Genomic DNA, 115343 nt, shown 5'->3' on the forward strand with positions numbered 1-115343 from the left:
GGGGATCCACCCGTTCCCATCCCGAACACGGAAGTTAAGCCCTCCAGCGCCGATGGTACTTGGGGATGACCCCTGGGAGAGTAGGTCGTTGCCAGGCAATCAAACATCCTGAACCCTCTTAAGCAAACTGCTTAAGAGGGTTTTTGCTTTATTTGGCAAGGTTTTGCTTCACTTTTTGTCTTCAGGGGATTTCCGGGTCCATTGAGGAACGCATAGGGTCCGGGATCAAAGAGAGAAATGATTTTACATTGAGGAAAGATGATTTTCTATTTCTGATGGTTTTTCATTTTTTTGATGATTTTTCATTTTTTTCTGGTTCATGAGGAAATTCGGCCGATTGTGTATTGAAATCTGCGTCAGTCTTTTTTTCAGGGTCGGATCATGATGCAAAGACACATTTTTTCGGGAAATCTTTGATAGTAATAGAAGAAAGGAAATGCGAAGCGGGGAATCCTTGCGGCGCTTGAGCCGGTTTTTTACATAACTGTTTAAATATTGGTGATTGTGGAGAAAATATTGGGAAAGAGGAAAGAGGCAGGGGATATGCATGCATGAGAAAAAGGAGTGCATTGTTTGCCGGCAAAAAAGGGAACGCGGCATCCATATATTGAATCGTTTCTTTTGCGATGATTGTGAAAAAGAAATTATTGAATCGGATTCCAATCATATTTTGTATACATATCTGGTTTGGAGAATGCGTTTTTTAATCCATCAGGATACAGAAAAGGAATTGCACGGGTGAGATTCATCCGGTCGGGGATTGGTTTGCGGTGGAAGGCATTCCTGCCTGAAGGAGGGTGAATCCCCGCATGATGTAAAAATCGTTGATTCACCGGCAAGAAAAAAGACAAAGGAGCAGGTAAAGGTCAAAGGCAAAGAATTGAAAAAACACCGGAAAAGAAGGTTGACGAAAACTTGAACGATGGCTGTCAAAAACTGAAAAGATGGTTGCCGGAACCTCATGGAGGCCGTTGGTTATTGGTATAATAAGACGAAGTGTGTTTGGTGATGAATTGAAATGAACCGGTGATTCCATAGCCATGGGTGGTCATGTACCCGGATCTTGAAGGGCGAAGCAACAATCCGATGCAAAGAAAGAACGGACCCATGAAAAAGGAACAGAACCGAAAAAACAGAAACGGTAAAGGATCAGGGCGCGTGGGCCTGAAGGAAGCACCGGTTACCCGGGTTGATGCCGTTTTTAAGCCCCAACATCGTTTTTTAACAAAACCATGTCTTTTTTACCGGACGGATCGTTCAATTGGACGGAAGATTTTGTTGCCGGGAAAAAGAAAAAGAGTGAAACGTTGAGACTTGAATGTTCAAGTCTTTTTTCTTGTAAACGGAGGGAGAAAAAATTTGGATCAGACGAGAGCGCCATTATTTGATGCATTAAAAAAACATGTGGCACGGAAGTGGACCAATTTCCATGTGCCGGGCCATAAACAGGGGCAAATGTTTGACCGGGAAGCGTTGGTATGGTTTCATCCCGTTTTATCGATGGATTTGACGGAAGTGGGGCAGCTGGATGATTTACACCAGCCGTCGGGGGTCATTCAAGAAGCCCAGCAGCTGGCGGCTGAAGCTTTTCGGGCAACAACGACTTATTTTTTGGTGGGAGGTACGACCGCCGGCAACCTGGCCGCGATTTTGGCATGTTGTTCATCCGGGGATTCGGTGATTGTGCAGCGAAGCAGCCATCAATCCGTGTTTCACGGCTGCATGTTGGCAGGAGCCAAGCCGGTTTATTTGAAGACCGGTTTCGATGAAAACGGCGTGGAAAAACCGGTTTCCCCCGGTGAAATTGAACGGATTTTAAAGGAAGATGATTCGGTGAAAGCGGTGGTCCTGACCAGTCCGTCCTACTATGGCAGGGTTCAACCAGTCCGGGAAATTGCACAGGTTTGCCACCGGTATCAGGTTCCGCTCATCGTGGATGAAGCCCATGGGGCGCATTTTGGATTTCACGAAGCACTGCCGCAGTCTGCCATGGATTTGGGAGCGGATATTGCCGTACAGTCCACCCATAAGATGTTGCCTTCCATGACCATGTCGTCCATGTTGCACTTGCAAGGAGAAAGGGTTTCCCCGGACGAAGTGAGTCACTGGCTGCGGGTGATTGAGTCAAGCAGCCCTTCTTATCCACTGATGGCCTCCTTGGATGTGACACGCCGGCTCATGGCAACAGAAGGGGAAAGACACTTGGACCGTTTGTTAACCGACTTGGAATATTTCCGGGGAAATATCCAATCCCTTCAGTCTTTGTCCGAGCAAAAAGCGGATGATCCATTGAAATGCACCTTGACGGCCAATGGCAAAATAACGGGATATCAATTGGCCGATCAGCTGATACAGGAAGGCATTCATGTGGAATTGGCCGATCCGTCGGCCGTATTGTTTGTTTTTGGTCTGGGAACCACCCGGGAGGATTTGGAGAGCCTGTGGAAAGCTTTGAAAAAAATAGATCAATTTCTTGCAGGGATTCCTGCTTCCTCTGCCAAGGGTTTCTTTGCTTTTGCAACCCAAACGCAAAAAGTCCGTTTGCCACTGGCCGAACTTCGCCGCAGGCCATTTCGGGCGGTACCCTTAAGCGAAGCTGCGGGCAAGGTTGCCATGGAGATGGTGGTTCCTTATCCACCGGGGATTCCGGTGGTGCTGCCCGGAGAAACATGGACCCGGGAAGCGCAAGAAACCATTGAAACCATTCTCCAAGGCGGCGGGCAAGTGCGGGGGGTTTCACAACATTTCAATCCCACCGTGAATGTGCTAACCTGAATACGTTGAGCCAAGCGCAGGATGGAGGAGAACAATGAAAGGAAAGTTTATTACTTTTGAAGGTCCGGAAGGAGCCGGAAAAACAACCCAAATCAAGCGGGTTCACCAATATTTGCAAAAGCGGGGGGTTCCTTGCCTGATGGTGCGCGAACCCGGCGGGACCATTATCGGGGATCGTGTGCGGGAAATCTTGCTCGATCCCGGCCGGAGTGAAATGAAATGGAAAACCGAGGTGTTGTTGTATGCTTCTTCTCGTGCCCAGCTTGTCAATGAAGTGATCCGCCCCCATTTGGATCAGGGATTTGTGGTGCTTTGTGACCGCTACATTGATTCAAGCTTGGCTTATCAAGGTTACGGGGCTGAAAAAGATGTGGAGGAAGTGAGAAAACTGAACCAATGGGCCACGGACGGGTTGATGCCGGACCGTACGTATTTGCTCGACATCCCGGTGGAAGTGGGCCGGAAACGGCTGTTGAGCCGCGGAGAGAAGAAGGATCGCATGGAGTTGAAAGAGAAAATGTTTCATGAACGGGTCCGCAAAGGGTTCCGACAAATAGCTTCGGAAGAACCGTCCCGCTTTTGCACCATCCGTGCGGAACAGTCCGGTGACAAAGTGTTTCAGGAGATCGTGGAGGATCTGAATGCACGGTTCTTCCGTTAATCTGAAATAGAATTTGCTCAACTTTTATCATCGATGATAAAATGTTATCAAAGGCTCTGAGCACTGGTTTGTGCAAAGCTTTTGGAACCAGATAACCAAACGGTTGCATAAGATTCCTAACGCGTTGAGATAGATTTTTTCCGTGCTTGTTGCAAAACAGGTGATGTTTGCCGCTTGCCTGACCGGCGGATGACTGGCCGATATGCAACCTCTGGCCATACTGGTCTTCAGGGTATTGGCTGTTCAGGAGGGATTGCTGCATGCAAAAAGTAATAGGTGTCCGCTTCCGACAAGCGGGTAAAATATATTTTTTTGATCCACTCGATTTCGAGGTGAAACGCGGAAATTACGTGATTGTGGAAACGGTTCGCGGAATCGAATACGGACAAGTGGTTTCCGGCATACGCTATGTAAAAGATGACGAGGTGGTTTTGCCGCTGAAACCGGTGATCCGGATTGCCACAGAACAAGACAAAAAGCAAGTGGAAGAGAATCAAAAGGCAGCAAAATCAGCAATGGGAGTCTGCCTGGAGAAAATACGCAATCACGGGTTGGAAATGAAACTCGTGGATGCCGAATATACATTTGACCGGAATAAAATCATTTTTTATTTTACAGCAGACGGTCGGGTGGACTTCCGGGAATTGGTGCGGGATTTGGCTGCCGTTTTTCGGACCCGCATTGAACTGCGCCAAATCGGAGTCCGGGATGAAGCGAAGATGCTCGGGGGATTGGGGCCTTGCGGCCGGGTTCTCTGTTGCTCCTCCTTTTTGGGGGACTTTGAACCGGTTTCGATCAAGATGGCCAAAGATCAAAACCTTTCATTAAATCCGGCCAAAATATCCGGGTTGTGCGGCCGGTTGATGTGTTGCCTCAAATTTGAAAATGAGGTGTATGCAGAGGCAAAACAGCTCCTGCCCGATTTGGGCGAACAGGTCGTCACCAAAGAAGGAATGGGTAAAGTGGTATCGTTAAACATGCTGGAGCGCCGGGTTCTGGTGGAACTGGCGGATACCGGCGCCATGGTTGAATTTGACATTGAGGATATTACCATCGGCGAATCTCCGCAGGCCAGCGGAATGAAATCATAAATGAAAAAATCTTAACCGTTTTTGGTGATTGAACGAGGTGGGGGGCTTGGACAAGGAAGAAATCTTCAAACGGATCGCGCGTGTCGAAGAACAAATCGGCGAATTATATATCGAATTGGGCGGTCTGAAAGAGCAGATTGTGGAATTGATCGAAGACAACACTCGGCTGGTTATGGAAAATCAACGGTTGCAGGAAAAAGAAGAAGCCAGGGTTCTGGTATCAAACCGGGATCAAACCCAGGCGGAAAACGAGGAACAAGACGAAGAAGACATTGGACAAGGAGTCCATCATCTGGTGGATTTATACGATGAAGGATTTCATATTTGCAATGTTCACTACGGTCGTATGCGCGGTGAAGGGGATTGCCTGTTTTGCATTGCCTTTCTCAATAAATCATCGAAAGAAAAATGACGCCGGGATCCCGGCGTTTTTTTATGCGGAGAGGGGAAAAAATGTCCGAACCTTATGTCGTTTATATCCTGGAATGCAGTGACGGAACGTTGTATACGGGAATCACCAATCGTTTAAAGCAAAGAATGAAATCCCATCAACAGGGGAAAGGTGCCAAATATACACGCGGGCGGTTGCCCGTCCGGTTACGTTATGTGGAAAGAGGGGGCGATAAATCTTGGGCTTTGAAACGGGAAAGAGAAATCAAAAAAATGTCCAAGCAAAAGAAGTGGGAATTAATCCAAAAAAGGGGAGTCGCGGATGGAGATTCAAAAGAGTTTCATGAATGAAGGACAAGAGGGAACGCTTTTTGTTGTCGGAACCCCGATCGGCAATTTAAATGATTTCAGTCCGAGGGCCCGCGAAATCCTGGAGCAAGTGGATATCATCGCGGCGGAAGACACACGCCACACCCGCAAGTTGCTCAGCGCGTTCGGGATCCGTGGATCCCTGGTCAGTTACCACGAGCATAACAAGCAATCCAGAGAACCGGAACTCATCCAAAAGCTGATGGATGGCAAAAGCATTGCGCTGGTCAGCGATGCGGGCATGCCCGGTATTTCCGATCCCGGCGAACCGCTCATCCAAAAGGCGGTCAGCCGGGGGATTCCCGTCGTTCCGGTTCCCGGTCCCAATGCGGCTGTCTCTGCTCTGGTGGCATCGGGGCTTCCCACACAACCGTTTGTTTTTATCGGCTTTTTGCCCAGGGGAAAAAAGGAACGGAAGAAGGAGTTGGAAAGCTGGCGCCTGATTCCGGCCACCCTGATCTTTTACGAAGCCCCCCACCGGTTGCCGGAGATGTTGAAAGATCTGTTGGAGGTTCTGGGAGACAGGAATGTGGCCATTTGCCGTGAACTGACCAAAAAACACGAAGAATGGTTGAGGGGCAAATTGAGTGACGGACTGGATTATTTCAAGGAGAAGAAAGCGCGGGGGGAATTTACGGTTGTGGTGGAAGGAGCGGACCTTTCCCGGGTGGAAGGGACGGAGCCGGAAGAAGAATGGCGTTCGTGGACCATTCATGAACATGTCGAAAAATATCTCGGGCAGGGATGGACAAAGAAAGAAGCGGTGAAGCAAGTGGCCCGGGAACGTTCCCTGCCCAAGCGGGAAGTGTACAATGCTTACCACAAAGACGAACCCGATGTGGAATAAATCCGGCTGGAATGGAGCAGACAAAAAAGAAAAAAGCAAAGTAAATTCCAGTGGCATGTCCGTTTCATGTATAATTGAAGCGATAAAGGAAGCGGTTTTTATTTTTGGAGGTGAATCGTTTGAAGAAAAAAGGAGTGCTTCTTGGTTCTTTACAGCGAATCGGGAAGTCATTCATGTTGCCGATTGCCGTTCTTCCGGCCGCCGGGATTTTGATGGGTTTCGGCGCGTTATTTACGAACCGGGAATATTTTGCGGAAGGATCGGTTCCGTATTTTATCGGCGAAGTTTTTAATGCCGGAGGCAGTGCCATTTTTGACAACCTCGCCCTGTTATTTGCCATCGGGGTGGCCCTCGGATTGACGGGGAATGCCGGCGCATCCGCGTTGGCGGCGGTTGTCGGCTATTTTCTGATGAGCAAAGTGGTTTCCCTCGGCAGTACCGAATCGATGGAGTTAAACACGGGAGTGCTGGGCGGAATCATCGCCGGGGCCATTGCCGCTTATATGTACAATCGCTATCACGATATAAAACTGCCGGACTGGCTGCAATTCTTTGGCGGCAAGCGTTTTGTCCCCATTGTCACTTCCCTTGTCATGGTTTTGGTCGGTCTCATCTTTTTGGTGGTTTGGCCGCCTGTTCAACAGGCGATCAATGCCGGCGGTAACTGGATTATCCGGCAAGGAGCCATCGGACTTTTCTTGTACGGGGTGTTTAACCGTCTGCTGATTCCTTTCGGACTGCATCATATTTTAAATACATTGGTCTGGTTTAACATTGGTGAATACACGACCGCAGCCGGCAATGTGGTCACCGGGGACATCCCCCGTTTCTTTGCTCACGATCCGTCCGCCGGAATCTTTATGACCGGTTTTTATCCCATTTTGATGTTTGCGCTGCCGGCCGCATGTTTTGCCATGCTGCATGAAGTAAAGCCAGAACGGCGCAAACTGGTTTCGGGGATTTTGATCAGTGCGGCGCTGACGGCCTTGATCACCGGAATCACCGAACCCATTGAGTTCTCGTTTATGTTTGTCGCTCCTTTTCTTTATGTCATTCATGCCATTCTTACCGGAACTTCCATGGCAGTGGTTTACCTGCTTGGCATCCGTCACGGATTTTCCTTTTCAGCCGGGGGCATTGACTTTTTCCTGAACATGCATCTGGCAACCAAACCGTGGCTGTTGGCATTGGTCGGGATCATTTATGCCGTGATTTATTATGTGGTGTTCCGCTTGTTAATCCGTTGGATGAACCTGAAAACGCCGGGGCGTGAAGATGAGGCGGAAGACGGCGGGGAGAAACAAAAACAGGCCCGGTCCGATGAAGACGAATTGGCGAAGCAAGTTTTGGCAGCCATCGGCGGGAAAGAGAACATCGACCAATTGGATGCTTGCATCACCCGGTTAAGGATGACCGTGAAAGACGAAGACAAAGTGGATGAGGAACAATTGAAAAAACTGGGGGCTTCCGGAGTGATCAAAGTGGGTTCCGGGAACTTTCAGGTCGTTTTCGGAACCAAATCCGAACGATTAAAAGACCGGATCTTGCAATGGATCCAAACCGAAGAGCAGCAAGAAACCGGGGAAAAACCGGAGGAAAATCAATAACAGGCATAAAAAAAAGCGAGGTTCAACAAGTGAGCCTCGCTTTATCATCAACGTTTAATGCAAAATGGATTGCGGCATCCAATTGGCAAACTTTTGGAACAACAAAGAAATCATTTCCGTAACCCTGTATTTTTTATATGTATGTGGTCGGATGATGATTGCTAAATTGAAACAAAGAAGTGAAATTCTATCATTCAAGCGGGAAAGCACGTGAGTCAAGAGGAATGGAAATGATTTTGTTTATAACAAATTTTTCCTTAGTCTGCATAGACTTTTTCACCATGGATCATCTGATACATCTCTTCGATGCATTTTTTGCTGACAACTTTATTTTTATAGCGAACGGTATCTTCCACTTCGCCGCTGAAAATGCAAGCGGGTTCATATTTTTTCAGAACAATCCGTTCACCGTCGACATAAATTTCCAGGGCGTCTTTTTCGCCAATTCCCAGTGTTCGACGTAATTCGATGGGTATAACAACACGGCCAAGTTCGTCTACCTTACGTACAATGCCCGTAGATTTTAACATTTTCCGAATCTCCTCTCAACGAAATCTGGTTTTGGGAAATTTTTCTCTTTGAATTGACGTCAAATTTCGACATCGACGTTAAGTTCATCATACCAACGATTCCCATAACAGTCAATATAACTAGAGGATTTTTATAGAAAATTCCTTAATAATATTAAGGATAAAATATATTTAGATAGAAAAAAGTTTAACATCTATCAATAAATATTTATTTTATTAATATCACATCGGTTTGTGATCAGTCTTGTTGTTTTTCGGGATTTCCACAAAAATAGATGATGAAAATGTACGCTTGGCGAAAACCGGTATGAACCGCCGGAAGGTTGGCGTCCAATCCGTATAAGGAGGGGTATGATTGTTACCCGTATCCGTTGAACTGAAAAGGAAATTGGAATGGTTGAATGAATCGTTGAAACAAGCTTTTCCTTTGCAATCCCTCGATCAATCCGCCATACGGAAACGTTTGGAAGAAGCAGGCGCTTTTTATTCCATTGAAAAATGGAGCGGCGAAGAGATCAAAGATTTTCTCCAAGGACGGTTTCTGGTCGGAGTCGATGGTTCGGTAAACTCCACCAAAGGTTCGCAAACCCGCACCTTGTCCGTTTTCCAGGCATTGGCCAAAGCCACCAACGGGAAAGAAAAATGGGCCGCAGATGTGTACACACCACTTTTAAAAGGGGATGAAACCAACGAGGGCAATGCGGCCAGTGAAGCCCGCAAAAGAGGAGATCTGTTGTCCCGTCTCGAAATGCAGGTCACGATGGAGGCGATGAAAGACTGGGCTCCGCGGGTCGTGATGTTGGACGGCTCTTTGCTGCACTTCTATATATCGGATGCAAAAAGCTGGGAACAAGTGGCGCAAATGGCAGAACGTCAACATTCGCTTCTGGTGGGGGTTTCCGAGGAAATTGAGACCCGGACCCTGGTTCATGCCTTTTTTCCCGAGTATCCGGCATTGACCGACCGCGATTTGTTGTATGGTGTCCTGCGGGAAGGGGAAGCGTTTGAATGGGAAGCATGGAGTCCGTCGGGAAGCCGGATGTGGAAAATGGCATTCCGGACTTCCAAAAGCCCGCAACCGATTGGACTGGACGGATTGAAGTCCCAGCGGGAAGACCGGTGGAACCTGGCAAGGCTGGTTTACAGCTTGACACCGGAGCAGGGACGGGGCATCCCTTACTGGCTGGACATTGTGGACAATCAGGTGAGGGTCACCGACCCGTTGGTGGAAACCATGGTGGAACAGTACATTGATCCGGAACTGCGTTACCGGCTGTTGCAAAGCAAAAGAAAAGAACGGATGATTTAAAATCCGATGGAACAGGAGCGATCAATCATGCAAGTGGTAGGTGTCACCACCCAACAGGAAGTTTATGTTGTCTCCCGGGAGCGGAAATTCCGCATCAACGAAATTCTGGTCATTGAAGATCCTGCTTTGAACCATCCGCAGGGAGAAGTGGTGGAAACCATGTCGTACAACCGCCTGATCCCGATGGGGCTGGATAAGTCGTTGGTGGACGCGCAAGTGATTGATACTTTGGAACAAATCGGCTATGACATCGAATCCGATGAAATCAATCTGGCGAAGCTGCGTCTGTATGAGGAAGCCCCGCATCCGGTGCGGACCGGCTGTCCCGTCCGTTTGCCTTCATTTGAAGAAGTGCGCCATCTTCTGGTCAAAACGTCCCCGGATGAAGGAATGACACTGGGGGAAATCCGGGGAACGGAATCCATGGGGGGGACAATTTCGGATGACTTAAAAGACCAGGTTGTTATGATGGAGCACGGCGAGTTGAGGCCGCAAGAAGGGGTTCCTTTCATTTTTGACATTCAATCGATGCAGCAATACCCGCATGTCGGTATCTTTGGCGGATCCGGATCGGGAAAATCATTCGGCTTGCGGGTGATGTTGGAGGAATTGATGAAACTCCGGATTCCCGCGCTGGTGTTTGATCCGCACTTTGAAATGGACTTTTCCGATCCGGCCCCCGGATTATCGGACCGTGCCCCGGATTTCCGGGATCTTTTTGTAACGGTGCAAATCGGAAAAGAAGTGGGGATTTCTTTTTCCGATTTGTCGACCCGGGATGTGGTGGAACTGTTGCGGGCGGCCGGAAGCCAGCTTTCCGATTCCATGGTGAACGTGATCCAGATGCTGCACCGGCCCCGGGACAGTTTTGAAACGTTCAGCGATCGCATCGGCAATCTGGTGCAAGCCCTTGATGAAGGGAAACAAGGTTTGGAAAGACAGTTACGAAAGAAGGAAGATTTGACACCGGTGGATGTTCAGCGGATTCAGGAATTGATGCAATTGTTGCAGCAATACGGCTCTTTGCCGCCTTCTTCCGTCAAAGGGGTGGACTGGCGTCTGAAACGTCTGGACAAAGCCGGTTTGTTCCAGCGGGACATCCGGTCCATTGAACAGGGGCTGGAACAAGGAAAGTTGGTGGTCGTCCAGGGGAACGCCTGGATCCTGCAAGTCTTTGCGACTTATGTCACCGGCACGCTGTACCGGAAACGACGTGAGTATAAAGATGCGCGCATGAACGGGGAGGAAGGGCATTTCTTCCCGCCGTTTGTCATTGTGACGGATGAAGCTCACAATTTTGCCCCCAAATCGCTCGATTCCCCGGCAAAGTCGATTTTAAAGGAAATCGCGCAGGAAGGGCGGAAATACGGCGTCTTTTTGTTCCTGGCCACGCAACGCCCGACATTGCTGGATGAGACCATTACCGCCCAGCTGAACACCAAATTCGTATTCCGGACCGTTCGGGCCACGGATATTGCCACTTTGCGGGAAGAAACGGATTTGACCCCGGAAGAAGGAAAGCGGCTTCCTTATTTGCGTTCGGGGGACACGTTTGTTTCGTCGGCCGCTTTTGGGCGGACGGTGTTTATCCGGATTCGTGCCGCCTACACCCAAAGTCCGCATCTGGCCAATCCGTTTGACGAGCTGAAACGGTTTTCCGCACAACAAGACCAAAAATTGCTGGATACGCTGACGGAATCTTTGCCGGTGTTTGAAACCGACCTGATGCAAGTGTTGGACCGGGTTAATCAGGAATGCGGACTGAACTGGGATGTGCACCGGTTGAGGCAGGAACTGGAACGCCTTTCCCGAACCGGAAAATTGACAAAACATGAAACGCCTTTTGCAGTCCGGTACGACCGTGGCGAAGGTTTGAAAGTTTAAAAACGGAGGATCCGGTTCAAACTAGGAGACAGGAACCGGAGCTTTTCAAGGACTTTTTTGTGATGTATAATTATATGACAAATTAAACACGCGATTCGATGACGGGGATGAGTAGTGGGTGAAAGCTATCGACAGAGAGCCGGGACAGGTGAAAGCCGGCATAGCGGAAGCCGATGAAATGGCCCCTGAGTATTCTCTTTGAACCGGACCGTTGTCCCCAGTAGGAGAGAACGTTTTCCCGCGTTACGGGAGCAGAGTGGGTGATCGCCTTTTCTTGTGCGATGAAGCCAAATTGGGTGGTACCGCGAGACCGGATCTCGTCCCAACGTGGACGGGATTTTTTATTTCACATAGAAACCAAGTCTGATTGGACGGAAAGGGGTTGCCAAGATGGGAGACAAAAAGAAAACTTTCTATATTACTACGCCGATTTATTATCCAAACAGCCATTTGCACATCGGGCATGCCTATACAACGGTGGCCGGGGATGCCATGGCCCGGTACAAACGGTTGCGCGGTTATGATGTCATGTACCTGACCGGAACCGATGAGCACGGGCAGAAAATCCAAAAAAGTGCGGAAGCGGCCGGAAAAGATCCCCAAACGTTTGTCGACGAGATTGTTGCCGGCATCCAAAAGTTGTGGGGTGCCTTGGATATCTCATACGATGACTTCATCCGGACCACGGAACCCCGCCATAAAAAAGTGGTGCAAAAGATCTTTCAGAAACTGTTGGATCAGGGGGATATTTATCTGGGGGAATATGAAGGATGGTATTGTGTCCCCTGTGAATCCTTTTTCACCGATCGCCAGGCGGAAGGCGGAAAATGCCCGGATTGCGGCCGGGACATCCAGAAGATCAAGGAAAAAAGTTACTTTTTCCGGATGAGCAAGTATGTCGACAAACTGCTTGCCTTTTATGACGAAAACCCGGATTTTATTCAACCGGAATCCCGGAAGAATGAAATGATTCAAAACTTCATCAAGCCCGGGTTGGAAGATCTCAGCATTTCGCGGACGACGTTTGACTGGGGAATTCCCGTTGCCAGCGATCCGGAACACGTGGTCTATGTATGGCTGGATGCGCTCACCAACTATATTACGGCCATCGGTTATCTGTCTGATGATGAAGAGCAACAAGCCCGGTTTGAAAAGTACTGGCCAGCCAATGTTCACCTGGTGGGTAAAGACATTGTCCGTTTTCACACCATTTACTGGCCGATTTTCCTGATGGCTTTGGGGCTTCCCTTGCCGAAGAAAGTGTTCGGGCACGGATTTTTCCAAGTGATGGGCGAAAAAATGTCCAAATCCAAAGGAAACGTGATTGATCCGATTCCGTTGATCAAACGGTACGGGCTGGACGCGGTGCGCTATTATTTGCTTCGTGAGGTTCCGTTTGGAGCTGACGGGGTTTTTACACCGGAAGCATTCGTGGAACGGGCCAATGCCGATTTGTCCAACGACTTGGGGAATTTATTGCATCGCACCTTGGCCATGTTGAACAAGTACTTTGACGGGATTGTGCCGGAACGGGTGGAAAATGCAACCGAATATGACCAAAAACTGGTTGAAAAAGCCCGTGAAACGGTACATAAAGTTGAAGCAGCCATGGAAGAATTGCAGTTTTCGGTTGCCCTTTCGGCCATTTGGGAGCTGGTTCGTTTCGGAAACCGCTATATTGAAGCGACCCAGCCGTGGAATCTGGCCAAAGATGAAGAAAAACGGAGCACCTTGGGTTCTGTTCTTTACCATCTTCTGGAAGAATTAAGAATGGTCAGCATCCTGATTCAGCCTTTTATGACCCAGGCCCCGGCCAAAATGTGGGAACAATTGGGGATTGAGGATGCGGATCTGACCACCTGGGACAGCTTGTACACCTTCGGGGCATTAAAGCCGGGAACGAAAACCAAAAAAGGTCAGCCGATTTTCCCACGGCTGGATGTAAAAAGCGAAGTGGAGGAGATCTTAAAAATGATCGGGAACACGCAACAAGTGCAGCAAAAAGAGGAGAAAAAAGAAGAAAAACAGAAAAAAACAGAGGGTCTGATTTCCATTGACGACTTCGCCAGAGTGGAACTTCATGTGGCGGAAGTACTCGAAGCGGAACCGGTTAAAAAAGCAGACCGGCTGTTAAAATTGCAACTTGATTTGGGATCGGAAAAAAGACAAGTGGTCTCGGGGATTGCCAAACACTATCAACCGGAAGAGTTAAAGGGAATGAAAGTGATTTGTGTCACCAACTTGAAGCCGGTGAAATTGCGCGGTGAATTGTCGGAAGGCATGATTTTGGCCGCCTCGGAAGGAGACCGCCTGGTGCTTGCGACCGTATCCGGGGACATTCCGAACGGCACGAGAATCAAATAAACCGGCATGCCTTCCGTAACGGAGATAGGAGGACGATCGGATGGCGGATACAAAAAGTTCGTCCAGTGAATGGTACAAGGTGTTGGAATGGGTTGTGGCCATTGCCTTGGCCGTGATCATCGCTGCGGGCATCCGCACCTTTTTGTTTGTGCCCTATGAGGTGCACGGGGCATCCATGGAACCCACCTTGCAAGGCGATGAGCTGTTGATCGTCAACAAGTTGATATACCGTGTTGACCAGCCCGATTACGGGGATATCGTGGTCTTCCATACCGATGAAAAGCGGGATTTCATCAAACGGGTGATCGGCTTGCCCGGGGACCAGATTGCCATCAAGGACGGCAAGGTCTACCGAAACGGAAAACCGTTGGAAGAACCTTATATTTATGAACCCATGAATTTCAACATGGAAGAAGAAGTCACGGTGCCCGAAGGACATATTTATGTGCTGGGGGATAACCGGAACAACAGCAAGGACAGCCGCAGAATCGGCCCGGTGAAAATCGATGCGGTGGTCGGCCGTGCCGATTTGATCATTTGGCCGCTGGACCGGATGCATTTTTTGACACAACAGGGTAAGCAGTAACCGGAAAGGGTGAGGCGTGTGATGTTGTTTGACACACATACCCATTTGAATGATCCGAAATTTGACGAAGACCGGGAACAAGTCATTGAGCGGGCGAGAGAGGAGTATGGGGTAAAATACATGCTGAATGTGGGGTATAACCGGGAAACCATCCGGCAAACCCTTCAGCTGGCGGAAACTTATCCCTTCATTTATGCATCTGTCGGTTGGCATCCCGTCGAGGCGAAGGATTGCACCGCGGAGGATTTGGAGTGGATCAAGTCGATGGCCCGGCATCCGAAAGTGGTGGCTTTTGGGGAAATCGGACTGGATTACCATTGGGACACTTCCCCCAAAGATGTGCAGCAAGAGGTTTTTCGCAAACAGATCGCCATTGCCAAAGAAACGGGATTGCCCATCATCATCCACAACCGGGATGCGAATGAGGACGTGGTGCGGATCTTAAAGGAAGAGCATGCCGAAGAAGTCGGGGGCGTGATGCATTGCTTCGGCGGAGATCTTTCCATCATGGAAGCATGTCTCAACTTGAACTTCATGATCGGTTTGGGAGGACCCGTCACGTTTAAAAACGGCAAGCTTCCCCAAAAAATCGCGGCACATGTTCCCTTGGACCGTCTGCTCATCGAAACCGATTGTCCTTATTTGGCTCCCCATCCCTACCGGGGAAAACGAAACGAAACCGGATATGTCCGGCTTGTTGCCGAAAAAATCGCCGAAATCCGGGGGATGTCATTGGAAGAGCTCGCTCAAATCACCATGCAAAACGCTTTTCGCCTTTTTGGAATCAATGAAGGAAAATCAGAATAATTTTTTTGCGGGCCAATGGGAAGGTGCATTCCTCATTGGCCTTTTTTCGGAAAATGTGGAGCGAGAGGAAGAGAACGCGTGAAAGTATATGAAGTGATTGTCGTCGAAGGAAAAAATGATACAATAGCGATCCAAAAAGCAGTCGAAGCCGATACGATTGAGACACAGGGTTCGGCATTGGAGCCGTATGTGCTGGCTGAAATCAAACGGGCCCAACAAAAACGGGGAGTCATTATCTTCACCGACCCGGATTATGCCGGTGAACAGATCCGTAAGAAAATTGCCAGGGAAGTGCCCGGGGCCAAGCATGCTTTTTTATCCCCCAAAAAAGCGAAAGGAAACCGCAAAATCGGAATTGAACATGCCAAGGCGGAGGACATTATTGAAGCTTTGAGCAAAGTCCGTACGGAGCAAAAAGAGGAAACGGTGCAGCCTCCGCTGACTTGGGAAGATTACATGGACTTGGGATTTGCCGGTGATGCCGGTTCCCGGAAACTGCGGGAGCAGGTGGCCGAACGGCTCGGCATCGGTTATGCCAATGCCAAACAATTTTACCGGCGGCTGCATGTTTTGCGCATCACCAGGGAAGAAATTTCAGAAGCGCTGGATTATCTGAAGAAGAAAGGAAGCAAACAATGAAAGAAAAGCCGATTTCAGCAAGAACGAAAAAATTGCTCAGTGAACACCAAATCCAACTGAAAAAGAGCCTGGGGCAAAATTTTTTAACCGATCCCCATGTATTGGACAAGATTATCCATGCGGCTTCGCTGACCAAAAAATCCGGGGTCATTGAAATCGGGCCGGGAATCGGGGCTTTGACGGAGCGTTTGGCACAGGTGGCGGGAAAAGTGGTGGCCATCGAAATCGACCAACGTTTAATCCCCGTTTTGGAAGATTTGTTTCAAAATGATGACAATGTGGAAATAATAAATGCAGATGCACTGACAGTGGATTTGAAAAAAGTGGTTGCTGAACATTTCGGGGATGCCGGCACCCTTCATGTGGTGGCCAACCTGCCTTATTATGTCACTTCCCCGATTTTGATCCGCTTGCTCGAAGAACGGCTGCCGCTTGCAAATATTGTCATCATGATCCAAAAAGAGGTGGCGGACCGGCTGAAAGCGGCACCGGGAACCAAAGATTACAGTTCTTTGTCGGTTCTTGTGCAGTATTATGCAGAAGTCGAAGAAGTGGGGCGGGTTCCGAGCCATGTGTTTGTTCCGCGGCCGCAGGTTGATTCCAAAGTGGTTTGTTTGACGCTGAGAAGAGAGCCGAAGGTGCGGGTTCCGGATGAACAAGCCTTTTTCAAAATGGTCCGGGCCGCTTTTAATCAGCGTCGGAAAACCCTGTTGAATTCGCTTCATTCCCATTTGTTGTCTTCCGTTTCAAAAGAAGAGCTGGAGAAATGGATGTTTGAAGCGGGAATTGATCCGAAACGACGCGCAGAAACATTGGATTTGGAAGAATTTGCAGTCTTGGCTGAAGTGCTTGATCGGAAAAAGATATCTTTTTAACCAACGGAGTCTCGGATCAACCATACCCTGAATCGATGGAGGTTGTTCCGTGAAATTTTATCATCCGAGAAAAGGTGGAAGAAACTTAAATGAAATGATCATGGATATCCGGGGATATCTGCAAGCGGATCCGGATGCCCAATATAAAGTGGTGATCGGAACCGATTCGCAAACCCGGGAGAATGAAACGATTTTTGTCACGGCGCTCATTGTGCAGCGGATTGGCAAAGGGGCGATTTTCTTTTACACGAAATATCGCCATGACGCCATTCGTGACTTGCGTTACCGGATCTACCGGGAAACAGAATACAGTTTGAAAGCCGTTGAAACGTTGAAGAAAAACGGCTTCTTTGGATTCTTTGTGGATATCCCGATGGAAATCCATCTTGATGTCGGACAACAAGGGGAAACGAGGAAGTTGATTCAAGAAGTGGTCGGATGGGTGACATCCGTTGGATACACGGCGAAAATCAAACCGGAATCTTATGCTGCCAGCGCGGTGGCCGACCGGTTTACCAAATGAGAAAAAACGGAATAAATATACGAAAAGATTATTGACAAAAATGTTGTCCCCTTGCTATAATACAAAATTTGACTTTTCACTTCGCTTGTAGTATAATCGACTACAAGTGAGGTGGTCGTACAATGGGCAAAAACGCTTTATCTGAAATCAAATGCACTCTGGATGGTTTCATCGGGCAAAAAATTCGCCTTAAAGCCAATAGCGGACGCCGCAAGACCATTGAGCGAACTGGCATTTTAGAAGAGACATATCCTTCTGTGTTCGTTGTCAAGCTGGATGAGGATCACGCTTTCAGCCGTGTTTCTTACAGCTATGCAGATATACTGACGGAATCCGTTGAATTGACGGTTTACAGCGGGGAGAATGAACAAATTCCCGTGAAATATGTAAGATCTGCGCAATAAATATGAACACATCCCGATGTGTTCTTTTTTTTCATACCTTTGAAAGCGATTACATAACGGGTGCTTGGTGCATAATAAGAAAGCCCTGTGTTTTGCCCTTGAACCATTTGCTCTGACCCAAAGGAGGAGATCGTTTGGCTCGTCGGCGCGGAATCATGTCTGAAAGCTTTAAGTATGAACTGGCAAAAGATCTTGGCTTTTATGATGTGGTCAAACGCGAAGGATGGGGTGGAATCACCACCCGTGATGCCGGGAATATGGTGAAAAGAGCGGTTCAGCTTGCGGAAGAGTATTTAAAACAGCAAGGTTCAAGGTGAAACCGGGGACACCCTGATTTAAAGAGGCTTCTCACATCCCGAGAGCCTCTTTTTTTGCGGGAAAATATTTGTTCCCACCTACTAGTCCGGACGCATAACATGATAAAATAGTAAAATCATGTGCCGGAATTTACGGATGGCGACCGTGTGAAAATTGGAGGGAATCAATCTTGTTTATATCAGTCAAAGCACCAGCAAAAATCAATTTGACATTGGATGCGCTATATAAACGTCCGGATGGTTATCATGAATTGGAGATGGTCATGACGACCGTGGATTTGTACGACAGGGTGGATCTTTCTTTAAGACCGGACTCAAAAATCACCGTGGATTCCAGTTCCGGATTTGTCCCGCGGGATGAGAGGAACCTTGCTTACCGTGCGGCGGTATTGTTGAGGGAAAAAGCGGGAATTTCCCAAGGGGTACATATTTACATCGATAAACAGATTCCGGTTGCCGCCGGCTTGGCGGGAGGAAGCAGCGATGCCGCGGCGGTCTTGAGAGGGTTGAATCAATTGTGGAATTTGGGGTGGAGTTTGGAGGAATTGGCAGAGATCGGGGCCGGAATCGGTTCCGATGTCCCGTTTTGCGTTTATTCCACCACCGCACTGGCAAAAGGAAGAGGGGAAAAGTTGACGCCGCTTCCGGCTCCTCCGCCATGTTGGGTTGTTTTGGCCAAACCGGGACACGGCGTATCCACGGCGGATGTTTTTCAAAACCTGAAAGTGGACCAAATCGATCATCATCCGCAAACGGAAAAGATGATCGAGGCACTCAAACGGCAGGATTATGAATCCGTTGTCCGAAACCTGGAAAACGTTTTGGAACCGGTGACTCATCACATGTACCCCACCGTGAAAAAAATAAAAGAAAAAATGCAGCGCTTTGGTGCGGACGGGGTGTTGATGTCCGGGAGCGGCCCCACCGTATTCGGGCTGGTGAAGCAGGAACAGAGGGCCAAACGGATTGTAAACAGTTTGAAAGGCTTTTGCCAACAAGTGTTTGCCGTGAGAATGTTGGGGAAAAAACAGGTTCCGCTGCTTGAAGAAAAACGAACAAAATGATATATTTCGGTCGATATCATTCGATTTTTCGGAGGTAGTGAATGGAAAAGTGGAAACGGAGTGCACGATTAACCGATATGATCCGCCAACTGCTGTTTAATCCCTATCGATTGATTCCTCTGACCGTTTTTGCGGAAAAGTATAAAGCGGCAAAATCCTCCATCAGTGAAGATTTGGATATTATCGATGAAGTGTTGCGTTCGGAGGGAAACGGCAAATTGGAGACAGTGGCCGGTGCGGCCGGCGGTGTCCGTTATATCCCGGGGTTTGGGGTGGAACATGCCCGGAAGGTCGTGCAAGAGCTGTGCGAAAAATTATCCAGTCCCGAACGCATTTTGCCGGGCGGTTTTTTGTATCTGTCTGATCTGTTGGGAGACCCCTTTTTCCTGAATCAGATCGGCCGGATTTTTGCCACGGTGTTTCAGGAACAAAACATCGATGCGGTGTTAACCGTCGAGACCAAAGGAATTCCCATCGCCTACGCCACGGCGGCCTTGTTGGGGGTTCCGGTCACCATTGCCCGTTACGATTACCGCGTCACCGAAGGTTCCGTCGTGACCGTACACACCGTCTCGGGTTCCAGCAGACGGTTGCGCCAGTTATCCGTATCCAAAAGGAGCCTGTCTGAAGGAGCCCGTGTCCTCATTATTGACGACTTTATGAAAGCCGGGGGCACGGTTCGGGGACTGATGGATTTGTTGAATGAATTCAAAGCAGAAGTGGTCGGAGTCGGAGTGATGTTGGAACAGCCTGCCGAGAACCGGTTGGTGGATGACTATGTGTCACTGGCCAAAGTGACGGAAATCGATGTGAAAAAGAGGAAAGTTCAAGTGGAAGTGGGAAATGTTTTTGATGACAGGAAGGAGCGATGACCATGTTGAAAAAAGTACAAACAGAAAAAGCGCCCCAAGCAATCGGTCCTTATTCGCAAGCGGTGGTAACCGGTGAATGGATCTTTACGTCCGGGCAAATTCCACTCACTCCGGAGGGGGAACTCGTCGGGGGAGGAATCGAAGAACAAACCCGGCAAGTGCTGGAAAACGTCAAATCGGTTCTGGAAGCCGCCGGAAGCGGTTTGGAGCAAGTGGTGAAAACCACGATCTTTCTTAAAGACATGAACCAATTTCAGACCGTGAACGAAATTTACGGCGGGTACTTCAAAGAACACCAACCGGCACGTTCATGTGTGGAAGTGTCCCGCTTGCCGAAAGACGTGTTGATTGAAATAGAAGTGATTGCAAAGAAAAATGGATAAAAAAGAAAATTTGGTCAATTTATCCATTCGTGGAAGGATTTAATCCCACTGCCTAGAATAGTAAAAATAAGCAAATTTAGTCATCATTGTAAAATAGGTGGTGGGATTTAGTGGAAATTACCGATATTCGTCTTCGCAGAGTCAACCGTGAGGGAAGAATGCGCGCCATCGCATCCATCACGTTTGACAGTGAATTTGTCGTGCATGACATTCGTGTGATTGAGGGAAATAACGGTATGTTTGTGGCAATGCCGAGCAAACGTACTCCTGACGGGGAGTTTCGCGATATTGCCCATCCCATTTCTCCGATGAGCCGTGAGAAGATCGAATCCGCGGTACTGGCCGAGTATCACCGTGCCGGAGAGATGGAGTCTCAAACCGATCCGAATAAAGCGTTGCAAGTGGATGTATAAAAAATCACCCATTCCCGAAACGGAATGGGTGATTTTTTCGTTGCCGGCAAAGGTTTTTGATTATAATGGGGATGGGCATTCGTTTTTATACGATGTTCAAAGGGGATTGGTTGCAATCCCATACCAATTGGGATATATTCAGGGAGGAAGTTTTGAGAAACGGGGGAACTTGGGTTATGCAACAACATGTGTATGCAGTCATTTTGGCCGCGGGAAAAGGAACCCGTATGAAATCCAAAAAACATAAAGTATTGCATCCGGTTTGTGGAAAACCTATGATTGATCACATTATCGGTCAATTGAACCGGCTGGCGATTGAAAAAACCATTTTGGTGGTGGGGCATCAAAAAGAGGCATTGAAAGAGCATTTGAGCGGTCAAGTTGATTTTGTGGAACAAGAGGAACAACTCGGAACCGCTCATGCGGTGATGCAAGCCCGGTCCTTGTTGGAAAATGAAGAAGGAATCACGCTGGTGTTAAACGGGGACCATCCTCTTTTCACAGCGGAAACCTTCCAAAAATTGATTGAGAAACATCAGGAAACCAAAGCGGCTGCCACAGTTTTGACAGCCATCATGGATGATCCTTCCGGTTACGGACGGGTGGTCCGGCGCGAGGACGGGCAGGTGGATCGCATCGTCGAACATAAAGATGCCACGGATGCCGAACGGGAAATCCGCGAAGTGAATACCGGCACTTATTGTTTTGATAATCAAAAGCTTTTTTCCGTTTTGTCGCTGGTCAATAACGATAATGCCCAAGGTGAATACTATCTTCCTGATGTATTATCCATTTTGCGTGATCAAGGGGAAACCATCGGTGCACAAGTGATCGGGGACCAAGAAGAAGCAATGGGAGTCAATGACCGGATCCAGCTTGCAGAAGCCAATCGGTGGATGCAGCAGCGTTTGCTTAAAGAACACATGCGAAATGGTGTGACGATTGTCGATCCGGCAAACACTTATATTGAAGCCGGTGTGAAAATCGGAGCCGATACGGTGATCGAACCGGGAACATTTTTAAGAGGGAAAACCGTGATTGGGGAAGACTGCCATATTGGTCCGCAAGCAGATCTGACCGATGTGGAGGTTGCCGATGGAACCAATATCCGTTATGCCGTCCTGGAAGACAGCAGGATCGGATCAGAGGCCAAAGTAGGTCCTTATGTCCTGGTGCGGCCGAAAACCGAACTCGGAAACCGGACCAAAGTCGGTTGTTTCATTGATCTGAAGAAAGCCAAAATCGGTGAAGGTACCAAGATTTCCCATCTGGCTTATGTCGGCGATGCCGAAGTTGGCAAGAAAGTGAACATCGGTTGCGGTGTGATCACCGTGAATTATGATGGTGTGAACAAGCATCAAACCGTGATTGAGGATGATGCGTTTATCGGATGCAATGTGAATCTGGTGGCACCCGTTACAGTTGAACAAGGCGCTTATGTGGCGGCCGGTTCCACCATTACGGACGATGTGCCTGAAAAAGCTTTGGCCATTGCGCGGGAGCGTCAGACAAACAAGTCCGGCTATGCGGATAAAATAAAAGCAAAGCGTGTGAAGAAATGATAAAATTGGAGGAACAAATTTCTATGTCTACGGTAAGCCCTCGTCTACAAGTTTTTACGTGCAATTCCAACCCGAAACTTGCCAATGCCATTTGCGATCATTTGAATATTCCTCTCGGAAAAGCGCATGTGGGTAAATTCAGCGATGGAGAGATTCATGTAAAGCTGGATGAAAGCGTGCGCGGTTCGGATGTGTATGTGATTCAATCCACATGCAATCCGGTGAACCAAAACCTGATGGAACTGTTGGTTTTTGTGGATGCCTTGCGCCGTGCTTCGGCCGGCACCATCAATGTGGTGATTCCCTATTACGGATATGCAAGGCAGGACCGGAAAACCCGGGCCCGGGATCCCATCACCGCCAAACTGGTTGCCAATCTGATTGAGACAGCCGGTGCGGACCGGGTGATCACGATGGATTTGCATGCGACACAAATCCAAGGTTTCTTTGACATCCCTGTGGATCACCTGATGGGTGTCCCGATTTTGGCCGATTATTTTATCAAAAAAAATCTGGGGGATGTGGTGGTTGTCTCCCCCGACCACGGCGGAGTGATTCGTGCCCGTCGTCTCGCCGAACGGTTGGAATCTCCGATTGCGATCATCGACAAAAGACGTCCGGAGCCGAATGTGGCGGAAGTGATGAACATTGTCGGTGATGTCAAAGGAAAAACGGCGATCATCATTGATGACATCATTGACACGGCAGGAACCATTACCCTGGCCGCCAATGCCTTGCTTGAATACGGAGCCAAAGAAGTATACACATGTTGTACCCACCCTGTTTTCTCGGGACCGGCCATTGAACGGATTCGCGACTCCAACATCACCGAGATGGTGGTGACGGACACCATCCCACTTTCGAAGGATAAACAACTGGACAAGGTTACCGTTCTTTCGGTGGCGGAGTTGATCGGTGAAGCCATCCGGCGGGTTCACAATGAGCAATCGGTCAGCAAGTTGTTCGACTGAGGCGGGATCCGGCACAAAGTTTCTTTTTGTAATGGCTTTCAACATGTGATTTTCCAAAATGAGGTTTAGATCGCGGCGAAAAAGGTTATATTCCCTCTTATAGAAGGGGGATATGGAAATGTCGAATGCCATTACAGCAGTAAAAAGGGAAAAGACCGGATCTTTGAATGCCTTGAGAAAACAAGGACAAATTCCGGCGATTTTATATGGAAAGGGATTGGATCCGGTAAAGCTTGCGGTGGATTACAGTGAAGCACAAAAACATGTTCACTTGAATGGTTTTGTGGATTTAAACGTAGCAGGCAAGACGCATCGAGTAATGGTTCGAGACATCCAGAAAGACCCGATCAAATCTTCCATTTTGCACATTGACTTTCTCAAAGTGGAAATGAATGAACCTTTGCATGTCGAGGTGCCTGTTCACCTGACAGGGGAAGCGGCCGGCGTGAAAAGCGGAGGGATTTTGGAACAGCATCTCCGCTTGGTCGAGGTGAAAGCATTGCCGTCTGATATTCCGGAATCCATTGATGTGGATGTATCCCATCTGCAGGTGGGGGATTCCCTCTTGTTAAAAGACATCAAAATGCCAGACGGGGTGGAACTGCTTCATTTCGAACCGGAAACAACTGTGGCCACGGTCGTGCCTCCTGCCAAAAGCGAAGACATTGACAACGAAGAAACAGCCGTTGATACAGATAAAGATGAGGAAGAAACAAAATGAAGAAAAAGGCGCAATCCTTACCGGTTGCGCCTTTTTCACGATTCCATGATAAAATAAAAAAGATTGAGATGAGTACAGGGAAAGTTGGAGGTACAGGATGAAGCTGATAGTCGGTTTGGGAAACCCGGGGCGACAGTATACGCGGACACGCCATAATGTCGGTTTTTGGGTGATTGATCAACTGAGCGAACAATGGGGAATCCCCTTGGGGAAAGAAAAGTGGAAAGGCGAAGTGGGCGAAGGCTTTGTCAACGGGGAGAAAGTCATTTTATTGAAACCGATGACCTATATGAATTTGTCCGGGGAATCGGTGAAGCCGGCATTGGATTGGTTAAAACTGGATTTGGAGGATTTGTGCGTCATTTACGACGATCTCGATTTGCCATGCGGGCAAATCCGCTTGCGGTTAAAAGGAAGTTCAGGCGGGCACAACGGGATGAAATCCATTATCCGCCATTTGGGAACGGATCAATTTAAGCGGATCAAGATCGGCATTGACCGGCCGGCGGGAAATCTTTCGGTTCCGGATTACGTTTTGTCCCCGTTTCGCCAGGAAGAATTGGAAACGGTGCTGGATGCCGTTGACCGTGCCAAAGAAGCAGTGAATGAATGGGTGAAGACGGACTTTTTGCATGCGATGAACCAGTTTAATGTGCGGAAATAAATGTTGTTTGGGTATGGCCATGGATGCATGAGCGAAGTTGAATATTTTTTGTTTGAAAGCCGATACTATGACTAACACAAAGAGGCAGGAGGCATTTTCATGGCCATACATTATATTTGCCGACATTGTCAAAAATCGATCGGAAGAATCGATTCTTCGAGGGTAACCGAATCCCAGTTGGGGTTTGATCAGTTGACCCCGGAAGAACGGGAAGATATAATAACCAGTGATGTTGAAGGAAACCAAGTGGTGAAAGTGACTTGTGAGTCATGTCAAGAGGTATTGGAAAAAGATCCGGAACGGGTTTTGTATCCTTCACTCTTTCATTAGGAATAATGGCGGATATTTTTCTGATTATAATGAAAAAAAGGCCTTGGCTGTTGATAGCTAAGGCTTCTTTTCTATTTGACCTGTAGACTGATGGAAAAAAGGGGAGGAACAACTGTTGATACCGTTAACGCATATATTTAAGCAGGATCAAGATTTTCAGTCAACGGTAACAGGTATTAAAACCGGGTTGAAAGAGCAGTTGGTTGCCGGGTTGTCAGGCACCGCCCGCATGTTGTATGTCGCTGCGCTGTTCCAGGAAGTGAAACGGCCCGTCCTGTTGGTTTGCCATAATTTGAATCAGGCACAAAAAGCGGCCGAAGACTTGCAGGAAATCTTGTCAAAGGATGAAGTTTTGCTGTACCCGGCCAATGAGTTGGTCACCACCGAAATTGCCGTGGCCGGACAGGAGACATTGGGAGAAAAAATCGGTGTGTTAACCCGTTTGATTCATGGTTTCAACGGGGTGCTTGTGGTCCCGTTTTCCGGCTTGCGCAAATTGTTTTTGCCGAAAAAAGTGTTTGCGGAAAACTATACCACGTTGAAGGTGGGGCAGGTTCAGGAAATTGATTCGTTGCTCACGCGGCTGGTGAATGTGGGATACCAGCGGGTGGAAATGGTGGAAAAACCCGGTGAATACAGTGTGCGTGGCGGCATTGTGGACATTTATCCCGTTTACTTTGAAAATCCGGTCCGTGTGGAGTGGTTTGACGACGAAGTGGATTCCATCCGTCCCTTCTCCGTGTCGGATCAGCGTTCCTTTGACAAATGGGAGGAATTGACCATTTCTCCGGCCAAAGAACTGTTTGCATCGGCAGATCAGTTGTATCAAGCGGGCGAAAAAGTGGAAAAAAAGTTGGGGGAACGGTTAAGCGTCACCAAAGAGACTGAACTGAGGGAAAAATTAAATCAATCGATTGGTTATGATATTGAGCAATTGAAAAACGGCACTTACTTTACCGGCATGTACAAGTATATCTCACAAATTTATCCGGAGTGCCAAAGCCTTGTGGATTACATGCCCCGGGACACGTTGGTCATCCTGGATGAACCGAACCGGATCATTGAAAGTGCCCGGCAGATGGAAAGGGAAGAAGGGGAATGGCAGACCGTCTTGTTGCAACAGGGAGAGCTGTTGCCGGGACTGAAAATATCCTTTTCTTTTGATGAAGTGGTTGAAAAAAAGGACCACCAGCGGATTTATCTTTCCTTGTTCATGCGGAAGATTCCCGCAATCAAGCCGCAAAATGTGATCCAGATGGTGTGCCGCAGCATGCAGCAATTTCACGGGCAAATGCATGTGTTGAAGACCGAATGGGAACGTTGGGAAAAAGCCAACTACCGTGTGGTGTTTTTGGCAAGCAGCGAAGAGCGGATGGATCGTCTGGAGAGGGTGCTGAATGATTACGGAATGAATGCGGCCAAAGATTTGTCCGACCAGGTTCCTTTGCCGGGAAAACCCGTGATTTGCCTGGGCAATTTGCAAAACGGCTTTGAGATGAACCCGGTCCGGCTTGCAGTGATCACCGAAAGCGAAGTGTTTACGCAAAAGCAACGGCGGACCCGGCGCCATGCCAAGATGGATCATGCCGAAAAAATCAAAGATTACCAAGAATTAAAGCCCGGGGATTACGTGGTTCACGTCAATCACGGAATCGGGAAATACATCGGTATTGAAACACTGGAAGTCGGTGGCATGCACAAGGATTATCTGCACATCCAGTATGCCGGAAACGACAAGCTTTATGTGCCGGTGGAGCAGATCGACCAAGTGCAAAAATATGTCGGCAGCGAGGAAAAAACGCCGAAGGTTTACAGTCTGGGCGGCAGCGAATGGAGCAAGGTGAAAAACAAAGTCCGGTCTTCGGTGCAGGATATCGCCCAGGATTTGATCGAATTATACGCCAAGCGGCAACAGGCCAAAGGCTTTGCCTTTTCGAAAGATACGCCTTACCAGAGAGAGTTTGAAGCGATGTTCCCTTATGAAGAAACGCCGGATCAGTTGCGTTCAGTGGAAGAGATCAAAAAGGATATGGAACGAAGCCAGCCGATGGACCGCCTGTTGTGTGGGGATGTGGGATACGGAAAAACGGAAGTGGCCATCCGTGCAGCGTTTAAAGCGACGATGGACGGCAAGCAGGTGGCTGTGTTGGTTCCGACCACCATTTTGGCTCAACAGCATTATGAGACTTTTCGTGAGCGTTTTTCTGACTTCCCAGTACAAATTCATGTGTTGAGCCGGTTCCGCACCCGGAAAGAACAGAAAGAAACGATGGAAGGGCTGAAAAAAGGAACGGTGGACATCGTGATTGGCACGCACCGTCTTTTATCCAAAGATGTCCAGTTCAAAGACTTGGGGCTTCTCATCATCGACGAGGAACAACGCTTTGGCGTGAAACACAAGGAGAAAATCAAACAGCTGAAGCACAATATTGATGTGTTGACGTTATCGGCGACACCGATTCCCCGCACCCTGCACATGGCCATGATGGGTGTGCGCGATCTGTCTGTCATTGAAACGCCTCCTGAAAACCGGTTCCCGGTGCAGACCTACGTGCTGGAATACTCCGGGGCGTTGGTCCGGGAAGCGGTGGAACGGGAACTGGCGCGTGGCGGACAAGTTTATTTCCTCTATAATCAAGTGCACAACATCGAACAGATGGCCGATCAAATCCGGCTTTTGATTCCGGAAGCAAGGGTGGCGGTGGCCCATGGCCAAATGCAGGAATCCGAACTGGAAAAAGTGATGCTGGACTTCCTGGACGGGGAATACGACGTTTTAGTCAGCACCACCATCATTGAAACCGGTGTGGATATTCCCAATGTGAATACATTGATTATTTATGACGCCGACAAGATGGGATTGTCCCAGCTCTATCAGTTGCGCGGACGGGTGGGGCGTTCCAATCGCATTGCTTATGCTTACTTTACGTACCAACGGGATAAAGTGTTGTCTGAAACCGCGGAGAAGCGGCTGCAGGCGATCAAAGAATTTACCGAGCTTGGATCCGGATTTAAAATTGCGATGCGCGATTTATCCATCCGGGGAGCCGGGAACATTTTGGGAGCCGAACAGCACGGCCATATTGCAACCGTGGGATTTGAGCTTTACAGCCAGATGCTGAAGGAAGCGATTGAGGAGTTGAAAGGGGAAAAGTCCACAAAGGAAGAAACCGATCCGGTCATCGAATTAAATGTGGACGCCTATTTGCCATCCGGATACATCGGTGATGAGAAACAAAAAATTGAATTGTATAAAAAGATCCGAGCCATCACCACATTGGATGAAGTGACTGACTTGGAAGAAGAGATTGAGGATCGTTTCGGGGATTTGCCGGATCCTGTGCAAATGTTGTTAAAAATTTCCAAAATCAAAGCTTATGCCATCATGTACGGGATGGAATCGGTTGAGCAGAAAGACGGGGATATCATTCTCCGGTTGCGTCCGGAACAAAATGACCAAATTGACGGCCAGAAGCTGTTTGAAATCGCTCAGGATTTCCCGGGAAAAATTCGTTTCTCGACGGGAGAAAAGATCGGGATCATCTTCAAAACCAAAGGGATGCCCCATAAACAGGCATTAGAAATGATCGAACAGTTTCTGATAAAATATAAAGATGTTCCCAAACCGAAAGGAGCCGTTCAACATGCGACTGAGTAAAAAGTGGATCGCTGGTTCGTTGGCCTTCGTGCTGATTCTTTCCGCGGCCATTGCCGGTTGTGCGATGGGAAAAGACAACAAAGAAGAAGAGCAGTCGGCCGAGTCGATGGAATTTCAACCGCTTGACACCACCAGCAAAAAGGTGGTGGCCGAATACAAGGGAGGCAAAGTGGTTGAAGGGGATTTGAACCGCTACATCAACATCATTGCGTATTTGGATCCCCAATTGTCGTTTATGATGTCATCGGTCAAGGATAATCAGGAATTAAAAACGGAATTGGCGAAAGAGTATGCGGCCCGTCAGTATATGTTGACCAAAATCAAAGATGATCCGTCATTTGCCAAACAAGCGGATGAAACGCTCAAACAAATCGAAGACAGCCTGAAACAGCAGCAAGGCCAAAACAAGCCCCAAACGCTGGATGAGGCGATCAAAGGAAAAGGGTTTGACAAAGCGCAATTACGGCAGTTTTTTGTGGAGTATCACCGGGTCAACCAATACTATGACGAACAATTGAAAGGGCAAACGTATGATTATGTAAAAGTACAGCACGTGTTGGTTTCCATCAATGACGGTTCGCAGAAAGATCAGCCGAAACGGACGGAAGAACAAGCGAAAAAACGCGCGGAAGAAGTCAAGAAAAAATTGGATAACGGCGGCGATTTCGCGAAGTTGGTGAAGGAGTATTCAGATGATCCCGGATCCAAAGATTCGAACGGAATTTATGAAGGCACACCGGACCAGTTTGTCCCTGAATTTGCCAAAGCATGCCGGGAGTTGCCTCTCAACCAAATCAGCGATCCGATTAAAACCGATTACGGTTTTCATATCGTAAAAGTGTTGGACCGGGGGAAAAAGCCGGTGGCCGAAGCGGACGAACAAGTGAAAATGCAAAAACGGCAGGAAGTGTATGATCTACTGGTCAAAGAAGAATTGGGTTTTAAGTCCCTTCTTTCCAATGACCAAAAAGGATCCTGAACTGCCGGAAAAGAGCCCGTGGCATGTTATGCCGCACCGGGGCTCTTTTTTTATGTCCGGAGGTCTGCATAATCTGCTGGAAGAAAATAAATAATATGGCTGATAAAACAAATTAAACCAGAAATTATTAAAAAATATATAAGAAAGAGAGGAAATCATTCTATGAAAGCAACAGGCATCGTTCGTCGGATTGACGATTTGGGGCGTGTTGTCATTCCGAAAGAAATTCGACGAACATTGCGGATTCGAGAAGGAGATCCATTGGAAATTTTTGTGGACCGTGAAGGCGAAGTGATTTTAAAAAAGTATTCGCCCATCGGCGAGTTGGGTGATTTTGCCCAGGAATTTTCCGAAGCATTGTATGAAAACATGCATTATCCCACACTTATTAGTGACAGGGATCATGTGATTGCCGTTGCAGGTGTATCCAAAAAAGAATATTTGGAGAAAAACATTGGCGAAATCGTGGAATCATGTATGGATCAAAGACGAACTCATTTGGAAATAAACCCGGGAACTGCAGAGATATTCAAAGGAATGCCTGAAGAATATCAGTCCTATCTCATTGTTCCCATTAATGCGGGAGGCGATCCGATCGGTGCAGTCATCGTCCTCAGCAAGAAAGAAGGAGGGAAGTTGGGGGAATTGGAAGAAAAACTGGCCAGCACGGCTGCCACTTTTCTGGCCAAACAAATGGAACATTAACAATTCTTTGTCGGGCAGGTGAATGTACCTGCTTTTTTCTTTGCCAACCTCCGGCACTTTTGTATAATGAAAAGCAATTGCAGCGTGGAGAGGAGAGCAATTGGAAGATGATGGAGCAAAGCCGGCAGTCCTTCATCCGTGGTGCGGCCATTTTGGGAGGGGCTGCTTTGTTTTCGAAGATATTAGGGGCTGTTTATAAAATTCCTTATCAAAATATTACCGGCGATGAAGGGATGTATGTTTATCAGCAAGTATATCCCTTGTACAGTGTTTTGTTGATCCTGGCCACCGCCGGGTTCCCGGCCGCGATTTCAAAGCTGGTCTCGGAAAAGTGGTCCCGCGGGCAAATGGCGGGAGTCGCGCAAATTTTCCGTGTTTCTTTGACAGCTTTGTCCTTGCTGGGGGCGGTTTCCTTTTTGCTTTTGTTTTTTGGGGCCGGCCAAATCGCGGAATGGATGGGAAACCGTAACTTGCTCACTTTGCCGATTCAAACCGTTTCCTTTGCCCTTTTGGCCGTGCCGTTTCTGGCGGTGATGCGCGGCTTTTTTCAAGGACAGCAAAATATGGTTCCGACGGCCAATTCGCAAATGGTTGAACAGCTGATCCGGGTTGTGACCATCCTTGTTCTCTCCTGGTATTTTATGGATGTGGGATTGGGAGTGGTTTATGCCGGTGCGGGGGCTGTGTTCGGGTCCATCACCGGAGCCGTCGGGGCGCTGATTGTATTGCTGTATTATTGGCATAAAACCCGGCCGGTTCCCAAAAAAGAGGCCGGCTTTGCGGCCGCTTCCGGCACCGAGCCGCCGGCTGAAGTGATGAAAACCCTTTTTCGCTTGTCGTTGCCGATCTGTATCGGCTCGCTCATTCTCCCTTTGTTTTCTTTGGTCGATTCTTTCACGGTAGCCAATTTGCTGGTGGACCGGGGATGGGAAACCGAAGAGGCCATTCGCTTGAAAGGCGTTTTTGACCGGGGACAACCTCTGGTTCAGTTTGCCTCGTTTTTTGCCACGGCAATCGCGCTTTCCATCGTTCCGGCTATTTCGGATCTGGTCAGCAAACAAAGGGAAAAAGAAGTGAAAGAGCAAGCCGTCCTCGCTTTGCGGTTGACTTGGGGCTTGGGGCTTCCGGCTGCGGTCGGGCTGATGGTCATTGCCGGACCCGTCAACGTGATGTTGTATGAAGACGGGGCGGGATCGGATGCCTTGGCTGTTTTGGCATGGTCCGGAGTTCTCTCGTCTTTGTGGATTGTATCGGCAGGAGTTTTGCAGGGATTGGGAAAAGTATATTTGCCCGCTGTTTATTTGGCTTTGGGGATGGTTTTGAAAGTCGGACTCAATATGCTGCTGATTCCCCTTTGGGATATCCGGGGGGCGGCCCTTTCAACGGTGCTTGCCTTTTTGTGCACGGCCGTTTTGCAACTGGTGAAGATAAAACAGCATTTCGGTTGGAAATCATGGTTCCCCAAGCAAGAGTTGATGGCCGCATGGGCCGCGGTCTGGATGGGGGCGGCTGTTTACGTGACGTCGGTTTTGGTTCAGCTGGTCGCGGTTCCTTTTTTGGAATTCAGGGTCGCCATGATGGCCGCTTCCTTATTGTCGGTGCTTGTCGGTGTGATGGTTTACCCGTGGGCCGTTTTCCGCTTCGGGGTCTGGACGCGGAGGGATCTGGAGAAAGTCCCGAAACTGCGGAAAAAGTTGGTCCCGGTCCTGGATAAATGGGGATGGCTGAAGAAAGAACGGATTTGAAGGAATCCGCAAGAGGAGGAGAAAGATGGCAAAAATTGTGGTTGTCGGTTTGGGTGCAGGCGATGAGGAATCGTTGTCTTTGGGAGTGCTCCGGTTATTACAAGGGGAAAACCCGGTTTTTTTGCGGACCCGGCAAATCCCGGTTGCCGGGTGGCTGAGTCAACAGGGGATTTCTTTTGCCACTTTTGATGATGTTTATGAATCGAATCATGATTTTGATGCGGTTTATGATCAAATCGCCGGGCGGCTGCTGAAGGCGGCCAAAGAGTATTCCACGGTGATTTATGCGGTTCCGGGGCACCCGATGGTTGCGGAACGGACGGTCCGGTTGCTCCTCGATCAGAGGGAGGAACAAGGGGTGGAAATCGATGTCCGCGGAGGAAGCGTGAGTTTCCTGGAAACGTTTTTTGCCCGTTTGCAGGTGGATCCCATTGAAGGGTTTCAATTGCTCAATGGGACGGATTTGGATTCAGGAAAGGTGAATCCGGAAAATCATCTTTTGATCGCCCAGGTATACAGCCGGTTTGTCGCTTCCGAAGTCAAATTGACGTTGATGGAAATTTATCCGGATGATCACCCGGTGAAGATTGTCACCGCTTGCGGGATCGACGGATTGGAACAGATCACCGAAGTCCCCTTGTATGAATTGGATCGCAAGGAACTTTTCAGCGACTTGACTTCCGTTTATCTCCCTCCTCTGGTGAAAGAGGAAGATTTATACCCGCGCTTTGAGTATTTAAAAGCAGTGATCCGCCATTTGAGAAGCCCGGAAGGCTGTCCTTGGGACCGCAAACAAACCCATGACAGTTTGCGTCCGTACCTGCTGGAGGAAGCTTATGAATTTTTGGAAGCGGTGGAAGAAAAGGATTCCGACGCAATGGCCGAGGAATTGGGGGATGTGTTGCTTCAAGTGATGTTGCACTCGCAAATCGCCAGTGAAGAGGGGACGTTTGACATTCATGATGTGATCCGCCACTTGAATGAGAAAATGATCCGCCGCCATCCCCATGTGTTTGGCACCTTAAAGGCCGAGACGGCGGAAGATGTGAAGCAGACCTGGGACCAGTTGAAGCAAAAAGAGAAGAAGCAAGAGGAATCTTCCTCGTTGCTGGAGGATGTGCCCACACATTTCCCGGCTTTGATGAAAGCTTACGAGCTGCAGAAAAAAGCGGCCAAAGCGGGATTTGACTGGAATGATCCGGCGGAAGTTTTAAAAAAGGTGCAAGAGGAATTAAAAGAAGTGTCGGAAGCCAAAACCCAGGAAGAAAAAGAAGAAGAACTGGGGGACGTGTTGTTTGCTTTGGTCAATTACGCCCGCTTTCTCAAAGTGCAACCGGAACTGGCTCTCCTCGGATCTTGTTTTAAATTTGAGCGCCGTTTCCGCTACATTGAAAGCCAGGTGAGGATGTCCCAAAAAAGTTGGGAGGACTTCACTTTGGAAGAATTGGATGCTTGGTGGGATGAAGCCAAGCGTCTGGAAAAAGGCGAATGATTGATCAGCTGCAGGCAGGAATTTTTTCTTTGTTCAAGAAAACGTTAAAAGATTGAAGGTGACATCATGCGATTGGACAAATTCTTGAAAGTGTCGCGTTTGGTGAAAAGACGGACATTGGCCAAGGAAGTGTGTGACGAAGGGCGGGTTCAAATTAACGGGAAAACGGCCAAAGCAGGAACGGTTCTTCACGTGGGAGACGAAATTCAAATTCGTTTCGGGCAAAAATTGGTGACGGTCCGTGTGGAGAAGTTGCAGGATTCCGTCCGCAAAGAAGATGCCGGGAGCATGTTCAGCCTGATCCGCGAAGAAAGCCTCAGCGGACAAAAAGATCCCCAGGAACAGTTCTAAACGGAGATTTTGTCCATATCATGTACCAAGAGGGGGGAACGTGATATGGAAGAAACCTTTAACCAGATTCCGCATGAGATCGTGATGACCAACCGCAACACGTTGGATGTCAGCGGAGTTACCCGTGTGGAGAGTTTTGACAGCGAGGAGTTTTTGCTTCAGACCGATTACGGCTACCTGGGGATCAGAGGGCAAGGATTGCATATCAAAACACTGGATTTGGATCAGGGCAGGGTTTCCATTGAAGGGCAAATTTCAGACATGAGCTATTTGGACATGCCTGTGCCGGCACAGGAAAAAGTTAAAAGCGTCTGGGGCCGGATTTTCAAGTGACGCTGCAAACGCAATGGTTTACCATGCTTCTCATGTTCGGTTCCGGTTTTTTTATCGGGATCATTCTTGATTTTTACCGGGTGTTGACGGTCCGTTTCCGGATTCGCAAGTGGTTGATTTCCCTCATTGACCTCATTTATTGGATGGTTTCGGCCGTTTTGGTATTTGGTTTATTGTTTTGGAGCAATTGGGGAGAGCTTCGCTTTTATTTCTTTGTTGCGGTATGCCTGGGTTTTTTGATTTATTTTAAATGGGCAAGCCGCCCGGTGCTTCGCGGAATCCGGATGTTGTTTCATATCTTGGAACGGATTTTTTTCTTTCTCGCACGGCTGTTTCACCTGTTGATATTCAGGCCCGCCCGGTTCTTGTTCAGGGGATGCCGGCGGTTGGCGGGCCTGATCTGGAAAGGAATCACTGCATGCATCAAGCTGATTTTGTCCCCGTTTTTCTTCCTGCTTCGCCCTGTTCAAGCCAGGTTGGAACCCTGGCTTTCCCGAAGGATTCAAAAAGGAAAGGCCCTAGTCCGAAAAATCAAAGCATGGTGGAATAAAAACCGGGATAAGGGTGAATGAAAAGATGGCTTATCAACACGGCAGAGATAATGTGCTGTTCATCCAGCGGTCCGCAAAAACCGGAAAAAAACCGGAATCCGCATCCAAATCCCGATCCGTACGCCCTTTGCACCCCGCCGTCAAAAGGCGCCGGCTGATCTGGCTCGGATGCATGGTTGTCTTTATTGTTTGGGCGGCGGCGCAAAGCGTGATCCAGCAGGTGCGCATCTGGGATCAGGAAAAAGAATTGGCCGACAAACAAAGGCAGTTGTCTCAGGCTTATGAACAACAGAAAACGTTAAAGCAGGAAGTGCAAAAGTTAAAATCGGAAGATTACATGATGGAATTGGCACATAAAATGGGTTACGGAAAACCGGGTGAACAAATTTACTCCATTGAAAACAAAGAGTGAAGTAAATCCCTCTTGTTCTGTCGGGGAACAAGAGGCTTTTTCTATCTGTGACAGGAAGAGGGATGGCGAATGGGAAGAAAGTGGATCGGGCTTTTTTGCATCGTACTGTTGGTTTTGGCCGGATCCGGTTGTTTCCGTCTTCATGTGCAGGAAAACAAGGAAAAAAAGGTGATCACCGGATTGGAAAAAGTGTTGGGGAATCCGGAGGATTTTCAAGGAAAACGGGTGGGCTTGATCGCCAATCCGACCAGCATCACCCCGGATTACCGGCATGCGTTGGATGCGATGCTGGCCCGCGGGATTCAAGTGACAAACGTGTTCGGTCCGGAGCACGGGGTCCGCGGGGCTGAACAAGCCGGAGAGGAACCGGCTGCGGTGGTGGATCCCAAAACGGGAATTCCTTTCGAAAACTTGTATGGGAAAAATCCGGAAGAAATGGCTTCCCTCTTTCAAGAAGTGGATGTCCTTGTCTTTGACATGCAGGAGACCGGCACCCGGTTTTACACTTATCTTTACACGATGGCGGACGCGATGAAGGCCGCGGGAATGTCAAAGAAACCTTTTTATGTTTTGGACCGGCCCAATCCGCTTGGCGGAATACGGGTGGAGGGGCCGATGTTAGAGCCGGCGTTCCGCTCCTCCGTGGGACGGTTTCCCATTCCGCTCGTGCACGGAATGACGATCGGGGAATTGGCTCTTTTAATCAATGATCAGCAAGTGCCGAAATCGGAATTGCACGTGGTGAAAATGGAGGGGTGGACCCGGGAGCAGAGGTATGAAGATACCGGATTGCCATGGGTGATGCCTTCCCCGAACATTCCCTCCCCGTTGACTGCCCTTGTCTATCCGGGGACGGGGTTGGTGGAAGGAACCAACTTGTCGGAAGGAAGAGGGACGACCCGTCCTTTTGAACTGGTCGGGGCTCCCTATGTCAACGGTTGGGAATTGGCTCAGGCGTTGAACCGGGCCCGTTTGCCGGGGGTTGTTTTTCGGGAGGCTTATTTTATCCCCACTTTTTCAAAATACCAGGGGGAAGAGGTGGGCGGTGTCCAAATCCATGTTACGGATGTGGACCAATTTGACCCGGTTTTAACGGGGATCACGATTTTGGAGAAAACGAAAAAATTGTACCCGGAGCAGTTTGCCTGGGTCCGATCAGGGGAAAAATACTGGATAGATCTGCTGGCCGGAACGGACCAGATACGCCGCCAATTGGATCAGGGGAAGTCCGCCCGGGAAATCATCCGGCAATGGAAAAAAGAAATCCATCACTTTCAGGGGATGCGGAAAAAATACCTTCTCTATTCATCGTGAAAAATCTGAATTCAATTTTAAATGAAATTGGATGTTGACACCGAAACACAGGCTATGTATAATTGAGATTGTTCGCGGTGATAAATGATGAATTGACGCGGGGTGGAGCAGTCAGGTAGCTCGTCGGGCTCATAACCCGAAGGTCGCAGGTTCAAATCCTGTCCCCGCAACCAAAATATATGGCGGCGTAGCTCAGCTGGCTAGAGCGTACGGTTCATACCCGTAAGGTCGGGGGTTCGAGGCCCTCCGCCGCTACCAAAGAAGGAGAAGGCGAGCTTCCCCAATTGGGTGAATGTCGCCTTTTTTTTATGTGATTTTTAAGGATCAGCAAGTTGCCAGTGCATGGGAGTGATTGTGTGAATGTCGTGATTAAGAAAATAAAGTTTACGACCATAAATAAAACCTATACGGAAAAAGTCCGGGATTGGCGGGGGCGTCATTTGTTCTCCACGCAGTATGCCAATCCGGACGGAAAACGGATCTTTTTGACGTACTATTTTGTGCGCAAGGGATACACGATTTCAAAAGTGTTCGGCCGCTCCGGAGAATTTCTTTACTATTATTGCGATGTGATGCAAATGCACCAGGTGGGCCGCTTGCGTTATGTGATGGTCGATCTGTTGTTGGATCTGATCATTGACCGGGATGATCATTATCACGTGATCGATATTGATGAATTTGCCGATTCCATTGAACGCAGGCAGATCAAACGCAGACAGCAGGTGCATGCGTTGCGGACGCTGGACCAGATGATCCGTTTGCATGCCGATCGCAAGCTGATTCCCTCGTTTATTCGCGAGGCCAAGATGTATCCGTTGACGGATTCCCCTTCCCGGCGCCGGTGAATCCGATTTTCGACAAACCGGAAAAAGAAATAGGAAGTTTTGTCGCTCCCATGTTTGTCCTGAGAGAAAACGACAAAGGAAGACGGGATCCGAGTGAGCTCCCGAAGGAAGCCGGGGGCTCATTTGGCTGAATCCCTTGCCGTTCCCGCTTTGGCCCGATGGCAAATCATACGGGATTGCGGCCGGCCGGAAAAATGTCGCCAAAAAAATTTTTCTTTTCAGAAATTGCAACAAACTTTCCGCTTGCCTCCCCGCTATAATGAGTGGCACAAACTGAACGCGAGGTGACATGGGATGCAAGTGGGAACTCATTTTCGGAATTTATTGATTCGACCGGTTGGAAATTGGTTCGGTTGGGAAAGCAGTAAGCGAAGACGGATCATGCATCGTTTGGCGAACATGTGGAATGTTCCGGTTGTCGTGATGGGAGTGCTCTTGGGAAGAGCCACGATCCTGGGGATGATTTCCCCGTTTGCTGTCGCTTATCTGGCCGTGGTGTATCATTTGGCCAAAAAACAATGGCCGGTGGTGATGTTGTCACTGATTCTCGGTGCGGCCACCCTGGGCGGGGCGGAAATGGCCAAGATGACCGGCAGTTTGCTCCTTTTCCTTTTTATCCAGAAAGTTTTTGCCGCCTTGGGAAAAGGAGAGATCAGTTTTGCTCCTTTTATGGTGGGGATCACGGGGGTCGTGGCCCGCCTGGCCGGGTGGTGGTGGAAAGGCGGGACTTCTTATGAATTGTTGTTAGCCGGGATCGATGTGCTGCTCAGTTTCATTTTGACGTTTATCTTTGTCCAATCCCTGCCGATTTTCACCATGAAAAAAAGACGCGTTTCCCTGCGCCAGGAGGAAATCGTCTGTCTGGTGATTCTTCTGGGTTCCGCGATGACCGGAACCATGGGGTGGGAAGCAGGACAGTTATCGGTCGTCAACATCATTTCCCGTTATGCGATTCTGGTGCTGGCTTTGGTGGGCGGGGGCATGATGGGCTCCTCCATGGGGGTGGTCACAGGCATGATTTTAAGCCTCTCCGAACCCAAAGCCATTTTGCAGATCAGTTTGCTGGCGTTTGCGGGCTTGTTGGCCGGTTTGTTCAAAGAAGGGAAAAAAATCGGCGTTTCGATCGGCTTCCTGTTGGGGTCGGCCATCCTGACCCTGTATGACGGCGGCTCCACGGCCGTCTGGCCTTCCATGCAGGAATCGGCCCTTGCCGTCTGTTTGTTTTTCCTGACTCCGGAACGTTGGTTGAAAGCATTGTCCCGGTATGTCCCCGGCACGCTGGAAAATCATGCGGCGCAACAGGAGCACATCAAACGCCTCAGGGAAGTGACGGCGAGCAAAGTGGAGAAATTCACGGAATTGTTTCAGGAGTTGGCGTTCAGTTTCCGTGAAGATGTGACCAAACACAAAAAAGAAGATGAAGACCAGGTCCGGTTTTTTATTTCCGAGATCATGGATCAGGCTTGCATGGGGTGCAGCAAGTTTGAACATTGTTGGGATCAAAAAGTGGTGAAAACCTATCAGGGGATGATGGATTTAATGGCTCGTGTCGAGGAGAACGGGCCGCAAAATCCTGCGCCGGTTCCAAAATCATGGGAACGTCACTGCATCCGTCCCGACAAAGTGTTAAACGAAATTCAGCGTCAGTATGCGCGCTACGAGCAAAACATCTACTGGAAGGAAAAAATGCAGGAATCCCGCCGGCTGGTCTCCGACCAGTTGACCGGAATGGCGGAAGTGATGTCCAAGCTGTCCAGGGAAATCCGCCATGAAACCCAAGTGCTGTCCGCGCATGAAGAGCAGATCCACGAAGCGTTGGAAGAGTTGGGCTTGTCCATTCACCGGGTGGATATCATTAACCTGGAAGAAGGAAAAGTGGAGATTGAGGTCACGATGGCTGACCGGGACGGGCTGGAAGAGTGCAAAAAGTTGGTGGCTCCTTTGTTGACGGAGATTTTGGGAGAGCCGGTGGCCGTGTACCGGAAGGTGGTCAAAGACGGATCGCCCGGCGCGGTTGTCATTTTGGGATCGGCACAGCGTTTTGAACTGAAAACGGGGGCTTCTTGTGCGGCAAAAGGCGGGGGAGTGATTTCCGGAGACAGCTATTGTTACATGAATTTGGGCACAGGAAAGTATGCGGTGGCCTTATCGGACGGAATGGGCAACGGACAACGGGCACAAGCCGAAAGCAGTGCGGCATTGAAGTTGTTGCGCCGTTTGCTTCAGGCGGGCATGAATGAAGAGCGGGCGGTGGATACGGTCAATTCGATTTTGAGTTTGCGTTCGGCCGACGAAATGTTTGCGACGATTGATTTGGCCATTGTGGATTTGAACACCGCGGAAGGGCGGTTTATGAAAATCGGTTCCACCCCGGGCTTTATCAAACGGGGGAAAAAGGTGATCACCCTGTCGGCAGCCAATCCGCCCATCGGCATTTTAAATCATATTGAATTTGAACCGATTGAAATGCAGTTGGAGCCGGGCGACCTGATTATTTTGATGACAGACGGGGTTTATGACACACCGGATCATGCGGTCAACAAAGATGCGTTCATGGCGCGGATGATTTCAGAAATTGACACCAAAGATCCGCAAGGATTTGCGGATTGCCTTTTGGAAAAAGTGGTGCGGCATCACGGGGGCCGGATCATGGACGATATGACGATTGTCGTTTCCAAGGTGGAGAAGCATTCCCCCGAATGGTCGACGATCCGTTTGCCTGGCGTCAAAAAGCTCGTCCGGCCGGAATCCGTGAATTAAATCGGACAAAAACCATGTTGTAAATTGCTTCCCTTCCTGAAAAAATATATGATGAGTACAGGGAAGAATGAAAACAAACCCGGGGCTTCCCGGGCCTTTTTATTTAATGGGAATTTTAAGGGGAAGATGACATTGTCCTGGTTTTTGGAACGCCTGGAAGAAGCGATTGCAACGAGAAAATTGATCAAACCCGGTGACAACGTACTGGTCGGGGTATCGGGCGGTCCCGATTCCACGGCCTTGCTGTTTGCTTTAAAACGGTTGGAAAAGGCATTGGGGCATCAAGTGTTTGCCGTTCATGTGAATCACCACTTGCGCGGGGAAGAAAGCGATGAAGATGAGAAATATGTGGTGTGCCGCGCAAAGGAATGGAACATTCCTGTCCGTGTCATGCATGTGGATGTGACCGGCGAACGGAAAAAACACGGAGGGAATAAACAGGCTGTATCACGAACATTACGCTACCGGGCATTCAAACAGGCGGCGGAGGAATTCAAAGCAGACCGGCTGGCGTTGGCGCATCATGCCGATGACCAATTGGAAACGGTGTTGATGCGTTTGTTGCGGGGAACGGGAGTCTCCGGCCTCGCCGGGATGGATTGGGCCCGGCCTTGGGAAGATTACGTGTTGATCCGGCCTTTGTTGGGATTCAGGAAAGAGGAAATCGTTTCTTATTGCCGGGAACAGAATCTGTCCCCGCGTGAAGATTCAAGCAACCGCTCGCTCGAATATACGCGAAACCGGATCCGGCATGAACTGATTCCCGTGGTGAGAAAGCTGTATCCGCATGCCGACAGAGCGGTGTCAAAGTTGAGCGATCTGATCCGGGAAGAAGAAAGAGACTGGGATATCCGGGTGAAAAAGGCATTGGAAGACGTGGTCGCCGACCGGGGTGAAAACTGTTACACGCTTGATGTTTCAAGTTTTCTTCACTTGTCGGTTGCTTTACAAAGAAGAGTGGTTAAACTAATATTAAGTTATCTTTGCCACCAAGATGTAACGGAACTTTCCCTTGATAAAGTGGATCAGGTTCGAAAATTGGCTGAAAACAACAATCCGTCGGCAATGATCCGTATGTTTCAAGGAATCGTTGCAGAAAGAGAGTATTCCAAGCTGATTTTCACAAAAAAGCCACAAACACCGGATGAAGCCCGGGACGGGCGGGAAACGCCGGAAATGATCCGGTTGCCCGGTCATGGAGCGTCTTCATTACCGGGATTTTTGGGTAGAATGGAAATATTGGAGTCAGATCAACCCATCCCCATACATAGATTGAAAAACGTTTTTAGCCATGCTGTGTTTGACCTTGATCTTCTTTCAGGACCGCTTTATGTCCGGGCCCGGAAACCAGGGGACAAAATGCGTTGTTCGGGTATGCGCGGAAGAAAAAAGGTAAAAAGTTTAATGATGGAAGCAAAAATCCCCAAAAAAATGCGTTCGCGCTACCCATTGGTAGGATCCGGTGATGAAATCATCTGGATACCGGGAGTGAGGAGGTCCGACCTGGCTCCTGTGACAGCATCAACGAAACGTTTTCTATATTTATTGTGGGATCAAAATGATACACCCGAAGAAAGATAGGAGGTTCCCACCGTGCATGAAGACATTGCGGAAGTGTTGTTTACCAAAGAACAAATCCGGGAAAAAGTAGAGGAGTTGGGGAAAATCATTTCCCGTGAGTACAAAGGGTTGAACCCATTGTGCGTTTGTGTGTTGAAAGGGGCCGTTCCTTTTATGGCCGATTTGATCCGGGAGATTGACATCCCGATTGAGATGGACTTTATGGATGTTTCCAGCTACGGGAATTCCACCAGATCCTCAGGGGTTGTGAGAATTATTAAAGATTTGGAGACATCCGTCGAAGGACGTCATGTCCTGATTGTCGAAGACATAATTGATTCCGGTTTGACGCTCAGTTATCTGGTGGAAATGCTGAAAGCGCGGAATGCGGCATCGGTTAAAATCATCACCATGCTGGACAAACCGGAACGCCGTAAAGTGGACCTGAGCCCAGATTACTGCGGATATACGATTCCGGATGCATTTGTTGTCGGTTATGGCCTTGATTATGCGGAGAAATATCGGAATCTCCCATACATAGGAATCCTCAAAGAGGAAGTTTATGCGGATTAACCGTGGCGTTTTGTTTTGTTGAGAACCGTTTGCCTGCTATGCTAAAATGATACAAGTGGACTGAGAGGAGGCCAGGGATGAAAAACTACTTCCTCAGAAATGGAGTATTATATATTATCCTCATCCTGGTAACCATTGCGGTTATCAATATGTTTGCCAATCCGGCAACAGACACGCAGCAGCTGGCTTACAATGAATACAGGCAACAGCTGATGGCGAACAAGCTCACCGACATCAAGGTACAGTTGGATGGGGGTACTTACCATATTGAAGGTAAGTTCAAGGACCAGCCGGGCAAGTCTTTTGTAACCCGGGGACCCGCGAACTACGGTTCAACGGTGCTTCAGGATTTACAAAATGCAAATGTCAAGGTGACTTATGAAAAACCGAAAGGTGACTCGATTTGGATCACCTTGTTTACGTACATCATTCCTTTTGTCGTCATTCTTTTCCTTTTCTTTTTCTTGTTAAACCAGGCGCAAGGCGGCGGAAGCCGTGTGATGAATTTCGGCAAAAGCAAAGCCAAGCTTTACAATGAAGAGAAAAGGCGTGTAACTTTTGATGACGTGGCAGGCGCAGACGAGGAAAAAGCCGAGTTGGTCGAAATTGTTGACTTTCTGAAAGACAACCGGCGTTACGCCCAAATGGGGGCACGGATTCCGAAAGGGGTTCTTTTGGTCGGACCGCCGGGAACAGGGAAAACCTTGTTGGCCAGGGCGGTGGCCGGAGAAGCGAAAGTTCCGTTCTTTTCCATCAGCGGTTCGGACTTTGTGGAAATGTTTGTCGGGGTGGGTGCATCCCGTGTTCGTGATTTGTTTGAACAGGCGAAGAAAAATGCGCCTTGTATCATCTTTATCGACGAAATTGACGCAGTGGGCCGTCAACGCGGGGCCGGACTCGGCGGCGGCCACGACGAGCGCGAACAAACTTTGAACCAATTGCTTGTGGAAATGGACGGATTTGATGTCAATTCCGGAATCATCATCATGGCGGCAACCAACCGTCCGGATATCCTCGACCCGGCATTGTTGCGCCCGGGCCGTTTTGACCGCCAGATTCTGGTGAACCGTCCCGATGTGAAAGGCCGGGAAGCCGTTTTGAAAGTGCATGCCCGTAACAAACCCCTGGCAGAAGACGTCAAATTGGAAGTCATTGCCCAGCGTACCACGGGCTTTTCCGGAGCCGATCTGGAGAACTTGTTGAATGAAGCGGCTCTGCTTGCGGCACGGCACCGGAAGAAGAAAATCACGATGGAAGAAATTGATGAAGCGGTGGACCGCGTGATTGCGGGTCCTCAGAAGAAAAGCCGCGTGTTCAGCAAAAAAGAACGAAAAATTGTTGCATATCATGAATCGGGACACGTGTTGTGCGGATATTACCTGCAGCATGCCGACGTTGTTCACAAGGTAACCATCGTCCCCCGCGGGCAAGCCGGCGGGTATGCCATGATGTTGCCGAAAGAAGATCGTTATTTGGCCACCAAAAACGAATTGCTGGACCGGGTGACCGGGTTGCTCGGAGGCCGTGTCGCCGAAGAGGTTGTGTTTGGTGAAATCAGCACCGGGGCCAGCAATGACTTTGAGAAAGCAACCTCCATTGTCCGTTCCATGATTACGGAATACGGAATGAGCGACCGGTTGGCCACCATGACCTTCGGGCGTTCGCAAGGGCAAGTGTTCCTGGGTCGCGACCTGGGACACGAATCCAACTACAGCGATAAAATCGCCTATGAAATCGATACGGAGATGCAAGATTTGATCCGTTCCTGCTACAACCGGGCGAAAAACCTGATCATGGAACATCGCGACAAATTGGAACTGTTGGCGCAAACCTTGTTGGAAAAAGAAACGTTGGATGAGCGGCAAATCAAACAGCTGCTTGAAAACGGGAAGTTGGATGATGACGATTCAGTAAAAGTCAACATCCAATCCAAAGAGGAAGAAGAAACCAATAAAGAGTCCACGAAACAGGATAATTCCGGGACGGTTGACGCAAACCGGGCAGAAAGTCCCGTAAAGGATAACCCGTTTGTCAATAACGATCCGGCGGATAAAGATTCGGATCCAAACCAATCGGTGTAAAAAAAGAGGCGGAACCGCCTCTTTTTTCTTGTGAATTAATGGATGTAAAAGAATCCGGGAGGATGGTATTCTATAAATAAAATGGATTACATCGCTAAAGCAGGTGAATAACTTGAATAAAGATTTATTGCTGGTCATGGATGTTGGAAACACCAATATCGTTTTGGGCATTTACCGGAAGGAAAAATTGTTGCATCATTGGCGTTTGCAAACAAACCGCCACGCGACCGAAGATGAATACGGCATGCAATTGGCCAGTTTGCTTTCCTATACCAACTTGTCCATTGAAGATGTGGGGGCTGCCATCCTTTCTTCCGTTGTCCCTCCGCTGACGATTGTCTTGCGGCGGATGGCCGAAAAGTATCTTGGGTTGACCCCGTTGATCCTGGGACCGGGCATCCGGACCGGTTTAAATATCAAGTATGACAATCCACGCGAGGTCGGGGCCGACCGGATTGCCAATGCGGTGGCCGGCATTGAGAAATACGGGGCGCCGCTGGTGATTGTTGATTTCGGGACGGCGACCACCTTCTGTTTTATTGATGAAGAGGAAAATTACGTCGGCGGTGCCATTGCGCCCGGTATCAGTATATCCATGGAGGCGCTGTATCAACGGGCCGCCAAGTTGACGAGGGTGGAAATTGACAAACCGGATTCGGTGGTTGGAAAAAATCCGGTTCAATCCATGCAGGCTGGCATATACTATGGTTATGTCGGGCTTGTGGATGAAATTGTCACCCGCATGAAAAAGATGATGCGTCAACGTCCCACGGTGGTGGCCACTGGCGGGTATGCTTCATTGATTTGCAAGGATACCAAGACGATTGACAAGGTGGATCCGCTTTTAACTTTGGAAGGATTGAAGTTGATCCATGAGCTGAATGCAAAGTAACAGAATGGGAAACAGAGGGCTTCTTGCAAAGGAGTCCTTTTTTTAAGGAGGAAATCACTGATGGAAGATTATGTTATTCGAGCGATCTCTGCAGACGGGGCCGTGCGCGGGTTTGCGGCACGGACGACGAATCTGGTACAGGAACTGCAACAACGTCACCGCACTTTTCCGGTGGTCAGCGCGGCATTGGGCAGAACGGCAACCATGGGCGCGATGATGGGCGTGACTTTAAAAGAGAAGAACCACAAAGTCTTGATTCGGGTGGAAGGTGACGGACCCATCGGGCAGATCATGGTGGATGCCGACGGGCAAGGCCATGTGCGCGGTTGTGTCGACCAACCGCAAGTGGAAGGCAAATCCAAAGGGAACAAGCTGGATGTGGCTTCCGCTGTGGGAAAAGGAATGATTCACATCATCAAAGATTTGGGGCTGAAGGAACCGTATCGCGGCGCTTCGCCGATCATCTCAGGGGAATTGGCGGAAGACTTTACCTATTATTTTACGGCCTCTGAACAAACCCCGTCGTCCGTGGGATTGGGGGTATTGGTCAAAGGGGACGAAATTTTGGCGTCCGGCGGGTATATGATCCAGCTTTTGCCGGGGGCCGGGGAAGAAGTGATCCAAAAATTGGAGCAACGGATCTCCCGGCTTTCGTCGATCTCGGACCGGTTGAAAAACGGTGAAACGCCGGAAGAAATGCTGCGCTTTTTAATGGGCGACGATTTGGAAATCCTGGGGAAATCGCCGGTTCAATTCCAATGCAATTGTTCCAGGGAGCGCTCAAAGGCAATGTTGCGGGCGCTTGGCAAGGAGGAAATAGAATCCATCCGGGACGAATTGGGCCGCGCCGAGGTGGTTTGTCATTTTTGCAATGAAAGATACTTGTTTACGGATGAGGAATTAGAAAGGATTTTAATAGAAGAAATTGATTGACAAATTGGATCGGGATTAGTATGATGATAAATACAAAACCTATAAGTTTACTCGGAATAAGGAGGCTTCCTACATGCGGGTTGGAAATAATATTCTTGAGTTGATTGGCGAAACACCGCTTGTGAAATTAAACCGGATTGTTGGTAAGACGGATGCCGATGTTTATTTGAAACTGGAATTTTTTAACCCGGGTGGCAGTGTCAAAGACCGGATTGCCCTCAGCATGATTGAAGAAGCTGAAAAACGCGGGGAGCTGAAACCCGGTTCCACGATTTTGGAGCCGACCAGCGGAAACACCGGAATCGGGCTGGCGATGGTGGCAGCAGCCAAAGGTTACCGTGCCGTGTTGGTCATGCCTGACACGATGAGCGTGGAACGCAGAAATCTTTTGCGGGCCTATGGGGCCGAACTGGTGCTGACTCCCGGTGCGGAAGGAATGAAAGGGGCCATTCAAAAAGCCCGAGAAATCCATGAACAACATCCCGATTACTTCGTTCCCCAACAATTTGAAAATCCGGATAACGTGAAAGCGCACTTTGAAAACACCGCCAGAGAAATTGTTGAACAAACGGGTGGCGAACTGGATGCCTTTGTTGCGGGAATCGGGACCGGCGGAACGATTACCGGTGTCGGCCGGGTCTTGAAAGAAAAATATCCCCATGTCCATGTGGTTGCTGTTGAGCCTTCCAATTCCCCCGTTTTGTCCGGAGGAAAACCTGGGCCTCATAAAATTCAGGGAATCGGTGCCGGATTTGTACCCAAGATTCTCGATACGGAAATTTACGATGAAGTTTTGCAAGTGGATAACGAGGAAGCTTTTGAATGGGCACGTCGTGCCGCTCGTGAAGAAGGGATTCTCGTGGGTATTTCCTCCGGTGCGGCCATTGCTTCTGCGGTGAAAATCGCCCGCCGGTTGGGAGAGGGCAAAAAAGTTGTTGCTGTTGTTCCGAGTAACGGAGAACGTTATTTGTCCACGCCTCTTTTCAATTTCGAGGATGAAGCGTAAGCGTAAAACCGGATATATCTGTCGGAAGCTATCCTTTATCGGAAAGGATAGCTTCTTTTGCTTTCGGGGAAAATTGTGATGAAGATCCCGGTTTTATGTGGTAAAATGATGTGATTAGAAGAGTCGAGCCTGTCGCGAACAGCCGGGAAGAGATTGGGTCATCATGAAATTGGTTTAACGGTATGAGCACAAACGATGCCATGGACATCGATGAAATAGAACATGTCATCACCGGTGCCGGCCTTGAGGTTTCCCATCCGGATGGAGCGGAATCCCTGTGAAGAAAAGATGAAAAACCATTTTGAAGAACCGGATTCATCAAAACCAATCCATTTCCTTCTGCGGAAGATGAAAGATAGATATGAGATGGCTCACTGACAGAAGGAATCGGTCGGCCATCTTTTTTTGTCATCGATGCAGCCATCAAGCGCTTGTATTCATCAGAGAGGAGCTGGAGCCATGAACCATTCAACGATTCAAGCCGGTCCGTATACGTTATCATATGATCGCCGCACGTTGGTGATGGGGATTTTGAATGTGACCCCGGACTCTTTTTCAGACGGCGGGAAATACAATACGGTGGACCGGGCTGTCGAGCATGCCAAACAACTGGTGCGTGATGGCGCGGATATCATAGACATCGGCGGAGAATCCACGCGCCCCGGGGCGGAGTATGTTCCGCCGGAAGAGGAATTGTCCCGCTTGCTCCCGGTGATTGAGGTGTTGCATCGCGAGTTGGACTGCCCCATTTCCGTGGATACGTATAAAGCAGAAGTGGCCCGGCAATGCATTCAGGCCGGGGCGCATATCATCAATGATGTATGGGGAACGCTCAAAGATCCGGACATGGCCAAGGTTGCGGCCGAATTGGATGTGCCGGTCATTTTGATGCATAACCGGCAACAAGCAGACTATGATTCCCTGATGGATGATGTGATCCGGGATCTGATGGCGATGGTGCAAAATGCGAAACAAGCCGGTGTCAAAGATGAAAACATCATTTTGGATCCCGGGATCGGCTTTGCCAAAACCCTTGAACAAAATTTAACCGTGATGCGCCACCTGGATCGCATTACCGCGTTGGGATATCCCGTGTTATTGGGAACATCCAGAAAATCCATGATTGGCAAAACGTTGAACCTGCCGACGGAAGAACGGATGGAAGGCACGGCGGCAACGGTGGCATTCGGAATCGCCCAAGGATGCCGGATTGTCCGGGTTCACGATGTCAAAGAGATGACCAGGGTTTGCCGGATGATGGATGCGATGCTGTTCGGGGTTCTGCCGGAGGAGGCGGAGACCCGTGGATAAAATCTTTATGAAACGGCTGAGTTTTTACGGGTATCATGGGGCTTATGCCGAAGAAAACCGGCTGGGGCAGCGTTTTTATGTCGATCTGGAAATGAAATTGGATTTAAAGCCTGCCGGCACAACAGACGATTTGCAAAATACCGTCGATTACGGAGCCGTGTATCAGAAAGTGGAAACCATCATGACCGGAACCCGGGTGAAATTGATTGAAACCTTGGCAGAGCGGATTGCCGGACGTTTGTTGGCTGATTTCCCGATTGAAGAAGTACGGGTCCGCGTCACCAAACCCAACCCGCCGATTCAGGGACACTATGAGTCGGTCGGGGTTGAAGTGGTAAGGACAAGGACATGAGCAGGAAAGTGACGGCCTATCTGGGGCTGGGAACCAATCAGGGAGATCGGCGGGAACAGCTGAAACAGGCGATCCATCTGTTGAACAACACCAGAGGAATCCACGTGCGGAAAACCTCTTCGATTTATGAAACTGCTCCGGTAGGGTATCTCGACCAACCGCCGTTTTACAACATGGCGGCAGAAATCCAGACGACTTTGTCTCCCGGGCAATTGTTGGAAGCTTTTCTGCAGATCGAACAAAAGTTTCACCGGGTGCGAAAGATCCGCTGGGGACCGCGCACCATGGATCTGGATCTGCTTCTTTATGAAGACCGCTTGATCCGGCAGGATGATCTGGTGGTGCCCCATCCGCGCATGACCGGGCGGGCATTTGTTTTGGTCCCCTTGTTTGAAATTGCCGGGGATATCGAAATCCCGGGGACGCATAAAACGATTTCCCAGTGGATGAAGGAGATTCCCGGTGACCAAAAAGTGCACAAATTGGAAATGATTCCGGTTTAACATGGGGAAAGGAGGTATTTCGATGCTGAAAATCGGGGACATTGCGTTAAAAAACCGTGTTGTGTTGGCTCCGATGGCAGGCGTCTGCAATCCGGCTTTCCGCCTCATTGCCAAAGAGTTTGGCGTGGGGTTGGTGTGTGCGGAAATGGTGAGCGACAAAGCCATTTTGCACGGGAATAAAAGGACCCGGGAGATGCTTTATGTGGATGAACGGGAGAAACCGCTCAGTTTGCAAATTTTCGGCGGAGACAAAGAAACGCTGGTCGAGGCGGCCAAAGTTGTCGACCAACAAACCAATGCGGATATTATCGATATCAACATGGGATGTCCGGTTCCGAAAGTGGTCAAATGCGATGCGGGCGCCCGCTGGCTGCTCGATCCGGACAAGATTGAAGAGATGGTGTCCGCCGTGGTGGAAGCCGTGGACAAACCGGTGACCGTCAAGATGCGCATTGGCTGGGATGAAGATCATATTTATGTGGTTGAAAACGCCAAAGCGGTCGAACGCGCCGGAGGAAAAGCGGTTTCTGTACACGGGCGCACGCGGAAGCAGATGTACCGCGGGCAGGCGGACTGGAGTTGGATTAAAAAAGTCAAAGAGGCCGTGGGGATTCCTGTCATCGGAAACGGCGATGTCTTTACACCGGAAGATGCGAAGCGGATGCTTGATACAACCGGTTGTGACGGGGTCATGATCGGCCGCGGCGCATTGGGGAATCCGTGGATGTTGTACCGGACGGTCCATTATCTGGAGACCGGCGAACTGCTTCCGGAACCGGAAGTGCGGGAAAAGATGGAAATTGCCATTTTGCATATGGACCGGCTTGTCAAACTGCGGGGGGAAGACATCGCCGTCCGCGAAATGCGAAAACATGCGGCGTGGTATCTCAAAGGATTGCCTGGCGCCAGCAAAGTCAAAGAAAAAGTCAATCAACAAGAAACCAGGGATGGGATGGCAAATCTCCTGCTTTCGTTTGCGGAGGAATTCGAAACGCGTCAGCGCGAAAAACAAGAAGCCGTCAATCAAGAATCTGCGTAACGGATGAACGAAGGAGTGCGAAACGATGAGTCATGAAGAACAAAGCGATCTGTTTCAAATCAGGCGTGAAAAAGTTTCTGCGTTGAGGGAGAAAGGTGTCAATCCTTTCGGCCACAAATTTGAGTGTACCCATCATGCAAAAACGATTTTGGATCAATACGAATCGATGTCCAAAGAAGAATTGCAGGAAAAAAATATTTCCGTATCGATTGCCGGGCGTCTTGTGGCCAAACGGAAACAAGGAAAAGCTTCCTTTGCCCATCTCCAGGATATGAGCGGCCGGATTCAGATCTATGTCCGGCTGGACCGGGTGGGGGAAGAGCAGTATGAGATTTTCCGGACAGCCGACCTCGGGGATTTTCTGGGGATCAAAGGCGTTGTCTTTAAAACCAACCGCGGGGAAGTCAGCGTCAAAGCCGATCAGGTGGATTTCCTGAGCAAATCGCTCCGTCCCCTTCCTGAAAAATATCACGGGTTGAAAGATGTGGAACTCCGGTATCGGAAACGGTATTTGGACCTCATCATGAATCCGGAAGTCAAAGAAACGTTTATCACCCGGAGCCGGATCATTGCCGCGATGCGCCGGTATTTGGATCAACAAGGGTTTTTGGAAGTGGAAACCCCGACCATGAATGTGATCGCCGGCGGCGGGGCGGCACGTCCGTTCATCACCCACCACAATGCACTCGATATGAAGCTGTATATGCGGATTGCCCTTGAACTTCATTTGAAACGCCTGGTTGTGGGCGGATTTGAAAAAGTGTATGAAATCGGCCGTGTATACCGCAATGAAGGGATTTCCACCCGCCATAATCCGGAGTTTACCATGATGGAATTGTATGCCGCTTATGCCGATTTCCATGACATCATGGATCTCACGGAGGATTTGATCGCCCATGTGGCACAAGAAGTCTTGGGCACGACGAAAATCCATTACCAAGGCCATGAAGTCGATCTTTCCCCCGGCTGGGCACGCAAATCGATGACCGAATTGATCCGGGAAACGACCGGGGTGGATTTCACCCGGCAAATGACCGATGAAGAAGCCCGCCGGCTTGCGAAAGAACATGGCGTGGAAATTACGGAGTTTATGACCTTTGGGCACATTGTCAATGAGTTCTTTGAACAAAAAGTGGAAGACCAATTGATTCAACCGACGTTCGTTTACGGACATCCGGTGGAGATTTCGCCGCTTGCGAAGAAAAATGAAGAAGATCCCAGGTTTACGGACCGGTTTGAGCTGTTTATCGTGGGACGGGAACATGCGAATGCTTTCTCCGAATTGAACGACCCGATGGATCAACGGGAGCGTTTTGAAGCACAATTGAGAGAAAAAGAAGCTGGTAACGACGAAGCGCACCCGATGGATGAAGATTTCCTGGAAGCACTCGAATACGGAATGCCGCCCACCGGCGGTCTGGGAATCGGTGTGGACCGTTTGGTGATGCTGTTGACAGACAGCCCGTCGATCCGCGACGTTCTCTTGTTCCCGCATATGCGCGAAAACCAGCAGGAAGACTGATGGAAAAGCTTCTGATTCGACATGAATCAGAAGCTTTTTTCACAAGTTATCCACAATGTTCACAAACTCCTGTGCGAATTGTGGATAACTTGTGAAAAAATAACCCCGATCTTCCAAAAAAGAAAATATCAATAAATATCCGGAATAAAAAGGTAAATTTTGCCTGGATGTTGAAAAATATAGACAACCTTGGCAGCTTGGAAAAGGGAGGTTGGGAGCACGTGGATAAATGCACCTGTGCCAAATGCGGCGCAAAGTCCTTATACATTCAATTTTTTCAATTCAATGGCAAGTATTATTGCCGGATGTGTTATACCGAATGTCTTCAACAAACTGACAAAAAAAAGACCAATCTCGTCATCACCCGGATGCCCTGAACGGGCATTTTTCTTTGAAGAAGGAGTTTTCAGGGACAACTGCGAAGTTGTATGGGGAAATTCAGCCATGGCGTTTTGCTGGACCAAAAAACTTCAGAAATGAAAGGAAACGGGAATATCTTGGAATAGTTTATAAAAATCGCCTTGTATAAAAACTTCAAAACGTCTATAATTGCCCTAGGTTGCATCATGATATCATGAAATCTATCAAGTTTTGCAATATTCTCCGGCATTACCACGTGATTTACTTCATTTTCGTTGGTCCGGCGAGAAAAACATTTTTTGATGTGAATAATTGATATTCTTTTTGAATTCATCCACTTGCGACATGAATGAGGTTATTAGTAAAATGGTAGGAGCAGTACTGTTCCGTTCAGTTTACAAAAAGAGGCAAATCATTCAATATACAGAGAATGATGGATAGTTGGCCTTGATATATATCACAGAAAATGAAAATAGTGTACACCAGGGAGGTTAAGCTATGGGTTCCAGGAAAGAGAACCATAGATTCTTAGAACAGGGTAACCAACTTTCATTTCCTGAAGCGCGTTTTGGATTGACAAAGAAAGAAAACGAGACTCCGAGTCCGATCAAAGAAAGCAAAAGCGAATCTCGTTCCCAACAGCAAGTTTTGAACATGCTCAGTGCATTGCAACAAAATTTCACATCGCTGTTGAATGTGGTTACCAACCGGCTCAGTTATGACAAAACGAAAGAAATGGCGTTTGACCGGCTTTACAAAGAGATGGAAGAGTTGAAGCAGGACCAGGAACTTCAACAACTCCGTCCGCTTTACATTGATTTGATTCTGCTGATTGACCGGATGAACAACATTTATAATGATCAGCTGGATGTCGGGGGACAAAATCCCGAATTAATTGACATTCTGCAAACCTTGAGCCATGAAGTGCTGGAAATTTTGTACCGTCGCGGCGTTGAATTGATTGTTGCCCCGTCCAATAAATTTGATCCCAAAATTCAACAAGTGGTTGAAGTGATTCCCACCAATAACCCTGCAGAAGATAATATGGTTGTACATATGATCCGCCATGGCTTTAGATATGGAGACGTGGTTCTCAGACCTGAAGAAGTGGTGATAAAAAAATATAATCCCTGATTGAACGGAATATGACAACAAACGAGGATTAGCCATGATGTTGGCTAATCTTTCATCATTGAACCCTTTTCATGAACATTTGGGGAGCGGGGTGGGAGTCGCGTTTTTTTGCCAACCGTTTTTTACACTACATAGATTTTGCCATTTTGCGTGAAAGAGGGTAGTATATGGGAGCTTTCCCGTAAACCATGGGTTATAAGTGATCGAAGGAGTGAAAAAAGATGGGAAGAGTCGTTGGGATCGACCTGGGAACAACCTATTCGGTGATCTCTGTTGTAAATAAATACGGGAAACCGGAAATAATGGTAAACCGGGAAGGGGAACGGATTACTCCTTCTGTCGTTCTCTTTGATGGTTCGGATGTGGTTGTGGGCAGTATTGCGAAACGTTCTGCTGTTGCAAGTCCTTTCAATGTTGTTCAATTTGTAAAAAGACAGATTGGCGACAAAGCATGGAAATTCACCACGGAACAAAACGAAGACTTTACCCCCGAAGAAATTTCGGCGATGATTCTCCGGCGCCTGAAAGAAGATGCGGAAACCCTGCTGGGGGAAAAAGTGGAAGATGCCGTCATCACCGTCCCCGCTTATTTTGACGATGCACAACGGAAAGCGACGCAAGACGCGGGAAGAATTGCAGGTCTCAATGTTCTCCGCATCATTAACGAACCCACCGCGGCGGCACTGGCATACGGATTGGACAAGATGCATATGGAGCAAAACATTCTGGTTTATGATTTGGGTGGCGGTACCTTTGATGTGACCATCATGCACTTGTCTCCAAGCGGGTTGAGGGTGTTGTCCACCGGGGGTGCCAAAAACCTCGGCGGTTTTGACTGGGACAATGTGGTGATGAACTACCTGAATGAAGAGTTTCAAAAGCAAGGTGGCATCGATTTGCTGGAAGACCCCATGCTGGAACAGGACTTGCGTGATAAAGCGGAAATTGCCAAGAAAACCCTTTCTGTCCGTGACCGCACCAATGTATTCCTGTCTGCCAACGGAATCAACGCATCCATCACCTTGACAAGAGAGATTTTTGATGAATTAACCGCTCCTCTCCTGAACCGGACCCAAAAAATCATGGAATTCGTTTTGGAAGACGCAAACATTGAATGGAAAGACATTGACAAAGTCCTATTGGTCGGCGGCTCGACCCGGATGAAACAAGTTCCTGCCATGATCGAGCGTGTCACGGGAATCAAGCCGTCATTGGATGTCAATCCGGATGAAGTGGTGGCTTTGGGAGCTGCCATCCAAGGCGCGATCCTGCAAATTAAGGAAGGAAATGCCGACCTCTCACTCAGCCAGTCTTTCCCGGTGGTTGAAGTGCAGGATGTCAATTCCCACAGCATGGGCGTTGTGGCGCTGGATGAATCCGGGCAAGAATTTAACTCCATCGTACTCAAAAAAGACACCGTGATCCCCAGCAAAGTGAGCGGCCATTACGAAACCACCGTTGACCAACAGGCCCAATTGCATTTGCAAGTGACGGAAGGGGAAGACATGGATCTGGATTATGTAAAAATCGTGGGGGAAGGCATGATCGACTTGCCGAAATACCCCAAAGGTGCTCCCCTTGAGGTTATTTTTGAGTATGACAGTGATGGAATCATCCATATCTCGGTGATTGACTCCACAGCGGGAAAATTGCTGGGAGAATTGAACATTGAGCGGAAGTCCAACTTGACGGAAGAAGAAGTTTTGCAAAAACAAGAGCGGATGAAAAAGCTGGCGATCGGCTGACCGGTTGGCATCTTTTGTACATAATAAACAGACAGAAAACGGGATTCATGACAAGAGCACTTATTTTATCTTTCATGAAACAATGTAGCTTGGGAAACCAAGCTTTTTTTGTGGGAAAGGGCATAAAAAAATCCATTCCGTGGGGACGGATGCCAGGGAATGGATTTTTCAGCCTCGTTATTGGAGCGTTTTTCCATCGACGGTCTGAATGACGAATTGGTTTTGCGGGCCGACGGAACCTTTCGGAATTTCCGCATAGCGCCGGGGAGCTTTTCCGTCTTTTCCGCCTTCCTCATCAAATTCAACCAGAATGCGGGTCACATTGGGCCGGATTTTTTGCAGGGCCTTGATTTTCAACCCTTTTCCCATGTAGGATTCGTCTTTGATTTGAACCAACAGCATGTCTTTTTTGTCCCAATCAAGGGTATCCTCAAACATGGCGGGATGCTTTTCCTTCGTATACACCCATACGCCTCCATGCGGTTGCCGTTCGGGTTCGCCTTCTTTCCAATTGATCAACGTAAACGGAATTTCTTCATAGGTTTCCTGTGCAGGTTGTGCCTCTGAAAGATCGATGGGATCTTCCGGGGCCGGATCTGCACCGGTGGAAGTTTCACAACCTGTTAACAGGCTGAAAGATAAGGCAGATGCCAAAAGGAATGGGACAATCCTCATTGAACCCAACCTCCTATCAGACTAAGTCCTATGCTATTAAAATAAAATTACTTCGTCAATGGAATAAATGTTGTTATTCAGTGAAGGAGGGATCCCGTGCAGATTCGGCCCGGCCTTTTTCTTCATTGACGGTGAAAAGCAATGCAATCCCGATGATGAAGAAAAGGATTAACGAGGCAATGCCAGCCCGGCCCGATCCCATCCATTGCCCCGCCAGACCAAACACCGCCGGCCCGAAAATGGAGGCAAATTTGCCGGACAAACTGTACAAACTGAAAAATTCCGCCTGCCGCCCCCGTGGAATCAGCCGGCTGAATATGGCCCGGCTCAACGCCTGGCTTCCTCCCTGCACCCCTCCGACCATGATCGCCAGGAGATAAAAGTGCAAAGCCGTTTGCATAAAATAACCGAAGATGACAATGACGAGGTAAACAGCCAAAGTGAAGATCAATGTGGGTTTGGAACCCCGGCGGACGGCCAGTTTCCCGAAAAGGAACGTGCAGGGGATCCCGACGAATTGCGTCAAGAGCAAAGCGATGATGAGATCGGTCTGATGAATGCCGATTTCCACACCATAAATGGTTGCCATTTTGATGATGGTGTTGATCCCGTCGCTGTAAAACCAAAAAGCGATCAGAAATTTCAGGAGTTCCGGGTATTTCCTCATGCTTCTGAAGGTGCCGGTGACGGAACGGATGCCTTTTTGAGTCAAGCGGAAGACGGAGATGGGAGGGGAAGGTTGCTTTTTTTCATGAACATGACGAAACATCGGGATGGAGAAAACCCACCACCAGACGGCCACGGTTAAAAAGGAGACCTGTGTGGCAAAAGTTCTTGTAAAAGAAAAAATATTGTGAAATTGGATCAGAAATAAATTCAAAGCAAGCAAGAGGCCCCCGCCAAGATAACCCAATGCATATCCGCGTGAAGAAATGCGGTCCCGCTCGTGTTCCGGGGCAATATCGTTTAAAAAGGCGTCATAAAAGATGTTGGCTCCGGAAAAAGCAACGGTTCCCAGAATCACCGTGACCGATGCCCACAACCATTCCCCTTCATCGATCGTGAACATGCACAGAGTGGATGAGATACCCAGACCAGTAAAAAAGGCAAGGAAACTTTTTTTATTGTGCATGCTGTCCGCAATGGCTCCGAGAACCGGTGTGATGAGCACCACCAGGATGAGGGAAATGGACTGTGTGTATCCCCAATAGGCGGTGGAGGCGGAGGGAGCCAGGTTTTTTCCGGCCTCTTCCGAGTAAAAAATCGGCATCACGGTGGTCATAATGATCGTGGCATAAGCTGAGTTGGCCCAGTCATACATCACCCAGCCAAAAACGGCTTGCTTGTTCATGCGGTTCTCCTTTCTTTTCATTCATTTTAACACAGGAAAATTTTTTCGGTGAAAGAAATTTGAACGTTTGGACGGATCAGGCAATCCATCCGTCAAGGTTCTACTCTCTTTTCCATAATCATGATAGAATGAAGCGTAGAAAATAATTCGAGTGCATGGCAGATGGGCAAGCAGCACGGATCGGAGGGAAGGAGGGAATGGATGATTGAGGAAAGTGCAAGAGGGTGAATGGATTCAAGAAAGATACCGAGTATTAAAAGGATTTCCTTTTGTGATTGGCACCTTATACTATACGGAATATCATTGTGGTCAGGATGAGGTACATACCCGCTTTGTTCATGCCCTTGACCTTCATTTGGTGAATGCTGATTTTGATCCGAAGTCACTTCTTCACCGGGATGAACATGTGTTTTTCCCAATCCGTGAGGTTTTTGCCGATGAAACCAAGGGGTTGCTTTTCCAGGTTTTCCGGCGCTTGGAAGGAACGCTTCTGGCGCATTATCTGGGAACGCATGCACCATTGTCTTTGAAAGAAACCGTAAATTTAGGCCGCAAAGTCATACAGCATTTACTCCGGCTTTATGAAATAGGCCAGTTCACACTTGTCCATCCGCAAAATATGGTGCTGACATCAGGCCGGTCTTTGCGGTTTTTATATGGGGGAAATAAAGGAGAATTGCCCAAAGGATTCGCAGGATCTGTTTCAGGAAACACCAGCGCGGACCGGATTTATGATACGTATACCGTTGGCGCATTGTTATATCAGATGTTGACTGGAAAGAATCCCACGGCACAAGGACTCACGATTCCCTCTGTTTCTCAGTACCGTCGAGACTGCCCGGCTGAACTGGATGAATTTGTGCAGCGATCGATCTCTTTTGATATCCATAAACGGCCTCATATCGAAGAGATTGCCGACTTCCTGGATTGGATGGCAGAACGTTTAGAAAAAAGGTTGGAGGAGAAAAATGAGTGAGTTTAAACAGAAAGGTGAACGAATTCGGGGAAGTTATGAAGTTTTAAGTGTATTTCCGTTTGTGGAAGGGGTTTTGTATTTTACGTCCGTAAAAAAAGAGGCGGAAGAAGGCACCACCCGGTTTATTCATGCAGTAAAGCTGAAAAACCAGCCGGAAGAGCATGAGTTGGAAGAGTTAAAAAAGCGAAACAGCGAAGTGTTTTTTCCGGTTCAGGATGTGTTCATCGAAGACGGGACCCTGTATCAGGTGTTTGAGCGCATGGAGGGGGACTTGCTGGGAGTTTATTTGATGCGCTCCGCTCCTCTTCCCATGGCGGAAGTGGCCAATTTGTTGAAAAACATCACCAGCCATCTGTTACAGTGTTATGATGATGAGCAATTTGCCCTGATCGACCCGCAAAACATGGTGCTGCAATCGGACGGCCATCTCCGCTTTTTGTACGGGGGGCCCAACCGCTTGTTTGGTCACTACCGCCAAGAGACCGAAGATGTGAAGAAATTGGGTCAGTTGCTCTATTTGATGCTGACCAAAGAGCGGATTGACGACAAAACCACGCAGATCGATTCCATCCGTTCTTCCCGGTCGGATTTGCCGTTGCAATTGGAAGGGCTGTTGTTGCGGTCATTATCCAATGACGCCATCAAACGTCCGCGCATCCATGATTTCTGGAAATGGGCTTATCAATATGAAGAGAAAAAACCAAAAGCCTTGGATGAAAAATCGGTTGTGGATGACCGGGAGGAAAAACCGGCGGAGGAGAAAGTAAAAAAGCCGGCTCCATCCGATCAAAAGGAAAAGGCGAAAAGCGCCAAGAAAGAGAAAAAAGACCCGGTCAAAAGCCGGAAAGGATGGAAGCGGTTCGGATTGGTGGCAGCCGCCGTTGTGTTGGCTTTTGTGGTGATCCAGATGTTTGGCGACAACACCCGGGAAACGTTGGCCGGGGTGATTGATCCGACTGTGGAAGAAAATCCGCAAGAAGCTTTCAATTACTTCCGCCAATCGACACAAGCTTATGACCAAAAGCAATTGGATCAGGCCATTCTCCTGGGCCGCAAGGCGTTGAGCGCCGATTTGGAACAAAAAGAGTATTTCTTGCATTTGGCGAACTTATACGGATTGAAAGAAGATTATCAAACCGGATTGCAGATTTTGAAAGCGGCAACGGATAAATTCCCGAAAGATTATGAGTTACAAGATGCCTTGTCGGTGTACGCTTACTATCTGAAGGATTATGAACTGGCCAAGGAAGCATCGGATCAGGCGGTTTCCCTGACCAGCGAAGAAGCGGAAGTTTACTACCATCAAGGAAAAATTTACGGGGCCATGGGGGATTATGATCAAGCGGTCCAATCCCTGAAGTTTGCCACCTATTTGAAAAAGAAAAATGCACGTTACCAACATGACCTGGCGGTTTATCTCTTCAAGCAGGGAAAAATTGATGAAGCGATCGAACAAGCCAAAAAAGCGGCCAAATTGGCCAGCAGCAAAAAAGAAGAATATTATGTGACGCTGGGTGTCCTTTATTTGAAAAAATGGGAACAAATTTATCAAGACAAAAACATGAGCGCCGAAGAGAAGAAAAAAGAACTCGCCAACTACTCCAAATCCGCTTTCCGGGCTTTCAATGACGCAGTGGATGAAGAATCCAAATATCCGAGAGCGCAATATTACCGTTCCATGGCTTATTATTTGTATGGATATTTCATCTCCGCCAATCAGACAGCGGAAAAAGCCGCCAAATATGATCCGAAAAATCCTCTCTACCACTATCAACTGGGAATCACCTGCATGGGGCTGGGAGACAAAGAAGGAGCGCTGAAAGCTTTTGAACGCGCATACCAGTTGGATCCGAACCAGGCTTTGTATCAGGATGCGATCAAAAAAGCCCAACAAATGCAGGCCACACCACAAAATAAGGAGGCAAAACCGGAAGATGAAGAAGCCAATAAGTAAACTCTTGATTTCGTTCATCCTGTTGGTCGCCGTGATCAGCGCGGTCGTTTGGGCGGTTGGAGGGGATGATGAAAAAGCCGGCGTTCCGATCATCGTCCGGACCCCGAAATTGGAGATGCAACTGGATAAAATCGAGAAAGATCCTTTGCCTTTGGATATTCAGGTTGAAAAAAGATGACACACCCAAAAGGCTGTTGACACCCCCGGAAGGTCAGCAGCCTTTTTTATGGGCTGTCCCGGGGAATGCGGCAAAATTGTATACAATGCTGTCAATGTCGAGACTGTTTGATGAACGGGTTTCATGGTATATTGTAAGGGGAATTGTTTTATCTGCTTAAAGATATGGGAATGAGACCGGTTTCAGCCGGTGAAAGATATAGTTAAGACGGGTTAAGGAGGCTCTGTGAGTGGAGCAGGAACAGTCAAATCAGAAAAATCGCAGAAATTTGGGTTGGCTCGGACTTTTTTTGGTCAGCATCGGAACCAAGTTGAAAGCGATCTTACCCCTGTTGAAATTTGGAAAGTTCGGCGGCACGTTGATCACCATGGCGATTTCTGTCGGGGGATATGCGCTGCTTTTTCCTTATCAATTTGCCATCGGTTTGGTTGTGATGATTTTCATCCATGAAATGGGACATGTCTGGGCGGCAAAGCTCAAGGGATTGCCTGTGTCGGCACCGGCCTTCATTCCGTTTGTGGGTGCGTTGATCACCATGAAAAAGCAGCCGAGCGATGCGGCGACGGAAGCCTTTATCGCCTTGGGCGGTCCCCTTGTGGGCACGTTGGGGGCGGTTGCCTCCTACAGCTTGGGCATTTGGCTCGATCAGGATCTGTTGATTGCCATCGCCTATATCGGCTTGTTTTTAAATTTGTTTAACCTGATCCCCATTCATCCCTTGGATGGCGGAAGGATTGTCGTGGCGATTACCCGTTGGCTGTGGGTGGTCGGTTTGATTGTGGGGCTTTTTTTGATCGTTTATTTGAGAAGTATTTTGCTGTTAATTATTTACATTATGTTTTTGATTGATTTATGGGGGGCTTACCGGAAGAAAAAGCCGAAAAAAAGAGAGTTTGTGATTGAAGCCAGGGTGAAAAAGGGTCGTTTTGATGAAGCCGGGTTGTGGATTCCGGGTGAATATCACCAACGTTCCTTGCCGTTTCGCCAATATTGTTTCATCCAAGACCAGCGGGAAATGGCGGAAGTGGGTTATCCCGGCCTCGGGACGATCCTGCAGTTTGAGATGATGGGGCAAATCCACGAGATGACGTTGGTACAGACGATTCCTCCTTCTCCGGAAGATCCGGAAGTGAAAATGAAGATAAAAGGGGTTTATACGCCTCTTCGCGTGGGAGGCATTAAACAGGATGAGAAGTATTACAGCGTGCCTCCAAAGTTGCGGTTGATTTACGGAACCGTCTACGTGGGGCTGGCCGTATTTATCGGCTTCATGATGTATCAAATCGGACAAATGGGATTGATGTAAAAAAAAAGGGGCCTCCGGATCCGGGCTCCTTTTTTAATTACTGCACGGTTACGGTTTTTTCCTGGTGATCGTGAATCTTGTCTTTTTCCACATGCAATTTCACATAATACGTTCCTTTTTCCGGAAAGGACAAGGTGGCAGCATACTCGCCGGGTTTCTTTTCAGAGGTCTCGATAAACTCATGTTGTCCGTTGCCTTGTTTCCAGACCTCCAACCGGACATTGGCACCGCTTAAAGCTTTTTGATCCAGCCCGACGTGTGCCGATGCTTCAATGGTTTGCCCGGCTTGGACGGGGTCCGGTAGCTCCAGATGCATGTGCACCCCGGAATCATGGTGTGCGTGGGAGTCATTTTGGGCAGATCCGACGGTAAACGAACCACTGATCATCTGGTGGATGCCGGGGGCGGTGACATGGACCACCACATGATACTCCCCGTCCTCAGGGAATTTCTGTACCGCGGTGTATTTTCCATCGGCCTGATGGGATGCTTTGATCGTTTGGTGTTCTTTCCCTTGTTGCCAGACTTCAAATTCAACATTGGCATTCGGAAACGGTTTGTTTTCGGCTGTTATCACGGAACTGAACTCAACCGGCTGATTTTTTCCGGGGTGGTCCGGTGACGATTGGAAAGTGATATCCAACCGGACCGGAGTTGGCTGGTTGTGCGGCTCCTTGGTTTCGGGTTTTAACTGCCCGCATCCGGCGGCAACAAGGATAAAAAGAACCAAATGAAAAAAGAACCAATAACGCTTCATCATGGCGGACTCCTTCCGTAGCTTCCGGTCTGTATCATGCTCATTGTAGCAAAAGCGGCAGGAATGACTATCCCTCTTTGGAGCTATTCTCTCCCAGATTGTTCCCTTCCATCCATCCTTGTTCATAGGCATAGCGGGTCAGTTGGACACGATTATTCAAGTGGAGCTTCTGCATAATATTTTTCAGATGGTTTTTGACGGTGTATTCCGATATCAGGCACCGGCGTGCGATTTCTTTATTGCTGTAACCCTGGGCCACCCATGTTAAGATTTCTTGTTCCCGTTGGGTCAGATTGGATTGTTTGCAAGGGACGGGGGTGGTATGAAATTCATGCAAAATCCGGCGGGCAATTTCTTTGGGCATGGGAGTTTCGTCTGCGGCAACAGCTTGCAAATATTCCAGCCACAAGGAAGGCTTCAGGTTTTTTAACAGATATCCCTGAGCACCCTGTTTTAAAGCGTCAAACAGATCAGAAGCATCATCGGAAACCGTGACGATGACGATTTTGACGGACGGGAATTGTTCTTTGATGATGCGGGTGGCGGCAAGGCCGTTGACCTTTGGCATGTTGATATCCATTAAGATAAGATCGGGGCGGGTGGATTCGGCGAGTTCGATCACTTCCTTTCCGTCAGCCGCTTCGCCCACGATTTGAAACCGGGGATCTCTCTCTATAATCAAACGCATGGCTTGGCGCGCGTGTTCATGATCATCTCCGATGACAATGCGATAAAGGGGATTCACTCGTTTTCCCTCCCTTTTTGGATGGTCAGAATGGTTTTTCCGTCCTGTCGCGTCAATTGAAGTCCGGCGCCGATGCTTTTCACCCGCTCTTGCATGATGCGCATCCCGTATCGGTCCGGGTGGGAAAACACATCGCCTTTAAACCCGATTCCGTTGTCTTCCACCGTGCATCGCCATCCTTGGCGGAACGGTTTGAAAGAGACTTGGACCTGAGTGGCCTGCGCATGTTTCCGGATGTTGGTCAGGGCTTCCTGTATACAGGCATACAGTTCCACTTTTTCTTTGGCGGAAAGGGAGCCGGTTTCCATGTCAAAACGGGCGGATACGCGGATCCCGGTATCGATTTCAAATTCGCGGAACAAATGCATCAATTTATCCTTTAAAAGAAAAGGAGCGGGGGGTTCCGGATTTTTTAAACTGGCGATCGCTTGCCGGACATCATCGTGCAATTGTTGCAAGTGTTGATGAACCCGGTTTAATGAAGGATCGGGGTGTTTTTCCCGCAGGGATTCCAATTCCACCGAACACAAAAACAACGTTTGGGCCATGCCGTCATGCAATTCGCGGGCGATTCGTTCCCGTTCCTGTAAAACGGCATTTTCTTCCCGCTCTTTTTTTAAAGCTTCCTGGATTTCTTCATAAATCATAAATAAATGCACCAGCAGGGTTAAGGTGACCCCCAAAACGATCAGAGGGGTGAGCCAGTTGCCCAATTCCATGGAGATATAAGGCAACAGGTATTTATGACGGATATATTCCCAGAGCCCCACCGCGATCGTGGGGATCGTCAAAATGAGCCATTTGATTTGTTTATAAGTCAACGGGATCACTCCAAAATCCATTTCAAAATTTACTTTACACGAAAATAAATGAAAAAAAATGAACAAACTGTCGAACATCCTTTTTGCGATCTTGTAAAATGAAAAGAACATCACTGGAAAGAAGGGGAATCATGAGAGCAATCATCTTTGACTTGGATGGAACATTATTTCAAACCGAAAAAGTGGCCGTTCCCGCATTTCAAGAAACTTTTCGCCATTTACAGACGACGGGCAAGTTTCAAGGAGACATTCCCGATGAGGAAAAAATCCAATCCGTTTTCGGACTGACGCATCAGGAATTGTGGGAGGTTTTGCTGCCGGGGGCTGACCGTGCTGTCAAAGAAGAAGCGGATCGGTTCATGCTGCAAAAAGAGCTGGAATTGTTCCGGAAGGGGAAAGGGGAGATTTTTCCCGGGGTCAGGGAAACATTGATGCAGTTTTATGAAGACGGATGGCCGTTGTTTGTGGCCAGCAACGGAGCCGGTGATTACGTGCGCACGGCTTTGGAAACAAAAGGATTAATTTCTCTGTTTAAGGGAATTTATACAGCAGGAGAGTATCAAACGGCTGATAAATCGGATCTTGTCCGCATTTTAAAAAATGATCACGGGGTGACGGACGGTTGGATGGTCGGGGATCGCAGTTCAGACATCAAAGCCGGCAAGGAGAATCAACTGTTTGCGGTTGGATGCCGTTATACCGGATATCCCTGTTTTGGTCAAGAAAATGAATTGGACGAAGCCGATGCAATCATTCATTCTTTTCCGGAACTGAAGCAAGTGGTTGAAGCATTAAAAAAATGAACAGGTGAAGTGATGGATGAGGTTTCCAACCTTTTGATTTTCAAGTCGGGGAAAAATGAAGTCAAAAGGAAGGAAATCTCTTTTTGTTCCGGGAGATACCACGAAAGAAAAGAGGGTGAAAAATGGGAGAAAGTGTATGGATGGTTTCTTACCTGGAAGTGGCGGTTCGTTTGTTTATGGCGGCACTTTTGGGAGGGTTGGTCGGTTGGGAACGTGAACGGCATAACCATCCTGCAGGCTTTCGCACACATATTTTGGTCAGTGTGGGTTCGGCTTTGATTATGTTGATTTCCATCTATGGTTTTAAGGATTATATGGCGGAACAGAATGTCCGGTTTGATCCTTCCCGGTTAAGTGCACAGGTGGTGAGTGGAATCGGTTTTTTGGGAGCGGGAACGATCATGCGCCACCGTGCATCCGTGACGGGATTGACGACGGCGGCTTCTTTGTGGGTGGTCTCGGGAATCGGGCTGGCGGTCGGAACCGGGTTTATCTTCGGCGCCATCCTGACCACCATTTTGGTTCTGGTAAGCCTGGAGCTTTTAAACCGGTTGGAAAGTATGTGGATCAAAAAGAAACGCCTTTGCCTGCTTCACATCATTGTCGAGGATGAACCTGGCAAACTGGGCGAGCTGGCTTCGCTGATCGGACGGTTTGGCGGAAAAATCCGGCGGGTGCACATGGAGGAACAGGAAGAAGAGGATGAGGGACGTCTGTTGGAGATCACTTTCACCATCCGCATCCATGAAAACGTCCCCATTCCCCAATTGGTGGAGGAAGTCCGTCAGCTTGACGGGGTCAAATCGGTTCGTGCGGATTAAAAACAAACGGTACATGTCAAGGTAAAGATTGGTCAATACTGAAAATGAACGCAAGGGACTTGGCAAATGGCAGTTTTTTTCTTATAATGAATATCAGAAGGTCAAAGTTAGTCAAGGTCAGCAGGAGGTTGTCCGAATGAGTAGTATTTCGGACATAATTGAACGCTATTTAAAAAAAATAATCAATGAAAGCGAAGACGGCGTGATTGAGATCAAGCGCAGTGAATTGGCGGATATTTTCCAATGTGTCCCCTCTCAGATCAATTATGTGATCAGTACCCGCTTCACGGTGGAAAAAGGGTACATCGTGGAAAGCAAAAGAGGGGGAGGAGGATTTATCCGTATCCAGAAAGTACGTTATAAGAATCGTCACGAAATTTTTGACGAAATGTTGTCATATATCGGGGATGCCGTCACCCAGATGACGGCGGAACATGTGATTTTCAGATTGATGGAAGAAGATTTGATGACAAAGCGGGAAGGGTTGCTTATGAAGCGGTTGATTTCCCGCGAAACCTTGCAGTTGCCGATTCCGCTCCGGGATCCGGTAAGGGCAAGGATGATGAAAGTTTTACTGACCACATTATTAACCAGCAAAGGAGAGTGACGGCCGATGCTCTGTCCCGAGTGTGGTAAACGGCCGGCAACGATTCACTACACCAAGATTGTCAACGGCGAAAAGTCCGAGTTTCATTTATGTGAAGTTTGTGCACAGGAAAAAGGAGAACACATGCCCGGCTTTGACAACGGGTTTTCTTTCCATCAGCTCTTATCCGGGCTGTTGAACTTTGATTCTTCTTCTTCCGGCGGACATGAAGGATATGAAACGAATTTGCTCCGCTGTCCCACATGCGGGTTGACTTATAATCAATTCAGCAAAGTCGGTCGCTTTGGATGCGGTGATTGTTATCATACGTTCCAAGACCGTTTGGAACCTTTGTTGAGAAGGATACACGGCCATACATCGCATAACGGGAAAATCCCGTCCCGTGCCAAAGGTGAATTAAAACTGCAGAGACAATTGGAACAGCTGCGTGAACAATTGGCGCAGAAAGTTCAGGCGGAAGAGTTTGAAGAAGCGGCCCGTTTGCGTGACCAAATCCGAGAATTACAGGATCGACTCAAGAAATAGGGAGGAAACACCATGTCACTCGAACATTTCATGAACCATGCCATCAGTGAATGGATGCGGGTGAAAGGTCCTCTGTCCGATGTGGTATTCTCCAGCCGGATCAGGGTCGCAAGGAATTTGGACGGATTTCCGTTTCCCATGCTGAGTACCGCATCCCAGGCGGAAGAAGTGATTCGCAAAGTCGAGCAGGCATTGAAACAAGATCAGTCGAAGTATTCCTTCCTGGCAGGTGCTGAATTGATCCGCATGAAGGACCTGTCCGATTTGGAAAAAAGCGTGTTGGTCGAGAAGCATTTGATCAGTCCGATGTTGGCGGAAGAATCGCGGCATGGCGCCGTTTTGCTCAATAAGGATGAATCTGTCAGCATTATGATCAATGAAGAAGATCACATCCGCATCCAGGTGCTGTTCCCCGGATTGCAAATGAAGCAAGCCTGGGAACTGGCCAATGAGATTGATGATTGGTTGGAAAGCCACTTGAATTTTGCCTTTGATGAAAAGTGCGGCTATTTGACCAGTTGCCCGACCAATGTTGGTACGGGAATCCGGGCTTCGGTGATGCTTCACTTGCCGGCGTTGGCCATGACCCAGCAGTTAAACCGGCTGTTGCCGGCGATCACGCAAGTCGGGCTTGCGGTCCGTGGAATTTACGGCGAAGGCAGTGAGGCTTTGGGGCAATTGTACCAGGTGTCCAACCAAGTAACGTTGGGGTTGGATGAGAATGAGATTTTGGAAAACCTGCAAGGGGTAGTCCGGCAAATGATTGAACATGAACATACGGCCCGCGGACGGCTCCAGGAGGTTTCTTTGATTCAGCTGGAAGACCGTGTCCATCGCTCATACGGCACTTTGGCCCATTGCCGCATCATTGATTCCAAAGAAGCGATGAGCCTTCTCTCCGATGTCCGGTTGGGAATTGATTTGGGATTTATCCGTGGCGTTTCGGCCAGTGTCATGAATGAATTGATGGTGATGATTCAACCCGGATTTTTGCAACAGTATGCCGGGGAACGGTTGAATGCCGAACAAAGGGACATCCGCCGGGCCCGGTTGATTCGCGAACGTTTGGCCATGGAACAGAAGTCCTGACAAATCCATGCATAAGTGAGGTGTGAGGGATTATGATGTTTGGACGTTTTACAGAACGGGCGCAAAAAGTTCTCGCCCTTGCTCAGGAAGAAGCCGTGCGTCTGGGACATACCAACATCGGAACGGAACATGTTTTGCTTGGATTGGTCCGCGAAGGGGAAGGGATTGCAGCCAAGGCTTTGATCGGTTTGGGCCTGGGATTGGAAAAAATACAAAAAGAAGTTGAGAATTTGATTGGACGGGGACAGGGTCAACCCATAAACATTGCTTATACGCCACGGGCGAAAAAAGTGATCGAATTGTCCATGGATGAAGCCCGCAAGTTGGGGCACACCTATGTCGGCACCGAGCACATTCTTCTCGGTTTGATTCGCGAGGGGGAAGGCGTGGCGGCCCGCGTTCTCAACAATCTGGGTGTGAGCTTGAACAAAGCCCGCCAGCAAGTTTTGCAACTCCTGGGAAACAGCGAAACCTTTTCCAACCACTCCAGCCCCCATCATCAGGTCAACACGCCCACATTGGACGGCTTGGCCCGCGACTTGACGGCCGCTGCGCATGATGGCAACCTGGATCCGGTGATCGGACGCAGCAAAGAGATTGAACGGGTGATTCAAGTGTTGTCCCGCCGGACTAAAAACAACCCGGTTTTGATCGGAGAGCCGGGAGTCGGAAAAACGGCGGTTGCCGAAGGTTTGGCCCAGCGCATTGTGGACGGGGAAATTCCGGAAACTTTGCGCAACAAGCGGGTCATGACCCTGGATATGGGAACTGTGGTGGCCGGAACGAAATATCGCGGTGAGTTTGAAGACCGGTTGAAAAAAATCATGGATGAAATCCGCCAAGCCGGAAACATCATCTTGTTTATCGATGAGTTGCACACATTGATCGGGGCGGGAGGTGCCGAAGGCGCGATTGACGCATCCAATATCCTGAAACCGGCGCTGGCCCGCGGGGAATTGCAATGCATCGGTGCGACAACCTTGGATGAATACCGGAAATACATCGAGAAAGATGCTGCTTTGGAGCGCCGTTTCCAACCGATTTTGGTGGAAGAGCCGAGCACTGAGGAAGCGGTGTTGATCCTGAAAGGATTGCGGGATCGCTATGAAGCCCATCACCGGGTGAAAATCACCGATGAAGCGATTGAACAAGCGGTGAGATTATCCGACCGCTATATTTCGGACCGGTATTTGCCGGATAAAGCGATTGACCTGATCGACGAAGCGGCATCCAAAGTGCGGTTGAAATTTTACATGATGCCGCCGGAACTGAAAAAACTGGAACAAAAGCTGGAAGAAGTGAAAAAAGAAAAAGACGCGGCCGTGCAAAGCCAGGAATTTGAAAAAGCGGCTTCTTTGAGGGATACGGAGCAAAAACTGCGCGAGGAAATCGAGATCAACCGGAATTCCTGGAAACAACACCAAGGAAAAACCGATTCCGAAGTCACTGCCGAAGATATTGCCGATGTCGTTTCGAGCTGGACGGGAATTCCCGTGAAGAAGTTGGCGGAAGAAGAATCAGAACGCTTGTTGAATATGGAGTCCATCCTGCATAACCGCGTCATCGGCCAAGAGGAAGCGGTCCGTTCCGTTTCCCGTGCCATCCGCCGGGCCCGTGCCGGATTGAAAGATCCGAAGCGGCCGATCGGTTCCTTCATCTTCCTGGGACCGACCGGAGTCGGAAAAACCGAATTGGCCCGGGCTTTGGCAGAAGCCATGTTTGGTGACGAAGATGCGATGACCCGGATTGACATGTCCGAGTATATGGAAAAACATGCGACGAGCCGCCTTGTCGGTTCGCCGCCGGGATACGTGGGATATGAAGAAGGAGGACAATTAACGGAAAAAGTCCGCCGGAAACCCTATTCGGTCGTCCTGTTTGACGAAATCGAAAAAGCTCACCCGGAAGTGTTCAACATCCTGTTGCAAGTGCTGGAAGACGGCCGGTTGACGGACGGAAAAGGCCGGGTGGTGGATTTCCGCAACACCATCATCATCATGACTTCCAACGTGGGGGCATCCACCATCAAGAAAACGTCACGCCTCGGATTTAACGTTGGCGGCAATCAATCGGAAGATGACTATGAACACATGAAGCAAAATGTCATGGAAGAGCTGAAGAAAACGTTCCGTCCCGAATTTTTGAACCGGATCGACGACGTGATCGTCTTCCATCCTTTGAAAGAAGAGCATCTGGAAGAGATCGTTTCCCTGATGGTGAACCAATTGCGCAAACGCCTGTCCGAACAGGGAATCGAATTCCGGTTGACGGATGAAGCCAAACGGTACTTGGCGAAAGAAGGATTTGACCCGAGCTACGGCGCCCGCCCGTTGCGCCGGGCCATCCAGAAAAACATCGAAGACCGTTTGTCCGAAGAGTTGTTGCGCGGCAATGTCGCACGCGGAAATTCGGTGGTCATCGATGTGAAAGACGGGAAATTGGTCGTCGAAAAAGAAGATGCCCGGTCCGCAACCCAATGATCAACAAACAGCACCCGGCTGTATCAGCGGCCGGGTGCTGTTGTTTGTCACTATTTTTTTAAAAAGAGGTTGAAATTTGCCCGAATAGGGAAAAAATTCCTTAATAGGAAGAGATTTTGCCGGTGAAAAAGTCTCCATAAATTTTTAAAGAGTGATTTGTTATAATGTTTGAAGATCATGATTCATTGTAAGTGGGAGAAAAAGCCATGGCGAAGAAAAAAACAAAGTTTGTTTGTCAGGAATGCGGCTATGAAACGCCGAAATGGATGGGCCGGTGCCCTGGCTGTCATGAATGGAATACCATGGTGGAAGAGCTCAACAGCGAAAGTTCAACCGTTCCCGGTACCGGAATGCACAGAAAGAGCAAACGGGAAAAAGCCATTCCGATTACACAAGTGGAGAAGCTGGATCAGCCTCGTTCAGATACCGGGATCAGAGAGTTGAACCGGGTATTGGGCGGAGGATTGGTGCCGGGTTCTTTTGTTTTGGTGGGTGGAGATCCGGGAATCGGAAAGTCAACATTGCTTTTGCAGGCGACGCATGAACTGGCCAAGCGGGGATTGTCCGTTTTATATGTGTCCGGAGAAGAGTCCGCGGAACAGATCCGGTTGCGTGCCGACCGGCTGGATGCGTTGAGCGAACGTTTGTTGGTGGTGTCTGAAACTGATTTGACGGCTGTTGAATTGTTGATGGATGAAGTGCGGCCGAAATTGATGGTGATCGACTCGATTCAAACCATGTTTCATCCGGATATTGCTTCGGCGCCGGGAAGTGTCGCCCAGGTTCGCGAATGCACCGGACAATTGATGCGGTGGGCCAAGGAGCAAAACATTGCGATCATCATCGTGGGGCATGTGACCAAATCGGGGTCACTGGCCGGTCCGAGGATGCTTGAACATATGGTGGACTGCGTTTTATATTTTGAGGGGGAACGCCATCACACATACCGGGTTTTGCGTGCGGTCAAAAACCGCTTTGGTTCCACGAATGAAATTGGTGTTTTTGAAATGAAGGAAGAAGGATTGGCGGAAGTCGAAAATCCTTCGGAGTTGTTTTTGTCGGGGCGTCCGGTGGGAGCGCCGGGGACGGCGGTGACGGCAAGCATGGAAGGAACCCGCCCGGTATTGGTCGAATTGCAGGCATTGGTGGCGCCGACGAGTTTTGCCACCCCCAAACGGATGGCAGCCGGCATCGATTATAACCGGGTTACGATGATCATGGCGGTTTTGGAAAAGCGATTGGGGCTTTTCTTGCAAAACTATGATGCTTATATCAATGTCGTCGGAGGCGTTCGCATTGACGAACCGGCCGTCGATCTCAGCGTGGCCGTCAGTCTGGCTTCCAGTTTCCGGGACGTGGCCGTCTCGCCGTTTGATCTGTTTATCGGCGAAGTGGGACTGACCGGGGAAGTGAGAGGAGTCTCACGGATTGAACAACGTGTGGCCGAAGCGCATAACATGGGTTTTAAAAGAGTCATTCTCCCCGAGAAAAATGGTCAGGGATGGACGCCTCCGAAGGGGATCGAACTGATCGGGGTCAATACGTTGGAAGAAGCATTAGAAGTGGCGTTGGGAGGGTAGGGTGTGAAAAACGACAGACATCAAGGAAGCAGTAGTATTTTACAGATGATCGCTCCGGGAACTCCCTTGAGAGAAGGATTGGACAACGTCCTGGGGGCTAAAACAGGCGCTCTGATCGTGATCGGTTATGACGAGGGAGTTCGCGAAATCGTGGATGGCGGTTTTCATATCGATTGTCCGTTTACGCCTGCTTACCTTTATGAATTGGCCAAAATGGACGGAGCGATTATTTTAAGTAACGACGGGAAAAGGATTTTGTATGCAAACGCACAATTGGTTCCTGATTCCGCAATCCCTTCCACGGAAACGGGCATCCGTCATCGCACGGCGCAGCGAACGGCAAGGCAGACCGGGAAATTGGTGGTTTCGATTTCCCAGCGCAGAAATATTATCACCTTGTATAAAGGAAACTTTCGTTACGCCCTGAAAGATATGGGTGTGATTTTGACCAAGGCCAACCAAGCCATCCAAACCCTGGAGAAATACAAATCCGTTTTGGATCAAACCACCACGAACCTGACAGCGCTGGAGTTTGAAGAGTTGGTCACCTTGAGCGAAGTGGCACTGGTTTTGCAACGGGTTGAAATGGTGCTCAGAATCAAACGCGAGATCGAAACATATATTCATGAATTGGGAACGGAAGGCCGACTGGTCAGTATGCAATTGGAGGAACTGGTGGCCGACACGGAAGATGAAGCGAAGTTGTTGATTGAAGACTATTGCATTGATCCGTGTGTTTCTCCGGAAGTGGTTTTCGAGGAGTTGCAGAAGCTGTCGTCGGATGATTTGTTGGAACATGCCAATCTGGTGCGGATTTTGGGATATCCGTCCTCCATCAACATTGAAGAGGAAGCCGTTTTGCCGCGCGGATACCGGATTCTTCATAAGATCCCGCGCTTGCCAAGCCATGTGATTTATAAATTAGTTGAGCGCTTTGAAAATTTATCGAGAATCATGGTGGCAACCATCGATGAACTGGATGAGGTCGAAGGGATCGGAAGTGTGCGTGCAAAGATGATCAAAGAAGGATTGAAGCGAATTCAGGAACAAGTATTTATTGACAGACATATATAAATAACCTAGACTATAATGAAACCACTTTAAAAAATTACAAAGAACATCAAATTAGAAAACTTTGAAAGATGTTTCGGTATTTCTGATTAGGAGGTTCCCTTTATGATTGCCAGAGCATTACCTAGTTGTTTAACGGTTGGGAACTTATTACTCGGGATTGTGTCAATCCTTTTGGCATTTCAAGATTCGTGGGAATATGCGGCGATCATGGTGATTTTCGGAATGATCCTGGATGGCTTGGACGGCCGGGTGGCCCGGATGCTGAATACGCAAAGCGAATTTGGAAAAGAGTTGGACTCATTATCGGATGTTATTTCATTTGGCGTGGCTCCTGCAGTCATCATGTATGTATCTTCGTTTCAACATATGGGGATGGAAGGTTGGTTGGTGACAGCAATATTTCCCATTTGCGGAGCTTTGAGGCTGGCACGTTTTAACGTACACCCTGGTGAACCGGGGTATTTCATCGGATTGCCGATCACGGCTGCAGGCGGGATTCTTGCGACCATGGCTTTGTATCATAATCATGTGCCCAATGCGTATTTCCTCATGGTGGCCATGCTCTTTTTATCCTTCCTGATGGTCAGTCAAATCAAATATCCGACGTTTAAAAAGGTGGGCATTCCGAAATCTGCCGTATGGATGGCCCCGCTTTTTTTGATCGTGATTGCGGCGACAGCCGTGTTATACCCGCGCGAATTGCCAAAAGTCCTGTTTATTCCCTTGTTTTTGTATGCTTTGTATGGTGTGAAAAAAGCCGTGAGCTTAAAACGTGAAGAAGATGGTAAAAAAGCGATTGAAGAGTGGAAATAGGAAAATAAACAACCCTTTTTTAAAAGGGTTGTTTTCCTTTGAATCCTCAACGGAGATTGAATACTCCGAGTGTTGTGAGTTTTTTTGATTCTTTTTCCATCACTTCGGGCAGGGAGATCTCCAACAGATTGCATAAAGCTGTGAGATAGAAGAGGTTTTTTCCGATTTCGGTCTGAACGGTTTCCAGGCATTGTTCGCACAACCTGCCGGATAAATGTGTTTTGAAGTGTTTTCTCCATTCTCCGCGGGGGGCGTCGGTGGGGTAAGGCTGTTTCTGTGCATCGATCCGGATGCAACCGCATTCCGTGACGGCTTTGGTGAGAGACCGGTTGATCCGTGTGCCGGATTCTTGAAATTTTGATGTCACATCTAAAAAACTGTGATGCCGGATGAGTAATTCATCGACTTGTTCCTGAAAGGAAGAAAAAGGGTTTTCGCTCATGCCTTTCACCTCTTTTTTCGGATAGAGACGGCAGATTTATAGAAAGACTTCGGGGGATGACCTGTGTCATCAGCCTTGTGGTCGGAATGGAAGTCAGTTTTATTATATAGGGAGCGGAATTATAGTGTCAATTTTTTGACAAGACGGAACAAAATGACAAATGGAAAAAGGGATTGACGATAATTAGTTTTGTATGCTAAGATAATGATTTTTATTTTATTGACTGTGTTGAAGTTTTGTGATATCTTGGAAACAGATATTGCCTCTGGAGGTGGATCTTTTGTTCAATGTTGGCGATAAAGTGGTATATCCCATGCATGGTGCAGGTGTCATAGAATCGATTGAAGAGAAGGAGATCTTGGGTGAGCGGAAGAAGTACTATGTCATGAGGATGCCCATTGGAGATATGAAGGTCATGGTTCCCATGAGTAATGTGGAGAAAATCGGTTTGCGCGAAGTGGTCGATGAGTCGACCGTTGACAAAGTGCTGAAACAAATGAGGCAAAGGGACAACCATGATACACTCAATTGGAACCGACGCTATCGTGCCAATATGGACAAAATCAAAAGCGGAGATATTTATGAAGTGGCGGAAGTGGTCTGTTCGCTGATGCTCCGCGATGAAGAAAAAGGATTATCCACCGGAGAGAGGAAAATGTTGGACAATGCCAGGCAGATTTTGATCAGCGAACTGGTGCTGGCAAGGGACATGAATGAGGAGAAGGCGATGGAGTTGATTGACGGCATCTTTTCTGATAAGGACTCATAATCGTTTCTATTTTCTGTTGTAACAAAAAGGTCATAAGAAAAATTTTTGATATCAGGTTTTCATTTTTGCAGAATGTCTATAATGATTATTACGAGCATCGTTTTGGGAGGAGGTGAAGCCCCGTGTTGAAACGTTTTGTCGAACTTGCTTTCACCTTGGTCGGAGCATCCGCTGGCTACTATTTAGGTCCTGAGTTTTTCGGGTTGCTTCAAGAGTCTCCTCTGAATTTTGGCGAAGTGCCGGGACCGCATTATATTGGCGCGGTTCTTGGAGCGGTCATCATGTTTGTCGCAACATTTTGGTTGTCGAATAATGTGGTGAAGTGGATTCGCTGGAGCGAAGAGCGTTTGGTTAAAATACCGGCTGCGGATGGACTTTTCGGGGCTCTTGGTTTAATTTTCGGATTGATTGTTGCATTTTTAATTCAACAACCGTTGGCACAGCTGCCGATACCGGGCGTAAACCGTGTGTTGCCTTTTATCTTTTCCGGTTTGTTCGGTTATCTTGGATTCAGAGTGGGATACAAAAAGCGGGATGAACTGATCTCGGTTTTTACGCTTGGGCGTCAAAATAAAGAAGGAAAACAGAAAAACGAAGAAAAGCCTTATGTTGAGCATAAAATTCTGGACACCAGCGTGATTATTGACGGGCGCATTGCTGATATTTGCCGCACGGGCTTTTTGGAGGGGACGTTGGTGATTCCGAGCTTCGTGCTCGAAGAATTGCAACATATCGCCGATTCCTCCGATGTGCTGAAACGGAACCGGGGACGTCGCGGATTGGATATCCTGAACAAGATTCAAAAAGAGCTGGATGTCGATGTCCTGATTTATGAAGGTGACTTTGAAGAAATTCAGGAAGTGGACAGCAAGCTGGTCAAATTGGCCAAAGTCTTGTCAGGAAAAGTGGTCACCAATGATTTCAACCTGAACAAAGTTTGCGAGTTACAGGGAGTCAGCGTGCTCAACATCAATGACCTGGCCAATGCCGTGAAGCCCGTTGTGTTGCCCGGGGAAGAGATCAATGTGCAAGTGATCAAAGACGGAAAAGAACATGGTCAAGGCGTGGCATACCTGGATGACGGAACCATGATCGTGATCGAAGGCGGGCGTGAATACATCGGGGAACGGATTGATGTTTTGGTCACCAGTGTGTTGCAAACATCTGCGGGTCGGATGATTTTCGCCAAACCGAAACTTTTGGAAAAGGCGTTATAGGCTTTTTAAATCTTTAAGGAAAAAATGAAATTGCCGTTGCTTGAGGCCCGTGATTGGTTTATATTCTAAACCAAGGACGGGCATATTTTGTTGGAAAGCGAAAGGAGACAGGTGTTTGAGTGTTGGAGTTGTGGTTCCTGCCGCAGGGATGGGAAAAAGAATGGGGACCCGTGAACCGAAGCAGTTTTTAACCTTTCACGGGCAACCCATCTTGATACATACTTTGACCTTGTTTGAATCTTTTCCCGAAATTGATGAGATGGTGGTTGTCGCTGATCACAAAGAAATAGGGCGGACGCAAAAGATGATCAGGGAAGCAGGGCTGCAAAAAGTGACGCATGTCGTCCCCGGGGGAAAAGAACGGCAAGAAAGTGTTTATCTGGGATTGAAAAAGATTTCGACGGACTGGGTCATGGTGCATGATGCGGTCCGTCCTTTTGTCAGTCATGAAGCGATTTCCCGTTTGCTGGAGGAAGCCCGCATGCACGGAGCCGCCATATTGGCTGTGCCGGTGAAGGATACGGTCAAAGTGGTCGATGATGCGGGCATTGTTGAAAACACCCCGGACCGGAAGCGCCTGTGGGTGGTGCAAACGCCTCAGGCTTTCCGGCGCGAAGTCCTGTTGTCGGCGCATGAGCATTTTGCCGGCCGGGAAACGGTGGCAACGGATGATTCTATGCTGGTCGAAGAAATGGGCGTGGATGTGCGTGTGGTTCAAGGGGAATATACAAATATCAAGCTGACCACACCCGATGATTTATATTTGGCAGAAGCGATTTATCAGATGAGGGGAAAGAAGAAATGATTCGCATTGGACAAGGATTTGACGTTCACCAGTTTGCTGATGGAAGACCGCTGATTGTCGGCGGCGTCACCATTCCATACGAAAAAGGGTTGATGGGCCATTCGGATGCGGATGTTTTATTGCATGCCATTACGGATGCGATTTTGGGTGCCGCAGGGATGGGGGATATCGGAAAAATCTTTCCGGACACGGATGATGCTTACAAAGATGCCGACAGTGCGGTGTTGTTAAAAGAGGTTTGGAAGCAAGTGAAAGAAAAAGGATACGCATTGGGGAATCTGGATTCCGTGATCATTGCCCAAAAACCGAAGATGGCTCCGTACATTCCTCAAATGGCGCAAAGAATTGCAGAGATTTTGGAAGCGGAAACCTCTCAGGTGAATGTGAAAGCCACCACCACGGAGCAGCTGGGTTTCACCGGACGCGAAGAAGGAATGGCATCCATGGCGGTGGTTTGTCTCGTGCAAAATCGATGAAGAATGGAATCTGGCATAAAAGGAGAGAGTAAACAATGGACAGGGTTCGCACACGTTATGCACCCAGCCCCACGGGGCATTTGCATATCGGCGGTGCAAGAACGGCTTTATTCAGTTACTTGCATGCCAAACGACATGGCGGTGATTTTATCGTCCGGATCGAAGATACAGACACGGAAAGGAACGTGGAGGGTGCCGATGAAAAACAGATGGCCATGCTGAAATGGCTGGGCATCAAGTGGGACGAAGGCGTGGATGTCGGCGGTCCTTACGGTCCTTATCGTTGCATGGAGAGAACGGAAATTTACAACCGGTACATTGACCAGCTTCTCAAAGAGGGAAAAGCTTATTTGAGCTATACCACCAAAGAAGAGCTGGAAAAAGAGCGCGAGGAGCAGATTGCCCGGGGAGAAGTTCCCAAATACAGCGGATGGGACCGGGATTTGACTCCGGAACAGCGGGCGAAGTTTGAAGCGGAAGGACGGGTTCCCAGTGTCCGCTTTCGTGTGCCGGAAGGGAAAACCATTGTCATCGAGGATGAAATTCGCGGAACGGTGAAATTTGAATCCGACGGCATCGGGGATTTTGTCATTCGCCGGCCGGACGGACGCCCCACTTACAATTTTGCCGTGGTTGTCGATGATGCCTTGATGAAAATCAGTCATGTGATCCGGGGGGAAGAGCATCTATCCAACACCCCGAAACAAATCATGATTTATGAAGCCCTCGGTTTCAAACCGCCGGTCTTTGCCCATATTCCGCTCATTTTAAACGGCGAAGGAAAGAAAATGAGCAAACGGGATGAAAGCATCATCCAATTCATCGATCAGTATAAGGAATTGGGTTATTTGCCCGAGGCGATTGTCAACTTTATTTCGCTTCTCGGTTGGTCGCCGGAAGGGGAAGAAGAGATGTTTACACCGCAAGAGCTGGTTGACGTGTTTTCGCTTGAGCGGGTGTCCAAAGCGCCGGCGATTTTTGACACCGGAAAATTAAAATGGATGAACGGGCAATATATCAAAAAAGCACCTTTGGAACGGATCGTCGAGCTGGCCATTCCCCATTTGGAAAAAGCCGGACGCATCCAAACGCCGCTCGATGAGGAACAGAAAGCCTGGGTGACCCGCCTGGTCGCTTTGTATCAAGAGCAAATGGAGTATGCGGCGGAAATTGTTGAGTTGTCGGATTTGTTCTTCCAGGATGAAATCAGTTATTCCGAACAAGCCCGGCAAGTGCTTGCGGAAGAGCAAGTTCCCGTCGTTTTGAAGGCTTTTTTGGAACTAGTTCAGCAAAGCGCATCCTTTGAACCGGATGATATCAAGAAAATGTTTAAACAGGTGCAAAAAGAAACCGGTTATAAAGGAAAAAAATTGTTCATGCCGGTCCGGGTGGCTGTCACCGGGTTGGAACACGGTCCCGATCTGCGCGGAAGCCTTTCTTTGATCGGCCGGGACCGAGTGATAAAACGTTTGCATCAAGTCATTGACAATGTTTTGTAAAGCCGCCAAAATAATATAGACAGAAACGAGTAACAAGGCTGTGATCGGGAGAGTCAGATGTTAAAGGAATTCCAGAGAGGAGCTGGCTGGTGCGAAGCTCCATTCCTGAACATCTGATATGCACCCGGGAGCTGACCTCTGAAACGGATGCGGTCCGGAGTAGGAGGATCCGGCCACCCGCCGTTATCGGGAAAAAGTGGGGCCTGTCAGGCCCAAACAGAGTGGAACCGCGGATATACCGTCTCTGTAGCTTGCGTGCTGCAGAGATTTTTTATTTCCTATTTCCAAATCGGCGATAAGAGGGGGAAACCTGATATGCTGTGGAGTAAGAAAAGTGGAATTCGCCAAACTCTGCAGGCAGATATTCAAGCGGTGTTTGACCGGGATCCGGCGGCTCGGAGCACTTTGGAAGTGGTGTTGACTTATTCCGGATTGCATGCATTATGGGCTCACCGGTTGGCACATTGGTTCTACAAAAAACGTTTGTTGCTCATTGCGCGTATAATATCCCAGTTAAACCGATTTTTTACCGGGATTGAGATTCATCCCGGTGCCAAAATCGGCCGGGGGGTCTTCATTGATCACGGAATGGGCGTGGTCATCGGAGAAACGTGTGAAATCGGTGATTATGTGACGATTTATCAAGGCGTCACATTGGGCGGGACCGGCAAAGAAAAAGGAAAACGGCATCCGACGATCGAGGATCATGTGATGATTGCGTCCGGGGCAAAAGTTTTGGGTTCCATTCGTGTCGGACGCTTTGCCAAAATCGGAGCCGGCTCGGTGGTCTTGCGGGATGTGCCGCCAAATTCCACCGTTGTCGGAGTGCCGGGACGGGTGGTGATCCAGGACGGCGTACGGGTGAAAGATGATTTGGATCAGGTGAACCTGCCCGACCCGGTTGCGGAAACATTGCGATCCATGCATGTGGAAATGGATGCGTTAAAAGCCCGGTTGAGTGAGTTGGAAGCGAAGTTAAAGTGCACGGAAAATCCAGTGGATCAGGGAGGAACAACCGACGATGACAATACGGCTTTACAACACGCTGACCAGAAAGAAAGAAGTGCTTCAAGTACAAAATAATGAGGTTCGCATCTATGTGTGCGGACCGACGGTATATAACTTTATTCATATCGGGAACGCCCGTGTCTTTGTCTTTTTTGACGTGGTGCGTCGGTACTTGCGTTCCCGGGGTTATCGTGTGACCTATGTGCAGAATTTCACCGATGTCGACGACAAGTTGATCCGGGCCTCCCAAGAAACGGGAAAACCGGTGCCGGAAATCGCCGAACAATACATCCAAGCTTATTTTGAGGATATGGATACGTTGGGGGTGCAACGGGCGGACGTGCATCCGCGGGCAACCGAGCATATTCAGGAGATGATTGAAGCGATTCAGGATCTGATCGACAAAGGATATGCGTATGAAAAGAACGGGGATGTTTACTTCCGCTCCTTGCGCAAAAAAGATTACGGAAAACTGTCCCATCAATCGCTGGAGGAATTGAAGGCGGGGGCCAGGATCGAAATCAATGAACAAAAGGAACATCCGTTGGATTTTGCATTGTGGAAAGCTGCCAAGCCCGGGGAAATCAGCTGGGAAACGCCTTGGGGACGCGGGCGGCCCGGCTGGCACATCGAATGTTCCGTGATGGCGCGCAAATACCTGGGGGACACGTTGGATATCCATGCAGGCGGAGCCGATCTCTGCTTCCCCCATCACGAAAACGAAATCGCACAAAGCGAGGCATGGACGGGCAAAACATTTGTGCGTTATTGGCTGCATAACGGGTATATTAATATGGGAAATGAAAAGATGTCAAAATCGCTCGGGAATGTCAAACGCGTGGTTGAATTGCGTAAGACCTATTCCCCGGAGGCGATCCGGTATTTCCTTTTATCCGCCCATTACCGGCATCCGATTTCCTTCAGCGACGAAGTAATGAGGCAGGCGGAAGGAAGCATTGAACGGATCCAAACCGCGGTGGAAAATTTAAAACACCGGTTGGATTCGGCTCTTCCCGGCGAAGAAGATCCGGAAACGGCCGCGAAGCTGTCAAGGTACAAAGAGCAGTTTGAAGCCGAGATGAACGATGATTTCAATACAGCCAATGCCATCAGTGTGCTGTTTGAAGTGGTCAAATTGGCGAATGAAACGGTGGCAAAACCGGTCGTGTCCAAGGAAACGGTCCAAGCAATCCTGGATTGGCTGAAAACGCATGGAGAAGAAATTTTGGGCCTTGTCACAACCGAATCGGAAGACCGCCTGGAGCAGGAGCTGGAAGCCTTGATCGAAGAAAGGCAAAAAGCGCGCAAAGCCCGGGATTTTGCCAAAGCTGACGCGATCCGGGACCAGCTTTTGGCCCGCGGAATTGTGCTGGAAGACACACCACAAGGAGTTCGATGGAGAAGAAAATGAGTGAAAACATGTTCGGAATGCTTCGACCGCTGACCAAAACCCCGCGGGAATATAATCCGTTGTTGCTGGCTTATCTGGGTGATGCCGTGTATGAGATTTTTATCCGGCATCACCTGGTGGCCCGCGGCATTGCCCGGCCTCAGGACTTGCAAAAAGAGGCGTCCAAGTTTGTTTCTGCTTTGGCCCAGGCCAAAGTGTACAAAGCGATTGAAAATGATTTGACGGAAGAAGAGCGGGACATCTTAAGACGCGGCCGCAATGCCAAGTCGGGAAGTGTCCCCAAAAACGCCAAGGTGACGGATTACAGGCAAAGCACCGGATTGGAAGCGTTGATGGGCTACCTGTATTTGAAAAAAGATGAACAACGTTTGCATGAATTAATGAATTCAGCGATAGAGATTGTCGAAAAGGGGTACAAGAAAAATGATAGACTGGATATACGGGAAACACGCCGTTTTGGAAACTTTGAAGTCCGGGCGCCCGGTGGAAAAAATTCTTTTGGCAAAAAACATCAACAAATTCAGCGTGAATGAGATCATTGAACACGCCAAAAAACAAAACGTTCCGTTCCAATGGGTGCCCCGTACCCGTTTGGATCAATTGGCGGAAGGGAATAACCATCAAGGAGTCGTTGCCCAAGTCGCTGCCTTTGAGTACGCTTCGCTGGAAGACCTTTTTGAGCGGGCGGAGCAGAAACAGGAGGCACCCTTTTTTTTGCTTTTGGACAGCATTGAAGATCCCCACAACCTCGGATCGATTTTGCGTTCAGCTGATGCCTCGGGGGTGCATGGGGTCATCATTCCGAAGCGGAGGGCGGCAGGGGTGACTTCCGTGGTGGCAAAAACTTCGGCTGGTGCGGTGCAACATGTGCCGGTTGTCCGGGTGACCAATTTGAACCGTGTTGCCGATGAGTTGAAAGAGCGGGGAGTCTGGCTCGTCGGAAGCGACGGATCGGCCGAACAGGAGTATACCCGGGTCGATTACAAAATGCCGGTTGCCATGGTGATCGGGAACGAAGGGCGCGGGATTCATTCGTTGTTGAAAAAGAAATGCGATTATTTGGTGAAGCTCCCGATGAGAGGGAAGGTTTCATCGTTAAATGCATCGGTTGCGGCGGGAATTCTCATGTATGAAGTCATGCGCTGCCGGATGAACGATGGTTAAGCATGAAGAATGGCTGGTGGTGGATGGGTATAACGTGATCGGTGCCAAGTCGGGGGTGCACTGGAATCCGGTTTCAATTGAGGAGGAACGGGTTCAGCTGATTCGCGATTTGTCTGAATATCAGGCGATGACCGGACGGCAGGTCCATCTTGTGTTTGATGCGCATTCCACACCAGGGATTGATGTGAAAACCGACGAAGAGAAAATTTTGGTTTACTACACCCGCCGCGACGAAACCGCGGATGAGTTTATCGAACGCTTTGTCAAGAAGCATAAAAACCCGCACCGTTCCATTTATGTGGCAACGTCAGATTATCTGGAGCAACGGATGGTTTTTGGGCAAGGGGCCTACCGCATCTCTTCCAGGGAGCTGTTGGAGGAGATCCGGATCGCCAAGGAGAAATTAAACAAAAAATTGAAACGGGAGAAGCAACAAAAGCAAAGAAACACCTTGGAAGAAAGAATAAGTATCGATCTCAAACAGATATTTGAAAAATGGAGAAGGAAAAAATAGGTTAAAATTTGACGTTTTTGTTTCACTTCGGATATAATAACATTACTGTGGGTTAATATAAGGGTTTATAGGCTACTTGGTCGGGAGGGAAAGCGGTGAGTGTAAATCTTCAATCCAGTAATTTTGTCACTTACGACAGAAATGCTGATTACAAAAACATGGCCGACGAAGAGCTGGTTTATGGCGTACGCGTGGGAGATCATCAGGCTCTGGAATATTTGATTAATAAGTACAAAAATTTCGTCAGGGCGAAAGCGAGATCCTATTTTCTCATCGGAGCCGATCACGAAGATATCGTGCAGGAGGGGATGATTGGGCTATTTAAAGCGATTCGGGACTTTAAGGGGGACAAGCTGGCTTCGTTTAAAGCATTTGCCGAATTATGCATCACGCGCCAGATCATCACAGCGATCAAAACGGCTACCCGACAAAAACACATTCCGCTCAACTCTTATGTGTCATTGGACAAGCCTGCTTACGATGACGATACGGACAGGACGTTGCTGGATAAAATCCCCGGAAGTCTATCAAACCCTGAGGAGATCTACATCAGCCAGGAAGAATATAATGATATTGAAGATAAAATAGCGAAAATTCTTAGTGATTTGGAACGGAAAGTATTGATGTTGTATCTGGACGGACGTTCTTATCAGGAAATCGCGGTCGACTTAAATCGACATGTGAAGTCGATCGACAATGCCTTGCAGAGAGTGAAACGGAAATTAGAAAGATACCTTGAAGTGCGTGAACTTTCTTTATGATGCAAAAAAGCACCGGTTCACAAAAGAACAGGTTTCGTACCTGTTCTTTTGTTTGGATTCGACAAAAAACATCATGATTCCTTTTCGTTTAAGATAAATTGTATTAAAAATTTGTACTGATTGTATTTGGTTTCGCAGTTTGAATGCCTTGGGAATCTATTTTATGCCCGTTGTATCCGGTGAATAAAGGGGATTGCAAAAGAGGTGTTGGAAAGTGCCGGAAGATTTCCGGTTCTCCTATTCTTAATACATTGAATTTTTAGATGACGGCAGAGTATTCGTATTATAATAAAACCAAAAGCCCTGATGATTACTGAGAGGGATCTCATGGAACACAAAGATGAGCAAGAACGAAAATTGGGAGATGCTCTGACCGTTTCTTATTTCACTCTTCTGCTCTATGTTATCAGCTTCTTTACGGATACTGCCTATAAATTGTACTTTCACATCCCTGTTTACTACTCGGAATTCACTTTGGATTATTATTTGTAATCTGCCATTATGATTCCGATCATGATGATTGTGATTATCGCGACCGTTTGGTCGGGTGGGATCCAGGATGGAGTGCTCCGGTCTGTGCGTCGGGCGAAGTTTTATAATGAGCGGAATTATCAATCGGCTAAAACATTGATGTCCGTTATTTATCGTTATTTTATTTTGTATAGTGTCGTGGGGATGTTTCGGGTGGTTGGCGAGAATCAGTATGTTGTCCCTTTTCTCATTTCAATATTTTTCTATTTTCACAAGGGAGTCATTCGGTTGCAAAGCATGAAAAAAAAGTCATTTTTTCTTTCAACCCCCCCAATACCATGGAAATACCGATGGCAACGGTATAAAAAGCTTTATCTTCGCATTGTAAAAGAGCAAAGAACCGTTTTTGAGTTTTATCGGTATTTTCCAAGTACGGCTCAAATGCTTTGAATGATAGTTCTGTTATCGCTGATTATCATCTTATTTGCCTATAAAACCGGTTTGTACACGGCACAAAACCAGACTTATTTTTATACGGTGAAAATGGAAAAAAAGAGAAATGGGTTGTGTAGGGGACTTATGATGACTCGTTGATCGTTGCGCCGCTTAGAAAAAAACAAATTGAAGACAGATTCCGGTTGCTTGATCGCAAATCCAAAGAAGCATTATCGGCTGATTACGAAAAAGTGGGCCCGCTGAAGGCAGCAGATGGAAAAAAGCAGGGGACGGACCGGTTTATCATTATTTAAAATAAGGGGATTTTGATTCATGGATAAAAACAGGCTGGTTATTGATCGCCGCAATTTGTGTCAATAATGGTTTTACAAACGGCTTTACATTGACAGCAGGGAGCCAGTGTGATAATGTAATTTGGGTATTTTCTATCGTTTCCTTCCGTTTGAACGGCGACATGATGAAGAGGAGGTGTCGGAAGATGCGGGTGAACATTACACTGGCTTGCACCGTGTGTCGTTCGCGCAACTATGCGTTGACCAAAAACAAAAGCAAACATCCGGATCGCATGGAGTTACGCAAATATTGTCCGCGTTGCAATTCGCATCAAATCCATCGTGAAACCAAGTAATCAGGTTTTAGCTGCTTGATAGAAGATGGGGGTGACAATATGGCTGCTTTTCAAGGCCTTAGACGTGGAGTCCGGAAAAGCGTTTCCGGTACAGCCGGCTTTTTCCGGGGAAGCATTCAGGAACTGAAAAAAGTTCGCTGGCCAAACCGGCAGGAAATGTTTAACTACACCGTTGTGGTTTTGCTGATTGTGATACTCTTGGCTGTCTTTTTCTTTGTCGTGGATGCTGGGATTTATCAGTTGGTGAAACTGATTACTAAATAGCAGTCATTTTTTAAGGGGGGGACAGGGGTCAAACCCTGATGAGCAATGGAGAAGAATTGGTATGTGGTTCACACGTATTCCGGCTACGAGAACAAAGTGAAAACCAACCTGGAAAAGCGTGTCCATTCCATGGACATGCAAGATAAGATCTTCCGCGTTCTTGTACCAATGGAAGAAGGAATCGAGCACAAAGACGGAAAAAAGAAAACGGTAATGCGAAAAGTCTTTCCGGGTTATGTGTTGGTAGAGATGGTTATGACCGACGACTCGTGGTATGTCGTGCGAAACACACCAGGAGTGACAGGATTCGTGGGTTCATCAGGGGCAGGGTCCAAGCCAACTCCCCTTATGCCGGATGAGGTTGATGCCATCCTGCGTCAAATGGGCATGGAAGAGTCTAAGGTGACGGTTGATTTTTCGATTGGCGAAAATGTCAAAGTGAAGGAAGGACCGTTCGCTAATTTTGTCGGAAGAATTGACGAAATTGATGCCAGCCGTTCAAAAATCAAAGTAATGGTCAATATGTTCGGCCGGGAGACGCCGGTTGAACTGGATTTTGACCAAGTGGAAAAAATTTAGCGAACCGAAAGCTTTCGTTTCTTTTTTGTGTGTGGTAAAGTATAACTGTTTGTTGTATGTTACCCCCATCTTTGGGGCGAGCGCAAGCCTGACTGAAAGGGAGCTTGCCTTTCCGTGGGAGGGTAATACCCGAGAAAACCACATGTTTGAAGGAGGTTGGATTCGCGTGGCCAAAAAAGTCATTAAAGTGGTCAAGCTGCAGATTCCGGCTGGGAAAGCCAATCCGGCACCGCCTGTGGGTCCGGCATTGGGTCAAGCTGGTGTGAACATCATGGGATTTTGTAAAGAGTTCAATGCCCGCACGGCTGAACAAGCCGGACTGATCATTCCGGTTGAAATCACGGTTTATGAGGACCGTTCCTTTACATTTATCACCAAAACTCCTCCAGCTGCCGTTCTCTTGAAGAAAGCAGCCGGAATTGAATCCGGATCCGGTGAACCGAACCGGAACAAAGTAGCGACCATTAAACGGGATAAAGTGCGTGAGATCGCTGAAATGAAAATGCCCGATTTGAATGCCGCAAGCGTGGAAGCCGCCATGCGCATGGTGGAAGGCACGGCAAAAAGCATGGGCATTCAGATTGAAGACTGATCGGGCGAAGAGCCGGGCTGCTCTGCCACGAGCAGCTTGAAGCTTGTGGGAGGATCTTCCGCTAAGACCACGAAAGGAGGAAATGAACGTGGCAAAACACGGCAAAAAATATCTTGAGGCGCTTAAAAAAGTGGACCGCGAAAAACTCTACAGCCCTCAAGAAGCTTTGGAACTTGTGAAAGAAATTTCCACTGCGAAGTTTGATGAAACGGTCGAAGCAGCGTTCCGTCTGGGAATCGACACCAAAAAAGCTGACCAGCAAGTAAGAGGTGCGGTGGTGTTGCCGCATGGTACCGGGAAAACCAAACGCGTTCTCGTCTTTGCCAAAGGGGAGAAAGCAAAAGAAGCTGAAGCTGCCGGTGCCGATTATGTCGGAGATGAAGAGACGATCAACAAAGTCAGCCAAGGTTGGCTCGATTTTGACGTGGTTGTGGCCACTCCCGACATGATGGGACAAGTCGGACGTTTGGGACGGATCCTGGGACCGAAAGGATTAATGCCCAACCCGAAAACCGGTACGGTTACCTTTGAAATCGAGAAAGCCGTCAAAGAAATCAAAGCCGGTAAAATTGAATACCGTGCCGACAAAGCCGGTATTGTTCACGCTGCGATCGGTAAAGTTTCCTTTACGACAGATCAATTGCGTGAAAACTTGCAAGTGTTGGCTGAAGCTTTGATGAAAGCCAAACCGGCTGCTGCCAAAGGAACCTACATGAAGAGCGTGACCGTTTCTTCGACCATGGGACCTGGCGTTGCCGTCAGCGCACAACAATTGGTCGGTCGTTAATTTTTGCATCTGGAAATCTTTTGCACGGGGCAATGAAGAGAACAAGTATTGCCCGGTGATGACTTTTTTGATATAATCCGAGTCATGATGTGATTCGCCGGCGGCAGGGGGCCTGCCGCGAATGTGGTGAATCCGCAATAATTGGATATAGCTTTTTACCGTAGACAGTAGGTGCCAAGTTGCTGCTTAATATCCTACCGAGGTAAGGATACATGCATGGATGTGGTGTGTGCCGCGGAATCCATATGAGTAACTGAAGCCTTCGACTGTCTACGGAGGCTTTTTCTATTTTTAAAAACTCCTGATGAGGAGGTGTGCCGCGTGTCCAAAGCGATTGAAAGAAAAAAACAAGTTGTCGCAGAAATCGCAGAAAAACTGGAAAAGAGCAAAAGCACCATTGTAGCTGACTATCGCGGTTTGGATGTAAAACAAATGAACGAGCTGCGCAAACAATTGCGCGAAGCCGGCGTTGAATTCAAGGTGCTCAAAAATACGCTGACCCGCCGTGCTTGCGAACAAGTCGGCGCCAACGACCTGACCGAGCATCTGACCGGGCCGACCGCAGTTGCATTCAGCTACGAAGATGTAGTGGCTCCGGCCAAAATTCTCCATGGCTTTGCCAAAGAGAACAAAGAGCTGGAAATCAAAGGCGGTTTGGTGGAAGGGAAAGCCGTCAGCCTTGATGAAATCAAGGAACTGGCAGAACTTCCGTCCTACGAAGGTTTGCTCTCCATGTTGCTTAGCGTGTTGCAAGCGCCTGTGCGCAACTTTGCACTGGCTGTCAAAGCAGTGGCTGACAAAGATGGAGAAGCTGCCGAAGCTTAAAAAATTATTGATATCTAACAGAATGCAAGGAGGTTTCCTTTATGTCTAAAGAAGAAATCATTCAAGCGATTAAAGAAATGAGCGTTCTCGAACTGAACGATCTTGTAAAAGCAATTGAAGAAGAATTCGGTGTAACGGCTGCGGCTCCGGTTGCAGTGGCTGGTGCTGCCGGCGGCGGAGATGCTGCTGAAGAAAAAACTGAATTCGATGTTGTGCTTGCCAATGCAGGCTCCTCCAAAATCAACGTCATTAAAGCCGTTCGCGGTATTACCGGCCTCGGCTTGAAAGAAGCAAAAGCACTTGTTGACAACGCTCCGTCCCCGATCAAAGAAGGAGTTTCCAAAGAAGAAGCAGACAAAATCAAAGCAGAACTCGAAGAAGCTGGTGCTACTGTAGAAGTGAGGTAATCGTTTGGATCCGGCTAACCCGTCGTCATACGGTCGGCGGGTTCTCTTTTTAAAGCAGACGATCCGAAATTTGAGATGAGAAGGACTGGTCTTCTCTTCAAAAAAGGAGATCCGTTATCCATGGCTGATCACTATTTTTCCCGTCAACCTGAGTCGAAAAGTGAAGAGCGCGAAATCCAAGCCGTTTTGTCGGGCATATCCTTCCGTTTTCAAACGGATGCCGGTGTGTTCTCGAAAAAGGGAATTGATTTTGGCTCCCGCCTTTTGATTGAAAGCGCCGAGATCGAACCGGAATCGGCCGTTCTTGATTTGGGCTGCGGCTACGGACCGGTTGGAATTGCGGTGAGCAAAACGGTACCGGATGTCAAAGTGACTATGGTGGATGTGAATGAACGGGCTGTTCAGCTGGCAAAAGCGAATGCAGCTTTGAATCAGGCGGATGGCCGTGTGGAAATTTTGGTCAGTGACGGGTTCTCTCAACTGCAAGGCAGGAAGTTTGACCATATTTTGCTGAACCCGCCCATTCGCGCGGGGAAATCAACGATTTACCGTCTGTTTAAAGAAGCGTCTGATGCCCTTCATCCAGGGGGATCTTTGTGGATCGTCATCCGCAAACAACAGGGAGCGGAATCGGCCAAAAAAGAGTTGGAACAATTATTTGCAGATGTCGAAGTGGTCCGGAAGAAAAAAGGGTATGTCATTATCCGCTCACGAAAAGATTGACACTAAATTTTCGTTATGATAGTGTATTAAATTGCAGAAAGTGTCTTTGAACTCATAGAATCATTGAAAACGGTTGTGTGAAAACCGGTTGGTTTATTGCGCGATCCAACTGGATAAAATAGGTAAATAGACTGCTTCTAGGTAAAAATGAGGTTCAATATCACTCATTTTCTTTTTTTACTTTGACAACCGCATCTGGAAAGCGGTTTTGACTGGGTGCGAGGGGGGAGTTTATTTGGCTGGTAAAATGATCCCGTGTGGTCGTCGGCAACGTCGTAGTTATGCTCGCATTAACGAGGTTTTGGAATTACCGAATCTGATCGAGATTCAGCTGAAGTCATACCAATGGTTTTTGGACGAAGGTTTGCGGGAAATGTTCCGCGACATTTCGCCCATCGAAGATTTCACGGGGAATCTGGTGTTGGAATTTATCGATTACAGCTTGGGGGAACCCAAGTATACCGTGGAGGAAGCAAAAGATCACCAGGTTACCTATGCAGCACCGTTGCGTGTGAAAGTTCGCCTGATCAATAAAGAGACCGGTGAAGTCAAGGAACAGGAAGTGTTTATGGGTGACTTCCCGCTCATGACGGAAACCGGAACCTTTATCATCAACGGCGCGGAACGAGTCATTGTAAGCCAATTGGTTCGTTCGCCCAGTGTGTATTATAACACGAAAGTGGACAAAAACGGGAAGCCGACTTATACTGCCACAGTAATTCCAAATCGTGGCGCTTGGCTTGAGTTGGAAACCGATGCCAAAGATATCATTTATGTTCGCATTGATCGTACACGGAAAATTCCGGTGACGGTTCTTTTGCGTGCGCTTGGATTCAGCAGCGATGCGGAAATCCTCGATTTGTTGGGGGATGACGAATACATCCGTAACACCCTGGACAAAGACAACACGGGGAATACTGAAAAAGCGCTGATTGAAATTTATGAACGTTTGCGTCCGGGAGAACCGCCAACCGCGGAAAATGCCCGCAGTCTGCTTTATGCGAGATTTTTTGACCCGAAACGTTACGACTTGGCAAGTGTCGGACGCTATAAAATCAATAAAAAACTGCATATCAAAAATCGTTTGATCAATCAAAAACTGGCTGAACCCATTGTGGATGCTGAAACCGGTGAAATTTTGGCCGAAGCCGGACAAGTTCTGGAACGCCGCGTGTTGGACAAGTTGATGCCTTATCTCACCGGGGAAAAGGCATACGGTTACAAGTCTTACAAAGTGCGTGGTGGCGTGCCGGAAGACGGAACGATTGAGTTGCAATCCATTAATATTTTCTCCCCGACGGAAGACGGAAAAGTGATCAAAGTCATTTCGAACGGGGAAGTGGACGACTCGGTCAAACACATTACCGCTGCGGATATTTTGGCTTCCATTAACTACTTTATCAACTTGTTGCACGGGGTTGGCTCAACGGATGACATTGACCATCTCGGAAACCGCCGTCTGCGTTCCGTCGGGGAATTGTTGCAAAACCAATTCCGGATCGGTTTGTCCAGGATGGAGCGTGTTGTGCGTGAACGGATGTCCATCCAGGATGCCAATGCCATCACACCGCAAGCGCTGATTAATATTCGTCCGGTGATTGCCGCGATCAAAGAATTTTTCGGCAGCAGCCAGTTGTCCCAATTCATGGATCAGACCAACCCGCTGGCTGAGTTGACGCACAAACGCCGTTTGTCAGCATTGGGTCCCGGTGGTTTGACCCGGGAGCGCGCAGGGATGGAAGTGCGTGACGTTCACCACTCACACTATGGTCGGATGTGTCCGATCGAAACTCCTGAGGGTCCGAACATCGGGCTGATCAACTCGTTATCGACATATGCACGGGTCAATGAGTACGGATTTATTGAGACGCCGTACCGCCGGGTCGATCCCGAAACCGGAAGGGTCACGGATCAAATCGATTATCTGACTGCGGATGAAGAAGACCATTTTTACGTTGCCCAAGCCAACGCTGAATTAAACGAAGACGGAACCTTTGCCCATGAAACGGTGACCGTCCGTTACCAAGATGAAACGATTACCGTTCCGCGGGATCGGGTCGACTACATGGACGTTTCCCCGAAACAGGTCGTGTCGGTGGCAACGGCATGTATTCCGTTCTTGGAAAACGACGACTCCAACCGTGCGTTGATGGGATCGAACATGCAGCGTCAAGCCGTTCCGTTGCTCCGCCCGAGAGCGCCGTATGTCGGGACCGGCATGGAGCATATTGCCGCCCGGGATTCGGGGGTCATGGTTCGTGCCAAACGGCCCGGCACCGTTGTGCGGGTGACGGCGGATGAAGTTTGGGTCCGCCATGAGGAAGAAGTAGACGGCCGCGTGGTTGAAGGGGACATCGACAAGTACAAGTTGACGAAGTTTGCCCGTTCCAACCAGGGAACCTGTATCAACCAGCGTCCGGTTGTCAAGTACGGGGAGAAAGTGAAAGCCGGTGACACGCTGGCAGACGGTCCTTCCACCGAACAAGGGGAATTGGCACTGGGACAAAACGTGGTGGTCGCGTTCATGACATGGGAAGGTTACAACTACGAGGACGCGATCCTGTTAAGTGAAAAGCTTGTGAAAGAAGATGTCTACACATCGATTCACATTGAAAAATACGAAAGCGAAGCACGGGATACCAAATTGGGTCCGGAAGAAATCACACGGGATATTCCCAATGTCGGGGAAGATGCGCTGAAAAACCTGGATGAACGCGGAATCATCCGCGTGGGGGCTGAAATCAAACCCGGCGACATCCTCGTGGGGAAAGTCACTCCGAAAGGAATGACCGAACTGACTGCGGAAGAGCGCCTGTTGCACGCCATCTTTGGAGAAAAAGCGCGGGAAGTTCGCGACACCTCACTGCGCGTTCCCCATGGGGAATCCGGAATCGTTGTCGATGTAAAAGTGTTTACTAGGGAAAACGGAGATGAGTTGCCGCCTGGCGTCAACCAACTGGTTCGCGTGTACATCGCTCAAAAACGGAAGATTTCCGAAGGGGACAAAATGGCAGGACGCCACGGAAACAAAGGGGTTATCGCAAAAGTTCTGCCGGAAGAAGACATGCCGTTTTTGCCCGACGGCACGCCGGTTGAAGTGGTGCTGAACCCGCTCGGGGTTCCGTCGCGGATGAATATCGGACAGGTTCTGGAGGTCCACCTCGGCATGGCCGCGAAAGCGCTGGGGCTTCATATGGCGACACCGGTCTTTGACGGCGCGACCGAGAATGATGTCTTTGACACGTTGGAAGAAGCCGGACTCAGCCGGGACGGAAAAACCATCCTGTACGATGGCCGGACGGGTGAACCGTTTGAAAACCGTGTCACGGTCGGGGTCATGTATATGATCAAACTGGCCCACATGGTTGACGATAAAATTCACGCCCGTTCAACCGGACCGTACTCGCTGGTTACCCAGCAACCGCTCGGCGGTAAAGCGCAGTTCGGCGGTCAGCGGTTCGGTGAGATGGAGGTATGGGCGCTGGAAGCTTACGGTGCAGCCCACACCTTGCAGGAAATTCTCACTGTGAAGTCGGACGATGTCGTCGGTCGCGTGAAAACGTATGAAGCGATTGTCAAAGGCGAAAATGTGCCAGAGCCGGGTGTTCCCGAATCATTCAAAGTTCTCATCAAAGAACTGCAAAGTCTGGGAATGGATGTCAAGATCCTTGCCGGCGATGAGCAGGAAATTGAGATGCGCGAACTGGATGAAGAAGATGAACCGGCCAATGAAAAGTTAGGATTTGATTTGTCGGTCGATGAAGGCAATAAATCCAACTCTTCTTCGTAGTGCGAAAGGGGGAGCGTGAGAAACGCTCTCCTTACGCACAACGGGATGAATCCTGAGGGAGGAATCGCCCAATGCTCGATGTAAATAACTTTGAATTTATGAAAATTGGTCTCGCCTCGCCCGAAAAGATCCGTTCCTGGTCCCGCGGTGAGGTGAAAAAACCCGAAACGATCAACTATCGTACGTTAAAGCCGGAAAAAGAAGGCTTGTTTTGTGAAAAAATCTTTGGTCCGACCAAGGACTGGGAGTGTCACTGCGGAAAGTACAAACGGGTCCGGTACAAAGGGGTTGTTTGTGACCGGTGCGGTGTGGAAGTAACCCGTTCGAAAGTGCGCCGCGAACGCATGGGGCATATCGAATTGGCCGCACCCGTCTCCCATATTTGGTACTTCAAAGGAATTCCCAGCCGGATGGGTCTGGTTCTGGATATGTCTCCCCGTTCGCTGGAAGAAGTGATTTACTTCGTTTCCTACGTGGTTGTGGACCCGGGATCGACCCCGTTGGAGAAAAAACAATTGTTGTCGGAAAAAGAATACCGTACTTACCGCGAAAAATACGGCTCCGCATTTACGGCCATGATGGGGGCCGAAGCGATCAAACGGTTGCTTTCCGAAATTGATCTGGATAAAGAAGTCGAGGCACTGAAAGAGGAACTGCAAACGGCACAAGGACAAAGACGCAACCGTGCGATCAAACGTTTGGAAGTGCTGGAAGCATTCCGCACCTCCGGAAATGATCCGGCATGGATGGTTTTGGATGTTTTGCCGGTGATTCCTCCGGAATTGAGACCGATGGTCCAACTGGACGGCGGACGGTTTGCCACTTCCGACCTGAACGATTTGTACCGCCGGGTGATTAACCGGAACAACCGCTTAAAACGTTTGTTGGATTTGGGTGCTCCGGACATCATCGTACAAAACGAGAAAAGGATGTTGCAGGAAGCGGTCGACGCTTTGATCGATAACGGCCGGCGCGGTCGTCCGGTGACCGGTCCGGGAAACCGCCCGCTGAAGTCGTTGTCGCACATGTTGAAAGGGAAACAAGGACGTTTCCGTCAAAACCTGCTCGGAAAACGGGTCGACTATTCCGGCCGTTCGGTAATCGTCGTCGGTCCTCACTTGAAAATGTACCAATGCGGCTTGCCTAAAGAAATGGCTTTGGAGCTCTTTAAACCATTTGTCATGAAAGAGCTGGTGGCAAGAGGGCTGGCCCACAACATCAAAAGTGCAAAACGGAAAGTGGAACGCGTCCATCCCGAAGTTTGGGACGTCCTGGAAGACGTCATCAAGGAACATCCGGTTCTGTTAAACCGTGCTCCGACGTTGCACCGTTTGGGGATCCAAGCGTTTGAGCCGGTCTTGGTGGAAGGGCGTGCCATCCGTCTGCACCCGCTCGTATGTACGGCTTATAACGCGGACTTTGACGGGGACCAAATGGCGGTTCACGTGCCCCTTTCGGCCGAGGCGCAAGCGGAAGCCCGGCTGTTGATGCTGGCGGCGCAAAACATTTTGAACCCGAAAGACGGCAAGCCGGTTGTCACGCCTTCTCAAGACATGGTTCTTGGTTCTTACTATTTGACGCTGGAAAAACGAAACGATCCCGGAGAAGGAAGTGTGTTCTACTCCATTTCCGAAGCGATCAACGCATACGATCACGGTTATGTCACGTTGCATTCGCGGATTGCGATTCCGGCGAAAAACGTGGGCAAAAACGTCTTTACGGAAAAACAAAAGAACGCGCTCTTGGTGACAACCGTCGGGAAATTGATTTTCAACGAAATTTTCCCGGCAGATTTCCCGTATATCAATGAACCGTCCAAAGAAAACATGGTACGCACTCCGGACAAGTATTTCATTTTCGAAAAAGGAACCAACGTGAAAGAGTTCATCCAGAACATAGAGGAACCGTCTGCTTTGAAAAAAGGACACCTCGGAACGATCATTGCCGAGTGTTTCCGCCGTTTTGGAACCACGGTCACCTCCCAGGTTCTGGACAAAATCAAAGAGTTGGGATATAAGTATTCCACCAAAGCGGGAATCACGATTTCCGTTTCCGATGTCACGGTTCCGGAAGAAAAGAAAGACATTTTGGCCAAAGCAGACGAAGAGGTCCAAAAAGTCCTCAAGCAATACCGTCGCGGTTTGATCACCGACGATGAACGGTATGAACGCGTCATTTCGATCTGGAGCCAGGCCAAAGACCAAATCACGGACGTCCTGATGAAGAAAATGGGCAAATTCAACCCCATTTACATGATGGCCAACTCCGGTGCACGGGGGAACGTGTCGCAAATCACCCAGCTGGCCGGAATGCGCGGTCTGATGGCGAACCCGGCCGGTAAAATCATTGAGCAGCCGATTCGCACGAACTTCCGTGAAGGTTTGACCGTGTTGGAGTACTTTATTTCAACACACGGTGCGCGGAAAGGTTTGGCGGATACCGCTCTCAGAACGGCAGACTCCGGTTATTTGACCCGCCGTCTGGTCGACGTGGCCCAAGATGTGATTGTCCGTGAAGACGACTGCGGCACGGATAAAGGAATTTCCGTGACCAAACTGGCCGAAGGCAATGAAGTGATTGAGGAACTGTATGACCGGATCGTGGGACGGGTTGCTTTCCAAACGGTTCGTCATCCTGAAACAGGTGAAGTGATTGTCCGCCGGAATGAATTGATCGATGAAGACATCGCCAAAGAAATTGTGGATGCGGGGATCGAAGAAGTGGTCATCCGTTCGGTGCTGACATGCCGGACCCGGCACGGGGTGTGCAAAAAATGTTACGGCCGCAACCTGGCCTTGGGTACGCCGGTGGAAGTCGGTGAAGCCGTCGGAATCATTGCCGCCCAATCGATCGGTGAACCCGGTACCCAGCTGACGATGCGTACTTTCCATACAGGCGGGGTGGCCGGAGACGACATCACCCAAGGTTTGCCGCGGATTCAAGAGCTGTTTGAAGCCCGGAATCCGAAAGGTCAGGCCGTCATCAGTGAAATTGCCGGTACGGTGAAAGACATCCGCGAAACCAAGGATCGCCGTGAAATTGAAATCGAAGGAGCGGTGGAATCCAAAGTTCATGTCGTACCATACGGCGCACGGCTGAAAGTGGACGTGGGCGATGTCGTGGAAGCCGGTATGGAACTGACCGAAGGTTCGGTGGATCCGAAAGATCTGCTCCGCATCAAAGGCGCCCGCGGGGTTCAAAATTATATCTTGCGTGAGGTACAAAAAGTGTACCGCTTGCAAGGGGTGGAAATTAATGACAAACACGTTGAGGTCATGGTGCGCCAAATGATGCGCAAAGTCCGGATCACCGATGCCGGTACGACGGATTTGTTACCGGGGTCCATCGTGGATATTCACGATTATGAAGATGCCAACCGGAAAGAACTGTTGTCGGGCGGGGATCCGGCAGTGGGTCGTCCGGTTTTGCTCGGGATCACCAAGGCTTCACTGGAGACCGATTCCTTCCTGTCGGCAGCGTCGTTCCAAGAAACCACCCGCGTCTTGACCGATGCCGCCATCAAAGGAAAAGTGGATCGTCTGTTGGGATTGAAAGAAAACGTGATTATCGGGAAATTGATCCCGGCCGGTACCGGTATGGACCGTTACCGTTCCATGGGATACAAGTTGGCGAATGAAGTCGGGGGCAGCGACAAACAGGAGAAGGAAAAGGTAACGATTGAGTAGTGATTTTTATTGACTTTGCTCATTCATGGTGGTAATATATCCTCGTGTGCTTGGATGTAAATCATTCACTTTGGAGGGCAGCAAGCATGTCTTATGAAAAAGTGAAACAAGCAAATTCGTTAACGATTGGTGCCAAGCAAACGAAAAAAGCCATTGAACAGGGCATTGCCACCCGGGTGTTTGTGGCTGATGATGCGGATCCGCGAATCACAGAACCGATTGTTACGCTTTGCAAAGAGAAAGGAATTGCTGCGGAGCATGTCGACTCCATGAAAAAGCTCGGAAAAGCTTGCGGGATTGAAGTCGGCGCGGCGACGGCAGCGATTTTAAAAGAAGTGTGAGCGACGATATCAACGGTTGGCCGCGTATGGTGATTGCGCGGCCGGCCTCCTGAAATATAAGTCGTTCCCATTTTTATAACCACAGATGGAACACCTGGATCTGTGGTCTTGTAAACAAGTTAAATCCGCGCCAAAGGGAGGTGCCTGAAGAATGCCGACAATTAACCAGCTCGTGCGTAAAGGTCGTAAAAGCAAAAAATCTCAATCCAAATCACCAGCGCTTCAATACACCTACAACACGCTGAGAAAAGAGGTTGTACGCCAAAGTGCACCGCAAAAACGCGGAGTATGTACCCGTGTGGGCACGATGACGCCGAAAAAGCCGAACTCCGCTTTGCGTAAATATGCCCGTGTCCGTTTGACAAACGGAACCGAGGTGACGGCGTACATTCCAGGAATCGGCCATAACCTGCAAGAACACTCCGTGGTTCTGGTTCGTGGCGGACGTGTTAAAGACTTGCCTGGTGTGCGTTATCACATTGTGCGTGGCGCTTTGGACACGGCCGGGGTGACCGACCGGAAACAAGGCCGTTCCAAATACGGTACCAAACGTCCGAAAAAATAATGAAGCATAAGATTTGACAAAATGGGATAAAAAGGAGGGAGAAGCATGCCGCGTAAAGGACCAGTACCTCGTCGGGATGCGCTGCCGGATCCGATTTACAACAGCAAACTGGTTACCCGTCTGATCAACCGGCTGATGTATGACGGTAAAAAAGGAGTTGCTCAGCGCATTTTGTACAATGCTTTTGATATCATCCGCGAGCGTTCCGGAAATGATCCGATGGAAGTGTTTGAACAAGCACTGAAAAACGTAATGCCAGTATTGGAAGTAAAGGCACGTCGTGTTGGGGGTGCCAACTACCAGGTGCCGGTTGAAGTCAAGCCGGAGCGTCGTACCAGCCTTGGTTTGCGTTGGCTCGTGAACTATGCCCGTCTTCGCAGTGAGAAGACCATGGAAGAGCGTTTGGCCAACGAAATCATGGATGCAGCAAACAACACAGGAGCTGCAGTGAAGAAGAAAGAAGATACTCACCGCATGGCAGAAGCAAACCGTGCTTTTGCACATTATCGCTGGTAATTTAAATTTGCCGACATGAAAGGAGAAATTTCCGATGGCCCGTGAATTCTCCTTAAAAAATACACGTAACATTGGAATCATGGCTCACATTGATGCGGGTAAAACAACGACCACCGAGCGGATTCTGTTCTATACCGGTCGTGTGCACAAAATCGGGGAAACCCATGAAGGTGCCGCCACGATGGACTGGATGGAACAAGAGCAGGAACGCGGAATCACCATTACTTCCGCTGCAACCACGGCTCAGTGGAAAGGACATCGGATTAACATCATCGATACTCCGGGTCACGTTGATTTTACCGTGGAAGTTGAGCGTTCCCTGCGTGTATTGGATGGAGCTGTAGGGGTTTTTTGTGCGAAAGGTGGCGTTGAGCCTCAATCCGAAACGGTATGGCGTCAGGCTGACACCTATGGTGTTCCACGCATTGCTTACGTAAACAAAATGGATATCATCGGTGCTGACTTCTACGGCGCCGTGGAGCAAATGCGTGAACGTTTGAACGCCAATGCCGTTCCGATTCAGTTGCCGATCGGCGCTGAAGACACGTTTGAAGGCATCATCGACCTCATCAACATGAAAGCGGTCTTTTACCTCGATGACCTGGGAACCCGGTCCGAGGCCCGCGAGATCCCTGAAGAGTATAAGGAAAAAGCGGAAGAATACCGTACGGCATTGATCGAAGCGGTTGCTGAGTTGGATGAAGAGTTGATGATGAAGTACCTCGAAGGGGAAGAATTGACCGTTGATGAAATCAAAGCGGCACTTCGCAAAGGAACATGTAACGTGGAAATCACACCGGTTCTTTGCGGTTCTTCCTACAAAAACAAAGGGGTTCAATTGTTGCTGGATGCTGTCGTCGATTATTTGCCGTCCCCGCTCGACGTGCCGGACATCCAAGGAACCTTGCCGGATGGCACCGAAGCCACCCGCAAATCCGGGGATGACGAGCCGTTTGCAGCGTTGGCGTTCAAAGTCATGACAGATCCGTATGTAGGTAAATTGACGTTCTTCCGTGTGTATTCCGGTACATTGGAATCCGGTTCCTATGTACTGAACTCAACCAAAGGAAAACGTGAACGCATCGGTCGTATCCTGCAGATGCACGCAAACCACCGTGAAGAGATCAGCACCGTTTATGCCGGTGACATCGCTGCAGGGGTGGGACTCAAAGACACCACCACCGGTGAAACCCTGTGCGATGAAAAACACCCCATCATTCTCGAATCGATGGAATTCCCGGAACCGGTGATCTCCATTGCCATTGAACCGAAGTCCAAAAGCGACCAGGATAAAATGGCAGTGGCTCTTTCCAAACTGGCTGAAGAAGACCCGACCTTCAAAACGAGAATGGATGAAGAAACGGGTCAAACCATCATCAGCGGAATGGGAGAGCTTCACCTGGACATCATCGTTGACCGTCTGAAACGCGAATTCAAAGTGGAAGCGAATGTGGGTGCACCTCAGGTTGCCTACAAGGAAACCTTCCGTTCTTCCGCGAAAGTGGAAGGGAAATTCGTGCGTCAGTCCGGTGGACGCGGTCAATACGGTCACGTATGGATCGAATTCGAGCCGCTGGAAGAAGGCGCCGGCTTCGAATTTGTCAACAAAATTGTCGGTGGGGTTGTACCGAAAGAATACATCCCGGCCGTACAAAGCGGTATCGAAGAAGCCATGCAAAACGGTGTGTTGGCGGGTTATCCGTTGGTGGACATCCGTGCAACACTCTTCGACGGATCTTACCACGATGTGGACTCGTCGGAAATGGCCTTTAAAATCGCAGGTTCCATGGCGTTGAAAGCAGCCAAGGACAAATGTAACCCGGTACTTCTCGAACCCATCATGAAAGTGGAAGTCGTGGTTCCGGAGGAATACATGGGGGATGTCATGGGTGACATCAACTCGCGCCGCGGACGTGTGGAAGGAATGGAATCCCGTTCCGGAGGCCAAGTCATCCGTGCGATGGTTCCGCTTGCCGAGATGTTCGGTTACGTAAACACATTGCGTTCCCGCACACAAGGACGCGGTGTTTTCACAATGGTGTTTGACCATTATGAAGAAGTGCCGAAAAACATCGCGGATGAAATTGTCAAAAAAGCAACTGGCGCTTAATGGCAAACCCTGCTAAACTACCTGGAGAAGCGGAAAAATGTCCGCTTCCCTGATTCCAATAAATCTATTAAAATATTACTGATTCCTAAGCAAAGGGAGGATTATTCGATATGTCTAAAGCCAAATTCGAGCGTACGAAACCGCACGTAAATATCGGAACAATCGGTCACGTAGACCATGGTAAAACCACTTTGACCGCTGCAATCACAACCGTTCTTTCTCAATCCGGTGGTGCTGAAGCACAAGCTTACGATCAAATCGACAAAGCTCCGGAAGAAAGAGAACGTGGAATCACCATCTCCACCGCTCACGTTGAGTACGAAACCGAAAATCGTCACTATGCTCACGTTGACTGCCCGGGTCACGCCGACTACGTGAAAAACATGATCACGGGTGCTGCTCAAATGGACGGAGCCATCCTGGTTGTATCCGCAGCTGACGGTCCGATGCCGCAAACCCGTGAACACATCTTGCTGTCCCGCCAAGTAGGCGTTCCGTACATCGTTGTATTCTTGAACAAATGCGACATGGTTGACGACGAAGAGCTTCTCGAGCTCGTTGAAATGGAAGTTCGCGAGTTGCTCAGCGAGTACGAGTTCCCGGGAGATGACATTCCGGTTATCCGCGGTTCTGCATTGAAAGCTCTGGAAAACCCGACCGGAGAAGATGCTCAACCGATTCATGAACTCATGAAAGCCATCGACGAATATGTTCCGACTCCGGAACGCGACACTGACAAAACCTTCTTGATGCCTGTGGAAGACGTGTTCACCATCACCGGTCGTGGTACCGTTGCTACCGGTCGTGTGGAACGCGGTATCTTGAACACAGGTGACGAAGTGGAAATCGTTGGTTTGGATGAAACCCGTAAAACGGTTGTAACCGGAATTGAAATGTTCCGTAAGTTGCTCGACAGCGCTGAAGCTGGTGACAACATCGGTGCATTGTTGCGTGGTATTGACCGCAAAGAAATCCAACGTGGTCAAGTTCTCGCTAAACCGGGAAGCGTAAACCCGCACACCAAATTCAAAGCACAAGTTTACGTATTGTCCAAAGAAGAAGGTGGTCGTCATACCCCGTTCTTCTCCAACTATCGTCCGCAATTCTACTTCCGCACCACGGACGTAACCGGTGTTATCAAACTGCCGGAAGGCGTTGAAATGTGCATGCCTGGCGACAACGTGGAAATGGAAGTAGAACTCATTGCACCGATCGCTATTGAAGATGGTACCCGCTTCGCTATCCGTGAAGGTGGACGTACCGTTGGTGCAGGTGCCGTTACCGAAATCATTGAGTAAGATCAATGGTGAATTTGGCACAACCGCTGCCTGATTTCAGGCAGCGGTTTTTTTATGGGCCGAAAGGAGCGGATATGCGGCACCCAGCTTTGGGATACACGGGGAAATGGTTGCGTGGGACGGTGTTTTTTAAAAGGTGGAGCGTGTGGGGGACTGGTGTGTTTCATGAGGAATTTTTGAAAGGCGGAGTGTGTGGATGACCGGCTTGTTTCACGGGAATCGATGATGCAGGCGGGGGCGGTTTCATAACGGCCGGAGCAGTACCATCAGTATGCAGGTTTTTCTCTTCAGAGTGGATATAGTATAGTAAATTCAATACGCATGCATCCATCCTGAAAGAAGCGTAGAGGAGTGTGAGGGGAGAATGAAGATTTCGCCAACCGTCGTCACGGTCCGAAAGGTTGAAATCGGGGGCGGACAGCCTTGTATTTGTGCCCCGGTGGTCGGCAAAGATGCGGATGAGATCCGAAAGCAGACAAGTGAACTTTGTCGGAAAAAGCCGGATCTGATCGAGTGGAGGGCGGATTTTTTTCAAGAGATCGGCGATCCGGAAAAGGTATTGGATGTTGTTCATCAGATGAGGGGGATTGTCGGGGAGATTCCGCTTTTGTTCACGATTCGTTCCGAAAAAGAAGGGGGGCAACCCATCCCGTTGACGGATGGCAATAAAATCCGCCTGATGAAGTGGGTCTGTCAAACCCGTCAGGTGGATCTGATCGACCACGAGTTGCGGGACGAGCGGAACATCCCGGTTATCCGCAACGTTTCCAAAGCATACGGGGTCCGCTTGATTTTGTCTTTCCATGATTTTGATCAGACGCCGGCAAAAGAAGTACTGGTTGATAAAATCTTCAAAGCCGTTGAGTTTGGGGCGGATATTGCCAAAGTGGCCGTGATGCCCGCCACTTTCAAAGATGTGATCGTTTTAATGGAAGCAACCGAAGAAGCGCGGAATCATGTGCGAATTCCCTTAATCACCATGTCGATGGGCGGATTGGGGACGATTACCCGGCTGGCGGGTTGGGCATACGGGTCCGCCGTCACGTTTGCCTCCGGATCCCGAAGTTCAGCTCCGGGACAGATGCCGGTTGAAGAAGTCCAAAATCTGTTGCCAGTCATTCAAAAGTATACCCGGGGCGAAGATTGACACGGTTTGCGGGCGCGCTTTATACTCTTAGTTAATTAAAAAGGGCCCGGATGGAAGAAGATGGATGTGGTTTGGCCAATTTGTGCCGGTCTTCCTTTTGAAGGGTTTATAAGCTGGCGGAAAAAGGGTGAAAGCGGAGATGAAAGTGCCGGATGGTCTTTCGTGTCAGGAACGAAATCTTGTACTGATTGGTTTTATGGGAGCGGGAAAGACGACGGTCGGGGAGCAGGTGGCCGGGATGTTGGGCTTTGATTTTGCGGATACGGACCGTGAATTGGAAAAAGTGCATCACATGTCTGTCCCGCAAATGTTTGCCCGCAAAGGAGAAGCCTGGTTCCGGCGGCAGGAACGGGATTTGATCGTCAGGTTGTGTGCGGGGGAGCAGAGGAAGGTGCTCTCCCTTGGCGGCGGTGCGTATTTGCAGGAAGAGGTGCGCCGTGTCTGTCTCAAGCACGGGCTGGTCGTTTTCCTTGATGTATCCTGGGAATATTGGAAAGAGGAACGTTATCCGCAGATCCGCGACAACCGTCCGGTTTTGCGAGACAAAACGATGGAAGAGATCAAACGGTTGTTTTTTGAAAGAAGGCGTCAGTATGCATTGAATCATGCAAGCATTGACATCACGAACCGGAAAGACATGGAGCAGGCTGCCGGACGGATTGCGGCATTCCTCCGGCGTGCACGGGAAGCGGAAAAAGTCAATCCGTGACGTCCGGCAGGAAATCGCCATGCGGTTCCCGTACTCTTTTATTCCGGGAGTTTTTTCATCAAAAATGCGACAATGGCTCCCCGATGCAATCAAAACAAGAAAAAAACTTGCATATCTATTGTTTTTTCTTTATAATCGTGAATGTTGTCATGAACGCGATGAAGCGAAAGGTTGCCGACACACCCGGCCCCTTTGCCATGGCCGGGCGGGAAATTTTCGTGGAGAAGTTCATTTTCAAAATGGGCGAGAAGGAGGGGTAAAGATGGCAAAACAAAAGATTCGCATTCGGTTGAAAGCTTACGATCACCGCATTTTGGACCAATCTGCGGTTAAAATCGTGGATACCGCCAAGCGGACAGGTGCCAGCGTTTCCGGCCCGATCCCGCTGCCGACGGAAAAATCGGTTTATACGATTTTGCGCGCGGTTCACAAATACAAAGATTCTCGTGAGCAATTCGAAATGCGCACTCATAAACGTCTCATTGACATCATGAATCCAACTCAGCAAACCGTGGATGCGTTGATGAGATTGGATCTTCCGTCTGGTGTCGACATTGAAATCAAATTGTAATCTCTGATTCTGTAATGGCAGGAGGTGTGCAAAGTGAAAGGGATTCTCGGTAGAAAACTCGGGATGACTCAGGTCTTCAATGAAGACGGAGTGGTCACTCCGGTTACGGTGGTTGAAGCAGGTCCCTGTGTCGTGTTGCAGAAAAAGGAAGTCGCAACCGACGGATATGAGGCCGTTCAACTCGGTTTTGACGAAAAGAAAGAACATCGTGCAAACAAGCCGGAACTCGGTCATGCGAAAAAAGCCGGCGTCAAACCCCAAAAATTCATCAAAGAGATCCGCGGTGTGAACTTGGATGAGTATGAATTGGGAAGCACCATCAAAGCGGATATTTTCTCTGAAGGGGACATCGTGGATGTCACTGGAACATCCAAAGGGAAAGGATTTGCCGGTGCCATTAAACGGCATAACCAATCCCGCGGTCCGATGAGTCACGGTTCCCGTTATCATCGCAGACCCGGTTCTTTGGGTGCGGTAGGTCCGAGCCGTGTGTTCAAAGGACAAACATTGCCCGGACGCATGGGCGGAGACAAGGTGACAACACAAAACCTGCAAGTGGTTCGTGTTGATGCCGAGAAAAATCTGCTCTTGATCAAAGGCGCCATTCCGGGACCGAAAAACGGTTATGTAGTGATCAAATCTGCTGTGAAAGCAGGCAACTGATTGAGTGAAGAAAGGAGGAGCATCCATGCCAAAGTTAACGGTCTTAGATATGAGCGGTAAGCAAGTCGGGGACATTGAGCTTTCTGAAAATGTTTTTGGCATCACCCCGAATGAAGCTGTGTTGCACGAAGCCGTTGTCATGCAACAAGCATCCTTGCGCCGCGGTACCCATGCAACCAAAAATCGTGCGGCTGTGAGCGGTGGCGGTAAAAAACCCTGGAGACAAAAAGGAACCGGACGCGCACGTCACGGCAGCATTCGTTCCCCGTTGTGGGTTGGCGGTGGCACCGTGTTTGGTCCGCAACCACGGAGCTATGCTTACAAATTGCCGAAAAAAGTACGGCGTCTTGCCATTAAATCGGCGCTTTCTTCCAAAGTGAACGACAGCGAGCTGATCGTTCTGGATGAATTGAAAATGGAACAGCCCAAAACCCGTGAGATGGTTCAAGTCCTCAAAAATCTGGGTGTGGATCGCAAAGCGTTGATCGTTGCAGATCAAGTGGAAGAAAATGCAGAGCTTTCCGCCCGTAACATTCCGGGAGTGAAAGTGATCCCGGCTGAAGGCTTGAATGTTCTTGATGTGCTTTATCATGACAAACTCATTCTCACCCGCGGGGCTGTGAATCGCATTGAGGAGGTGTTTGGCCAGTGAAAAACCCACGTGACATTATTCGTCGACCGGTCATCACCGAAGAGTCCACAGACCTGATGGAAGAAAAGAAATATGTATTTGAAGTCGATCCCCGCGCAAACAAAGTGGAAGTGAAAAAAGCGATCGAAGAGATCTTCGGCGTGAAAGTGGATAAAGTAAACACAATGCGCGTAAAAGGAAAAGTGAAACGTTACGGTCGTTACAGCGGTCGCAGACCCGAACGGAAAAAAGCGATTGTAACGCTCACGGAAGACAGCAAGGCCATCGAAGTATTTGAGGTTTGATATTAAGCAAGAAGGAGGGAAAGAGCAGTGGCTATTAAATCTTTTAAGCCAACGACCCCGTCCCGTCGTCATATGACCGTTTCGGCATTTGATGAGATTACGACGGATAAGCCGGAAAAGTCATTGGTTGTTCCGCTGGTGAGAAAAGCCGGCCGCAACAATCAAGGGAAATTAACGGTCCGCCATCAAGGTGGGGGACATAAACGGAAATACCGTATCATTGACTTTAAACGTGATAAAGATGGCATTCCAGGCAAAGTTGCCACAATCGAGTACGACCCGAACCGTTCTGCAAACATTGCACTGATCCATTATAAAGATGGTGAAAAACGCTACATCTTGGCACCGCACGGATTGAAAGTCGGAATGACCGTGGTTTCCGGTCCGGATGCGGACATTCGTGTCGGAAACGCCTTGCCGCTGAAAAACATCCCGGTGGGTACGGTGATTCACAACATCGAAATGAAACCGGGCCGCGGCGGTCAATTGGTGCGTGCTGCAGGTGCTTCTGCACAACTGCTCGGGAAAGAAGGAAAATATGCGATCATTCGCCTGGCTTCCGGCGAAACCCGGATGATCCTTCTCACCTGTCGTGCAACGATTGGTCAAGTCGGAAACATTGATCATGAATTGATCCGTGTGGGGAAAGCCGGACGTTCCCGTTGGATGGGTAAACGGCCGACGGTTCGCGGTTCGGTGATGAACCCGGTGGATCACCCGCATGGTGGTGGGGAAGGTCGTGCACCGATCGGACGCAAATCTCCGGTTACCCCGTGGGGAAAACCGACGCTGGGTTACAAAACCCGCAAGAAAAACAAGCAGTCTGACAAATATATTATTCGTCGCCGTAAAGGTAAATAAAGGCTGTGAAATAGCCTCACTCGAAGGGAGGTCGAACTTATGGGCCGCAGCTTGAAAAAAGGGCCATTTGCCGATGCACATCTTTTGAAAAAAGTGGAAGAACTGAACAAAAAAGACGAAAAACGTGTGATCAAAACATGGTCTCGTCGTTCCACCATTTTCCCCGAATTTGTGGGTCATACGTTTGCTGTGCATGACGGGCGCAAACATGTGCCGGTTTATGTGACAGAAGACATGGTGGGCCACAAATTGGGTGAATTCGTACCGACCCGGACCTTCAGAGGGCATGCCGGTGATGACAAGAAAACGAAAAGACGGTAGAGGTTTCGGTTAAGAGAGGAGGTTAAATGATGAAAGCAAAAGCAGTTGCTCGTTACGTGCGGATCGCTCCCCGTAAAGCACGTCTGGTGATTGACTTGATTCGCGGCAAATCTGTAGAAGAGGCACTTGCCATTTTACGCTTTACTCCTCGTGCCGCCTCTCCGATTATTGAGAAAGTGTTGAACTCCGCCGTAGCGAATGCGGAGCATAACTACAATATGGACACCAATCGTCTTTATGTAGAGCAAGCTTTCGTAGATGAGGGGCCGACGATGAAGCGTTACATTGCACGTGCTCGGGGTGGCGCGGGCCGTATCAACAAACGCACAAGCCACATTACGGTAGTTGTTTCTGAAAAAGAATGATTGAATAAGGAGGGATGAAGCTTTGGGTCAAAAGGTAAATCCGGTGGGTCTGCGTGTCGGCGTGATCCGCGACTGGGAATCCAAATGGTATGCGGATAAAGACTATGCAGATCTCTTGCACGAAGACATTCGAGTCCGTGAGTATATCAAAAAACGCCTGAAAGACGCAGCGGTGTCTGGAATTGAGATTGAACGTGCTGCAAATCGCATTAACATCACCCTTCATACCGCGAAACCCGGAATGGTGATCGGTAAAGGTGGAGCTGAGGTGGAAGCACTTCGTCAGGCTCTTACCAAATTGACCGGCAAGAAAGTTCACATCAACATCAGCGAAGTGAAAAACCCGGAGCTTGATGCATATCTGGTAGCTGAAAACATTGCACAACAACTGGAACGCCGTGTTTCATTCCGTCGTGCGATGAAACAAGCCATTCAGCGTTCGGTTCGTGCCGGAGCAAAAGGGGTTCGCACTTTGGTGAGCGGCCGTCTTGGCGGTGCAGACATTGCACGCAGTGAAGGTTACAGCGAAGGAACGGTTCCGCTTCACACATTGCGTGCTGATATTGACTACGGTTTTGCCGAAGCACATACCACATACGGCCGGATCGGTGTGAAGGTATGGATTTATCGTGGCGAAGTTTTGCCGCAAAAAAATAAAGAAGGAGCAGCGGAAGGAGGCGAGTAACCTATGCTGATGCCAAAACGCGTGAAGTTCCGCCGTCCACATCGCCCCAGTTTGAAAGGGAGGGCAAAAGGCGGTACGGAAGTCGCTTTCGGTGAATTTGGTTTACAAGCGCTTGAACCGGCTTGGATCACCAACCGTCAAATCGAAGCTGCCCGTATTGCCATGACCCGTTACATGAAACGTGGCGGGAAAGTGTGGATTAAAATTTTCCCGGATCAACCGATCACTCAAAAACCCCTCGAAGTACGGATGGGAAGCGGGAAAGGTTCGCCCGAAAAGTGGGTGGCGGTTGTGAAACCTGGCAAAGTGATGTTTGAAGTAGCAGGGGTTCCGGAAGAAGTGGCCCGTGAAGCGATTCGTCTTGCAGCTCACAAACTTCCGATCAAAACCAAATTTGTAAAACGTGAAGAAGCGGGTGGTAACGAATGAAAGCAAAAGAGCTGATCGAATTGACCACCGCCGAAATCGAGCAAAAGCTCGCACAGTACAAAGAAGAGCTGTTTAACCTCCGCTTCCAATCGGCAACCGGTCAATTGGAAAACCCGGCCCGGTTGCGTCAGGTTCGCAAGGATATTGCCCGTTGTAAAACCGTATTGCGGGAGCGCGAACTAGGGATTGAAAGGAGGAAACAGGGATGAACGAGCGCACAAGTCGCCGTAAAGTACGTGTCGGCAAAGTGGTCAGCGATAAAATGGATAAAACGATCGTCGTCGCTGTTGAAACCTACAAAAAGCATCCATTGTACGGAAAACGCGTGAAATACACCAAAAAGTTCAAAGCGCATGATGAAGAAAACCGTGCAAAAGTCGGAGATGTTGTACGAATCATGGAAACACGTCCGCTTTCAAAAGATAAGCGCTGGCGTTTGGTTGAAATCGTTGAAGAAGCAGTGATTGTTTAATGACAAGCGCATGATTGAAGCGGGAAGGAGGGAATGTCATGATTCAACCTCAAACACGTTTGCGTGTGGCAGATAACTCTGGTGCGAAGGAAGTAATGTGCATTCGTGTACTTGGTGGATCGAAAAAATCATCGGCCGGTATCGGTGATGTGATTGTGGCTTCTGTAAAACAAGCTACACCCGGTGGCGTTGTCAAGAAAGGGGATGTCGTGAAGTGCGTGGTGGTACGCACGGTCCGTTCCGTACGTCGTCCGGACGGTTCTTACATCCGCTTTGACGAAAACGCCGCGGTTGTGATCAAAGATGATAAAAGCCCTCGCGGTACACGGATTTTTGGACCCGTTGCCCGTGAGTTGCGTGACCGCGACTTCATGAAAATCATCTCTTTAGCACCGGAAGTACTCTAAGGATTTCATGAAGATGAAAACAGAACACTTCTGCAGGTAAGGAGGTGCCCGGTATGCACATCAAAAAGGGTGATATGGTCATTGTGATGCGAGGTAAAGAAGCTCCGTACTTCGCAGATGGCAAAAAAGTTTACACTCGCGGCCGTGTGATTAAAGCAATGCCGAAAGAAAACCGTGTGCTGGTTGAAGGTGTCAACATGGTCAAAAAGCACACTCGCCCGACCCAAGCCAATCCACAAGGCGGGATCGTTGAACAGGAAGCACCGATTCATGTATCCAATGTGATGATCGAAGATCCGAAAACCAAAGAGCCGACCCGTGTCGGTTACAAGTTTGTGGAAGGCAAAAACGGCGAGAAGAAAAAAGTGCGCTATGCGAAAAAATCGGGAGAAATTCTTGACAAGTAATGTTTGATGAAGGGAGGTTAACCCTGATGGCAGCACGCTTGAAAGAGCAGTATCTCAATGAGGTATCTCCTGCCCTCATGAAAAAATTTGGATACAAATCTACCATGCAAGTACCCAAAGTGGAAAAAGTCGTAATCAACATGGGTGTGGGTGAAGCTGTACAAAACTCCAAAGCTTTGGATGGTGCAGTGGAAGACCTCACATTGATTTCCGGTCAAAAGCCTGTTGTGACACGGGCGAAAAAGTCAATTGCCGGATTTAAACTCCGTGAAGGAATGCCGATTGGTGCAAAAGTAACCCTTCGTGGAGAACGGATGTATCATTTCCTTGACAAACTGATGAATGTGGCTCTGCCACGGGTTCGCGATTTCCGCGGGGTATCCCCGAAATCCTTTGACGGACGCGGAAACTACACCCTCGGTTTGAAAGAGCAATTGATTTTCCCGGAAATCTCTTACGATAAAGTGGACAAAGTTCGCGGAATGGATGTCGTGATCGTGACGACAGCCGATACGGATGAAGAAGCGCGTGAATTGTTGGCATTGATGGGAATGCCTTTTCGCAAATAACGGGACGGCAAAACTTTGAAGGGAGGGAATCACTTGGCCAAAAAATCGATGATCGTGAAGTCGAAACGCAAACCGAAATTCAAAGTTCGTGCTTATACGCGCTGTGAACGTTGCGGTCGCCCGCATTCGGTGATGCGTAAGTTCCGTCTGTGTCGTATTTGCTTCCGAGAATTGGCCTACAAAGGGCAGATTCCCGGCGTGAAAAAAGCAAGTTGGTAATAGGATAGGAAGGAGGGTTTCACATGGTGATGACAGACCCGATTGCAGATATGCTGACAAGAATTCGGAATGCCAATATGGTTCGTCATGAAAGTGTTGAGTTTCCGGCATCCCGTATGAAGCGGGAAATCGCCGAGATCTTGAAACGTGAAGGTTTTATCCGCGACGCGGAATATATTGAAGACAACAAACAAGGCATTATTCGGATTTTCTTGAAGTACGGACCAAACAATGAAAAAGTGATTACCGGATTGAAACGGATCAGCAAACCCGGGTTGCGCGTTTATGTAAAAGCCAATGAAATTCCGCGTGTTTTGCGTGGTTTGGGCATTGCTCTTTTGTCCACCAGCAAAGGGATTTTGACGGACAAAGAGGCCCGTGAGCAAAAAGTCGGCGGAGAAGTCATTGCGTATATCTGGTAATTGGTTTACGGATGGAGGTGAATGTTATGTCTCGTATCGGGAAAAAACCGATTGAAATCCCAAACGGGGTTGAAGTAAACGTGGAAGGGAACAAGGTTACCGTGAAAGGACCGAAAGGCACCTTGTCCCGTGACTTCCATTCCGATATCAGCATCAAGGTGGAAGAGAATCAAGTCGTGGTGGAACGTCCGAACGATCATCGGACCTACCGTGCTTTACACGGAACCACCCGCAGCTTGATCGCCGGAATGGTGGAAGGCGTAAGCAAAGGATTCTCCAAAACCCTCGAGTTGGTTGGTGTCGGTTATCGGGCTCAGAAAAAAGGAAACAAACTGGTCTTGAACGTCGGTTATTCTCATCCGGTGGAGATCACTCCGATGGATGGAATCGAGATTGATGTCCCTTCCCAAACACAAGTCGTTGTCAAAGGGATCGACAAACAAGTTGTTGGTGAAATGGCCGCCAACATCCGGAAAGTCCGTGTACCTGAACCTTACAAAGGCAAAGGAATCAAGTACAGCGATGAAGTGATTCGTCGTAAGGAAGGGAAAACCGGGAAGTAAACCGTAGCATGATCAAGAAGGGAGTGAACTAGACCGTGATTCGTAAAGTAAGTCGTAACGAGAGACGGAAAAAACGCCATTTGCGTGTTCGCAACAAAGTGTTTGGTACCGCTGAGCGTCCCCGTTTGAACGTTTTCCGTTCTTCCAAAAACATTTACGCTCAATTGATCGATGACATGGCCGGACACACATTGGCAGCTGCTTCGACCTTGGATAAAGAAATCAAAGAAAAAGGTGTCAATGGCGGAACAGTGGATGCGGCACGCGAAGTCGGCAAATTGATTGCGAAACGAGCTGCGGACAAAGGATTCAATAAAGTTGTTTTTGATCGCGGCGGATACATTTATCATGGTCGTGTGAAAGCTTTGGCTGAAGGAGCACGGGAAGGAGGTCTGGACTTTTGAGCAAACAAGAGAAGCCGCGCAAAAGAGATGCTGCGCAATCAGAGTTTATCGAAAAAGTGGTTAGCATTAACCGTGTGGCAAAAGTTGTAAAAGGCGGACGTCGCTTCAGTTTCAGCGCTCTTGTCGTTGTCGGCGACGGCAAAGGCAAAGTTGGAGCAGGGATCGGAAAAGCGGCTGAAGTACCGGAAGCCATTCGCAAAGGAATTGAGAATGCGAAAAAGAATATGATTCGTGTCCCCCTTTTGGGAAGCACGATTCCTCACGAAATGATCGGCCGTTTTGGTGCCGGGGAAGTTCTTTTGAAGCCGGCATCGAAAGGTACCGGAGTCATTGCCGGAGGTCCTGTGCGTGACGTGTTGAATGCTGCAGGTGTTGGTGACATTCTGACGAAATCGACAGGTTCAAACAACCCGATCAATATGGTACGCGCTACGCTGAATGGACTCGAAAACTTGAAACGTCCGGAAGACGTAGCAAAACTGCGCGGTAAAAGCGTAGAGGAACTGTTGGGATAAGGAGGGGATGACCATGGCTAAAAAACTGGCGATTACCCTCAAGCGCAGCATGATCGGCCGCCCGGAAAGCCAACGCGTAACTTTGCGTACGCTGGGTTTGAAAAAACGTGAACAAACCGTTACGCATCAAGACAATCCGGCAATTCGCGGGATGCTGAACAAGGTATCACACCTGGTAGAAGTCAAAGAAATCAACGAGTGATTTTTGGATGACATGCTGAAGAGGAGGTGCGAGGGATGAAATTGCATGAATTAAAGCCAGCTACCGGCGCTCGTAAAGCGAAAAAACGCCTTGGACGTGGTATTGCAGCGGGTCAGGGAAAAACTTCGGGACGTGGTCAAAAAGGACAAAATGCACGTTCCGGTGGCGGTGTACGCCCTGGTTTTGAAGGGGGTCAAATGCCGATTTACCGCCGCTTGCCGAAACGCGGTTTTACAAACCCGAATCGTGTGGAATACGCAATCGTCAACCTGGACACGTTGAACCGGTTTGAAGACGGAACCGTTGTGACACCGGAACTCTTGGTTAAAGAAGGCGTTGTTAAAAACCTGAAAAGCGGATTGAAAGTTCTTGGCAATGGCGAACTGGAGAAAAAGCTGACGGTGAAAGCTCACAAATTCTCTGCTTCAGCGCAGGAGAAAATTAACGCCGCTGGTGGAGCGACGGAGGTAATCTAATGATTCGGAACCTGGGCAATATCTTTAAGGTGGAAGATCTTCGTCGGCGTATTTTATACACTTTGATGATGTTAGTGATTTTTCGGATCGGAAGTTTTATTCCGGTTCCGAACACTAACGCCGAGGCTCTCCAAATGTTGATGGATCAAGCACAAGGTGTTTTTGGTCTCATCAATGCTTTTTCCGGGGGGGCTTTCACGAACTTCTCCATTTTTGCGATGGGGATTATGCCCTATATCACTGCTTCGATCATTGTGCAACTTTTGACGATGGATGTCATTCCGGCCTTTGCACGATGGGCGAAGGAAGGTGAAGTGGGTCGCCGTAAATTGGCACAGTTTACCCGCTACTTTACGATTGTGTTGGGATTGATTCAATCCATCGGATTGTCCATTGGTTTCAACCGTTATATTACCGGCTTTATCGAAGACCAAAGCGTTTGGTCCTATGCTTTGATTTCTCTCACACTGACAGCGGGTACCGCATTTTTGATGTGGATGGGCGAACAAATCACGGAAAAAGGAATCGGAAATGGAATTTCCATTTTGATCTTTGCCGGGATTGTGGCAGCCATCCCGTCTCATGTGGGTGCGATTTACAACACATTGTTTGTTCAGGAAGACCAATTGTTCCTTGGAATTTTGAAAGCCGTTGGAATTTTGCTGGTTGTGATCCTGGTTGTGATCGGGGTCATTTATATTCAACAAGGTGTTCGCAGAATTCCGGTACAGTACACCAAACGGGTGGTTGGCCGTAAAATGTACGGCGGTCAGTCGACGCACATTCCGATGAAAATCAATGCAGCCGGCGTGATTCCGGTGATCTTTGCACTGGCTTTGCTCATGTTCCCGGTGACGATTGCCGGCTTCTGGCAAGGGCATCCGGTTGCGGATTGGATTCAGGCCAATTTCACCTACACCCATTTTGGTTTGGGGATGGTTCTGTACGTCATCCTGATCATCGGATTCTCTTATTTTTACACATTCGTGCAAATCAATCCGATTCAATTGGCTGATCAGATGAAGAAAAATGGCGGCTTTATTCCGGGAATCCGGCCTGGAAAAAACACTTCAACCTATTTGACCAAGGTGATGAATCGCTTAACTTTGACAGGTTCGGTGTTTTTGGCGGCCGTATCCATTTTGCCGATCTTTTTCATCAACTTTTCGGGTCTGCCCAGTACCGTTCAGATTGGCGGAACCTCGCTTCTCATCGTGGTCGGTGTGGCATTGGAAACGATGAAAACGATCGAAAGTCAGTTGATCAGACGCCATTACAAAGGGTTTATGCATAAATGAGCATTGTCCATCCCCCGGATTTGTTTCCGGGGCTATGATATGGGCATGCAAATCCATTTTTTCTCTGTAAGTGCGGACCAAACCCGTAGACAGTTGAACCGGGAGGGATATTGATGAATATTGTACTCATGGGCTTACCCGGGGCCGGGAAAGGGACGCAAGCAGCGCACATTATTGATGAGTTGAAGATCCCGCATATTTCGACCGGAGATATGTTTCGCCAGGCAGTGAAAGAGGAAACACCGCTTGGCCTGGAGGCAAAAACTTACCTGGATCAGGGAAAATTGGTCCCTGATGAGGTGACGATCGGTATTGTGCGTGAACGTTTGGGCAAAGATGATTGTGCAAACGGATTTATGTTGGATGGCTTTCCCAGAACGGTTCCGCAAGCTGAAGCACTGGATGAATTGACAAAAGAGTTGAATCGTCCCATCGATTATGTGATTTATATTGATGTTGATGAGGAGGAACTCCTGAAACGTCTGACGGGTCGACGCATTTGCCGCGAGTGTGGCGCGACTTATCATGTCGTTTTTGCTCCGCCAAAAGTGGATGGAGTTTGTGACCGCTGCAACGGTGAACTTTATCAGCGGGATGATGACAAGATTGAGACGGTGAAAGAACGTCTCAAAATCAACATGGAGCAGATCCAAAAGTTACTGCGCTATTATGAATCAACTGGCAAACTTCATCGTGTCGATGGGAAGCAGCCGATCGAAGATGTAACCAAAGAGATTATGTCCGTGATTCGAGGGGCGAAGTCATGATTATCATCAAATCGGCCAATGAACTCGAACGCATGAGAGAAGCCGGAAAGATCGTATATTTGACACATCAGGAGTTAAAAAAGGCCATTCAGCCCGGGATTACCACCAAAGAGCTTGACCGGCTGGCGGAAAAAGTGATTAGCGGATATGGTGCGACGCCTT

The 115343-nt window shown here is 48.8% G+C and carries 125 protein-coding genes, 2 tRNA genes, 1 rRNA gene and 3 other annotated features (1 of these 131 running past the window's edge); of the genes, 121 read left to right on the top strand and 7 right to left on the bottom strand.

Annotated features, from left to right (window positions below):
- The 9 genes from rrf to nagE all read left to right on the top strand — a co-directional run.
- Positions 1-97: ribosomal RNA gene (rrf, locus tag I8U21_RS04230) — 5S ribosomal RNA — on the top strand; the annotation flags it as partial.
- Positions 98-547: 450 nt separating this feature from the next.
- Positions 548-742 carry a sigma factor G inhibitor Gin gene (locus tag I8U21_RS15260; RefSeq protein ID WP_198053367.1) on the top strand — a complete coding sequence of 65 codons (195 nt, stop codon included), beginning with the start codon at positions 548-550 and terminating at the stop codon, positions 740-742.
- Positions 743-1359: 617 nt separating this feature from the next.
- Positions 1360-2775, top strand: a complete 1416-nt coding sequence (locus tag I8U21_RS04240) for an aminotransferase class I/II-fold pyridoxal phosphate-dependent enzyme (RefSeq protein ID WP_181732333.1) — start codon at positions 1360-1362, stop codon at positions 2773-2775.
- A 34-nt stretch (positions 2776-2809) separates the two neighbouring features.
- Positions 2810-3436: a dTMP kinase gene (gene tmk, locus I8U21_RS04245; protein WP_181732334.1), complete on the top strand. Its 627-nt coding sequence runs from the start codon at positions 2810-2812 to the stop codon at positions 3434-3436.
- Between the two features lie 260 nt (positions 3437-3696).
- Positions 3697-4527, top strand: a complete 831-nt coding sequence (locus tag I8U21_RS04250; RefSeq protein ID WP_181732335.1) for a PSP1 domain-containing protein — start codon at positions 3697-3699, stop codon at positions 4525-4527.
- Between the two features lie 46 nt (positions 4528-4573).
- Entirely contained in the window at positions 4574-4939 is a 366-nt protein-coding gene (locus tag I8U21_RS04255; protein WP_181732336.1) for an initiation-control protein YabA, read from the top strand.
- A gap of 41 nt (positions 4940-4980) precedes the next feature.
- Positions 4981-5268 carry a GIY-YIG nuclease family protein gene (locus I8U21_RS04260; protein WP_181732337.1) on the top strand — a complete coding sequence of 96 codons (288 nt, stop codon included), beginning with the start codon at positions 4981-4983 and terminating at the stop codon, positions 5266-5268.
- Positions 5240-6133 (top strand): 16S rRNA (cytidine(1402)-2'-O)-methyltransferase, encoded by an 894-nt coding sequence (gene rsmI / locus I8U21_RS04265; protein ID WP_181732338.1) that lies wholly within the window; start codon positions 5240-5242, stop codon positions 6131-6133. Before I8U21_RS04260 ends, rsmI begins: the two co-directional genes overlap by 29 nt.
- 119 nt (positions 6134-6252) lie before the next feature.
- Positions 6253-7740: an N-acetylglucosamine-specific PTS transporter subunit IIBC gene (gene nagE / locus I8U21_RS04270; protein ID WP_255516930.1), complete on the top strand. Its 1488-nt coding sequence runs from the start codon at positions 6253-6255 to the stop codon at positions 7738-7740.
- Positions 7741-7997: 257 nt separating this feature from the next.
- On the opposite strand, the gene I8U21_RS04275 is transcribed toward nagE, so the two are convergent.
- On the bottom strand, positions 7998-8270 hold the full coding sequence (locus tag I8U21_RS04275; RefSeq protein ID WP_037997937.1) for an AbrB/MazE/SpoVT family DNA-binding domain-containing protein: 273 nt from the start codon (positions 8268-8270) through the stop codon (positions 7998-8000).
- 355 nt (positions 8271-8625) lie between these two features.
- Here I8U21_RS04275 and I8U21_RS04280 point away from each other — a divergent pair, with 355 nt between their 5' ends.
- From I8U21_RS04280 to I8U21_RS04505, 46 genes are all read left to right on the top strand, one after another.
- Positions 8626-9579, top strand: a complete 954-nt coding sequence (locus tag I8U21_RS04280; RefSeq protein WP_181732339.1) for a DNA double-strand break repair nuclease NurA — start codon at positions 8626-8628, stop codon at positions 9577-9579.
- A 27-nt stretch (positions 9580-9606) separates the two neighbouring features.
- Positions 9607-11463 carry an ATP-binding protein gene (locus I8U21_RS04285; protein ID WP_198053368.1) on the top strand — a complete coding sequence of 619 codons (1857 nt, stop codon included), beginning with the start codon at positions 9607-9609 and terminating at the stop codon, positions 11461-11463.
- An 89-nt stretch (positions 11464-11552) separates the two neighbouring features.
- Positions 11553-11791, top strand: a binding site (T-box leader).
- Between the two features lie 62 nt (positions 11792-11853).
- A complete protein-coding gene (metG, locus tag I8U21_RS04290) occupies positions 11854-13827 on the top strand; it encodes a methionine--tRNA ligase (protein WP_198053369.1) in 1974 nt (657 codons plus the stop codon).
- Between the two features lie 40 nt (positions 13828-13867).
- Positions 13868-14413 (top strand): signal peptidase I, encoded by a 546-nt coding sequence (gene lepB, locus I8U21_RS04295; protein WP_181732342.1) that lies wholly within the window; start codon positions 13868-13870, stop codon positions 14411-14413.
- A gap of 21 nt (positions 14414-14434) precedes the next feature.
- Positions 14435-15220 (top strand): TatD family hydrolase, encoded by a 786-nt coding sequence (locus I8U21_RS04300; protein ID WP_198053370.1) that lies wholly within the window; start codon positions 14435-14437, stop codon positions 15218-15220.
- Between the two features lie 78 nt (positions 15221-15298).
- Positions 15299-15859, top strand: a complete 561-nt coding sequence (gene rnmV, locus I8U21_RS04305; RefSeq protein WP_370527024.1) for a ribonuclease M5 — start codon at positions 15299-15301, stop codon at positions 15857-15859.
- Positions 15856-16734: a 16S rRNA (adenine(1518)-N(6)/adenine(1519)-N(6))-dimethyltransferase RsmA gene (gene rsmA, locus I8U21_RS04310; protein WP_198053372.1), complete on the top strand. Its 879-nt coding sequence runs from the start codon at positions 15856-15858 to the stop codon at positions 16732-16734. Before rnmV ends, rsmA begins: the two co-directional genes overlap by 4 nt.
- Positions 16735-16783: 49 nt before the next feature.
- A complete protein-coding gene (locus tag I8U21_RS04315; protein ID WP_309544768.1) occupies positions 16784-17257 on the top strand; it encodes a ribonuclease H-like YkuK family protein in 474 nt (157 codons plus the stop codon).
- Positions 17258-17379: 122 nt separating this feature from the next.
- Entirely contained in the window at positions 17380-17661 is a 282-nt protein-coding gene (locus tag I8U21_RS04320; protein ID WP_037997964.1) for a Veg family protein, read from the top strand.
- 134 nt (positions 17662-17795) lie between these two features.
- The gene (locus tag I8U21_RS04325) at positions 17796-17978 is read left to right on the top strand and encodes a small, acid-soluble spore protein, alpha/beta type (RefSeq protein WP_037997967.1); all 183 of its coding nucleotides are present in this window, start codon (positions 17796-17798) and stop codon (positions 17976-17978) included.
- 170 nt (positions 17979-18148) lie between these two features.
- Entirely contained in the window at positions 18149-19042 is an 894-nt protein-coding gene (gene ispE / locus I8U21_RS04330) for a 4-(cytidine 5'-diphospho)-2-C-methyl-D-erythritol kinase (protein WP_181732346.1), read from the top strand.
- Positions 19043-19083: 41 nt separating this feature from the next.
- Positions 19084-19914: a pur operon repressor gene (gene purR, locus I8U21_RS04335; RefSeq protein ID WP_181732347.1), complete on the top strand. Its 831-nt coding sequence runs from the start codon at positions 19084-19086 to the stop codon at positions 19912-19914.
- 5 nt (positions 19915-19919) lie between these two features.
- On the top strand, positions 19920-20297 hold the full coding sequence (locus I8U21_RS04340; RefSeq protein ID WP_269747558.1) for a RidA family protein: 378 nt from the start codon (positions 19920-19922) through the stop codon (positions 20295-20297).
- Positions 20298-20407: 110 nt separating this feature from the next.
- Positions 20408-20710, top strand: coding sequence for a septation regulator SpoVG (gene spoVG, locus I8U21_RS04345; protein ID WP_181732349.1), 303 nt, complete (start codon positions 20408-20410; stop codon positions 20708-20710).
- A gap of 176 nt (positions 20711-20886) precedes the next feature.
- The gene (gene glmU, locus I8U21_RS04350; RefSeq protein ID WP_181732350.1) at positions 20887-22272 is read left to right on the top strand and encodes a bifunctional UDP-N-acetylglucosamine diphosphorylase/glucosamine-1-phosphate N-acetyltransferase GlmU; all 1386 of its coding nucleotides are present in this window, start codon (positions 20887-20889) and stop codon (positions 22270-22272) included.
- A 23-nt stretch (positions 22273-22295) separates the two neighbouring features.
- A complete protein-coding gene (locus I8U21_RS04355) occupies positions 22296-23243 on the top strand; it encodes a ribose-phosphate diphosphokinase (protein ID WP_181732351.1) in 948 nt (315 codons plus the stop codon).
- A gap of 118 nt (positions 23244-23361) precedes the next feature.
- Positions 23362-23964 (top strand): 50S ribosomal protein L25/general stress protein Ctc, encoded by a 603-nt coding sequence (locus tag I8U21_RS04360; RefSeq protein WP_198053373.1) that lies wholly within the window; start codon positions 23362-23364, stop codon positions 23962-23964.
- Positions 23965-24061: 97 nt separating this feature from the next.
- Positions 24062-24628, top strand: a complete 567-nt coding sequence (pth, locus tag I8U21_RS04365) for an aminoacyl-tRNA hydrolase (RefSeq protein WP_198053374.1) — start codon at positions 24062-24064, stop codon at positions 24626-24628.
- A 99-nt stretch (positions 24629-24727) separates the two neighbouring features.
- Complete coding sequence (locus tag I8U21_RS04370; protein ID WP_198053375.1) at positions 24728-24958, top strand: anti-sigma-F factor Fin family protein; 231 nt, start codon at positions 24728-24730, stop codon at positions 24956-24958.
- 115 nt (positions 24959-25073) lie between these two features.
- Complete coding sequence (gene mfd / locus I8U21_RS04375; protein ID WP_232333979.1) at positions 25074-28616, top strand: transcription-repair coupling factor; 3543 nt, start codon at positions 25074-25076, stop codon at positions 28614-28616.
- Positions 28603-29595 (top strand): peptidylprolyl isomerase, encoded by a 993-nt coding sequence (locus I8U21_RS04380; RefSeq protein WP_181732355.1) that lies wholly within the window; start codon positions 28603-28605, stop codon positions 29593-29595. The genes mfd and I8U21_RS04380 overlap by 14 nt, the downstream gene beginning before the upstream one ends.
- 162 nt (positions 29596-29757) lie before the next feature.
- Entirely contained in the window at positions 29758-30300 is a 543-nt protein-coding gene (spoVT, locus tag I8U21_RS04385; protein WP_181732356.1) for a stage V sporulation protein T, read from the top strand.
- Positions 30301-30407: 107 nt separating this feature from the next.
- On the top strand, positions 30408-32045 hold the full coding sequence (locus I8U21_RS04390; protein ID WP_198053376.1) for a putative polysaccharide biosynthesis protein: 1638 nt from the start codon (positions 30408-30410) through the stop codon (positions 32043-32045).
- Positions 32046-32070: 25 nt separating this feature from the next.
- Positions 32071-33537 carry a bifunctional methyltransferase/pyrophosphohydrolase YabN gene (gene yabN, locus I8U21_RS04395; protein WP_181732358.1) on the top strand — a complete coding sequence of 489 codons (1467 nt, stop codon included), beginning with the start codon at positions 32071-32073 and terminating at the stop codon, positions 33535-33537.
- Positions 33538-33588: 51 nt separating this feature from the next.
- Positions 33589-33888, top strand: coding sequence for an RNA-binding S4 domain-containing protein (locus I8U21_RS04400; protein WP_309544769.1), 300 nt, complete (start codon positions 33589-33591; stop codon positions 33886-33888).
- 45 nt (positions 33889-33933) lie between these two features.
- The gene (gene yabP / locus I8U21_RS04405; protein WP_037997999.1) at positions 33934-34221 is read left to right on the top strand and encodes a sporulation protein YabP; all 288 of its coding nucleotides are present in this window, start codon (positions 33934-33936) and stop codon (positions 34219-34221) included.
- On the top strand, positions 34218-34793 hold the full coding sequence (yabQ, locus tag I8U21_RS04410; protein WP_181732360.1) for a spore cortex biosynthesis protein YabQ: 576 nt from the start codon (positions 34218-34220) through the stop codon (positions 34791-34793). The genes yabP and yabQ overlap by 4 nt, the downstream gene beginning before the upstream one ends.
- A 4-nt stretch (positions 34794-34797) precedes the next feature.
- Positions 34798-35184, top strand: coding sequence for an FtsB family cell division protein (locus I8U21_RS04415; RefSeq protein WP_198053377.1), 387 nt, complete (start codon positions 34798-34800; stop codon positions 35182-35184).
- A 69-nt stretch (positions 35185-35253) separates the two neighbouring features.
- On the top strand, positions 35254-36498 hold the full coding sequence (locus I8U21_RS04420; RefSeq protein ID WP_198053378.1) for an exo-beta-N-acetylmuramidase NamZ family protein: 1245 nt from the start codon (positions 35254-35256) through the stop codon (positions 36496-36498).
- 96 nt (positions 36499-36594) lie between these two features.
- Positions 36595-36671: transfer RNA gene (locus I8U21_RS04425), tRNA-Met, on the top strand.
- Between the two features lie 8 nt (positions 36672-36679).
- Positions 36680-36756 (top strand) — tRNA-Met (locus I8U21_RS04430).
- 98 nt (positions 36757-36854) lie between these two features.
- Complete coding sequence (locus tag I8U21_RS04435) at positions 36855-37343, top strand: ribonuclease FAU-1 family protein (RefSeq protein ID WP_181732363.1); 489 nt, start codon at positions 36855-36857, stop codon at positions 37341-37343.
- A gap of 294 nt (positions 37344-37637) precedes the next feature.
- Positions 37638-40103 (top strand): stage II sporulation protein E, encoded by a 2466-nt coding sequence (gene spoIIE, locus I8U21_RS04440; protein ID WP_198053379.1) that lies wholly within the window; start codon positions 37638-37640, stop codon positions 40101-40103.
- Positions 40104-40235: 132 nt separating this feature from the next.
- Complete coding sequence (gene tilS / locus I8U21_RS04445) at positions 40236-41684, top strand: tRNA lysidine(34) synthetase TilS (protein ID WP_181732365.1); 1449 nt, start codon at positions 40236-40238, stop codon at positions 41682-41684.
- A gap of 12 nt (positions 41685-41696) precedes the next feature.
- The gene (gene hpt / locus I8U21_RS04450) at positions 41697-42236 is read left to right on the top strand and encodes a hypoxanthine phosphoribosyltransferase (protein WP_181732366.1); all 540 of its coding nucleotides are present in this window, start codon (positions 41697-41699) and stop codon (positions 42234-42236) included.
- A 77-nt stretch (positions 42237-42313) separates the two neighbouring features.
- Positions 42314-44317, top strand: a complete 2004-nt coding sequence (gene ftsH / locus I8U21_RS04455) for an ATP-dependent zinc metalloprotease FtsH (protein WP_181732367.1) — start codon at positions 42314-42316, stop codon at positions 44315-44317.
- Between the two features lie 136 nt (positions 44318-44453).
- Positions 44454-45209, top strand: coding sequence for a type III pantothenate kinase (locus I8U21_RS04460; RefSeq protein ID WP_181732446.1), 756 nt, complete (start codon positions 44454-44456; stop codon positions 45207-45209).
- Between the two features lie 60 nt (positions 45210-45269).
- Positions 45270-46142, top strand: coding sequence for an Hsp33 family molecular chaperone HslO (gene hslO / locus I8U21_RS04465; RefSeq protein ID WP_198053380.1), 873 nt, complete (start codon positions 45270-45272; stop codon positions 46140-46142).
- Positions 46143-46215: 73 nt separating this feature from the next.
- A complete protein-coding gene (gene cysK / locus I8U21_RS04470; protein WP_181732369.1) occupies positions 46216-47148 on the top strand; it encodes a cysteine synthase A in 933 nt (310 codons plus the stop codon).
- 459 nt (positions 47149-47607) lie between these two features.
- Positions 47608-48459, top strand: a complete 852-nt coding sequence (gene folP / locus I8U21_RS04475; protein WP_181732370.1) for a dihydropteroate synthase — start codon at positions 47608-47610, stop codon at positions 48457-48459.
- On the top strand, positions 48452-48811 hold the full coding sequence (gene folB, locus I8U21_RS04480) for a dihydroneopterin aldolase (RefSeq protein ID WP_181732371.1): 360 nt from the start codon (positions 48452-48454) through the stop codon (positions 48809-48811). Before folP ends, folB begins: the two co-directional genes overlap by 8 nt.
- Positions 48808-49314 carry a 2-amino-4-hydroxy-6-hydroxymethyldihydropteridine diphosphokinase gene (folK, locus tag I8U21_RS04485; protein WP_181732372.1) on the top strand — a complete coding sequence of 169 codons (507 nt, stop codon included), beginning with the start codon at positions 48808-48810 and terminating at the stop codon, positions 49312-49314. The genes folB and folK overlap by 4 nt, the downstream gene beginning before the upstream one ends.
- A gap of 22 nt (positions 49315-49336) precedes the next feature.
- Positions 49337-50353: a tRNA dihydrouridine synthase DusB gene (dusB, locus tag I8U21_RS04490; protein ID WP_181732373.1), complete on the top strand. Its 1017-nt coding sequence runs from the start codon at positions 49337-49339 to the stop codon at positions 50351-50353.
- Positions 50354-50378: 25 nt separating this feature from the next.
- On the top strand, positions 50379-51875 hold the full coding sequence (gene lysS, locus I8U21_RS04495) for a lysine--tRNA ligase (RefSeq protein ID WP_198053381.1): 1497 nt from the start codon (positions 50379-50381) through the stop codon (positions 51873-51875).
- A gap of 858 nt (positions 51876-52733) precedes the next feature.
- Positions 52734-53369, top strand: coding sequence for a nucleotide exchange factor GrpE (locus I8U21_RS04500; protein WP_198053382.1), 636 nt, complete (start codon positions 52734-52736; stop codon positions 53367-53369).
- A gap of 221 nt (positions 53370-53590) precedes the next feature.
- On the top strand, positions 53591-55114 hold the full coding sequence (locus I8U21_RS04505; RefSeq protein ID WP_198053383.1) for an Hsp70 family protein: 1524 nt from the start codon (positions 53591-53593) through the stop codon (positions 55112-55114).
- A 177-nt stretch (positions 55115-55291) separates the two neighbouring features.
- On the opposite strand, the gene I8U21_RS04510 is transcribed toward I8U21_RS04505, so the two are convergent.
- Both I8U21_RS04510 and I8U21_RS04515 read right to left on the bottom strand, forming a co-directional pair.
- Positions 55292-55789 (bottom strand): hypothetical protein, encoded by a 498-nt coding sequence (locus I8U21_RS04510; RefSeq protein ID WP_181732377.1) that lies wholly within the window; start codon positions 55787-55789, stop codon positions 55292-55294.
- Between the two features lie 73 nt (positions 55790-55862).
- Positions 55863-57140, bottom strand: coding sequence for an MFS transporter (locus I8U21_RS04515; RefSeq protein WP_198053384.1), 1278 nt, complete (start codon positions 57138-57140; stop codon positions 55863-55865).
- A 205-nt stretch (positions 57141-57345) separates the two neighbouring features.
- On the opposite strand from I8U21_RS04515, the gene I8U21_RS04520 reads away from it, so the two are divergent.
- The 4 genes from I8U21_RS04520 (at position 57346) to I8U21_RS04535 (ending at position 61554) form a co-directional block, all read left to right on the top strand.
- Entirely contained in the window at positions 57346-58116 is a 771-nt protein-coding gene (locus I8U21_RS04520; RefSeq protein WP_181732379.1) for a protein kinase family protein, read from the top strand.
- A complete protein-coding gene (locus I8U21_RS04525; RefSeq protein WP_198053385.1) occupies positions 58109-60070 on the top strand; it encodes a tetratricopeptide repeat protein in 1962 nt (653 codons plus the stop codon). The genes I8U21_RS04520 and I8U21_RS04525 overlap by 8 nt, the downstream gene beginning before the upstream one ends.
- Positions 60051-60248 carry a hypothetical protein gene (locus I8U21_RS04530; RefSeq protein WP_181732381.1) on the top strand — a complete coding sequence of 66 codons (198 nt, stop codon included), beginning with the start codon at positions 60051-60053 and terminating at the stop codon, positions 60246-60248. The genes I8U21_RS04525 and I8U21_RS04530 overlap by 20 nt, the downstream gene beginning before the upstream one ends.
- A 229-nt stretch (positions 60249-60477) precedes the next feature.
- Entirely contained in the window at positions 60478-61554 is a 1077-nt protein-coding gene (locus tag I8U21_RS04535) for a site-2 protease family protein (protein ID WP_181732382.1), read from the top strand.
- A gap of 37 nt (positions 61555-61591) precedes the next feature.
- On the opposite strand, the gene I8U21_RS04540 is transcribed toward I8U21_RS04535, so the two are convergent.
- The 3 genes from I8U21_RS04540 to I8U21_RS04550 form a co-directional block, all read right to left on the bottom strand.
- Complete coding sequence (locus tag I8U21_RS04540) at positions 61592-62311, bottom strand: FixH family protein (protein WP_198053386.1); 720 nt, start codon at positions 62309-62311, stop codon at positions 61592-61594.
- Between the two features lie 67 nt (positions 62312-62378).
- Entirely contained in the window at positions 62379-63056 is a 678-nt protein-coding gene (locus I8U21_RS04545; RefSeq protein ID WP_181732384.1) for a response regulator, read from the bottom strand.
- Complete coding sequence (locus I8U21_RS04550; protein ID WP_198053387.1) at positions 63053-63877, bottom strand: sensor histidine kinase; 825 nt, start codon at positions 63875-63877, stop codon at positions 63053-63055. Before I8U21_RS04550 ends, I8U21_RS04545 begins: the two co-directional genes overlap by 4 nt.
- A 131-nt stretch (positions 63878-64008) precedes the next feature.
- On the opposite strand from I8U21_RS04550, the gene I8U21_RS04555 reads away from it, so the two are divergent.
- The 9 genes from I8U21_RS04555 to pssA all read left to right on the top strand — a co-directional run bounded on the left by I8U21_RS04555 (position 64009) and on the right by pssA (position 73669).
- A complete protein-coding gene (locus tag I8U21_RS04555) occupies positions 64009-64680 on the top strand; it encodes an HAD hydrolase-like protein (protein WP_198053388.1) in 672 nt (223 codons plus the stop codon).
- Between the two features lie 122 nt (positions 64681-64802).
- The gene (locus tag I8U21_RS04560; RefSeq protein ID WP_181732387.1) at positions 64803-65501 is read left to right on the top strand and encodes an MgtC/SapB family protein; all 699 of its coding nucleotides are present in this window, start codon (positions 64803-64805) and stop codon (positions 65499-65501) included.
- 136 nt (positions 65502-65637) lie between these two features.
- Positions 65638-66108 carry a CtsR family transcriptional regulator gene (locus I8U21_RS04565; RefSeq protein WP_181732388.1) on the top strand — a complete coding sequence of 157 codons (471 nt, stop codon included), beginning with the start codon at positions 65638-65640 and terminating at the stop codon, positions 66106-66108.
- A 6-nt stretch (positions 66109-66114) separates the two neighbouring features.
- Entirely contained in the window at positions 66115-66633 is a 519-nt protein-coding gene (gene mcsA, locus I8U21_RS04570; protein WP_181732389.1) for a protein-arginine kinase activator protein McsA, read from the top strand.
- Positions 66634-66645: 12 nt separating this feature from the next.
- Entirely contained in the window at positions 66646-67722 is a 1077-nt protein-coding gene (gene mcsB / locus I8U21_RS04575; RefSeq protein ID WP_181732390.1) for a protein-arginine kinase McsB, read from the top strand.
- A 32-nt stretch (positions 67723-67754) separates the two neighbouring features.
- Complete coding sequence (locus I8U21_RS04580; protein ID WP_232337520.1) at positions 67755-70202, top strand: ATP-dependent Clp protease ATP-binding subunit; 2448 nt, start codon at positions 67755-67757, stop codon at positions 70200-70202.
- A 206-nt stretch (positions 70203-70408) separates the two neighbouring features.
- Positions 70409-71782: a DNA repair protein RadA gene (gene radA / locus I8U21_RS04585; RefSeq protein ID WP_198053389.1), complete on the top strand. Its 1374-nt coding sequence runs from the start codon at positions 70409-70411 to the stop codon at positions 71780-71782.
- A 45-nt stretch (positions 71783-71827) separates the two neighbouring features.
- Entirely contained in the window at positions 71828-72856 is a 1029-nt protein-coding gene (disA, locus tag I8U21_RS04590) for a DNA integrity scanning diadenylate cyclase DisA (protein WP_181732448.1), read from the top strand.
- A 102-nt stretch (positions 72857-72958) separates the two neighbouring features.
- Entirely contained in the window at positions 72959-73669 is a 711-nt protein-coding gene (gene pssA, locus I8U21_RS04595; protein WP_181732392.1) for a CDP-diacylglycerol--serine O-phosphatidyltransferase, read from the top strand.
- Positions 73670-73715: 46 nt separating this feature from the next.
- On the opposite strand, the gene I8U21_RS04600 is transcribed toward pssA, so the two are convergent.
- On the bottom strand, positions 73716-74111 hold the full coding sequence (locus I8U21_RS04600; RefSeq protein WP_198053390.1) for a nucleoside triphosphate pyrophosphohydrolase family protein: 396 nt from the start codon (positions 74109-74111) through the stop codon (positions 73716-73718).
- A 271-nt stretch (positions 74112-74382) separates the two neighbouring features.
- Here I8U21_RS04600 and I8U21_RS04605 point away from each other — a divergent pair, with 271 nt between their 5' ends.
- The 53 genes from I8U21_RS04605 to map form a co-directional block, all read left to right on the top strand.
- Positions 74383-74880, top strand: coding sequence for a CarD family transcriptional regulator (locus I8U21_RS04605; RefSeq protein WP_231564634.1), 498 nt, complete (start codon positions 74383-74385; stop codon positions 74878-74880).
- Between the two features lie 122 nt (positions 74881-75002).
- On the top strand, positions 75003-76097 hold the full coding sequence (locus I8U21_RS04610; protein WP_198053391.1) for a PIN/TRAM domain-containing protein: 1095 nt from the start codon (positions 75003-75005) through the stop codon (positions 76095-76097).
- Positions 76098-76212: 115 nt separating this feature from the next.
- Positions 76213-76902, top strand: a complete 690-nt coding sequence (gene ispD, locus I8U21_RS04615; RefSeq protein ID WP_232337521.1) for a 2-C-methyl-D-erythritol 4-phosphate cytidylyltransferase — start codon at positions 76213-76215, stop codon at positions 76900-76902.
- Positions 76899-77378, top strand: coding sequence for a 2-C-methyl-D-erythritol 2,4-cyclodiphosphate synthase (gene ispF / locus I8U21_RS04620; RefSeq protein WP_181732395.1), 480 nt, complete (start codon positions 76899-76901; stop codon positions 77376-77378). The genes ispD and ispF overlap by 4 nt, the downstream gene beginning before the upstream one ends.
- Positions 77379-77413: 35 nt before the next feature.
- Positions 77414-78877 (top strand): glutamate--tRNA ligase, encoded by a 1464-nt coding sequence (gene gltX, locus I8U21_RS04625; protein WP_181732396.1) that lies wholly within the window; start codon positions 77414-77416, stop codon positions 78875-78877.
- Positions 78878-78908: 31 nt separating this feature from the next.
- Positions 78909-79126 (top strand) — a binding site (T-box leader).
- A gap of 66 nt (positions 79127-79192) precedes the next feature.
- Positions 79193-79960: a serine O-acetyltransferase gene (gene cysE, locus I8U21_RS04630; RefSeq protein ID WP_220215041.1), complete on the top strand. Its 768-nt coding sequence runs from the start codon at positions 79193-79195 to the stop codon at positions 79958-79960.
- The gene (cysS, locus tag I8U21_RS04635; RefSeq protein WP_181732397.1) at positions 79899-81296 is read left to right on the top strand and encodes a cysteine--tRNA ligase; all 1398 of its coding nucleotides are present in this window, start codon (positions 79899-79901) and stop codon (positions 81294-81296) included. Before cysE ends, cysS begins: the two co-directional genes overlap by 62 nt.
- Positions 81293-81829: a Mini-ribonuclease 3 gene (locus I8U21_RS04640; RefSeq protein ID WP_370527026.1), complete on the top strand. Its 537-nt coding sequence runs from the start codon at positions 81293-81295 to the stop codon at positions 81827-81829. Before cysS ends, I8U21_RS04640 begins: the two co-directional genes overlap by 4 nt.
- A complete protein-coding gene (rlmB, locus tag I8U21_RS04645) occupies positions 81720-82460 on the top strand; it encodes a 23S rRNA (guanosine(2251)-2'-O)-methyltransferase RlmB (RefSeq protein ID WP_181732398.1) in 741 nt (246 codons plus the stop codon). Before I8U21_RS04640 ends, rlmB begins: the two co-directional genes overlap by 110 nt.
- On the top strand, positions 82453-82974 hold the full coding sequence (locus I8U21_RS04650; RefSeq protein ID WP_181732399.1) for an NYN domain-containing protein: 522 nt from the start codon (positions 82453-82455) through the stop codon (positions 82972-82974). The genes rlmB and I8U21_RS04650 overlap by 8 nt, the downstream gene beginning before the upstream one ends.
- A gap of 95 nt (positions 82975-83069) precedes the next feature.
- Positions 83070-83735 carry an RNA polymerase sporulation sigma factor SigH gene (gene sigH, locus I8U21_RS04655; RefSeq protein ID WP_037997009.1) on the top strand — a complete coding sequence of 222 codons (666 nt, stop codon included), beginning with the start codon at positions 83070-83072 and terminating at the stop codon, positions 83733-83735.
- Positions 83736-84062: 327 nt separating this feature from the next.
- On the top strand, positions 84063-84227 hold the full coding sequence (locus I8U21_RS04660; protein ID WP_181732400.1) for a hypothetical protein: 165 nt from the start codon (positions 84063-84065) through the stop codon (positions 84225-84227).
- A 913-nt stretch (positions 84228-85140) separates the two neighbouring features.
- Positions 85141-85290 (top strand): 50S ribosomal protein L33, encoded by a 150-nt coding sequence (rpmG, locus tag I8U21_RS04665; protein ID WP_037997011.1) that lies wholly within the window; start codon positions 85141-85143, stop codon positions 85288-85290.
- Between the two features lie 39 nt (positions 85291-85329).
- Positions 85330-85554 carry a preprotein translocase subunit SecE gene (gene secE, locus I8U21_RS04670; protein WP_037997014.1) on the top strand — a complete coding sequence of 75 codons (225 nt, stop codon included), beginning with the start codon at positions 85330-85332 and terminating at the stop codon, positions 85552-85554.
- Positions 85555-85599: 45 nt separating this feature from the next.
- Complete coding sequence (nusG, locus tag I8U21_RS04675) at positions 85600-86133, top strand: transcription termination/antitermination protein NusG (RefSeq protein ID WP_037997016.1); 534 nt, start codon at positions 85600-85602, stop codon at positions 86131-86133.
- A gap of 166 nt (positions 86134-86299) precedes the next feature.
- Positions 86300-86725 (top strand): 50S ribosomal protein L11, encoded by a 426-nt coding sequence (gene rplK, locus I8U21_RS04680; RefSeq protein ID WP_037997076.1) that lies wholly within the window; start codon positions 86300-86302, stop codon positions 86723-86725.
- An 88-nt stretch (positions 86726-86813) separates the two neighbouring features.
- Positions 86814-87512, top strand: a complete 699-nt coding sequence (gene rplA, locus I8U21_RS04685) for a 50S ribosomal protein L1 (protein ID WP_181732401.1) — start codon at positions 86814-86816, stop codon at positions 87510-87512.
- A gap of 140 nt (positions 87513-87652) precedes the next feature.
- Positions 87653-87807 (top strand) — a sequence feature (ribosomal protein L10 leader region).
- A 26-nt stretch (positions 87808-87833) separates the two neighbouring features.
- Positions 87834-88337 carry a 50S ribosomal protein L10 gene (gene rplJ / locus I8U21_RS04690; RefSeq protein WP_037997020.1) on the top strand — a complete coding sequence of 168 codons (504 nt, stop codon included), beginning with the start codon at positions 87834-87836 and terminating at the stop codon, positions 88335-88337.
- A 41-nt stretch (positions 88338-88378) separates the two neighbouring features.
- Entirely contained in the window at positions 88379-88744 is a 366-nt protein-coding gene (gene rplL, locus I8U21_RS04695; RefSeq protein WP_198053392.1) for a 50S ribosomal protein L7/L12, read from the top strand.
- Positions 88745-88864: 120 nt separating this feature from the next.
- Positions 88865-89467 (top strand): class I SAM-dependent methyltransferase, encoded by a 603-nt coding sequence (locus I8U21_RS04700; RefSeq protein ID WP_181732403.1) that lies wholly within the window; start codon positions 88865-88867, stop codon positions 89465-89467.
- 235 nt (positions 89468-89702) lie between these two features.
- Complete coding sequence (gene rpoB, locus I8U21_RS04705; protein ID WP_181732404.1) at positions 89703-93257, top strand: DNA-directed RNA polymerase subunit beta; 3555 nt, start codon at positions 89703-89705, stop codon at positions 93255-93257.
- 71 nt (positions 93258-93328) lie between these two features.
- Positions 93329-96943 carry a DNA-directed RNA polymerase subunit beta' gene (gene rpoC / locus I8U21_RS04710; protein WP_198053393.1) on the top strand — a complete coding sequence of 1205 codons (3615 nt, stop codon included), beginning with the start codon at positions 93329-93331 and terminating at the stop codon, positions 96941-96943.
- Positions 96944-97029: 86 nt separating this feature from the next.
- Positions 97030-97284 carry a 50S ribosomal protein L7ae-like protein gene (locus tag I8U21_RS04715; protein WP_181732406.1) on the top strand — a complete coding sequence of 85 codons (255 nt, stop codon included), beginning with the start codon at positions 97030-97032 and terminating at the stop codon, positions 97282-97284.
- Positions 97285-97435: 151 nt separating this feature from the next.
- Entirely contained in the window at positions 97436-97849 is a 414-nt protein-coding gene (gene rpsL / locus I8U21_RS04720) for a 30S ribosomal protein S12 (RefSeq protein WP_181732407.1), read from the top strand.
- 45 nt (positions 97850-97894) lie between these two features.
- A complete protein-coding gene (gene rpsG, locus I8U21_RS04725; protein ID WP_037997036.1) occupies positions 97895-98365 on the top strand; it encodes a 30S ribosomal protein S7 in 471 nt (156 codons plus the stop codon).
- Between the two features lie 34 nt (positions 98366-98399).
- Entirely contained in the window at positions 98400-100475 is a 2076-nt protein-coding gene (fusA, locus tag I8U21_RS04730; protein ID WP_181732408.1) for an elongation factor G, read from the top strand.
- 110 nt (positions 100476-100585) lie between these two features.
- Positions 100586-101773, top strand: a complete 1188-nt coding sequence (gene tuf, locus I8U21_RS04735; RefSeq protein ID WP_181732409.1) for an elongation factor Tu — start codon at positions 100586-100588, stop codon at positions 101771-101773.
- Positions 101774-102137: 364 nt separating this feature from the next.
- The gene (gene aroD, locus I8U21_RS04740; protein WP_198053394.1) at positions 102138-102920 is read left to right on the top strand and encodes a type I 3-dehydroquinate dehydratase; all 783 of its coding nucleotides are present in this window, start codon (positions 102138-102140) and stop codon (positions 102918-102920) included.
- 139 nt (positions 102921-103059) lie between these two features.
- The gene (locus tag I8U21_RS04745) at positions 103060-103629 is read left to right on the top strand and encodes a shikimate kinase (RefSeq protein WP_198053395.1); all 570 of its coding nucleotides are present in this window, start codon (positions 103060-103062) and stop codon (positions 103627-103629) included.
- 262 nt (positions 103630-103891) lie between these two features.
- A complete protein-coding gene (gene rpsJ / locus I8U21_RS04750) occupies positions 103892-104200 on the top strand; it encodes a 30S ribosomal protein S10 (protein WP_037997048.1) in 309 nt (102 codons plus the stop codon).
- 33 nt (positions 104201-104233) lie between these two features.
- Positions 104234-104863, top strand: coding sequence for a 50S ribosomal protein L3 (rplC, locus tag I8U21_RS04755; RefSeq protein WP_181732412.1), 630 nt, complete (start codon positions 104234-104236; stop codon positions 104861-104863).
- 25 nt (positions 104864-104888) lie between these two features.
- The gene (rplD, locus tag I8U21_RS04760) at positions 104889-105515 is read left to right on the top strand and encodes a 50S ribosomal protein L4 (RefSeq protein WP_181732413.1); all 627 of its coding nucleotides are present in this window, start codon (positions 104889-104891) and stop codon (positions 105513-105515) included.
- A complete protein-coding gene (rplW, locus tag I8U21_RS04765) occupies positions 105512-105799 on the top strand; it encodes a 50S ribosomal protein L23 (RefSeq protein ID WP_037997053.1) in 288 nt (95 codons plus the stop codon). The genes rplD and rplW overlap by 4 nt, the downstream gene beginning before the upstream one ends.
- Before the next feature lie 27 nt (positions 105800-105826).
- On the top strand, positions 105827-106660 hold the full coding sequence (gene rplB, locus I8U21_RS04770; protein WP_181732414.1) for a 50S ribosomal protein L2: 834 nt from the start codon (positions 105827-105829) through the stop codon (positions 106658-106660).
- 39 nt (positions 106661-106699) lie between these two features.
- On the top strand, positions 106700-106981 hold the full coding sequence (gene rpsS / locus I8U21_RS04775) for a 30S ribosomal protein S19 (protein WP_037997058.1): 282 nt from the start codon (positions 106700-106702) through the stop codon (positions 106979-106981).
- A 29-nt stretch (positions 106982-107010) separates the two neighbouring features.
- Positions 107011-107346, top strand: coding sequence for a 50S ribosomal protein L22 (rplV, locus tag I8U21_RS04780; RefSeq protein ID WP_181732415.1), 336 nt, complete (start codon positions 107011-107013; stop codon positions 107344-107346).
- Between the two features lie 22 nt (positions 107347-107368).
- A complete protein-coding gene (rpsC, locus tag I8U21_RS04785; protein WP_037997062.1) occupies positions 107369-108031 on the top strand; it encodes a 30S ribosomal protein S3 in 663 nt (220 codons plus the stop codon).
- 3 nt (positions 108032-108034) lie between these two features.
- A complete protein-coding gene (gene rplP / locus I8U21_RS04790; RefSeq protein WP_181732416.1) occupies positions 108035-108460 on the top strand; it encodes a 50S ribosomal protein L16 in 426 nt (141 codons plus the stop codon).
- On the top strand, positions 108457-108669 hold the full coding sequence (rpmC, locus tag I8U21_RS04795; protein ID WP_037997849.1) for a 50S ribosomal protein L29: 213 nt from the start codon (positions 108457-108459) through the stop codon (positions 108667-108669). Before rplP ends, rpmC begins: the two co-directional genes overlap by 4 nt.
- The gene (rpsQ, locus tag I8U21_RS04800; protein WP_037997846.1) at positions 108666-108932 is read left to right on the top strand and encodes a 30S ribosomal protein S17; all 267 of its coding nucleotides are present in this window, start codon (positions 108666-108668) and stop codon (positions 108930-108932) included. Before rpmC ends, rpsQ begins: the two co-directional genes overlap by 4 nt.
- Positions 108933-108970: 38 nt before the next feature.
- Complete coding sequence (gene rplN, locus I8U21_RS04805; protein ID WP_181732417.1) at positions 108971-109339, top strand: 50S ribosomal protein L14; 369 nt, start codon at positions 108971-108973, stop codon at positions 109337-109339.
- 53 nt (positions 109340-109392) lie between these two features.
- Positions 109393-109746, top strand: a complete 354-nt coding sequence (gene rplX / locus I8U21_RS04810; protein ID WP_037997839.1) for a 50S ribosomal protein L24 — start codon at positions 109393-109395, stop codon at positions 109744-109746.
- Between the two features lie 26 nt (positions 109747-109772).
- On the top strand, positions 109773-110315 hold the full coding sequence (rplE, locus tag I8U21_RS04815) for a 50S ribosomal protein L5 (protein WP_181732418.1): 543 nt from the start codon (positions 109773-109775) through the stop codon (positions 110313-110315).
- A 33-nt stretch (positions 110316-110348) separates the two neighbouring features.
- Positions 110349-110534: a type Z 30S ribosomal protein S14 gene (locus tag I8U21_RS04820; protein WP_037997836.1), complete on the top strand. Its 186-nt coding sequence runs from the start codon at positions 110349-110351 to the stop codon at positions 110532-110534.
- 23 nt (positions 110535-110557) lie between these two features.
- Positions 110558-110956: a 30S ribosomal protein S8 gene (gene rpsH / locus I8U21_RS04825; RefSeq protein WP_037997834.1), complete on the top strand. Its 399-nt coding sequence runs from the start codon at positions 110558-110560 to the stop codon at positions 110954-110956.
- Positions 110957-110982: 26 nt separating this feature from the next.
- Positions 110983-111519 carry a 50S ribosomal protein L6 gene (gene rplF / locus I8U21_RS04830; RefSeq protein WP_037997831.1) on the top strand — a complete coding sequence of 179 codons (537 nt, stop codon included), beginning with the start codon at positions 110983-110985 and terminating at the stop codon, positions 111517-111519.
- A 35-nt stretch (positions 111520-111554) separates the two neighbouring features.
- A complete protein-coding gene (gene rplR, locus I8U21_RS04835) occupies positions 111555-111923 on the top strand; it encodes a 50S ribosomal protein L18 (RefSeq protein WP_037997828.1) in 369 nt (122 codons plus the stop codon).
- Between the two features lie 47 nt (positions 111924-111970).
- Positions 111971-112438, top strand: a complete 468-nt coding sequence (gene rpsE / locus I8U21_RS04840) for a 30S ribosomal protein S5 (protein ID WP_198053510.1) — start codon at positions 111971-111973, stop codon at positions 112436-112438.
- 13 nt (positions 112439-112451) lie between these two features.
- A complete protein-coding gene (rpmD, locus tag I8U21_RS04845) occupies positions 112452-112640 on the top strand; it encodes a 50S ribosomal protein L30 (protein ID WP_181732420.1) in 189 nt (62 codons plus the stop codon).
- A 35-nt stretch (positions 112641-112675) separates the two neighbouring features.
- A complete protein-coding gene (rplO, locus tag I8U21_RS04850) occupies positions 112676-113116 on the top strand; it encodes a 50S ribosomal protein L15 (RefSeq protein ID WP_181732421.1) in 441 nt (146 codons plus the stop codon).
- Positions 113116-114414, top strand: a complete 1299-nt coding sequence (secY, locus tag I8U21_RS04855; protein ID WP_198053396.1) for a preprotein translocase subunit SecY — start codon at positions 113116-113118, stop codon at positions 114412-114414. Before rplO ends, secY begins: the two co-directional genes overlap by 1 nt.
- Positions 114415-114527: 113 nt before the next feature.
- Positions 114528-115181, top strand: a complete 654-nt coding sequence (locus I8U21_RS04860) for an adenylate kinase (RefSeq protein ID WP_037997815.1) — start codon at positions 114528-114530, stop codon at positions 115179-115181.
- A protein-coding gene (gene map, locus I8U21_RS04865) for a type I methionyl aminopeptidase (RefSeq protein WP_198053397.1) crosses the window boundary here: on the top strand, positions 115178-115343 show its start. Its footprint extends 581 nt past the window's final position; the window shows 166 of its 747 coding nt (coding positions 1-166); it begins with the start codon at positions 115178-115180; its stop codon lies beyond the right edge, outside the window. Before I8U21_RS04860 ends, map begins: the two co-directional genes overlap by 4 nt.

Source organism: Thermoactinomyces sp. CICC 23799, assembly GCF_016055145.1.
Classification (GTDB): domain Bacteria; phylum Bacillota; class Bacilli; order Thermoactinomycetales; family Thermoactinomycetaceae; genus Thermoactinomyces; species Thermoactinomyces intermedius.

Bases quoted from the DNA above. Each gene is read 5' to 3' on its own strand.
- I8U21_RS15260 (WP_198053367.1), top strand. From the start codon at position 548: ATGCATGAGAAAAAGGAGTGCATTGTTTGCCGGCAAAAAAGGGAACGC.
- tmk (WP_181732334.1), top strand. From the start codon at position 2,810: ATGAAAGGAAAGTTTATTACTTTTGAAGGTCCGGAAGGAGCCGGAAAA.
- I8U21_RS04250 (WP_181732335.1), top strand. From the start codon at position 3,697: ATGCAAAAAGTAATAGGTGTCCGCTTCCGACAAGCGGGTAAAATATAT.
- I8U21_RS04260 (WP_181732337.1), top strand. From the start codon at position 4,981: ATGTCCGAACCTTATGTCGTTTATATCCTGGAATGCAGTGACGGAACG.
- rsmI (WP_181732338.1), top strand. From the start codon at position 5,240: ATGGAGATTCAAAAGAGTTTCATGAATGAAGGACAAGAGGGAACGCTT.
- I8U21_RS04275 (WP_037997937.1), bottom strand. From the start codon at position 8,270: ATGTTAAAATCTACGGGCATTGTACGTAAGGTAGACGAACTTGGCCGT.
- I8U21_RS04285 (WP_198053368.1), top strand. From the start codon at position 9,607: ATGCAAGTGGTAGGTGTCACCACCCAACAGGAAGTTTATGTTGTCTCC.
- metG (WP_198053369.1), top strand. From the start codon at position 11,854: ATGGGAGACAAAAAGAAAACTTTCTATATTACTACGCCGATTTATTAT.
- lepB (WP_181732342.1), top strand. From the start codon at position 13,868: ATGGCGGATACAAAAAGTTCGTCCAGTGAATGGTACAAGGTGTTGGAA.
- I8U21_RS04300 (WP_198053370.1), top strand. From the start codon at position 14,435: ATGTTGTTTGACACACATACCCATTTGAATGATCCGAAATTTGACGAA.
- rsmA (WP_198053372.1), top strand. From the start codon at position 15,856: ATGAAAGAAAAGCCGATTTCAGCAAGAACGAAAAAATTGCTCAGTGAA.
- I8U21_RS04320 (WP_037997964.1), top strand. From the start codon at position 17,380: ATGGGCAAAAACGCTTTATCTGAAATCAAATGCACTCTGGATGGTTTC.
- purR (WP_181732347.1), top strand. From the start codon at position 19,084: ATGGAAAAGTGGAAACGGAGTGCACGATTAACCGATATGATCCGCCAA.
- glmU (WP_181732350.1), top strand. From the start codon at position 20,887: ATGCAACAACATGTGTATGCAGTCATTTTGGCCGCGGGAAAAGGAACC.
- I8U21_RS04355 (WP_181732351.1), top strand. From the start codon at position 22,296: ATGTCTACGGTAAGCCCTCGTCTACAAGTTTTTACGTGCAATTCCAAC.
- I8U21_RS04360 (WP_198053373.1), top strand. From the start codon at position 23,362: ATGTCGAATGCCATTACAGCAGTAAAAAGGGAAAAGACCGGATCTTTG.
- pth (WP_198053374.1), top strand. From the start codon at position 24,062: ATGAAGCTGATAGTCGGTTTGGGAAACCCGGGGCGACAGTATACGCGG.
- I8U21_RS04370 (WP_198053375.1), top strand. From the start codon at position 24,728: ATGGCCATACATTATATTTGCCGACATTGTCAAAAATCGATCGGAAGA.
- I8U21_RS04380 (WP_181732355.1), top strand. From the start codon at position 28,603: ATGCGACTGAGTAAAAAGTGGATCGCTGGTTCGTTGGCCTTCGTGCTG.
- spoVT (WP_181732356.1), top strand. From the start codon at position 29,758: ATGAAAGCAACAGGCATCGTTCGTCGGATTGACGATTTGGGGCGTGTT.
- I8U21_RS04390 (WP_198053376.1), top strand. From the start codon at position 30,408: ATGATGGAGCAAAGCCGGCAGTCCTTCATCCGTGGTGCGGCCATTTTG.
- yabN (WP_181732358.1), top strand. From the start codon at position 32,071: ATGGCAAAAATTGTGGTTGTCGGTTTGGGTGCAGGCGATGAGGAATCG.
- yabP (WP_037997999.1), top strand. From the start codon at position 33,934: ATGGAAGAAACCTTTAACCAGATTCCGCATGAGATCGTGATGACCAAC.
- I8U21_RS04415 (WP_198053377.1), top strand. From the start codon at position 34,798: ATGGCTTATCAACACGGCAGAGATAATGTGCTGTTCATCCAGCGGTCC.
- I8U21_RS04420 (WP_198053378.1), top strand. From the start codon at position 35,254: ATGGGAAGAAAGTGGATCGGGCTTTTTTGCATCGTACTGTTGGTTTTG.
- spoIIE (WP_198053379.1), top strand. From the start codon at position 37,638: ATGCAAGTGGGAACTCATTTTCGGAATTTATTGATTCGACCGGTTGGA.
- ftsH (WP_181732367.1), top strand. From the start codon at position 42,314: ATGAAAAACTACTTCCTCAGAAATGGAGTATTATATATTATCCTCATC.
- I8U21_RS04460 (WP_181732446.1), top strand. From the start codon at position 44,454: ATGGATGTTGGAAACACCAATATCGTTTTGGGCATTTACCGGAAGGAA.
- hslO (WP_198053380.1), top strand. From the start codon at position 45,270: ATGGAAGATTATGTTATTCGAGCGATCTCTGCAGACGGGGCCGTGCGC.
- cysK (WP_181732369.1), top strand. From the start codon at position 46,216: ATGCGGGTTGGAAATAATATTCTTGAGTTGATTGGCGAAACACCGCTT.
- folP (WP_181732370.1), top strand. From the start codon at position 47,608: ATGAACCATTCAACGATTCAAGCCGGTCCGTATACGTTATCATATGAT.
- folK (WP_181732372.1), top strand. From the start codon at position 48,808: ATGAGCAGGAAAGTGACGGCCTATCTGGGGCTGGGAACCAATCAGGGA.
- dusB (WP_181732373.1), top strand. From the start codon at position 49,337: ATGCTGAAAATCGGGGACATTGCGTTAAAAAACCGTGTTGTGTTGGCT.
- lysS (WP_198053381.1), top strand. From the start codon at position 50,379: ATGAGTCATGAAGAACAAAGCGATCTGTTTCAAATCAGGCGTGAAAAA.
- I8U21_RS04500 (WP_198053382.1), top strand. From the start codon at position 52,734: ATGGGTTCCAGGAAAGAGAACCATAGATTCTTAGAACAGGGTAACCAA.
- I8U21_RS04505 (WP_198053383.1), top strand. From the start codon at position 53,591: ATGGGAAGAGTCGTTGGGATCGACCTGGGAACAACCTATTCGGTGATC.
- I8U21_RS04510 (WP_181732377.1), bottom strand. From the start codon at position 55,789: ATGAGGATTGTCCCATTCCTTTTGGCATCTGCCTTATCTTTCAGCCTG.
- I8U21_RS04515 (WP_198053384.1), bottom strand. From the start codon at position 57,140: ATGAACAAGCAAGCCGTTTTTGGCTGGGTGATGTATGACTGGGCCAAC.
- I8U21_RS04525 (WP_198053385.1), top strand. From the start codon at position 58,109: ATGAGTGAGTTTAAACAGAAAGGTGAACGAATTCGGGGAAGTTATGAA.
- I8U21_RS04530 (WP_181732381.1), top strand. From the start codon at position 60,051: ATGAAGAAGCCAATAAGTAAACTCTTGATTTCGTTCATCCTGTTGGTC.
- I8U21_RS04540 (WP_198053386.1), bottom strand. From the start codon at position 62,311: ATGAAGCGTTATTGGTTCTTTTTTCATTTGGTTCTTTTTATCCTTGTT.
- I8U21_RS04555 (WP_198053388.1), top strand. From the start codon at position 64,009: ATGAGAGCAATCATCTTTGACTTGGATGGAACATTATTTCAAACCGAA.
- I8U21_RS04560 (WP_181732387.1), top strand. From the start codon at position 64,803: ATGGGAGAAAGTGTATGGATGGTTTCTTACCTGGAAGTGGCGGTTCGT.
- I8U21_RS04565 (WP_181732388.1), top strand. From the start codon at position 65,638: ATGAGTAGTATTTCGGACATAATTGAACGCTATTTAAAAAAAATAATC.
- mcsA (WP_181732389.1), top strand. From the start codon at position 66,115: ATGCTCTGTCCCGAGTGTGGTAAACGGCCGGCAACGATTCACTACACC.
- mcsB (WP_181732390.1), top strand. From the start codon at position 66,646: ATGTCACTCGAACATTTCATGAACCATGCCATCAGTGAATGGATGCGG.
- I8U21_RS04580 (WP_232337520.1), top strand. From the start codon at position 67,755: ATGATGTTTGGACGTTTTACAGAACGGGCGCAAAAAGTTCTCGCCCTT.
- radA (WP_198053389.1), top strand. From the start codon at position 70,409: ATGGCGAAGAAAAAAACAAAGTTTGTTTGTCAGGAATGCGGCTATGAA.
- disA (WP_181732448.1), top strand. From the start codon at position 71,828: ATGATCGCTCCGGGAACTCCCTTGAGAGAAGGATTGGACAACGTCCTG.
- pssA (WP_181732392.1), top strand. From the start codon at position 72,959: ATGATTGCCAGAGCATTACCTAGTTGTTTAACGGTTGGGAACTTATTA.
- I8U21_RS04600 (WP_198053390.1), bottom strand. From the start codon at position 74,111: ATGAGCGAAAACCCTTTTTCTTCCTTTCAGGAACAAGTCGATGAATTA.
- ispF (WP_181732395.1), top strand. From the start codon at position 76,899: ATGATTCGCATTGGACAAGGATTTGACGTTCACCAGTTTGCTGATGGA.
- gltX (WP_181732396.1), top strand. From the start codon at position 77,414: ATGGACAGGGTTCGCACACGTTATGCACCCAGCCCCACGGGGCATTTG.
- cysE (WP_220215041.1), top strand. From the start codon at position 79,193: ATGCTGTGGAGTAAGAAAAGTGGAATTCGCCAAACTCTGCAGGCAGAT.
- cysS (WP_181732397.1), top strand. From the start codon at position 79,899: ATGACAATACGGCTTTACAACACGCTGACCAGAAAGAAAGAAGTGCTT.
- I8U21_RS04640 (WP_370527026.1), top strand. From the start codon at position 81,293: ATGAGTGAAAACATGTTCGGAATGCTTCGACCGCTGACCAAAACCCCG.
- rlmB (WP_181732398.1), top strand. From the start codon at position 81,720: ATGATAGACTGGATATACGGGAAACACGCCGTTTTGGAAACTTTGAAG.
- I8U21_RS04650 (WP_181732399.1), top strand. From the start codon at position 82,453: ATGGTTAAGCATGAAGAATGGCTGGTGGTGGATGGGTATAACGTGATC.
- I8U21_RS04660 (WP_181732400.1), top strand. From the start codon at position 84,063: ATGGAACACAAAGATGAGCAAGAACGAAAATTGGGAGATGCTCTGACC.
- rpmG (WP_037997011.1), top strand. From the start codon at position 85,141: ATGCGGGTGAACATTACACTGGCTTGCACCGTGTGTCGTTCGCGCAAC.
- secE (WP_037997014.1), top strand. From the start codon at position 85,330: ATGGCTGCTTTTCAAGGCCTTAGACGTGGAGTCCGGAAAAGCGTTTCC.
- nusG (WP_037997016.1), top strand. From the start codon at position 85,600: ATGGAGAAGAATTGGTATGTGGTTCACACGTATTCCGGCTACGAGAAC.
- rplL (WP_198053392.1), top strand. From the start codon at position 88,379: ATGTCTAAAGAAGAAATCATTCAAGCGATTAAAGAAATGAGCGTTCTC.
- I8U21_RS04700 (WP_181732403.1), top strand. From the start codon at position 88,865: ATGGCTGATCACTATTTTTCCCGTCAACCTGAGTCGAAAAGTGAAGAG.
- rpoC (WP_198053393.1), top strand. From the start codon at position 93,329: ATGCTCGATGTAAATAACTTTGAATTTATGAAAATTGGTCTCGCCTCG.
- I8U21_RS04715 (WP_181732406.1), top strand. From the start codon at position 97,030: ATGTCTTATGAAAAAGTGAAACAAGCAAATTCGTTAACGATTGGTGCC.
- rpsL (WP_181732407.1), top strand. From the start codon at position 97,436: ATGCCGACAATTAACCAGCTCGTGCGTAAAGGTCGTAAAAGCAAAAAA.
- rpsG (WP_037997036.1), top strand. From the start codon at position 97,895: ATGCCGCGTAAAGGACCAGTACCTCGTCGGGATGCGCTGCCGGATCCG.
- fusA (WP_181732408.1), top strand. From the start codon at position 98,400: ATGGCCCGTGAATTCTCCTTAAAAAATACACGTAACATTGGAATCATG.
- tuf (WP_181732409.1), top strand. From the start codon at position 100,586: ATGTCTAAAGCCAAATTCGAGCGTACGAAACCGCACGTAAATATCGGA.
- aroD (WP_198053394.1), top strand. From the start codon at position 102,138: ATGAAGATTTCGCCAACCGTCGTCACGGTCCGAAAGGTTGAAATCGGG.
- I8U21_RS04745 (WP_198053395.1), top strand. From the start codon at position 103,060: ATGAAAGTGCCGGATGGTCTTTCGTGTCAGGAACGAAATCTTGTACTG.
- rpsJ (WP_037997048.1), top strand. From the start codon at position 103,892: ATGGCAAAACAAAAGATTCGCATTCGGTTGAAAGCTTACGATCACCGC.
- rplD (WP_181732413.1), top strand. From the start codon at position 104,889: ATGCCAAAGTTAACGGTCTTAGATATGAGCGGTAAGCAAGTCGGGGAC.
- rpsS (WP_037997058.1), top strand. From the start codon at position 106,700: ATGGGCCGCAGCTTGAAAAAAGGGCCATTTGCCGATGCACATCTTTTG.
- rplV (WP_181732415.1), top strand. From the start codon at position 107,011: ATGAAAGCAAAAGCAGTTGCTCGTTACGTGCGGATCGCTCCCCGTAAA.
- rplP (WP_181732416.1), top strand. From the start codon at position 108,035: ATGCTGATGCCAAAACGCGTGAAGTTCCGCCGTCCACATCGCCCCAGT.
- rpmC (WP_037997849.1), top strand. From the start codon at position 108,457: ATGAAAGCAAAAGAGCTGATCGAATTGACCACCGCCGAAATCGAGCAA.
- rpsQ (WP_037997846.1), top strand. From the start codon at position 108,666: ATGAACGAGCGCACAAGTCGCCGTAAAGTACGTGTCGGCAAAGTGGTC.
- rplN (WP_181732417.1), top strand. From the start codon at position 108,971: ATGATTCAACCTCAAACACGTTTGCGTGTGGCAGATAACTCTGGTGCG.
- rplX (WP_037997839.1), top strand. From the start codon at position 109,393: ATGCACATCAAAAAGGGTGATATGGTCATTGTGATGCGAGGTAAAGAA.
- rplE (WP_181732418.1), top strand. From the start codon at position 109,773: ATGGCAGCACGCTTGAAAGAGCAGTATCTCAATGAGGTATCTCCTGCC.
- rpsH (WP_037997834.1), top strand. From the start codon at position 110,558: ATGGTGATGACAGACCCGATTGCAGATATGCTGACAAGAATTCGGAAT.
- rplF (WP_037997831.1), top strand. From the start codon at position 110,983: ATGTCTCGTATCGGGAAAAAACCGATTGAAATCCCAAACGGGGTTGAA.
- rpmD (WP_181732420.1), top strand. From the start codon at position 112,452: ATGGCTAAAAAACTGGCGATTACCCTCAAGCGCAGCATGATCGGCCGC.
- rplO (WP_181732421.1), top strand. From the start codon at position 112,676: ATGAAATTGCATGAATTAAAGCCAGCTACCGGCGCTCGTAAAGCGAAA.
- secY (WP_198053396.1), top strand. From the start codon at position 113,116: ATGATTCGGAACCTGGGCAATATCTTTAAGGTGGAAGATCTTCGTCGG.
- I8U21_RS04860 (WP_037997815.1), top strand. From the start codon at position 114,528: ATGAATATTGTACTCATGGGCTTACCCGGGGCCGGGAAAGGGACGCAA.